This is a genomic window from Erwinia sp. Eh17-17 (assembly GCF_039675725.1).
GTDB lineage: Bacteria > Pseudomonadota > Gammaproteobacteria > Enterobacterales > Enterobacteriaceae > Erwinia.
The window spans coordinates 1-113238 of sequence record NZ_JBDFQT010000002.1 but is presented as its reverse complement, the minus strand read 5'-3'; the positions used below and the strand labels follow the sequence as shown (position 1 = coordinate 113238).

The window sequence follows — 113238 nt, the reverse complement described above, 5'->3', positions numbered from 1 at the left end:
CGTGGACAGCTGGCTGAATCTGCGTCTGGCGTCGCGGGTGCTGTGGGTCAACCTGACGCTGCTGCTGCTGGCCGCGCTGCTGGCGCTGTTTGCCCTGTGTTACGGCACGCTGAGCATCAGCCCCGGCCAGGTATGGCAGGCGCTGCAGGGAGAAGGACCCCGCGGTTTTATCACGGTGATAGGGCAGTGGCGTGCGCCGCGCGCGGTGATGGCGGTGGTGCTCGGCGCAGGGCTTGGTGTCAGCGGGGCGATTTTCCAGTCGGCGATCCGCAACCCGCTCGGCAGCCCGGACGTGGTTGGCTTTAACACCGGGGCCTTTACCGGGGCGCTGGTGGTGATTATCGGCTTCAGCGGCAGCTATTATCAGATTGCCGCCGGGGCGCTGATCGGCGGCATCGGCGCAGCTGCGCTGGTCTATCTGCTGGCGTGGCGTCAGGGGATTGTCGGATTCCGGCTGATTATTGTCGGGATCGGCGTGGGGGCGGTGCTGTCGGCGCTCAATACCTGGCTGATTGTCAGCGCTTCGCTGGAGAGTGCGATGAGTGCCGCGCTGTGGGGCGCGGGTTCGCTCAACGGCATCACCTGGGCGAAAGGCCAGCCTGCGCTGCTGCTGGTGCCGCTGACGATACTTATTGCGCTGCTGCTCGGCCGCCGTCTGCAGCTGATGGAAATGGGCGATGACAGCGCGCGGGCGCTGGGGGTCAATGCCGAATCCAGCCGTCTGTGGCTGATGCTGTGCGGCATTATCCTCACGGCCATTGCCACCGCCAGCGCAGGGCCGATCGCCTTTATCTCTCTGGCGGCGCCGCAGATTGCGCGTCGCCTCACCGGGGCGAACGCGGTGCCGCTGTTTTCCGCCGCAACCACCGGGGCGTTGCTGCTGCTGGCAGCCGATGTTATCGCCCAGCATGCATTTAACGGGATACAGCTGCCGGTCGGGGCCGTTACGGTCAGCATCGGCGGGCTGTATCTCATCTGGTTACTTATCAGGGAGTCACGACGTTAATCATGGAACTTTCTTTATCCCCGCGTCTTCAGGCCAGCGGAGTGACGCTGGGCTACGATCAGAAAGTGATCGCCAGCGAACTCAGCGTGCAGATCCCCGACCGTCAGTTCACGGTGATCATCGGCCCGAATGCCTGCGGAAAATCGACGCTGCTGCGTGCCCTGTGCCGCCTGCTGAAACCGCGCAGCGGCCAGGTACTGCTGGATGGCCAGGATATTCACCAGATGGGTACCAAAGCGCTGGCGCGTCAGCTTGGCCTGCTGCCCCAGCATGCGATTGTGCCTGAGGGTATCAGCGTGGCGGATCTGGTCGCGCGCGGGCGCTATCCGCACCAAAGCCTGCTGAAACAGTGGAGCGAAGCGGATCGCGATGCCGTGGCCCTGGCGATGCGCGCCACCAGCGTCAGTGAGCTGGCGCAGCGCAGCGTTGATGAACTGTCCGGCGGGCAGCGTCAGCGCGTGTGGGTGGCGATGGTGCTGGCCCAGCAAACGCCGCTGCTGCTGCTGGATGAGCCGACCACCTGGCTGGATATTGCCCACCAGATTGAGCTGCTGGACCTTTTCCGCCAGTTAAATCAGGAGCACGGCCACACGCTGGTGGCGGTACTGCACGATTTAAATCAGGCCTGCCGCTACGCCGACCACCTGATTGTGATGCAGGAAGGGAAGATTGTGGCTCAGGGCAGACCGGCGGAGATTGTTGATGCACCGCTGGTGCAGCAGGTGTTTGGTATGGACTGCGTGGTAATTGACGATCCGGTGTCGCATACGCCGATGATCGTACCGTGCGGGCGCTATCACCGGCCATAAAAAAGGCGGCTTATCAGCCGCCCAGGTTTTTAGTGAATCTGGTTTTACGCTGCCGCGTGCTCCAGCATCAGCGTCAGAAACTCCTGTACCCACTTCATGCGAACCTTTCGCTCACCCAGATCGCGGATAAACTTCAGGCGCGTCGGGCCGTCCAGACGCCAGTGCTGCGGCTCTTTCTGCAGCAGGCTAATCAGCCACACCGGATCGACCTTGTTCTTCTCGGCGAATTCAACAAACCCGCCTTTCTCGCTGGCTTCCACTTTGCGCACGCCCAGCTTTTTCGCCACCAGGCGCAGCCCGGCGATATCAAGCAGGTTGCGCGCGGCATCCGGCAACAGGCCGAAACGGTCAATCAGCTCAACTTTGAGATCGTCGAGCTCACCGGCCTGGTCGGCGCTGGCGATGCGCTTATAGAACGAGAGGCGGGTGTTGACGTCCGGGATAAAATCATCCGGCAGCAGCGCAGGCATGCGCAGTTCAATCTCCGTCTGGCTGTTGGTGAGATCTTCCAGCGACGGCTCGCGGCCTTCCTTCAGCGCATCAACGGCATTTTCCAGCAGCTCCATATACAGAGAGAAGCCGATGGTCTCCATCTGCCCGCTCTGGCCTTCTCCCAGCAGCTCACCGGCACCGCGAATTTCAAGGTCGTGGGTGGCCAGGGCGAAACCGGCACCCAAATCCTCCAGCGAGGCGATCGCCTCAAGGCGTTTGTGGGCATCGGTAGTCATGGACTTCGGATGGGGCGTTAACAGCCAGGCATAGGCCTGATGGTGCGAGCGCCCGACGCGCCCGCGCAGCTGATGCAGCTGGGCCAGACCAAAGTGATCGGCGCGTTCGATGATAATGGTGTTCGCGGTGGCAATATCGATACCGGTTTCAATGATCGTGGTGCAGACCAGCACGTTGAAGCGCTGGTGGTGGAAATCGTTCATCACGCGTTCCAGCTCACGCTCGCGCATCTGACCGTGGCCGATTGCCACCCGCGCTTCCGGCACCAGATCAGACAGCCGTTTGGCGGCCTTCTCAATATTTTCCACGTCGTTGTACAGGTAATAGACCTGACCGCCGCGCAGTACCTCACGCAGGATCGCCTCGCGCACCACCAGGTCGTCATACTGGCGCACGAAGGTTTTCACCGCCAGACGGCGCGCGGGCGGCGTGGCGATGATCGACAGATCGCGCATGCCGCTCATTGCCATATTCAGCGTGCGCGGAATCGGTGTTGCGGTCAGCGTCAGGATATCCACGTCGGCGCGCATCGCTTTGATGCGTTCTTTATGGCGTACGCCAAAGCGGTGCTCTTCATCGACGATCAGCAGGCCGAGGTCGCGCCATTTGATCTCGCTCTGCAGCAGTTTGTGGGTGCCGATCAGTATATCGACCTTACCTTCCTGCGCTTCCGCCAGCACCTGTGTCTGTTCTTTGGCGGTGCGGAAGCGGGACAGCATCTCAATGCGCACCGGCCAGTTGGCAAAACGGTCGCGGAAGTTATCGTAGTGCTGCTGCGCCAGCAGCGTCGTCGGCACCAGCACTGCTACCTGCTTATGGTTTTCTACCGCCAGGAAGGCTGCGCGCATCGCCACTTCGGTTTTACCGAAGCCGACGTCGCCGCACACCAGGCGATCCATCGCCAGCGGCTGACACATATCGCTCAGCACGGCATTGATAGCCTGCGCCTGGTCCGGCGTGGTTTCGAACGGGAAGCTTTCGCAGAACAGCTGGTACTGTTGTTTATCGTGCTTAAAGGCGAAGCCGGTTTTGGCTGCACGCTGGGCGTAGATGTCCAGCAGCTCGGCGGCGACGTCGCGCACTTTTTCGGCCGCTTTCTGGCGCGCACGTGACCAGGCGTCGCTGCCCAGCTTGTGCAGCGGGGCATTCTCTTCCGCACCACCGGCATAGCGGCTGATCAGATGCAGGGATGACACCGGCACGTAAAGTTTGGCGTCTCCGGCATAGGCCAGCATCAGATATTCCGCCTGTATCCCGCCGGTTTCCAGCGTCGTCAGGCCGATATAGCGCCCGACGCCGTGCTCCAGGTGTACCACCGGCTGGCCGGGGTGCAGCTCGGCGAGGTTGCGGATCAGCACATCGGGATTGATAGTGCGGCGGCTGTCCTGACGGCGGCGGCTGACGCGTTCCCCCAGCAGATCGCTCTCGCAGATCAGCGCACGGTTGCGCAGCCCGTCGATAAAGCCGTGCTCGCTGGCACCAATCAGCAGATAGTGGCCCGGCTCCTGCGCATCCGGCAGGGCGTGGATAGCGGTCGGCTTCAGTTTGATGCGCGCCAGCAGTTCCTGGAGAGTTTCGCGGCGGCCTTCGCTTTCGACCGAGAACACGACCGGGCCGCTGAAACTTTCCAGAAAACGACGCAGCGCATCCAGCGGCGCTTTGGCCTGAGCCTGCACCGCCAGATCCGGCAGGGTTTCATAATGCAGGTTCGTGTTGGCGGCTTTATCCGCCAGCAGCTCCGTTTTCAGCTGAACGCGTGGCCACTGCTTAAGCTCGCTGAACAGTTCATCACAGCGCAACCACAGGGTCGGCGGCGGCGGCAGGGGACGCATCGGGTCGACGCGACGATTCTCATAGCGGGCGTTAACATCCTGCCAGAAACGTTCGGCACTGGCCTCCAGGTCGCCGGAGATAATCAGCAGAGTGCTGGCAGGCAGATAGCTGAACAGCGCCGGTAGCGGCTGCTCAAAGAACAGCGGCTGCCAGTATTCAATGCCGGCGGGCAGGGTGCCTTTGCTCACCTGCTGATAGATATGCTCGGCTTCACGCCGGACGTCAAAGTGTTCGCGCCACTGGGTGCGGAACAGTTCAATGGCGGCTTTATCGGTCGGGAATTCATGGGCGGGCAGCAGATTGATGGCCGCCACTTCTTCCTGGGTGCGCTGGCTGTCAACATCAAACAGGCGCAGGCTGTCGATTTCATCGTCGAAAAAGTCGATGCGGTAAGGACGCTCGCTGCCCATCGGGTAGAGGTCGAGCAGGGCACCACGGGTAGCAAACTCACCGTGTTCCATCACCTGATCGACACTGCGGTAGCCTGCCTGCTCCAGCTGGGCGCGCAGGGTATCCCGCGACAGCTTTTGCCCTTTCTGCATCACCAGCGCGTGCCCGTGCAGGAAACTGTGCGGACAGACGCGCTGCATCAGGGTATTGACCGGCAGGATCAGAATTCCGCGTTCAAGGGTCGGCAGTTGATACAGCGTGGACAGTCGGGATGAGATAATTTCCTGATGCGGCGAGAAACTGTCAAAAGGCAGCGTTTCCCAGTCCGCCAGTGCCATCACCGGCTGGTCGGTAAACTGTCTGATTTCATCCTGCAGGCGCAGCGCGTTCTGCATATCCGGGGCAATCAATACCACCGGGCCCGGATGACGTTCAACCATTTCGGCACATTCAACGGCACAGGCAGCACCGGTTAATTGCCCCAGCTGGCGCTGGTCACCTGCTCTGGTCGGCAGGTCGTAGCGGTAGAGTTCTGGCATAATCAGTTAGACGGTCTCTTTGCAAAGGGGAGATCGGAACCCTGGCGTACCAGGTGGTCCCGATTCAGCTAGGCGAAGTATACTTGAATTTACAGGGCGTGGGCATCCGTCGTATTCAGGCCGCCGTTGTGCGCTATCCGTGTCAGGACGTGTCCTGTTCGCCCGGAAGAGGGCAAGGCGTAAGGGCCGTTCAGGGGCATCTTTATTGCATAAACGGCCATTCGTAGCGGCTATGCCTCAGACATCGCCGCTGTTGTCATCTTCGACGGCCTGATAAATACGCTGAAGGATATCCGGGAAGGCTGACTGTACGCGGCTCCAGCTCGGAATAAACGGTTTTTCATTCGGGCGCTCAATAAATGACTGTCCGGCATCGAGAATCGCCTGCGTAAACATTTCGACGGCGGCTTCTTCAGCGTGCTGGTCAAATTTAAGGCCGTTCATGGTGGCTTCATGATGGTAAATCTCCATCATATCCAGCGCGTTACGATAGTAGGTGGCTTTCAGCACGCGGAACGAGTCGCTGGTGATATTGACCCCCATCGTCGCCATTTTACGCAGCAGCGACTGAACAATATCATTGCTCATGCGCTTCAGCCCGCCGGTGCCGTCATCCTCTGCCAGCGGCTGATGCTTATGGTCGTAGTTATCGGCAATTTCCACCTGGCAGCTCTGGCGGGTGGTGTAGTTACGGTAAATCTCTGACAGCACGCCAATCTCCAGCCCCCAGTCGCCGGGAAGTTTAATCCCGTTCAGCACGTGGGTGCGCATCGCAAACTCACCGGACAGGGGATAGCGGAAGCTGGTGAGATAATCGAGATACTCCGAGTGGCCGTACACTTTTTGTAGTGAACGCAGCAGCGGGCTGACCAGCAGGCGCCCGACGCGTCCGTTCAGCTTGTTGTCGGCCACGCGCGCATAGAACCCCTTGCAGAACTCGTACTGAAAGCCGGGGTTAGCCAGCGGGTAGAGCAGGCGCGCCAGCATACCCCGCTCGTAGGTAACGATATCGCAGTCGTGCAGTGCGACGCAGCTCGATTTATCTGACGCCAGGGTATACCCGGAACAGAACCAGACGTTGCGGCCTTTCCCCGGCTGCGAAGGCGACAGTCCCTCTTTATCCAGCTCGGCATCCAGCGCTTTCAGACGCGGGCCGTCGTTCCACAAAATACGGTGCCGCTGCGGCAGGCGGGAAAAGAACTCGCGGGCGTGCAGAAACTGATCGCGGTCGGCGCGGTCCAGTCCAATAACAATCTCGGCCAGGTAGGGCACTTTGGCCAGTTCATCAACAATGTGGCTGAGTGCCGGGCCTTCCAGTTCGGAAAACAGAGACGGCAGGATCAGGCCCATCTTGCGCTTGCGTGAGAAACGCACCAGATCTTTTTCCAGCTCGGCCACGGAACGGCCAGTAAGATTATGAAAATTGGTAATAACGCCATTCTGGTAAAAATCGCTCATCGCTTATCCCTTAAATGGTGACCCTGGCTTACAGAGTGATAAAGTGCGTCAGCCCTTCGTCCCAGCCCTGCGGACCAAAGTGCGCGGTATGATAGATATTGTTTTTATCCTGCCGCTGCAGCACGACCGGACTTTTGCTGTAGCCTTTGATCACCACGGCATAGTCAACACTGTCGAGCATCGGCGCATCGTTGGGGCCGTCTCCCAGGCCAATGGTGATACGCGGGCTGCCGCTCTGCGCGCTGTGCTGCAGCAGCCAGCTCAGTGCGGCCCCTTTTCCCCGGCCCTTATGCATCACATGCCAGAAGCGCCCGCCCTGCACGACGGCGAGACCCTGCTGGTCGAGCTGCTGCTCAAACAGGGCAAACTGCGCGGCGTCGTCGCGCCAGATAAGGCTTTCAGAAGCCTGGCGCTGACGGGCCAGGGTGGCCTGATACGGCGTCAGCCCGGTCCAGTCAGCGACCTCTTTTTCACCCACCTCGCTGAAACCGGTGAATTTGAAGTGGTGCTGCTGTTTTAACTGCCCAAGCAGCTGGCACAGCCCGGCGTAATCGTATCTGTCCTGTTGCCAGGGCGGCAGCGTTTCGCTGTTTCCGCATCCGACTACCGCCCCGTTTTCAGCGATGAACGGCGCTCCGCCGATCCCCAGTTCATCCTGCAGAGGGATGATTTCAGCCGCAGTCTTGCTTGAGCAGATGACCAGCGGGATGTTGTGTGCCTGTAAGCGTGCCAGCCACGGCTCCGCGGCTTGCCAGCGATAGGTGTGATGGTCAAGCAGTGAGCCGTCGAGATCGGTGACGATCATCAGTGGGTCCTGCAGTGTGGGCATAAGCGTTACCTCAGGTGAATGCAATACGACAGAGACAAACGTCAGTAACCTTTAAGAACTGTCAGTATAGTCCAGCCTTTACGGGCAGGCGGTGGGACAGACCCGTTGAAGATGGCTCTTAATACCAGGAATTGTCTTAAAATAATGATGAATAAAGTGACGGGCGTGACTATTGTTAGCGTGACGAGAAGGCAGTGCTGAAGCAGAAGTGGCGGTATTTATCTGTACGAAATATCAATCACTGTACAAATTTGAGTGTCTATTAGGATTTATCTTAGCTGACTGTCGGGGTATTCTGCGCACGTTAAGAATTCCCGGATGTAACGAACTTCATTTCCTGTGAGAAATACTTTATCCCAGCCCGAATGGTTGGGATTTTTTTTGCCGGAAAAGAACGGATTACTGCCCGGTGCTGTAAAAATACGGGCGAAAAAAAGCCCGCGCTGCGCGGGCAAAATCCTTGTTACTCTTCTGCCCCTTTGGGTTGGCGCAGTGAGACCATTTTAAGGTGATACCTGCCTGAAGTCTCATTGCGAAACGTAAAGAAAGTGAAAAAGCCAGTGTAGTGAGGGCTTTACCTGGTTTTACCCATCACAGACGGTGGCATGTATTTCACTGGCTATACTCTGTGTTCGGGTTATCCCGTGAGATAAAACACAAAATGGAGATGTTATGGACTTTTTGCGAATTGTAATTGCGATCCTGTTACCCCCGCTGGGTGTCTTTATGCAGGTCGGTTTTGGTGGTGCCTTCTGGCTGAACATCCTGCTGACGCTCTGCGGCTACATTCCCGGTATTGTGCATGCGGTATGGGTCATCGCTCGTCGTTAATCCTCTGTTGGCACCTGTGTATCCTGAGGTTTTCGGTTAAACTTAGCGAAAAATCATCCAGGAGTGGCTATGAAGGTTAATGAACGGGTTACGGTGAAAACGGATGGCGGACCGCGTCGCGAAGGCACGGTGCTGGCCGTAGAGGACTTTAGCGAAGGCACGATGTATCTGGTCGCACTGCCGGACTATCCGCTGGGGATCTGGTTCTTTAATGAGGTCGGCCACGACGACGGCATTTTCGTCGAACCACACCCGTAACCGGGAATCAGCGGGGCGACCCTTTTTCTGGTCGCCCCGCGCGTTTACCTTTCTTCTGCTCCCCTATGGCTTATCAGAATGTTTCCCAGTGCTCATTACCGGTGGTTGCCAGCGCCGGGCGCGGTGCTGCCAGAGCCGTTTTTTGGGTCACGGGAGCGCTGTTTTTGACCGCCGGTGCTGCTGATGAACCACTCAGTTTAAAGGCGGAAACCGCCTGAGTCAGACGCGCAGCCTGCTCTTCCAGCGAAGCCGCCGCCGAAGAGGCTTCCTCAACCAGCGAGGCGTTCTGCTGCGTTACGTTATCCATCTCTGTTACCGCCATGCTGACCTGCTGAATGCCTTTACTTTGTTCATCAGATGCGGCGGCGATCTCCGCCATAATATCGGTGACGCGGCGAACGGCGTCGACAATATCATTCATGGTATTCCCGGCATGGCCCACCTGCGCTGACCCTTTACTGATTAAATCGACCGATTCAGAAATCAGACCTTCAATCTCTTTCGCCGCCCCGGCGCTGCGCTGCGCCAGATTGCGCACTTCGCTGGCGACCACGGCAAAGCCGCGACCCTGTTCACCAGCACGGGCGGCTTCAACGGCGGCGTTCAGCGCCAGAATGTTGGTCTGGAAGGCGATGCTGTTAATGACCGTGGTGATCTCAGCAATTTTCTTCGAGCTGGTGGAGATATTGTTCATGGTGTTCACCACGCCGGTGACAATGTCGCCACCCTGGCGCGCTTTGCCGGAAGCATCAGAGGCAAGCTGGCTGGCATGGTGCGCGTTTTCGGCGTTCTGTTTCACCGTGGCGGTCAGTTCTTCCATACTGGCGGCAGTCTGTTCCAGCGCCGATGCCTGCTGCTCGGTACGGGAAGAGAGATCGGTATTGCCTGCCGAAATTTCACTGGACCCCTGATAGATGGCGACGGCGCCTTCGCGCACGGTTCCTACTGTTTTCACTAATGCCTGCTGCATCATCTGCAGATTATTTCCCAGGCTGCCGATCTCACTGCGTCCCCAGTTTTGCAGCGGAGCCGTCAGGTCGCCGCGGGAAATATGTTCAATACGCTCAACGGCCTGACGTAATGGGGTAATCACCACGCGGCGCAGGAAAATAAAGGTGGCCAGCGTCAGTAATAATGCCAGACCAAATGCGCCTGCCATCATAATAAAGCCAAGGTGGGTCTGAGATTTCGCTTCCGCATTCAGGCGTTCTGCCCGTTCAGTGCGCAGCTTAATCGCTTTGAATAATACTTCGTTGTAGGCGTCATCCAGTTTACGGGTGTAATCGGTTTCCTGCGCAATAACCCCTTCAAAGCTGCCATCGCTGGCGCTTTTCACCATCGGCATCAGCCCCTGGGTAATATAGGCGTCGAAACGTTTTGTCAGCTCAACATCCAGTATTTTCCCCTCCGGGGTTTTGAACGGACGGTTAAGATAGATATTAAAGCTGTCGCGCGCCATCTTAATGCGCTTTTCCGTGGTCTGCAGGTTAGCTTTGAATTCGTCCATCTCACCAATACGTGCCGAGGCCCCGGCGTGGATCACCGTCAGGCGGGCAGTACGCAGATGGTTGGAACTGTTGGAGATCGCTGTACGTATCTGGATCTCCTGAGTGACGTCATTAAGAGACTGATTACTCTGGATCAAAAAGTAGCTGGCGAGGCCAATGCACAGGGCGAATAATAGCAAAATTCCACCAAGAATGGCGGCGAACAACGGAACCAGACGCAGGTTCTGCCAGAAGCTGATAGCCTGATGTTCGTTAGATTGTAGTTGTGATTTCATATCCATTGCTCTCTGTCAGGTAGGGACGAAGGAACACTCCGGTCGTCTACAGAACATCGGCATCAGGATTAAAAGGATTAGGACTGGAAGTGGGAGCAGGCTCACATAATGAGCATTAACTCTGTCGGGATGGGGGAGGCCGGCTCAAGCCCGCCTCCCCGGAAGGCTATCTTACGTTGACGTAAATACCGCTGGTGACGTTATCCGTTAAACGAACCACATGATAAATAACCTGCTTGTTGTGTGTTTTTATTTTACGTTTAATATTACCTTTGTGTGACGACACCGTTTTTGCTTTTATTTGCATTTTATCCGAAATCTGGATGGTGTCATGACCTGACATCCACATCTTGAGCATATTCGACTCCGTCTGACTCAGCGTCAGTGGATGTACGTCGAATCCCGAAGAGTAGCGGGGAGACAGGTTAAGTTTCTTTTGAAAGTAAGAGCTAAGTAATGAATCCAGTGTGGACGGCTTTATCGATTTTGATGTAATAATCAAGTTCTTACGAACATAGAGGTATTCCTCAAAATGGATATTGGAGATGGCCATAAATATGAAAAATAGCGTATCAGGCTGCTGCATAATAATGTTTCTGATTCGCTGACTTGCATCCAGTTCATGGATGAAACAGTCTTCATTAATAAACACTACACCCGGTTGTAGTTGTTCACATTTAATTTGTAACTGTTCGATATCATTTACTGAGGTTATATTTTTCTTCTTAACCCCTTTAACTGCCATATAATCAGTTAAACCAAGCCGTGTATAGTTACATGAATCCATAATAATCGTTGGCATTATAGCGACCCTCACCAATTTGTTATCCGTTTAAATCAACGATGAATTACGCGTGTTCGGTACGAGAGCAAGAGTTCTGTTTCACGATCTTGTTATATTTACCCAGCATTAGCAAAGCTTTGCCATCTACGGCGAGGGTACTGATTCGTCCTTGCTGACTGGAAATTTGAGTTTTGACGAGGCGATAATCTGCCTGAACGCCACAGTCAGGTTAAGAGCGGTGAATCTACTTACCTATCTGACTTAACACAGCATTTGACGCAGCTTTCCGGCTGCATCGACACTATCGCGCAGAAAACGGAAAACTCTGATAGGACGATTCTTAAAAACATTCATTAACCGAAAGTGTAACGCTGTAATGAGCATTGACAATGCCGGAAAATAAATTTTAAAACAAGAAAAACCGCGAAAAATAAAATTTCTATAAAAAACAGATGGTTGTCCGTTTTTTGACCGTTAACTCTTTCGCAACAAATCACCGGTTTGAGGAATTAAAATACGCTAACTGGCATTTAATAAGAATAATTTTCATCGCACCGGCGCATTTATCAGAATTTCCTTAGTGAAATTCTGTAAATAATGGTGCGAAAAATGCACAGATGTATTTTGGTTGCTTAACAATGATTTTGCGCTAAAGCAGAAATACTAAAGTTTACCTACCGGGTAATTCACTGAGCAGTGTAGCCAGTAAATCGAACACTTCACTGAACAAATGTTCGCAGAAGGGAGCAAGCAGAGGCATCATCAGGCTCATGAACACCATTCCGATTGATAAGGTTACCGGGAAACCAATCGCAAAAACGGAGAGTTGAGGTGAAACGCGGTTTAACAAACCCAGGGCCAGGTTTAGGGTGAGTAGCAGAGTGATAAGCGGTAAGGCCAGTCTCATGCCGTTAAGAAAAATTAATCCGGCAGCTTTGGTTAACGCCATAAATGCATTGCCGTTAAGCGGGTCTCCCCCGATGGGCAGCGTGTGAAAACTGTCTGCCAACATCGAAATCAGCCACAAATGGCCATTGAAAGAAAGAAACAGCAGCATGGCCAGCATATCAAGGAAGCGTGCCAGCACCGGCATATTCAGACGGCTGCCCGGATCGAAGAAGGTGGCAAAGGATAACCCCATCTGCAAACCAATCACTTCACCCGCCGTGCGCACGGCCGCAAAAGCAAACTGCATAGTGAAACCGATGGCGACGCCAATCAAAATTTGCTGGAGCAGTAACCAAAAACCGCCAACGGAAAACAGTGTGACGGTGGTTGGCGGCAGTGACGGTATCAGTGTCCAGGTGATCATCACGCCCAGTCCCAGCTTCACTTTACGGCTGATGGCCTTTTCACTCAGCAGCGGAGCCGTCATGATCAGGGCAAGAACGCGCGCAAGCGGCCAGAATAGCTGACTTATCCATAGCAAAAGTTGACTGCTGTCGAAAAGAATCATTATCCGATCATATAAGGCAGGTTGTTGAACAGGGTGCGCATATAGTCGAGCACCAGATTCAGCATCCACGGCCCGGCAATAACGATGGTTGCCACAACCGACAGGATTTTAGGAATAAAGGACAGCGTCTGTTCGTTAATCTGAGTCGCAGCCTGCAGCAGGCTGATCAGCAAACCGCTGACCAGTGCGGCCAGCAGCAGCGGGGCGGCCAGCGCCAGCGCAACCTGCAACGCATCGTGCCCGAGTACCATTACCGATTCAGGTGTCATTGCCGTGGCTCCGGGTTAGGAATAAAAGCTCTGCGCCAGTGAACCCACCAGCAACTGCCAGCCGTCGACCAGAACAAAAAGCATCAGTTTAAAAGGCAGTGATATTGTGGCAGGCGGCACCATCATCATACCCAGCGCCATCAGTACGCTCGCCACCACCAGGTCAATAATCAGAAACGGAATAAATACGGTAAAGCCAATCTGGAAGGCAGTTTTCAGTTCGCTGGTGACATACGCCGGCAGCAAAATACGCATCGGGACGGCTTCCGGCCCGGCAAGCGGTGGGGTATTGGCTAAACGGGCAAACAGGGCCAGGTCCGCTTCGCGGGTCTGACGCAGCATAAACTCGCGCAGCGGCTGAGCGCCTTTATCAATGGCTTCCTGCATACTGATTTTGTCTTCGCTGAAAGGCAGGTAGGCATCGGTATAAATTTTGTCGAATACCGGCCCCATAATAAAGAAGGTCAGAAACAGCGACAGGCCAACTAATACCTGGTTTGGCGGTGCTGACGGGGTGCCGAGGGCATTACGCAGCAGGCCAAAGACGATAATGATGCGTGTGAAGCTGGTCATCATCAAAAGAATAGCCGGCAGGAAGGTCAGCGAGGTGATAAACACCAGGGTCTGAACCGGCAGAGACCAGCTCTGGCCGCCGTTGGCCATCGGTTTACTGATCAGACCCGGAAGCTGGGCGTAAACATCGGGGGCCAGCATCAGCAGGCCGAGCAGCAGCAGCGGAAATATGCGTTTCATTTTTTCTTGCCGGCGCCTTTGAGTAATGACTGAAGAACCTGACGGAAGTCGGCCGCGGCAGGCGCAGCATCTGTCACCTCCTGCTGAGGCTTAGCGGGCAGGGTATGCAGATGGGTAATTTGCTGTGCGGTCACGCCCAGCACCAGACGCGCATCGTCAACGTCGACAATCACCACGCGTTCACGCTGGCCCAGCTGGCAGCTGGCGCTGATATTCAGCGTCTGGCTGCCGTTACGGCGGGCTGCGAAGCCCAGGCGTTTCGCCAGCCAGGCACAGGCGAGAATAAGAATAATAATCGCTGCCAGCACACCGCTCACCTGAGTGAGCACTGAGCCGGTTGAAATGGCCGGTTGGGGAGTGACCGGCTGCTGCTGCGTGGTATTCATTTAGCGGCTCAGACGACGCATACGTTCTGACGGGGTAATAATGTCGGTAATGCGCACGCCATATTTGTCGGCGACCACCACCACTTCACCCTGAGCAATCAGATAGCCGTTAATCAGGATATCCAGCGGCTCACCCGCTAAGCCTTCCAGCGCGACCACGGAACCCTGCGACAGGCGCAGCAGTTCTTTAATGGTCATTTTGGTGCGGCCCAGCTCTACGGTCAGTTTGACCGGGATGTCCATAATCATATCGATATCTTGCAGTGAACCGGCAACATCGCCCACGTCCAGCGATTTAAACACGCTGTCGGTGGAGGAGGATTTTACCTGTTCATTCATTGCGTCAGCCCACAGGTCGTCCGCAGAGATATCGTCCTCGGACGGCTTATTCGTATCACTCATCGGGCTGTTCCTCATTCAGCGAATTCAAAATCGGGTTGATCAGATGTTCCACGCGCAGTGCGTATTGCTTATTCAGCGTTCCATACTGGCTGGTCAACACCGGCACGCCGTCCACATGGGCGATAATGCGGTCCGGTTTTTCAATCGGTAATACGTCGCCAGGCTTTAAGGCCAGAAGACGGGAAATTCTCATCGAGACTTCGGCAAAGTTCGCCACCAGCTCCAGCTCAGAGTGCTGAACCTGTTTCACCAGCGTGTCACGCCAGTTCTCATCTTCACTGCGCGAGTTCTCAAGCGGTGGATTCACCAGGGTTTCACGCAGCGGTTCGATCATGCTGAATGGAATACAGATGTTAAACTCACCGGTCAGGTTACCAATCTCAACCTGGAAAGGTGTGGTGACCACAATGTCGTTCGGCGAGGTAGTGATGTTGGTGAACTTCACCTGCATCTCAGAACGCACGTATTCAACATCCAGCGGATAGATAGGTTTCCAGGCTTCGCTGTAACAGTCTAAAGCCAGTTTCAGCATACGGCGGATGACGCGCTGCTCGGTGTGGGTGAATTCACGCCCCTCGACCTTGGTCGGGAAGCGGCCGTCACCGCCGAACAGGTTATCTACAGCGATAAACACCAGACTTGGCGAAAATACCACCAGCGCCGTGCCGCGCAACGGTTTGAGGTGGATAAGGTTAAGGTTAGTTGGCACCGGAAGATTGCGGGCGAACTCATGGTAGGGCTGAATCTTGATCGCGCCGACCGAAATATCCGGACTGCGGCGCAGCAGGTTAAACAGCGCCATACGATAAGAACGCGCAAAACGTTCGTTAATGATCTCCAGTGCCTGCAGACGCTCGCGAACCACGCGGCGCTGGGTATTGGGATCATAGGGGCGAATATCGCTATCGCCGCCGCTACTGACCTTATCTTCTGCCGCACTATCGCTGTCGCCATTGAGTAGTGCGTCAATTTCTGCCTGAGAAAGAATGCTATCGCCCATAAATTTACATCACCGCAGTATGAAGGCCGTGAAGAGAACATCTGTCACGACCTGCTGTGGTTGTCCGTGCACCAGCGGAGGTGCCAGTACCTGTTTTATCTGTGTCATTAATTCCTGCTTGCCTTGCTCATTCGCTAACGCCGAGGCACTTTGACGTGAAAGCAACAGCAGCAGACGACTGCGGACTTCCGGCAGATAATCATTCATACGACGACGCGTTTCTTCGTCTGGCAAACGCAGAGTGAAACCTACGTACAGCACACGATCCGGATCGTTGTCTGGGTTGATCAAGTTAACCGTAAAAGTATCCAGAGCAAAAAACACCGGCACCGGTGGTGGCTCCGGCTTGGCTGCCGCAGCGGCATCGGCCGGAGTCTTCATCATGCGCCAGACTGTATAGCCCGCCACGCTGCAAGCGACCAGCGTCAGAATAACTAACACCGGTATCAGGAGCTTACGTTTGCCGCTTTTGGCTTTAGCGTTATCAGTCATATTAGCTGTAACTTCCTGTGATTATTTTCGGGGGGCGGTGCCACGTAATCCACTGTCCCACGGCGTTATGAGCAAATTATCCCGCGTCTTGCGCCAAACAATAGGCAGAAAAGACGCGAGTTTTGCTATCAGCTTACGCGTTTGTTGCCGTCAGGCGAAAATATCAACAGCATTGGAGCCGGCTGCACGCGCCTGCAGGGCGGCAGGAACGGCAATTGGCGTCACATCACTGTCATTTTCTGTAGCAAGACTAAACGGGCTTCCGTTGTTATTACGCTGCTGTTCCTGCTGACCATTGAAAGACTGGCCCTGCTGGAACGCATCGCTACTGACATTACTTTCACCCAGGTTGATGCCGCTTTCTGCCAGAGAGGCGCGCAGTTGAGGCATTGCTGCCTCCAGCGCGGCTCTGACCTGACTGTGGTTCGACACCATACTGAGCTGTGCCTGGTCATTATCCAGTTTAAGGCTGATCTGGATGCTGCCCAGATCCTGAGGATGCAGATGCAATTGGGCGGTCTGCTGCCCGTTGCGGCTGAACATCAGGATTTGTTGTCCCAGTGCCTGCTGCCATTCCGGACTGCCGAGCTGAGAATTCAGCAGCGGGGTTGCCGGTGCACTTACCATCGAGTTAGACGTCGGGGTAAGTAATGAAGACGCGGTACTGATCACATTATTGGTTATCGTCGCATTAGGGGCAGAACTTGAATTTTCTTTATCGATATCTTTGCTAACCTGGCTCATAACCTGCTGAAAAGCCGGGTCGATACTGGCAGCAGCCGGGTTTACCGCTGCTTTTGCAGTGCCAGCGCTGTTAGCGGATTTGCTATTAAACGGAACCATAAGGCCGCTGTCACTGTTTTTAGACGATGCGCCAGTATCATCACCTTCTTCGCCGGTGACGTGACCGAGCGCAGCGCTCAAGGCGTTCAGCGTCGACTGTTTGTCGCTTTTATTGCCGCCGGTGCTCAGCAGATCGCTGTTTTTCATGCCCGCTGGGGTGACCGGAACGGATGTGTTGTTGGGCAGCATCGCGTAGAGCGCCTGCAGCGCCTGAAGGTCGCTGTTGCTGAGGGTTACCGCTGGCGTCTCTTTCTCGTCGGTGGCAATCTCATCTTTCGCGTCTACTTTTCCCTGTTTTGGCTGAAGCAGAGCGGTCAGGGCTTCCGGTTTATCCAGAGCGGCCAGCAGGTCACTGAGGGCGGGTTTTTTGGCGACTTTGCCATCGGCATCTGCCACCGTCTCGCCGACGCTGGCATCTGGCGCGCGGCTAGCGCCCTGCTGGGCAAGTGACAGCAGGCGGTTGCCTAATAAAGTCAGAAAACCCTGCTGTGAGGCATCCCCACCTGTCAGAGTTTCACCGCCGGTGCTGTCCAGCGTGCTCTCGCTGCTGACACCGGTGCTGGTGGTTTTGGCGCTGGCCGTAGCAGCTGTCGTTGCCGCGGTTGGTAAGGTAATCATTCGCCTTTCCTCAATGATGCCCGTTGGGCAAATTCATCATTCCGTTTCTGATCGAGACGGTTTTCTTGTAAGAGTGCGGTGGCCAGCGCACGAGACTGAAGCGTCTCATAGGCGTGCAGCCGCTGTTGTTTGTCGCGCCACAGGCGCAGGGCATTTTCCACCCGCGTATTCCACTGCAGCAGCTGCTGGCGATGCTGTTCAATCGCCTTTTCCAGCGTCTGAATAAACTGGTGATAGTTGTACCAGCGGGTACTGGCTATCCCTTCGCTCATCGTGGTGTTGAGATTCTTGCGGTATTCATCCTGATAGTTGAGCAGCATATTGAGCTGCTCATCGGCCTGTTTCTGCGCCCGACGCACTTCGCCCAACTGAATGGCCGCTTTTTCCACATCTTTGTGCGCCAGGTCGCGCAGCGTGTCGATGGCGGAGACTGTCTTTGTCATAAAGCCCTCCCGTCAGGCCGCGTCACGCAGGATGGCGTGACGCGGCAGCAGATAATACTTAACCAAATATCGCCTGCAGATGCAGGCTGGCGTCGTCAAAGGTACTGCGCTCAAACATGCCCTGTTGCAGGAAGGCCTCCAGCTCCGGATAGAGTTTGATGGCTTTATCCAGCGTCGGGTCAGTCCCCGCGGCATAAGCGCCAACGCTGACCAGATCGCGGTTGCGCTGGAAGCTGGACAGCAGCTGCTTAAACTGGCGCACGCGCGCATAGTGTGTTTCATCGATCAGATGTGCCATGACGCGGCTGATCGAAGCTTCGATATCAATGGCCGGATAGTGGCCGGACTCTGCCAGGCGGCGCGACAGGACGATATGGCCGTCGAGGATGGCGCGCGCGGAGTCAGCGATAGGATCCTGCTGGTCATCCCCTTCGGTCAGTACGGTATAGAAGGCGGTGATAGACCCGCCACCGTCGATGCCGTTACCCGCACGTTCCACCAGCGCCGGCAGCTTGGCAAACACGGAAGGCGGATAGCCTTTGGTCGCCGGTGGTTCACCGATCGCCAGCGCGATTTCACGCTGGGCCATGGCATAACGGGTCAGGGAATCCATGATCAGCAGGACGTGCTGACCGCGGTCACGAAAATCTTCGGCAATACGCGTGGCGTAAGAAGCACCCTGCATACGTAATAAAGGAGAGACATCGGCCGGGGCGGCAATGACTACCGAACGGGCACGGCCTTCTGTTCCCAGTATATTCTCAATAAAGTCTTTCACTTCGCGACCGCGCTCACCAATCAGACCGACGACGATCACGTCGGCTTTGGTGTAGCGGGCCATCATGCCCAGCAGCACACTTTTACCCACGCCGGAACCGGCAAACAGGCCCATGCGCTGGCCGCGTCCAACGGTGAGCAGAGCGTTAATCGCCCGCACGCCGGTATCGAGCACGTCAGTAATTGGCGTACGCTGTAACGGGTTAAACGGCGGTGTATTCAGCGGGGCGCGATAGCCGGTTTCGGGAGCCGGCAGCCCGTCCAGCGGGCGACCGCTGCCGTCCAGCACGCGGCCCAGTAACTCCGGGCCCAGCATCATCTGCTTGCCGCTGTTTTGCTTGTCGCCCGCGATGCGTGCATAGACGCGGGCGCCGGGCAGGATACCTTCGACCTCTTCCAGCGGCATCAGCAGCAACTTCTGGCCGTTAAAGCCCACCACTTCGCTTTCCACTTCGCTGACGCCCTGGCTGTCGTGACGTTCAATCACGCAGGTTGCGCCCAGCGGCAGCTGTAAACCGGTGGCTTCCAGTACCAGACCGGTAGCGCGGATCAGACGACCATAACGACGGACGTCCGGCACCTGGGCCAGACGCTGTTCGAAATTGTCGAGTGCGCCAAGCCAGCGCGACAGGCGAGTGGTCATTACAATTCTCCCGGTGCAGCCAAACGGCACAGTTCGTGCCAGCGGGTGGCGATGCTGGCATCCAGATCGCCATCTTCCGCGCTGACCTTGCAGCCGCCGGGATGGATGGTGCTGTCCCCCAGCAGACGCCAGCCGTGCAGGCTGAGGGTTGCGCCCAGGGTGGTCTCGACGCGCGGCAGATCGTCCGGGTGGACGCGCAGCGTGGGTTTGCCGCTGAACATCGGTTCCTGCTGCAACATGCCCTGAATCTGGCGCAGCAGGGCGGTGCCGTCAACGTGAGGTGCCTGGCCGATAACCTGACGGGCCGCTTCCAGCGCCAGCTGCATCAGACGTGAAGCAATCACGCTGTCCAAAGCTTCCAGCGTATGATGGAATTCCGACACCAGCTGCTGCATGCGCGCCTGTAATGGCGCCTGCTGCTGCTGGGCTTCTGCCAGTCCCTGCTGAAAACCGGCGTCGTAGCCGGATTTTTGTCCTTCAGCAAAACCACGCTGCTGGCCCTCGGCATAGCCCAGACCCTGGGCTTCGTTACGCACCTGAGCCTGAAGCTGTTCTAACTGAAACTGCTGCTGGTCAACCGGATCTTCGGTGATTTCCGGCACCACCAGCTCTTCGATCAGCGGACGGTCGAGACGCGCCAGATCGTTAGGCTGCCAGCGTTGCCAGGCCAGGGACGCGTTATCAGACATAGGTTTCCTCGCCACCACCAATCACCATCTCGCCGCTTTCGGCCAGACGACGGACAATCAACAGAATCGCTTTCTGTTCGGTTTCCACCGCAGACATACGCATCGGGCCACGGTTGGACAGGTCGTCGCGCAGGATGTCGGCAGCACGCTGCGACATGTTGCGCAGGAACTTCTCGCGCAGTGGCTGTTCGGAACCTTTCAGTGCCACCAGCAGCGATTCGGATTCGACTTCCTGCAGCAGGCGCTGGATGCTGCGGTCGTCCACTTCGACGAGGTTTTCGAACAGGAACATTTCGTCGATGATTTTCTGTGCCAGCTCGCCGTCGAACTCGCGTACCGCTTCGATAACCGCTTCTTCCTGCTGAGTTTTCATCAGGTTGATAATCTCTGCCGCGGTACGAACACCACCCATCTTCGCACGCTTGAGGTTCTGACCATCCAGCAGGCCGTTGAGCACCTCGGTCAGTTCTGCCAGCGCGGCTGGCTGTACGCCGCCGAAAGTGGCAATACGCAGCATCACATCGTGACGCAGGCGTTCGTCGAACTGGGCCAGAATATCGGCCGCCTGGCCACGCTTGAGGTGAACCAGGATGGTGGCGATGATCTGCGGATGTTCGTCGCGGATCAGGTCGGCAGCCGACTGAGGTTCCATAAAGTTGAGCGTGTCCATCCCGGAGGTGGTTTCGCGCGTTTCGAGAATGTCTTCCAGCAGGGTGGAGGCTTTCTCTTCGCCCAGCGCCTTGATCAGCACGGAACGCAGGTAGTCATTGGAGTTGAGGCTCAGCGCCGCATACTGTTCGGCATCGATCTCGAACTCGCGCAGCACGTCGGTCAACTGCTTGTGGGAAACCTGACGCATATTGGAGATAGCAGAACTCAGGTGCTGCACCTCGCGGGAGTCGAGGTGTTTGAACACCTCGGCCGCACGATCTTCGCCAATCGTCATCATCAGAATGGCGCTTTTTTCAGTACCGGTGAGACTCATAGTTCGTCCTTCATCCACTGGCGAATAACCAGAGCCACCACGCGTGGGTCATTTTCTGACATCTCACGAATACGCTGGCTCATGACCTCAGCACTCATGCGGTGCTGAGATTTACGTTCCTGGTCAAGTTCATCTTTCGACAGCTTGACGGAGATACCGGACTCTTCATCTTCAGCACGACGTGCCGCAGCAACAGAGGCTGCTTCGATAGCCGCTTTCTCCTGCTCTGCCTTACGGCGCAGCTGTGGACGCACCAGTTTGCGGTAGAGGATGTAAGCCACAATCAGTACCAGCAACCAGCGGCCCGCTTCAAACATCTGCTCGATAAATGCCGGCTGTTTCCAGAATGGTACGTCTTCGCCCAGGTCATCATTCGCCGTAAACGGTGAGTTGACGACGTTCAGGCTGTCTCCGCGCTGTTCTGAGAAGCCCATTGCTTCGCGGGTCAGGTTCTCAATCTGCTTGATCTGTGCATCATTCAGGGCAATGGGTTTACCCGCTGCATCGGTACGGTAGTTCACCACTACCGCCACAGACAGGCGTTGAACTTCACCGACGTTCATCTTGGTATGCAGGATGGTGCGGTTCACTTCGTAGTTAGTGGTGTTGTCGCTGCGGGTATTTGACGGAACCGCTTTCTGTGCCGTGGTCGTCGCAGCGTTGGCCGCCGCATTGTTGGTATTCGCTGCCGCTCCGCCGTTATTGGCATTATTCGCGTTAGCGTTAGCAGCGTTGTTATTCGGGGTCGTGACCGGGCCTGCGTTAGCCGGAGCCGGCTGATTCGACAGGGCACCCGGTACGCCGCCAGGATACTGACCACCCAGCTGTTCGCTGTCGCTGGTCTGGCGCGAGCGAATGGCCTGCTGGTCAGGATTGCTGTTCGGCTTGTACTGTTCGTCAGTCTGCTCGCGCTTGTTAAAGTCGATTTGCGCGGTCACCTGAGCGTGAACGTTACCATTCCCGACAATCGGGCCGAGGATGGTTTCAATACGTTGCTGATAGCGTGTTTCTACGTCGTTAGCATATTTCAACTGGGTGTCATTGAGGTCGCGCCCGGTTGGATCATTCTGAGTCAGCAGACGGCCCGCCTGGTCAACGACGGTCACGTTACCCGGTGGCATACCGGCAACGCTGCTGGATACCATGTGGACCACAGCGTTGATCTGTCCTTCATCCAGCGCACGGCCAGGCTGCAGTGCCAGGGTCACGGACGCGGAGGGAGATTTCTGCTCGCGCACGAACAGCGTTGGTTTTGGCATCGCCAGATGCACCCGCGCACCCTTAACCGGGCCGAGTGTTTCAATGGTGCGTGCCAGTTCGCCTTCGAGCGCACGCTGGTAGTTAATCTGTTCGCTGAACTGGCTGATACCAAACTTCTCTTTATCCAGCAGCTCAAAGCCCACGGCGCCACCTTTCGGTAAGCCCTGTGAAGCAAGGCGCAGGCGCAGCTCGTGCACCTGTGCGGCAGGAACCAGTAACGCACCACCCTGATCGTCAAACTTATAAGGAATGTTCATCTGGGTCAGCTGCGTGACGATGGCCCCGCCATCCTCATTGCTGAGGTTGTTATAAAGGACGCGATAATCTGGCTGCTTTGCCCACAGTACCATCGCAATAACGACGGCAACGACCGCTGCCGCCGCGATGATAATCGGGATGCGGGGGTTTGCGCGTAGGCGAGCGAACAGGTCATTCAGACCTTTCTTCTCTGGATTATCCTGCGTGACAGTTGCATTCATGACTCGTTCCTGCCTGACAGTTGACCGGACTGTTGCGTGTAGTGTCGTAACAAAACTGACTCCCTGATGCGCTGGCTTAAAAAATTTCCACCTCAATGGACTGCCATTATTTTCTGAAATGGGAAATTCGATGGCTGGATAAGGTGTGATTTATGCGGCTATTTAGAGGCTTTGTCTCATTGACATTGTGTTAAGTTTGTCTGCAATCGTAATCACCACATCGTTCGTTCGGGAGTAAACATGGCTATTCAGGGTATTGAGAGTGTGATGCAGGCGCTGCAAACCACCGCAATGCAGGCAGCTGGCGGTAAAGGCGCAGACAGTACTTCACATGCAGATTTTGGCGCAGAGCTGAAGGCCGCGCTGAACAAAATCAGTGAGACGCAGACCGAGTCCCGCACGCAGGCGCAGAATTTCCAGATGGGGAAAGAGGGCGTTTCGCTGAACGACGTGATGGTCGATATGCAGAAGTCCAGTGTCTCAATGCAGATGGGGATTCAGGTACGTAACAAGCTGGTCAGCGCGTACAGCGAAATCATGAATATGCAGGTGTAGTGGCTAATCACTTGCCTGACGTTTTTCTGCGTTAAGCAGCGTTAAACATACCTTTGAATACTAAGTTCCTGCTCGCTGTGAATGAAGAAAAACCATAAGATATCAGCTGAATTATTTAAAAGCATCGCGGGGTATACCCCGCGATGCTTTTATCGTTTGAAGATATTTTGTATGTTTCTCTCCAGATACTTATAGGATAGTAAAGATACCAGGACTGAAATCAATACAGTGAGAAACATAAAGTAGTAGTTTTGATATCCAACAGATGGGAATGCATACTCTTTGAACTTGAATGCAAGAATGAATATAATAGGATGTAGTAAATAAAGGGAGTAAGATGAGTCACCTATTGCTAAAATAAGTCTCGGTATTTTAATGTTGTCCCTTATGAAAGACTGACAGGACGTTAGCAATAGAAACATTATGCAGTAGTATAATCCAAAATATTGAATTCCGTGGTCAACATTTCTTTTTGTTATGTAACCATAAGCTGGGATTGCCAATGCGATTGCTATTATAGCAATAGATTTCTTTTTTCCTGATATGTTTAATTTCCCATTTCTGAACAGGATGGCAATGCATGCGCCAGAAAAAAACTCCCAAATAAGGCTTTGCATTGTTAGATTCAAATACCCAGCGCCCTCAATTATTGGCCTGGGTTGTCTGGTTATTCCCATGAAGGATGGGATGATGAAGAGCGTGAATAAAAACCAGGATAAGTAAAACCATAATTTATTTTTAGAAAAAATCAGACCAACTGCGCAAACCATGTAAAAATAAAACTCATAATTCAATGTCCATCCAACAAAAAGTGTCGCCGTTCCAAAATAAACAGGGCTGTTAAAGTTCAACGGTATAAAGAGAAGGCTTTTTATAACACTAAGTAAACTCGTAGCCTCAACCTTGTCAGTGTATGAGAAACCATGCATTGTTGAGAGGTCGGTTGATTTAAAGACCACCAGATAGATCATGGTCGCAATAAAATACATCGGCCATATTCTGATGAGTCTCTTTTTCAAAAAAACAAGTATGTCCTTCCTGTCATAGTTGTAGGATGTATAAGCTATGATGAATCCGCTTATTATAAAAAAAAGGTCAACTCCGAATGCACCGGGCCAGAACAGGTCAAAAGAAAGGCCCTCATACTTCGTTCCAACTAAAAAAGCTTTTGCATGGTGAAGCACGACCATAATGGCTGCTAATGCTCTTAGCGCTTGAATGTACTCAAGATTGCCTTTATCGATATTGCTATTTTCCATAATGAATCCGCTGTTGAGCCAAAAAATTGCAGGCATTGTAATGCTGATGTGAGGTAAACGTAAGGGTTTCGTTTACATGACGATATAAATTCTTCGATAAGTCATCGGCATAAACACTTTTTTTCATGCTCGCCTGTTGAGTAAATCAAGTGTGCAATGATTAACATTATGTTTCTAATGCTGTTTATTGAATGTGTACGGTCAATATGACTAATCAAAAGCACTCTGGGCACCCATCCAGCTGTTGGCGAAACGTTAATCAGTGTGATTTTGTCATTTTTTGAAGGCGTTACTGATGACGAGCCTTTGGCCTTGGAAGTCATCAGCCAGCACAGTCGGTTATCGTTTTTTCATGGGGTTGATTTTGTGACGTTAGTAGTTGATTTTGTACATAATCAGATGATAAGAGATGAGTTCATCTTTGTTGGTAAATTATAAAAATTCATGATTTTCAATGAGTTGAATTGTTAATAATTTCTTGTAATATTAATCATCTGAATGTAAAGTTGTTTCACTTTTTTACGCCTGTTAAGAGAAGATGATGCGTAGAAACAACTTTGATATTTTACGACTGATCCTTGCTATCACAGTTATGCTCTTTCATATCGGAGGGCTAACTAATAATTCAATACTGAAACTTGCACCAGGCGATCTGGCTGTTAAGTGCTTTTTTGTAATAAGTGGTTATCTTATTAGCAAAAGCTATTTAAAAAACAGCAATATTTATGACTATGCTAAGTCAAGATTTCTGCGGGTGTACCCACTTTATTTTACTTGCGTAACTGCCTGCTTCATTATAGGCATGCTCATGTACACCTCTGAAGTAAGTACCTATCTGCGTGATGGTGGGGCAAGGTATTTTGTATCAAATCTTGCTTTTTTGAATTTTTTACAACCCGAATTACCTGGGTTGTTTGTTGATAATTTTAAAAATAGTGCAGTGAACGGTTCACTGTGGACGATAAAAATAGAAGTGATGTTCTATATTTCAGTTCCAGTTATATATGGTTTGTTTGGCAGGTATTTTGGTAACAGGCGAACTGTGTTTGCTATTGCAGTGTTGTCTTTGATTTCTTCACTGCTGATAGAGTTTATAGTTAATAAGTATGGATTAAGTGACTCACTGAAAAATCAACTTCCATCATTAATGATCTTCTTTATGGTTGGCGCAGTGCTTAACTTTGTCACCCCTTCGTTTTTGACATTTAAGTATCTTCCGATTATCGTTTTGATAATTTATTTTTGTGATAGTCACTTGATTGGAAAGGTCATTTATCCATTGGCCGTGGCTGCATTTGTTTATATTTTAGTTTTCAAAACCAGTGTGATTAATATTCACGATGGTGTTGGTGATCTTTCCTATGGTATTTATATATTTCACTATCCAGTGATACAGTTTCTTTATCAATGGGGTCTTTATAACAACTTCTTTGTTGGGTTTGTGCTTACGGTTGCCGTTGTCGGTGTTCTGTCATACTGTAGTTGGCATTTTATGGAGAAAAGACTTACCTCTCATGGACAAGTTAAGAGCAGCCCATTGACCTCGGTGAGTAAAGTTTAATTTCTGATGTCTGATGGAATTAACTTGTTTAATATTGGCTAAAAATCGCGGGGATAGATTCCCCGCTGATAGTCCGCGTGAGTAACATTGATTATTCAGAATCTCAAATATCATTTGACTTTTGCAGATCCTCAGTGGTTCCGGGCGTTATCCTTAGCGTTATCCTTAGCGTTATCCTTAGCGTTATCCTTAGCGTTATCCTTAGCGTTATCCTTAGCGTTATCCTTAGCGTTATCCTTAGCGTTATCCTTAGCGTTATCCTTAGCGTTATCCTTAACGTTATCAGCGCTGACATCCACGGTGTGACAGAGATCGGCCCCTGTGGGAACTGGGTACGCTCTTTTTTACCTCCCGCGTTCACAAATCCTGCAAATCTCCCCTGTATTTTTCTTCGTCACTGCCGATAACTTTCAACAGCGATCCTGAGCGTGTGCTGATTTCCACGCCGGCTGACAACAACGAATTATCACCTTGAGGTAGACATGGATAACTTTCAAAAAGAGATCGATGAGAGAGCGAATCTCGCATTATCGAACAAGTTCGAACTTTTGTTATTCCGCCTGGGGTCTGCTCATCAGGAAGACAAGCCTGAGCTGTTTGGCATCAACGTGTTCAAACTGCGTGAAATTGTGCCGATGACCAACATCACCCGTGCCGCAGGCATGAAATCACCGCTGCTGGGTATGGCGAACATCCGCGGACAGCTGATTCCGGTTATCGACCTGCCTGCTGTGGCTGGCTGCACCCCGGCGACGGGGCTTAACCTGCTGCTGGTCACCGAATATGCCCGTAGCACTCAGGCCTTTGCGGTGGAGTCTGTAGAGGATATCGTGCGCCTTGACTGGAGCCAGGTCCATGCGGCGGAGTCAGGCGTCAGTACGCGCAATATCACCAGCATCGCCTGCCTGGATAACAATAACAACATGGCAATGGTGCTGGACGTTGAGCAGATCCTGCATGACGTCATTCCTTCAGTACGTGAAGTGAAGGAAGAAGATATCAAGGTGAAAACCTTCAAGCTGAAGCCGGGCGCGATTGCGATTGTAGCGGAAGATTCGAAGGTGGCCCGTCAGATGCTGGAGCAGGGGCTGAAAGCCATGGGTATCCCGGCGGAAATGCATACCACCGGTCTGGAAGCCTGGGAAAAAATTAAAAAGCTGTACCGTGAAGCGCAGGAAGAGGGCACCTCTATCCATGACAAAATCGCCCTGGTGCTAACCGATCTGGAAATGCCGGAGATGGATGGTTTTACCCTGACGCGCAATATTAAAAGCGATCATAACCTGAAGGGGCTGCCGGTGGTGATCCACTCTTCGCTGTCCGGCAGTGCTAACGAAGACCACGTACGTAAAGTTGGCGCTAATGGTTATGTGGCGAAATTCGAAATTACCCAGCTTTCAGCGGTGATCCATCAGGTACTGGAAGATGCGGCCCACTAACGCCCTGACAACATCCACTTGTCGTTAAGCACGCTCTCAGGCAGGCGAAGCATATCTGGCTTCGCCTAAACGATCCCGTTTCAGCGTTACCCACCTGAAGCGCTGTCTGCATCATTGCGCGCACCTTACATCAGAAAAATTAACTTATCACCAGTATGAAAAATCCTAAAATGAATCCGGGCATCGTTGAAAGGAGACAAGAAGGCGTTACGAGAAGAGCGTACAGACGCTGATGTGCCGGTTGAGACATGTTGTGACTGGCGTGGTTTCTTGCTGATGTTCCTACATTAAGATTTATGGATAAAAATAATCATAACCAACCCGCTGGCAGCCAGACGGACAGCCTTGCTGACCGCTCCCCGGAAGCCGCAGAGGCTGTCCTGCCGCCTGGAGTGGACCTGGACAGTTGGGTGCTGACACCCGCACAGCGTACCTTTATTCAATCTTTACTGAGTGACGACGACGAAAGCGACAGCGATCGTTAAGATACCAGGGCCGCGTAAGCGGCCCTTTTTATTTTTATTGTCTGTCCGGATCCTGCTGCGGGGGGACAGCGCAAAACCAGCAGTCTGCCTGCGGGCTGGGACGCGGCAAACCACAGCGCGTGCACTCCTGCCCGGCGGGAAATGCCTGTTGCATGATCCACGACGGAGTCAGCGCCACAGTCGTTTGCTGACCCAGCAGCGCCCCGATCTTTCGCTGTAGCCTTTTGTCGCGATGGCGTGCCGCAACGGCAGCAGCGCGGCGCGCTTTGTATCGGCTACGGCAGGTTCCCTGCGGTGCCGCTGCTTTCCAGATGATTGTTGCCATACAGACCTCCGGTACAGAAGACAAATTGCGCTGTGGAAAATATCCCCAAGCGTTACTGATGTTTTGCGTTCTTAAAAAACGATAGCCATAGTTATTATTAATATCAATAGTTATGAGTTAAATAACCCTCGCTATTGATGTATTGTATTGAATATATTGATTTTTAATATTTTATTGTCATTAATTGTCAGTTTAATGGCTAAGATGGCAAAAGCTTTACTAATCTATTCAGTTATATCAATAGATCAACACTGTCAGGCTCATGAAGTGAGGGCATTGATGGGTTACCGCGAGGAGAAACTGATGGTATCTGTATTGTTCAGGGTGTCTGGCGGTCACTATGAGGAGACTATCCTGCCGGAGCAGGATGTCAGCGACTACCGCCGCAAGTCGCGGATCAGGAAAATAGCCACACCGATGAGCCGGACGTCATCCGACAGTTCGACAGCGGGCAAACGCGGGTCATCGACGGTTAAAAAACCATTCGAGGGACCTTCGAGGTAACGGTATACGGAGAGTCGTGTATTCATCTCTGCAATGACTAAATCTCCAGATTCAACTGGTACATCGCTGTCGATAATGACAATGGTTCCTGCGGTGGCTTCAGCACAGCCGCTGTTGCGGTCAAGGACATAGGCGCGCCAGCTCTTTTTCGCTTTAACCCCGGTGGGCACGCTAACCTGTTCACTGGTTTTTCCCGTTGCATCCCACAGTGAGACTGTTGTACCGTTTTTAACTTTATCAGAGGACCCTGTTGCCGACGTTCCGCGCATCTCGCCATCGCCATTGGCCAGCCACTCGACGTTGATATCCAGCGCCCTGGCGATATCCACCAGCTTACGTGAGCCTTCCGCCTCACCTTTTGTCAGCCGCCATATTGTGGGCTGAGAAACGCCCGATGCTTTTGCCAGAGCACCCTGTGTAATTCCCATCATGGTCATCGCCATGTTTAGCCGCCAGGCAAGTGTATTCGGTTTCATATACCAGAATTTATAGCGACGCGTATTTTTCGTCAAACACGCTTTGCTATTATTTGCAGTAATACTATTTGCTATTTTTCATGTGTTATCTATAACTAATGTTATGAATGACGTGGCAGGAGGCCACCACTCAGCGAGTTTAATGCGTTGGAGAAAGCAACGGATGCTGAGTGAGATGCCGACAGGCAGAAAAGATGCCCGGGATCAGGACCAGTCTAAACGCGACCTTTCCTCATAGTGTTGCACTGATTTCTCCTGGTTTCCCGTCATTACAGATTTATTTTTACCGCTCTTTATCAATCAGGCCGTCCAGCCTAATCGCTGGCTCAATCTTTTCGGTGGCAGAAAATCCACCGCTTTAACTGTCTGGCCCCGGGCCGCTGCGCCACCCTGAGCGCAACCCGGACAGATCTCAGTGTAAAGAGAGGAGAACGGCGATGAGAGATATTAAAATGTTACTCGAGCGATGGGGGGGATGGGCGGCCGCAGGCGAACATCGGCTGGGTTATGCGTCCGTAGCGGCAGGGTTCAGAGGATTAATCAGCGACCGCGGTAAAAAAAGAGTGAGCTGCAGTGATAACGACGGTCTGATCCTCGACGCCTGCATCAGCCGGCTGATCAACGTCAACAAACAACAGCACGACATTCTGGTTGCCCACTACCTCTACCAGATTTCACTTCGATCCATTGCCCGCCGCCGTCGCTGTGCTGACGGCACCATTCGCAAACAAATTCAGACCGCCGAAGGTTTTATTAACGGTGTATTGAGTGTGCTTGACTGCAAACTGGAATGCGAACTTTCTGACTGATAGTGTTAATAAAACATGCGAGGTGAAAATTAATTTCACGCGCAGGCGTTGCGTACGCAATTTATAGTCAAGACTGTTACTGTGCCTTTTTAATTCACGGAGCTGGCGGGGCGCATTATTTTAATGCGCGAACGCGTGCTGTGAATGAGGGCGCGGCATTCTGTTTGTCAGAAAAATCGTGCTGATATTTTCTTTATCTGTCAGCCATCCGCGATTAATAACATCATCAATACCCTGTATCCGTCATCAGGAGGCTTTATGCTATTTACCCTTTTTATTCTGCTGGTCGCGGTAACGTCACTGGCCGTCTGGCTGCTGGCACATTATGGCCGCGTAATAGTGGTAGCCCACGCCCGTCTGCTTTTCAAAACCTGGTCAGTCTGGCTTGCCTCTTTCGGCTCCGCGCTGACCGCCTGGGTGCAGTCGTTTCCTGATGCTGCGCTCAACGGCTGGAATGTGCTGCCGGAGGATATTAAGTCTTATCTGCCCCATAACTTTCTCGGCATGATTGGCGCTTTTATGGTGGCGATGGCGGTAATGGCGCAGTTTGTCCGGCAAAAAAATCTTAATAAACAGCGTGATGATTTAAACGGAGGCAAAGTATGAGTGGACTATTTTCCTTACTGAGCGGCAGCTGGCACGGCCTGTTGACCGTAGCGGCGGTGGTGGCGGCGTTTATCGCCGCGTGGTTCGGCGGTAAGCAGGTTGGCAAAAGCCAGCAGCGTGCCAGTGCGCAGGTAGCGGAGGCGCAAAAAAGTGCCAGCCAGGTGGCGGTGGTCGCCAGGAAACAGGCGAATAACATCCAGGAGGCAAAAGATGTGCAAACGACCAATGCTGTGCTTAATGATGCTGACGCTCGTCACAAGCTGCAGCAGTCCCCCTTCAACACCCGCGATAGCCAGTGAGTTAATGACGGATTCCTCCTGTACCTTATTTTCTCCTGTTTATACGCATGGCCAGGATGCACAGGTAATGGATATCAGAACCGTCAGGCAGATTAACGCCCATAACGATCTCTGGGTATCACTGTGTTCGATAAATAATAACGCAGGCAGGTCGGAGGTAAATTATTAAGGAGGTATAAGCAGTTTGTCTTTCTTATTTCACTCAACCCATTAATTCATCCTGATTAAGGCGGCTTACGTGTGTGCGCTGCCCGGAGGTTATTATGATTGAAGTCAACTCTTATGCTGAATTACGTACCACCGCGCCGGCTAAAGCAGGTGATATTGCCCTGTTGAAGCGTTATTACGATAAGGATTCCACTTTTCGTGGCGGCGGGACCTTTGTTGGTTTTATCACGACCGCACTGCCGGTGGATGATAGCGGGACGGTTGCCACAGGCAATGGCTTTTTCTGGAGGCGGGTGATTAACAGCCAGGATGAGCTGAACATCTACCATTTCGGCGGTAAAGGTGACGGCGTGACCGACGACAGCGGAGCTTTCAGGCTGATGCTGAACTGGGCGCAGACGGTAAACGCCAACAGCAAGAATCTGGGGGTCCGTCTGCCCGGCGGTAAGTTTCTGATCAATCCGATCGACCTCTCCGGCAGCGAGATGCCGTTCTTCTATCTCTATGGTGACGATAACCCGCAGGGCGGCATGCCGCGTACCACCATTATTTCCGATAAATCGACCCGTCCGGTATTTAAGGTCAATGCCCGGCGCACGGTGATCAAAGGAATTAGCTGGAACGGTCAGGCTTCCGCCGATATCACCACCAATAAGGGAGCGATTGCCGCTGAGATGTGTACCAATCAGCAGCCCTTCTTTGAAAATATCATGGTGGCGGGACAAACGGTGCTGATTACCTGCCTGCGCGTGCAGAACAACGGGGGAACGGCGATCAAGCTGCTCGATACGCTGGATACCAAATTCGATCAGATCTATTCGATTAACACCTATGCACGCGTGTTTGATGTCGGCTGGTCGGATACGGTTCAGGGCGTTTGGGATCACTCTACGGCGATTGAATTGTCTAACGCCAACTTCCAGAACGGATACGGTGACGCCACGCTGATGATGCCGCGCGTCACGCAGGGGCTGATGCGTAACGTATGGATTGAGCATACCCGCTGCCCTGGCGACCTCAGCAACGGGCAGTGGCTGGTGGAGGCGCTGAGCCTCGAAGACTGTGCCACACCGTTAAATATGGATAATGCACGTATGCAGATCCGCCAGTTAAATCTGCAATCGGGCGGCACGGTCAGCCTGAACGCCGCTGCCGGACGCTGGTTATCCGGCTATGAGACCGGCTGGCGTCGTGATGAAAGCTTTGGCACCCATATGTCCGGTACGATACGCGCCGGGTGGTATAGCGGCTATAAAATTACCAACACCTCTACCCTGGACAAATGGTACAAGCTGGGCAAGGTCTTTATGCCGAAAGACAACCAGCAGTGGGTGATTGAGATGACTGGCAAGTCGTCTAATGAGGCGGTTACCGGGATAGCAGGGAGCCCGATCGCTACGCTCTCATCGGGCACCAGCTATCTGGCCATCTCACGTTGTGCTACGGCAATCTATGGCGATATTCGCCATCACGGGTCCCCGGCGGTGCTGGATATTAAGTTCAATCGTATTGGCACCACTACGGCGGAAATTTGGGTCCGGCTGAAAGCCGCCAGCGGTGACACGATGTTCAATCTGAAATCTACCGGGCCGACGCGCTTTGAATCCGGCGAATGTTCCCTGTTTACGCCCGATCTTAGCGAAGTGACAGACATCACCACCATCGGGACGGTTTCTCCGGCGGCGCGGATGAGCATGCATAATGGGCTGGCGGGGGTCGGGGCGAATGAGAAGGGGGTGCTGACCGTGGCGACGATGGCCGCGGTGGCTCCCACCACCACCACGCCGCTGGGTTATATCACTGTGAACGTCAACGGTACTGACAGAAAAATTGCTTATTATTAATCAATGACTTGAGGCCGGGGAAACCCGGCCTTTTTTTGTCGTATCCGATGCTGTTAAAAAATGGTTATGAACTTTCACAGACTCACCCGGTCACAAATGGGTAGGCTTCTTTTAACGATGAAAGGAAATATCCATGAGTGATAACGAAAGCAAAACGCAGACCGAACACTTACGTGACGTGACTTCGCAGCTAAAAGAAATGCGCCATTACGCCCAGACGAATACTGAAACGCTGTCATCTCAGTGGCTGGCGTTCGATCAGGGGGAGTACAAAGACGCTGCCTTCGCCGAGAAAATTAATCAGTTACTGACTCAGCAGGGGGGCCTGCTGGATGAGCTTGATACCATCATCCAGGACTTTGAAATCGAAGCTAACCGCATCGAAAACGAAGCGTAATCCCGTGGGCATCGGCACTCACGTTGGGTCAGGCATCAGCCTGGCCCTCACAGGACAAACTCCGGCCTGACCTGATTGCGTCCACTGCTTTTAGCAATATAAAGTTGTTTATCAGCCTGTTTGATCGACTCATCCAGGCTGTTCACGTTATTGATGTTCAGTGAACTGATGCCAATGCTCACCGTGACGCTGAGATTATGGCCGTTAAGAATGATGCTGTTTCCTTCAATGCTGTGGCGCAGGCGGTTTGCCAGCAGGAAAGCGCGCGGCTGCGAAATGCCTTCTATTAATACCAGAAACTCCTCCCCCCCCATCCGGCACACCAGTGCGGACGCCTGTAATCCCTGACGGATGCATTCGACCGTCTTTGCCAGCACATAATCCCCGCTGGCATGGCCGTAGGTGTCATTGATATTTTTAAACCGATCGATATCAATCACAAAGACTGCGCCAAAAAATCCCTGCGGACGTTTGCGTGGGGTGATCAGCATTTCAAGCCGCGAGGAGAGACCACTGCGGGTCAGCGCTCCGGTGAGAAGATCATAGTCTGCGCGTTGCGTGATGCGCGCGACCAGCTTCTTATTGGAGGTTGTACTGAGCGCGACAATCAGCGGGCTGATCAACATGGCGGCCACGCCAAGCCGCGCCGAGGAGAGACTGTCTATCCGAAAGAGATCGTCTTTTCCCTGAATGTTCAGCACGTTGCCTGCCACCAGAATAATTTCGCTGATGCCGGTGATCATGGTTAACAGGCAGGTGATAAACAGGGGATAGCTTATGGCACACCACAGCAGGGCGGGTAACGGAAATAACAGGCTGCCGGCTCCGCCGACCCAGGTCCCGGTGACGGTGGTCACCAGCAGTGCAACCAGCGGCAATACCGTACTGTCGCGCAGCGCGCCGGCCAGCTGCACCAGCTCATCGCGACGCGGCAGGCTGATCACCAGCGGCAGCAGTAGAATCGAGGTCGACATCTGCTCCGAAAACCAGGAAAACCACGCTTTCAGTAACTCATCGGCAAAGTAGCGTTCGCTGACGAGAGCACCGGCCAGAGCGCAGACTGCGGCCCCCAGCAGCGATGCCGGAAACACATGCAGCAGCGCCTGTAACCGCCGGGGATTGCCGCGGGTGAAATGGTTACTCAACAGCACCCAGCGCGCCGTGGCAATAAACAGAATGTTAGCGGCATCCAGCCCGGCGGCAATGACTGGCGCGGTGCCATAAAGAATATCAGCACTCAGCATGCCCAGATAAAGCACCACCAGCGAGCTGCGCTTATCCAGCGACGGAAAACGGATCAGCAATCCGAGCAGAATGGCGTTGCCTGGCCAGAACAGTGACAGCGAGGCTAAATTGCGCGACGCCAGGCCAATGGTTGACAGCAGCATGGCAAGGGCGAATAAGATGATGACCCGGTTAATATAATATTTATAGTTTGGCATCTTCAGGCTCAGGACGATTAAAACGGGTCACTTACGACACGGTCGGGTTTACGGCTGGCTTCAGGGTGGCAACAGATTGACATCAGGGGATTGGCGTAAAATGATGCCGCTACAAGATACGTGACAACCCAGGTCAAATCAATTTATTCGGAATATTCCTAGTATAATTATTAGCAATATTGTACGTCAGGGTATTTCCATCACTGAAGCTACTCAATCTATTAAATTTGTTAATCTTGTTTTGGTCGCAGACGCTGGATGCTGCCACATATAGCGTAAAACGACTTTCTTTTCGAATAAAAAAGCATCGCCTGCGGAGGTTTGAGAACATTCCTGGTGTTGCTAACTCACTGAGCTTTATCAGAAAATAATGGCACAATGCCGGGTGTGCGCTGCGGGGTGATGCGGTATCTCTGCCGTAAGCCAGGCGGATACCCGAGGCGGATCGTGCGGGTCATCGGCGCAGTACCGGCTGACGGTTGGCGATCTGATGGCGAAAGGTTTTCAGTTGCTGACAAAACAATGTGCAGACTCAGAGGCTTAGTGGTTCCATAACGCCCGTCTAACCTTTATCATCCTTGCCAATTGTTTATTGCCTTGCTAAAGACGGATGTTATGTATCAGCCTGTCGCCTTATATATTGGCCTGCGCTATATGCGCGGGCGTGGTTCAGACCGCTTCGGGCGGTTTGTCTCCTGGCTTTCCGCCATTGGTATTACGCTGGGCGTGATGGCCCTGGTGACTGTGCTCTCGGTGATGAATGGCCTGGAGCATGAGCTGGAAAAAAATACGCTCGGCCTGATGCCGCAGGCGTTAATCACCAGTGAGTCAGGATCCCTTAATCCGCAGCAAATCCCCGCCAGCAGCCTGCATCTTTCCGGCGTCAGCCGGGTGACGCCGCTGAGTAGCGGCGAGGTGGTGATGCAGAGCGCGCGCAGCGTCGGCGTCGGTGTCATGCTCGGCATTAACCCTGATGAGCCGGACCCGCTGACGCCGTTTCTGGTTGGCGTCAGGCAGCAACAGCTCCAGTCGGGGCAGTATAATGTCATCGTCGGTGAGCAGCTGGCCGGCCAGCTCGGCGTGAAGCGTGGTGACCAGGTGCGCCTGATGGTGCCGTCTGCTAGTCAGTTTACTCCAATGGGGCGCATCCCCAGCCAGCGACTTTTTACCATTGTCGGTACTTTTGCCTCCAACAGCGACGTTGATGGTTATCAGATTCTGGTTAACCAGCAGGATGCCTCGCGCCTGATGCGTTATCCGTCCGGCAATATTACCGGCTGGCGTCTGTGGCTGGATAAACCCCTGCAGGTGGACAGCATCAGCCAGCAGACGTTGCCAAAAGGGCTAATCTGGAAAGACTGGCGCGAACGCAAGGGCGAACTGTTCCAGGCCGTTAAAATGGAAAAAAACATGATGGGGCTGCTGCTCAGCCTGATCGTTGCCGTGGCGGCGTTTAACATTGTGACCTCGCTGGGGCTGCTGATCATGGAGAAGCAGGGCGAAGTGGCGATCCTGCAAACTCAGGGGCTGACCCGCCGTCAGATAGTGACCGTCTTCATGGTGCAGGGCGCTACGGCCGGGATTGTTGGTGCTCTGCTGGGAGCGCTGCTCGGCGTGCTGCTGGCCAGCCAGCTCAATAACCTGATGCCGGTGATTGGCGCTTTCCTGGATGGTGCGGCATTACCGGTCAATATTTCTCTGCCGCAGGTGGCGACGATTACCGTGACGGCGATCGTCGTGGCTCTGCTGTCAACGCTTTACCCTTCCTGGCGCGCGGCCGCCGTTCAACCCGCTGAGGCTTTACGTTATGAGTAACAACATCCTGTTGCAGTGCGACAACCTGTGTAAACGCTATCAGGAAGGCAGCGTGCAGACCGATGTCCTGCGCAACGTGACCTTCAGCGTTCAGCCGGGTGAAATGATGGCGATTGTCGGCAGCTCCGGTTCCGGTAAAAGTACCCTGATGCATCTGCTGGGCGGGCTGGATACCCCAACGTCCGGTGAGGTGGTCTTTGATGGCCGCTCGCTGAACGGCATGTCTTCAGCGGCCAAGGCCGGGCTGCGTAACCATGACCTGGGCTTTATTTACCAGTTTCACCATTTGCTGCCTGACTTCAGTGCGCTTGAGAATGTGGCGATGCCGCTGCTGATTGGCAAAACCGCGAAAGCCGAAGCCCGGCAGAAAGCGATTACGATGCTGAAAGCCGTCGGGCTGGATCACCGGGCTGAACATCGCCCTTCGGAGTTATCCGGCGGTGAGCGTCAGCGCGTTGCCATTGCCCGTGCGCTGGTCAATAACCCGCGTCTGGTGCTGGCGGATGAACCGACCGGTAACCTGGACGCGCGCAACACGGATGCGATTTTCGATCTGCTTAACGAACTGAATCAGCGTCAGGGCACGGCCTTCTTGGTGGTGACTCACGACCTGCATCTGGCAAAGCGTATGCAGCGCCAGATGGAAATGCGTGACGGACAGCTCACAGACCAGGTGAAGCTGGCAGGTAGCCTCTGATGGCGGGGTCTCTCTCACTTCTGCTTGGCCTGCGCTTCAGCCGTGGCCGCCGGCGCGGGGGGATGGTCTCACTGATTTCGGTGATCTCTACCGTCGGGATTGCGCTGGGTGTGGCGGTACTGATCGTTGGCCTGAGCGCGATGAATGGTTTTGAGCGTGAGCTGAACAACCGCATCCTCGCCGTGGTGCCGCACGGTGAAATCGAACCGGTCAATCAGCCGTTTAACGGCTGGCAGGGGCTGCTCCCGAAAATTGAACAGGTTCCCGGCATTGCTGCCGCGGCACCCTATATCAACTTTACCGGGCTGATTGAAAGCGGCAGCAAGCTGCAGGCGGTTCAGGTGAAGGGGGTTGACCCGCAGCAGGAGAGCCGCCTCAGCGCGCTGCCTTCCTATGTGCAGGGGGGGGCCTGGCAGACCTTTGCTGCCGGTAAGCAACAGATCCTGCTGGGGCAGGGCGTGGCGACCAGCCTGAAGGTGAAACAGGGTGACTGGCTGACGATTATGATCCCGAACAGCGACGCCGGGAATAAACTGTTACAGCCGAAGCGGGTGCGCTTGCAGGTCAGCGGGATCCTGAAACTGAGCGGGATGCTCGACCACAGCCTGGCGCTGGTGCCGCTGGCTGATGCTCAGCAGCTGCTGGGGATGGGAGAAAGCGTCACCGGGATCGCTATCAAAGCGACTGACCCGTTCAATGCGGTCAGCCTGGTGCGTCAGGCCGGTGAAGTCACTCACGCTTACGTTTATATCCGCAGCTGGGTTGGCACCTATGGCTATATGTATCGGGATATTCAGATGATCCGCGCGATTATGTATCTGGCGATGGTGCTGGTGATCGGCGTGGCCTGCTTCAATATCGTTTCCACTCTGGTGATGGCGGTGAAAGATAAAAGCAGCGATATTGCCGTGCTGCGCACCCTCGGAGCGAAAGACGGTCTTATCCGCGCCATCTTTGTCTGGTACGGGCTGCTCGCCGGGCTGGTGGGCAGCGTCAGTGGCGTGGTGGTGGGCGTGCTGGCTGCCCTTAATCTGACACCCATCATTCATGCGATTGAAGCGCTGACCGGTTATCATTTCCTTTCCGGCGATATCTATTTTATTGATTTTCTGCCGTCGGAACTGCACTGGCGTGATGTCGGGATTGTTCTGGTGACGTCGCTGTTGCTGAGCCTGCTGGCCAGCTGGTATCCGGCACGACGTGCCAGCCGTATCGATCCGGCTCGCGTTCTGAGCGGTCAGTAAGGTCGGGGGTATTGAGGGCTGCCTCTCAGTAACGGGAATTTGCTGGTGTTTACCGCACGTTTATCAGCAGACTCTCAGTGCGCCCCGGATAAGCACCCGTTATTATCAGGGGATACTCCCTGGTGGAATGCCGGCTGCGGCATTCCTGCATTTTAAGGATTAGAGGATTTGATGATGCGCACACCCCGTCGCCGCTTAAGGCTGGCACGCTATAAAAAGACCCGACGCCAGGTTCATCAGCGTTTCCGTCAGCGCATTTTCGAACGCGATCGTAACATTGAGATTGCCCGTCACCCGCTGCCGCGCGTTGTTGTCCTGACCGGGGCGGGTATTTCGGCAGAGTCCGGTATTCGTACTTTCCGCGCGGCAGATGGCCTGTGGGAAGAGCACAAAGTGGAAGACGTTGCTACACCGGAAGGCTTTGCCCGTGACCCGCAGCGGGTGCAGGAATTTTACAATGCCCGCCGCCGCCAGCTGTTGCAGGATGACATTCAGCCAAATGCAGCCCACCGGGCGCTGGCCGAGCTGGAATCTGCGCTGGGCGACAACTTCCTGCTGGTCACGCAGAACATTGACAATCTGCATGAGCGCGCCGGAAATCGTAACGTTATCCATATGCACGGCGAGCTGCTGAAGGTGCGCTGCGCCAGTAGCGGGCAGGTCCTGCACTGGGCCGAAGAGGTTAAACCTGACGATCGCTGCCACTGCTGCCAGTTCCCGTCAGTGTTGCGCCCGCATGTGGTGTGGTTCGGTGAAATGCCGCTGCAGATGGACGAGATCTATCAGGCGCTGGCGCAGGCCGACTATTTTGTGGCGATTGGCACCTCTGGTCACGTCTATCCGGCAGCCGGTTTTGTCCACGAAGCGAAACTGCAGGGCGCGCATACCGTTGAGCTGAACCTCGAACCGAGCCAGGTCGGCAGCGAGTTCGAAGAGAAGCAGTACGGGCTGGCCAGCCAGGTGGTGCCGGAATGGGTTCGCGATCTGCTGGAAAATATCGCCATACCGGATGGCCGCCAAGGTCCTGATGCGCCGTCAGCGTTTGGCCAGCGTAAAGATCAGGTGGGCGAGAACTCCACCGATTAATCCCCAGAACGCCGCCCCGATGCCCAGCAGGGTGACGCCCGAGGCAGTGATCAGAAAAGCGATCGCTGCCGCATCCCGCTGTTTCTCATCGCTTAATGCCCGTTGCAGACTCCCGGCAAGGGTACTCAGTAATGCCAGCCCGGCAATGGTATGGATCAGTGCCTGCGGCAGTGCGGTAAACAGCCCGCTAATCGCCCCGCCAAACACCCCCGCCAGCAGATAAAACACCCCGGCCGCCGCTGCCGCCCAGTAACGCCGCTGAGGATCGTTGTGCACTTCCGGCCCCATGCAGATCGCTGCGGTGATCGCCGCAATACAGACGGTAAACCCGCCGAACGGTGCCAGCAACAGAGCGGTCAGTCCGGTCCAGGCAATCAGCGGTGACACGGGGAGCGTGTAACCGTGCGCTTTCAGCGCGGCAATGCCGGGAGCATTCTGTGAGGCCATCGTGACAACAAAGAACGGGATGCCAATACCCAGCAGGGTGGAGAGCGTAAAGTGCGGGGGAATCAATTCCGGCATCACCAGGCTTTGCGTATGGGTAACGTGAATGTTGCCCTGCAGAGCGGCTACCAGCAGGCCGTCGAGCAGAGTCAGCACAATCGCGTAACGCGGCAGCAGGCGGCGGGCCAGCAGATAGACCAGGCACATGCTGCCGCTCAGAGCGAAGTTCACCTGTAACGCCGCAAAGGCATCAATGCCAAAGCGCAGCAGAATACCCGCCAGCATCGCGGCGGAAATCGCCTGCGGGATATAGTTCATCATGCTGGCAAACAGCCCGGTAATTCCGCAAATCAGGATCAGCGCAGAGGCAAACATAAACACGCCGATGGCCTCATTCAGCGAGGTGCCGGGAAGACTGGTGACCAGCAGGGCTGCTCCCGGCGTGGACCAGGCCGTCAGCACCGGCGTGCGATACCACAGTGACAATCCCAGCGAGGTGACGCCCATCCCCAGCCCCAGCATCGTCAGCCAGCCGCCCGTCTGAGCTACCGTGGCCCCGGCCGCTTCCGCTGCCTGAAAAATAATTGCTGCCGAGCTGGTATAGCCGACCAGCACGGCGACAAAGCCGGCAATAACGGCGGGAAAAGTCAGATGACGAAAAGTCAGGGGCGGGCGCATAGGCAGTTCCACAAGGGTGAGTTGACCGTTATAACGCACAAGGTAGCACCGTGCGTTATAACGTACAAGTGGCTATACTGGCCTGATGCCTAAAGGAGATCACGACATGGATCATTTACAGCAGCATCTGGCCGACACCCTGAAAGCCCGGCGCAGTGAACGCGGCTGGAGCCTGACGCAGGCCGCGCAGGTCACGGGCGTGAGTAAAGCGATGCTCGGACAAATTGAGCGCGGCGAGTCCAGCCCGACGATTGCGACACTGTGGAAAATTGCCACCGGCTTCAACCTGCCTTTCTCTGTGTTCATCGAAGCGGATGACGTTGACCGTGCGATACCCCGGCGTCGCCAGCTGTTACAGGAATATTCTCCGGCGGATAATCTTATGCAGGTGCTGCCGCTGTTTCCCTTTGATGCGCAGCTGAACTTCGAGATGCTGGTGATTGAACTGGCTGCCGGAGCAGGCAGCGAGTCGGCCCCTCACGAGCCGGGCGTGGTGGAACATGTGGTGGTGATTGAGGGGGAACTTGAGCTGCAGGTCGACGGGAACTGGCATCGCCTGGTGCAGGGAGAAGGGCTGCGTTTTCACGCCGATTGTCCCCACGCTTATCGTAATCCCCGCGATCGACCGGTGCGTTTTCACGATCTCATTCATTATCCGCAACGTTAATTGAACGCCAGTGTACTAAAGTGACCTGAAACAATATTTAACATTGTCGTGCTATCCATAATAAGCGCTGGCATTCAGAGGGACGTTAGATGAATAACTTACTTGATCGCTTCTTAAACTATGTGTCTTTTGATACGCAATCTAAAGGTAACGTTCGTCAGGTCCCCAGCACTGAGGGGCAATTACGCCTGGCGCAAAGGCTGTGCGATGAGCTGCGTGCGATGGGGCTGAGCGACGTTAACTGCAGCGAGCGCGGTATTGTGATGGCGACACTGCCATCAAACATCAGCTGGCCGACGCCGGTGATTGGTTTTATTTCCCACATGGATACCTCGCCGGATTTTACCGCGAAAAATGTGAATCCGCAGGTGATTGAAAATTATCGCGGCGGTGATATCGCCCTGGGTATTGGCGATGAAATCCTCTCGCCGGTGATGTTCCCGGTGCTGCATGAACTGATCGGTCATACCCTGATCACGACCGATGGTAAAACCCTGCTGGGTGCCGATGATAAGGCCGGAATTGCCGAGATCATGACCGCGCTGGCGCATCTGACCTGCGGAGAGGTCGCACACGGTGAGGTGCGGGTGGCCTTTACGCCGGATGAAGAGATTGGCCGTGGTATTCAGCATTTTGACGTGCAGGCCTTTGCGGCCGACTGGGCCTATACCGTAGACGGCGGCGGCATGGGCGAATTTGAGTATGAAAACTTCAACGCCGCCTCTGTTACGGTCAAAATCACCGGTAACAATGTGCATCCGGGGACGGCAAAGGGCGTAATGATTAATGCGCTGGACGTGGCGATGCGTTTTCACCGTGAAGTGCCGGAAGACGAAGTGCCCGAAAAAACCGCAGGCTATGAAGGTTTCTATCATCTGCACGGCATTAAAGGCAGCGTAGACCGGGCTGAACTGAGCTATATCGTGCGGGATTTTGCCCGCAGCGGTTTCGAGGAGCGCAAAAAACGGCTGGCAGACATTGCCGCCCGGCTGGAGCAGCGCCTTGCTTATCCGGGGGCGATAGAGCTGGTGGTGGAAGACAGTTATTACAATATGCGTGAACAGGTGGAAGCGTGCCCACAGAGTATCGACCTGGCGCTGAAAGCCATGCGCGACTGCGATATCACTCCACAGGTTAAGCCGATTCGCGGCGGGACGGATGGGGCACAGCTGTCGTTTATGGGGGTACCCTGTCCGAACCTGTTTACCGGGGGGTATAACTATCACGGACGGCATGAGTTTGCCTCACTGGACAATATGGAACAGGCGGTCAGAGTGATTACGCGGATTGTGGTATTAGCGGCGGAGCAGGCGAAAATAATGAAAAATGCGGGCTGACCGCAACAGAAGATCAGCCCCTACCACTGTCTGCTATTAACCTGTAGCAGGGACGACCTGTAACGGTCAGGTGTCCCTGTTCGCCCCGCGTTGTGGATTACTCTTCTTCGGGAAAATACCAGTAGCCGCTGTTGACCAGCGCGGCCAGCTGAGCGAGGAAGGACGGATCGTCCAGCGCATCAGCAAACTGCTCCTGACCCAGCGTGAGATCGTTCGCCAGCGCCGTCAGGGCGCTACGGTGCGGGGAGGCGATCTGTTCACCATTGATGAACACCGCTTCGCCAATGGATACCACGCGCAGGCCGCCGAGGCGCGACAGGCGGTCGCCCTGCTGCAGTGCATCGTAGATTTCATCGGGTTGATACGGCGGCTCCGGTGGGGCTACGTCCAGCTCGTGGCGCGACTGCGATACAAATTCACCAAACCACTGATTGAAATGTTCAGGCTGATCGATCAGCTCCTGCATCATGGCGCGAATGCCGTCCAGCTCCGCAGGCAGAATTTCCGCGTTGTGCTCACGCGGCTGCACGTCGGGATCGCTGAAGCGGCGGCTGCCCAGCTCGCGAGCCAGCACGTAGTCGGCAAAACCGCTGATCAGTTCACGCCCGCTTGGCGCACGGAAGCCTACCGAGTAGTTGATGGCGTTTTCCAGTGAGTAGCCTTCATGCGGGAAGCCCGGTGGAATATAAAGAATATCTCCCGGTTCCAGCTCTTCATCGATAATCGCGTCAAACGGCTCAACCTGCAGCAGGTCCGGGTGCGGGCAGTGCTGCTTCATTTCTGTTTTCTCACCCACGCGCCAGCGGCGGCGGCCGGTGCCCTGGATGATAAACACGTCATACTGATCAAAGTGCGGACCCACCCCGCCGCCCGGAACCGAGAAGGAGATCATCAGATCGTCCATGCGCCAGTCGGGGATCGCGCGGAACGGATGCATCAGCGCGGCAGAAGGTTCATGCCAGTGATCGACGGCCTGCACCAGCAGTGACCAGTTATTTTCGCCAAGATGGTCAAAGCTCTCAAACGGGCCGTGGGCGACCTGCCATTTGCCGTCCTGATGGCTGACCAGGCGGCTGTCTACCTCATTTTCCATCGCCAGCCCGGCGAGTTCATCGGGGGAAATCGGGTCAACGAAGTTTTTGAAACCGCGTTTGAGGACTACCGGGCGTTTCTGCCAGTAGCGCTGAATGAAATCTGGCCAGTTGAGATCGAGCTGATAATCCATGATGGTTTCCTGAAACGCGAAAGTGGATAGATTATAACAGCGCACGGCAGTTGCTGGGTACCACCGTGGTGAAATGTCCTGGCGGGAGGATTACTCGTGTTTGTGCAGTATCTCCTGGCGCTCAAACTCTACTTCCATACGCGCACCACCCAGTTCACTGGTGCCTGCACGAATATCCCCGGCGTACTGCTCCAGGATGTCGCGCGCCAGCGACAGGCCCAGCCCCTGGCCAGGGCGCAGCGTATCGGCGCGCTGACCGCGTATAAACACCAGATCGCGTTTGTTTTCCGGGATGCCCGGACCGTCATCTTCAACGATCAGCAGTAAGGTTTTCTCCGTCTGCTGCACGCTGACCTCAACAAATTCCAGGCAGTATTTACAGGCGTTATCCAGCACGTTGCCCATCACTTCCATAAAGTCGTTCTGTTCGCCGACGAAGATCACCTCTGGCGAGATATCCAGCGTCAGCACCACCCCTTTGCGCTGGTAGACCTTATTCAGCGCCGAGCACAGCCCGTCGAGCAGGGCAGGGACGGAGTGGACATCGCGTTTCAGGGCGTGGTGGTCGGCCTGCATACTGGCCCGATGCAGGTAGTAGCCGATCTGCTGCGAAATGCGGCTAATCTGCTCCAGCATGATCGGCTCAGCCTGTTCAATAGAGAGGTTTCGCTCCCCGCGCAGTGAACGCAGAGTGGTCTGCAACACCGCCAGCGGGGTTTTCAGGCTGTGAGTCAGGTCGCTGAGCGTGGTGCGGTAGCGGGTGTAACGCTGGCGCTCGTTATCCAGCAACATATTCAGGTTGCGTACCAGCCCTTTCAGCTCCTGCGGCGGGGCCGGGTCGAGCGTTTCGCGACCGCCTGCTTCCAGTTCGCGCACCTGAGCCGCCAGGGCGCCAATCGGGCGCAGGCTCCAGTGCGCGGCCAGCCACAGCAGCGGAATAATCAGCAGCAAATTGGCCAGCAGTACATAGCTGAACCACGACCATACCACGTCCGAGTGTTGAAGCTCCTGCGGGATGGAATCCACCACGACGATGGTCAGCGCCGGCAGGCTGGAGGTGGCTTCATAGCGATTGACCGCCACCGAGTGGGTGAAGGTGTCATTGCCGTCGTCGTCGTAGGCCGTGAGTTTGTTCTGTGCCGCACGGTCATTCCCCAGCACTTCACGGCTGGTGTGGTTGTTGGTGTCAATTTCATAGAAATCAGACTTGCTTAACCATTCACGGTGGATCTTACTGCGGATATCCGGCACGTCGCGCTGCTGCCACAGCAGCTTGCCGTTATCATCATAGATAAATACCAGTGCTGGAAAGTTCAGCGTCATGCGTTCCGGCTGGACGATAGTCAGCCTGCCGTTATTCCACTGAGAAAGGGTGAAGAACAGATTACTTTCGCTGCGCAGCACGCGGTAGGTATTTTTATCGAAGCTGACGACATAGCCCACGACCGCCACCATGCCGTAGGAGAGTGACATCGTCAACACCACGGCGGCGGTGGCCAGTAAGAAACGAATACGCAGTGATAGCGGTTTTTTTCGACGTAAGTTGAACATGTTCAGAGATCGAAGCGGTAGCCCTGACCGCGCACCGTGGTGATCACTTCACGGGCGTGTTCGGCCAGAATCTTTTTGCGCAGGCGCCCCATCAGCACATCAATGGTGTGGCTTTCCCGCAGCTCGGCATCGGGGTAGAGTTGCAGCATCAGTGAATCTTTACTCACTACTTTTCCGGCATTGCGGATCAGGGTTTCAATAATCGTGTACTCAAACGCCGTCAGCTTGATCTGCTGTTCGTTGATGGTCAGTTCGCGGCGTGAAAGGTCAACCTGGAAAGGATGCAGGGTAATAATCTGCGAGGCCAGCCCGCTGTTACGACGCATCAGCGCCTGCATCCGCGCCACCACTTCTTCAATATGGAACGGTTTGGTCACGTAGTCATCGGCACCCGCTTCCAGCGCCTCGACTTTTGCCTGCCAGCCGTCACGCGCGGTCAGGACCAGAATCGGCTGGCGCACTTCCAGGCTACGCCAGCGGCGGATCAGCGCCATGCCGTCTTCATCCGGCAGGCCGAGGTCAACCAGGGTGATGTCCGGTGTGTGTTCATTAAGGAAATAGTCAGCTTCTTTGGCGTCTTCGGCCGCATCAACCTGGTGCCCCATCTCACGTAACTGCACCGCCAGATGATGACGCAGCAGTGGATTGTCTTCCACAACTAACACACGCATAACTGAATCCTTAAATAAGATCTAACTGCAAGAAACAACAACATAGCCCCGATTTACACCAGGGTGCAACAGCGTGAACGATAACGCCCGTTTTGCGGGGGCATAGGGTTGCTTAAGTATAGGGGGAAACAGATAAACAGGAGGTTAACACGGGCCGACCTGAATCGGCCCGGAGAGGGTTATTTCAGTTCATCAACCATCTGAACGGCACGGCCAATATAGTTTGCCGGAGTCATCTGCTTCAGACGGGTTTTCTCTTCTTCCGGCAGCGCCAGGCTGTCGATGAAGGTTTTCATGCCTTCGGCGTCCACGCGTTTACCGCGGGTCAGCTCTTTCAGCTTTTCGTACGGCTTCTCAATGCCGTAGCGGCGCATGACGGTCTGGATCGGCTCAGCCAGCACTTCCCAGTTGTGATCCAGCTCATCCAGCAGACGGTCACGGTTCACTTCCAGCTTGGAGATGCCTTTCAGCGTCGACTGATAGGCAATCAGCGCATAGCCCACACCCACACCGAGGTTACGCAGTACGGTGGAGTCGGTCAGGTCACGCTGCCAGCGCGAGACAGGCAGTTTGCTGGCCAGGTGCTGCATCATGGCGTTAGCCAGGCCGAGGTTGCCTTCGGAGTTCTCGAAGTCAATCGGGTTCACCTTATGCGGCATGGTGGAAGAACCGATTTCGCCTGCAATCGTTTTCTGCCTGAAGTGGTTCAGCGCAATGTAGCCCCAGACATCACGGTCGAAATCGATCAGGATGGTGTTAAAGCGCGCCATGCAGTCAAACAGTTCGGCAATGTAGTCGTGCGGCTCAATCTGCGTGGTGTACGGGTTCCAGGTGATACCCAGCGAGGTGACAAACGTCTCGCTGAACTCATGCCAGTCCACTTCCGGATAAGCGGCAATGTGGGCATTGTAGTTGCCGACGGCACCGTTGATTTTACCCAGGATTTCAATGCGCTCTAACTGGCGCAGCTGGCGCTCAAAGCGATAGGCTACGTTCGCCATCTCTTTACCCAGCGTGGACGGCGTCGCGGGCTGACCGTGTGTGCGCGACAGCAGCGGGATATCACGATACTGCACCGCCAGGTCTTTGACAGCGGCGATGATGTTGTTCCAGTACGGCACAATGACCTCACGGCGAGCCGTTTCCAGCATCAGCGCGTGCGACAGGTTATTGATATCTTCTGAAGTACAGGCGAAGTGAATAAATTCAGACACCGCGTGCAGGGCAGGGACCGATGCCACTTTCTCTTTCAGAAAGTACTCAACGGCTTTGACATCATGGTTAGTGGTGCGCTCGATGGTTTTAATCCGCGCCGCATCTTCTTCGCTGAAACCGCTGACAATAGCATCAAGGAAAGCGTTTGCGTCGGCATCAAATGCAGGAACTTCCTTGATCTCTGCGCACGTTGCCAGTTTTTGTAACCAGCGAACTTCAACTTCAACGCGGAATTTCAGCAGACCATATTCGCTGAAAATAGCACGGAGTGGGCTGACTTTGTCGCCATAACGGCCGTCTACAGGTGAGACGGCGGTCAGAGAGGATAATTCCATTGTTGCTGCTCCAGGATCGGTTAAAAAAATCAGGTTGGGGTCCCGTTAAGGCGGGCCAGAATCGCTTTTGCCTCATTGACTAAGCGGCTACGGGAAAACATTAGCTGCAGACGGCCACCGCCAACCTGCTGCCACAGCACGGCTGCGCGGATACCCGCCAGCAGCGTTGCACGAACTTTGCTCTGTACCTGGCTGTTCTGCAGAACCGCCGGTGAACCGGTGACCTGAATACGCGGGCCAAGCGGGCTGATCACATCAACATAAATTCCTGCCATTGCGCTGAGCAGGGTATCGGATTCCAGGTCGTAGTGCGCCAGCTGGCGATCAAGCTGGGCGATACGATTCGACAGCTCGTTCATCGCCGTTTTGCTGGCACTGAGCTTACGTTCCAGCACCATCATGCTCAGCGTATAGCGCGTCAGCTCGGCACCGAGTCCCTGGCGACTGCTGCTGTTAAGCACAGCCAGCAAGGTTTCCAGGCCAAACTGCAAATTGGCTTCGTCATTGCCGAACACCGCAAGCGTAGAGGACGGGTTCAGGTCCAGCAGGCTGTTCAGCGATGTTTTAAGAGCGTCGGGCGGGCACTGGCCCTGGTGCGCCAGCTGCTGCACCAGGTGGGCAGACTGGCAGATACCCGCCAGCGCCAGGGTGATATCATAATAATTCTTCGCCACGTTTACTCCTGTATACGGACCGTATTACGCGTTAACCAGCGGCAGGCGCTGTTCGATGATGCCGCCACCGAGGCAGACATCATCCAGATAAAATACCGCCGACTGCCCCGGCGTGACGGCCGCGACGGGCTGATCGAAACGCACTTCGATACGTTCTGCATCCAGCGGGGTGACGATGCAGGGAATATCTTCCTGACGGTAGCGGGTTTTCACCGTGCAGCGCAGCGGGGCGGTCAGCGTCTCGCGATCCACCCAGTGCAGCTGCTGAGCAATCAGCCCCACCGACATCAGATGCGGGTGGTCGTGGCCCTGAGCCACCACCAGCACATTGTTCAGCACGTCTTTATCCACCACGTACCAGGGCTCTTCATTACCGTCTTTGGTACCGCCGATCCCCAGCCCTTTCCGCTGACCGAGCGTGTGGTACATCAGACCCTGATGCTGACCAACGGTGTCGCCGTCAACCGAGACAATCGGGCCTGGCTGTGCAGGCAGGTAGCGGCCGAGGAACTCGGTAAATTTACGCTCTCCGATAAAGCAGATGCCGGTAGAGTCTTTTTTCTTCGCAGTAATCAGCTCCAGTTGCTCCGCAATGCGGCGCACTTCCGGTTTCTCTAATTCACCGACCGGGAACAGACTTTGTGCAATCTGCTCGTGACCGAGGGTGTAAAGGAAGTAGCTCTGATCTTTATTACCGTCCAGCCCGCGCAGCAGGCGGCTTTTCCCGTCAACATCCTGGCGGCGCACGTAGTGCCCGGTGGCAATATAGTCTGCCCCCAGGTCTTCGGCAGCAAACTCCAGGAAGGCTTTAAATTTGATCTCTTTATTACAGAGAATATCGGGGTTTGGGGTACGTCCGGCTTTGTATTCTGCCAGGAAGTGTTCGAAAACGTTGTCCCAGTATTCGGCAGCAAAATTGACCGTATGCAGAAAGATGCCGAGTTTGTCACAGACGGCCTGGGCATCGGCTAAGTCTTCGGCGGCGGTGCAATACTCTTCGCCATCGTCCTCCTCCCAGTTTTTCATAAACAGGCCTTCAACCTGATAACCCTGTTGCTGTAGCAACCAGGCGGAAACGGAGGAGTCAACGCCGCCGGACATTCCGACGATCACTTTTTTCTGGCTGTTAGAACTGTTCAACATTGCGTGTCCGACTTTAAGGAGCCGTTAAAGGCGACTCTGATAAAATTGCGCAGCATTCTATCATGCGTCGGCGACCTGCGCACTCTCGCTAAAAGGCCACTGGAAAGCGCTGAGGATCGCCAGCGGGTAGCGCTGCCCGGTCTGATAGATTTGCAGGCTTTCCGCTACCAGCGGCGAGCGCAGTTTTTTAGAGGTGATAATCTCCTGCGGCGGCAGCCACCAGCAGCGGTCGATATCGCGATCCTGTGGATAGGTTTCCAGCATTTCTGGCAGATCCAGTGCGAACAGGAAGCGCAGGAACGGGGTATTATCCGGGGCAATCCACTGGTGCAGGCGTAAAAAGGCCTGTGGGACGGCATCAATGCCGGTCTCTTCCGACAGTTCACGCACCGCCGCCTGAAGCAGGGTTTCATCGGCTTCCAGATGGCCTGCCGGCTGGTTCCAGGTGGTGCGGCCACGCACGCGTTCTTCTACCACCAGAAATTGTCCTTCAGCCTGGACTACCGTGGCCACGGTGACGTGCGGTTTGAACATAGTGTGCTCCATTCGGTTATTTCACGCAGACAACTGCGCCATAAAAGTCAGATTTCGTTACTGATATCACGCCACTCACCGGGCGCCAGCCCCTGTAACTGTAACGTACCCATGGAGAAACGGATCAGCCGCAGGGTGGGAAAACCAATATGTGCCGTCATTCGCCGGACCTGACGGTTACGCCCTTCGTACAGGGTGATTTTCAGCCAGCAGGTCGGGATCGCTTTACGTTCCCGAATGGGGGGCTGCCGCTCCCACAGCCAGTCGGGGGCGGCCACTTTTTCTACCCCGGCGGGCAGGGTGGGGCCATCTTTCAGATTTACCCCAGTACGCAGCGGTTGCAGATCGCTGTCCTGCGCATCGCCCTCTACCTGCACGTAGTAGATTTTTCCGGTACGTTTGCCAGGCTGGGTCAGCCTGGCCTGGAGGGCGCCGTCATTGGTCAGCACCATCAGACCTTCGCTGTCACGGTCCAGACGCCCGGCAGCATAGATATCAGGCTGCGGCACATAATCTTTCAGCGTGCGACGTCCGGCCTCATCGCTGAACTGAGGCAGCACATCGAAGGGTTTGTTAAACAGCACCACGCAGCGCGGGCCTTTCGCGGCAGGTCTGGTGGTTCGGCGGGCAGCAGAACGCCCAGGATGATGATTCGTCAGGGAAGATTTTCGCATGGTCTTTGCACTTAGTAACAATGAGCGCATTATACCGCAATCCTGAGATGATTGGCGCGGAGTCAATATTCAAGTAGTATTGACGCGCATCTTACAAGTCATTAACAAAAAAAAGCGCTCGAAGGAGAGGTTAATGGAAAGCAAAGTAGTTGTTCCGGCGGAAGGTCAGAAAATCACCCTGGTGCAGGGAAAACTCAACGTACCTAACAATCCAGTCATCCCGTTTATCGAAGGTGATGGCATTGGCGTTGACGTGTCTCCAGTGATGATCAAAGTTGTTGATGCCGCTGTGCAGAAAGCTTACAACGGTGAGCGTAAGATTTCCTGGATGGAAATTTACACCGGTGAGAAATCGGTAGAGCTTTACGGCCAGGATGTCTGGCTGCCAGAAGAAACGCTGGATCTGATTAAAGAATATCGCGTTGCCATCAAAGGCCCACTGACCACCCCGGTCGGCGGCGGTATTCGTTCCCTGAACGTTGCCCTGCGTCAGCAGCTTGATCTGTATATCTGCCTGCGTCCTGTTCGTTACTACACCGGCACACCAAGCCCGGTGAAACGCCCGGAAGACACCGATATGGTGATTTTCCGCGAAAACTCCGAAGATATCTATGCCGGTATCGAGTGGAAAGCGGGTACACCAGAAGCTGATAAAGTCATCAAGTTCCTGCGTGATGAGATGGGCGTGAAGAAAATTCGCTTCCCTGAGCAGTGCGGTATCGGCGTTAAGCCATGTTCAGAAGCGGGCACCCAGCGTCTGGTACGTGCAGCCATTGAGTACGCTATCACGAACGACCGTGATTCCGTCACGCTGGTTCACAAAGGCAACATCATGAAGTTCACCGAAGGTGCTTTCAAAGACTGGGGTTACCAGCTGGCGAAAGAAGAGTTCGGCGGCGAGCTGATCGATGGCGGCCCGTGGATGAAGGTGAAGAACCCGAACACGGGTAAAGAGATCGTCATTAAAGACGTGATCGCCGATGCGTTCCTGCAGCAGATCCTGCTGCGTCCGGCCGAGTATGACGTGATTGCCTGTATGAACCTGAACGGTGACTACATTTCTGACGCCCTGGCGGCGCAGGTTGGCGGTATCGGTATTGCTCCGGGTGCGAACATCGGTGACGAATGTGCCCTGTTTGAAGCCACCCACGGTACAGCACCTAAGTACGCTGGCCAGGATAAAGTGAACCCAGGTTCTATCATCCTGTCCGCAGAAATGATGCTGCGTCATATGGAGTGGTTCGAAGCCGCTGACCTGATTGTTAAAGGCATGGAAGGCGCAATCGCTGCTAAAACCGTGACCTATGACTTCGAACGTCAGATGGAAGGCGCTAAGTTGCTGAAAGCTTCAGAGTTTGGCGACGCGATGATTAAACACATGTAAGTGTGTTTGTCGGCGGGGGCCCTGTGCTCCCGCCATCATTTCAACGCTACAAAAAGTCTTCCCCGAAAATTCCCCAAAACCGTACAAAAATCCAACCGAGTTTAGACCACGACCCCGATCCAATCTTTGCCTCGATCATCATTATATTTGTCGGTCTGTTCCTTATTTTTTTGTCCTAATCAACTCTGCTAACTATCTCGTGATATCTGAAGCGCTCTATGCTGGCTGTTTACTATTAAATGGCAAATTCTCTCACGTCGCGTCAACCTGCAAAGTAAGTGGCAGTATTGCCATTACCACTAACTGCCTTTCCCTCTGTCAGCATGATATTGATTGGTTTGCGGCTGATTTTGACGGGCCAGCAAATTCTGACTATTCAGCCTTACTTATCGTACAATCGCTTCAATCTTTTTCGGCTGTTGAAAAGGAGGGGGTAAGTTCTGGCGTGGGCATTTCTAAATTTTGGAGAGTGGCATGACGACTATCGAAACCGTAAAACAGCTGGTGGGGAAAAGGGGCTACAAGGATAACCCTGTTTACCGTGAGGCTATGGTACAAATGCGGTTCGATGAGTTCACGGATGAGGACGTGGAGTTTTTCAAAACGCTCTATATCACATCAAAAGATATTTTCAGCCGTAATCAGATATTACAGGCCCTGGTCTTACAGTGTCAGAGGCATGATCTGAAGAGCTTTTTCCTCGCTGCGTTCAGGAAGGAACGCTATGTAGACATGCGATTAGTGGCCATTCGCGGTTATACGCACTATGCCACTGAAAAAGAGGTCACCCCGCTGATGTGTAAGCTTTCGGATATCATCGGAAAACTACCTGCACAGACGCGCTATCCCTATCAGGAATATGAGATGTTACGATCTGAGTTTGGTCTTCCTTACTTAGTCGAACACTATGGGTATAGCTGCTTTATCCTGGCGTCAGAACAGTTAAACACGCAGTACAATGATATGCCTGATTTGTGCAAAGGTTTTTTCACGCTGGATGCTCACGGTCTGCATATTTCTTTACTTCCTCCTGAGGAAGTAAAGGTGCGGCTGGGAGAACTGTTAAGTAAAAATCAGTAAGGACGAACTCAGACTGCCTTGATTGACACCGTCACTTCACGGCCCAGCAGGTACAACGCCTGCTCTAAAGCGTCGATCTTTGATGCATGCTCCACATCCAGAAGCCGGTCAATCTGTTGGCTGTTCATGTTGAGCTTGCGCGCCAGGTCAGCTTTACGGGTGTCGGTCTGCATCATGGCATTATGTAGCGCGGCTTTCAGGCAGGTGAGCACCGGGATATGTACCAGAATTTCCCCCGGCAGCGCTGGCGATGCCTCAGGTATGAGCAGGCGAGAGCTGATGCTGTCGCCAATGGCTGCCGTTAAGCCTTCGCTCGCCTCCAGCTCAATATCTTCCTCGTCGTAGGCGACGGAGTGCGCTGTTTTGAAGTCGCGAAAGCTGATTTCATATGTATCACTTTCTTCATCATAGGATGCTGAAGCCGGGTATTTGAACATAATGCGCCTGTTGGTTTGGGCGTGAGTGGCCCGTTAACGGAGTGTCTGAGCCAGAGGCTGTGTGCCTGTATGGGAATTTTTTATTCATCCGGCATACAGGGCGTAAACGCTAAGTGGGGCTCTCCCGGTTGCGGAGGAGCCCCATCAGGGCCATCGTCACAGCGCCCCTTCTTGTATCATAAAAACGCCTTCCTGCGGAGAGTTATACGCACTGGAACGTCAGGCGGGCAACACCGTTAACGAGCAGGTGAGTATCTATATCCATTCTCACTTCCTTCATCGCTTTATTTTTCACGCTGCAAAAGTCGGATGCATTTTTAGTCGCGGTGCCAATGGCACTTTTAATTCTGCCAGCAAAAGGCGCGGCTTCAACTTCGGTAAAGTAGTTGCCGTTATCCAGCGTTTTAACATTTGACTGATAGGTTAAGCCCAGTCCGTGAAATTGTGTTTTGTCATTCTGCACGGCACATCCGCTCAGGATAGCGCTGACGATAACCGAGGTGACAATGATTGACGTTTTCAAATGAATATATTCCTTTATATGTTTGAGGGGCCTTTATCTTACAAGAGATAATCAAACATTGATTAAACCAGTGAATGTTTACATTCATATGCCTTTTTATCGCGCTGAAAATGTGTATGTTTTAAAGGTCTGATGTCGAACAATCAGACATTGTGGCCTCAGCGTACACTTATCCCAATCGCGGCATTGACCCGAACTGCGGAATGAGTCGATCAACTAAATTCCCCGTGACTTCAGATGCTTTCCGCAATCTTACCGCAAGCCTCTTGATCGCCGCGCAGATTCAACGATACTGTACATAAATACAGTGTTATTGAGATTTCTACTATGCAGTTTATCCGACCAGTTGACAGCGCTGATGCTGTACCCCTGCCGTTGTTTATCGAACGTGTCCCCTGTGGCTTTCCCAGCCCGGCTCAGGATTATGTTGAAGATCGGCTCGACCTCAACAAGTTTGCCATTAAGCACCCCAGCGCTACCTACTTTATTAAGGTCAGCGGCGACTCGATGTGCGGGGCAGGGATTGCTGACGGCGATCTGCTGATCGTTGACCGGTCACTGACCGCCGTTCATGGTGACATTGTGGTGGCCGCCGTGGCAGGGGAGTTTACGGTTAAGGAACTGCGTACCCGACCCTCTTTACAGCTTATCCCCCATAATCGCCATTACGCCGCGATCTCCTTTTTCAGCGAGGAAGAGTTGGAAATTTTCGGAGTAGTAACCTTTACCCTCAAGGCGCATAAATAACCATGTTTGCGCTGGTGGATGTGAACAGCTTTTATACCTCCTGCGAAACGGTTTTTCGTCCTGACTTGCGGGGAAAACCCGTGGTGGTGGTATCGAATAACGATGGCTGTGTGATTTCGCGCTCTGCTGAAGCCAAAGCGCTGGGAATCAAAATGGGTGCCCCCTATTTTAAACTGAAACAGGAGCTGCAGCGCCAGCATATCCATGTCTTCAGCTCTAACTATGCGCTCTACGCCGACCTCAGCCACCGGGTGATGACGATACTGGCGGAGATATCACCGGGCATTGAAATTTACTCTATCGATGAAGCTTTTATTGACGTCAGCGGAGTCGAAAGCTGCATGGCACTGGATGTGTTTGGTCACCAGATGCGCAATCAGATCCTCAAACAAACCGGCCTGGTGGTGGGGGTGGGCATCGGGCCGACAAAAACGCTGGCAAAACTCGCCAACTATGCGGCTAAAACGTGGCGCAAAACGGAGGGCGTGGTCGATCTTTCTTCTGTCGATCGCCAGCGTAAACTTCTGGCGCTGGTGCCGGTGGAAGAGGTATGGGGCGTCGGGCGCAGGATCAGTAAGAAACTGAATCTGATGGGGGTTGAGACGGCTCTGCAGCTGGCGGAGAGTTCTCTCTGGGTTATCCGCAAACATTTTAACGTGGTGCTGGAAAGAACCGCCCGCGAGCTGCGCGGGGAGCCATGCCTTGATATGGAAGAGTTTGTGCCCACCAGGCAGCAGATAATGTGCAGCCGCTCATTCGGCCACCGGATTACCGCCTATGAAGAGATGCATCAGGCCATCTGCGCTTATGCGGAACGTGCCGCAGAAAAGCTGCGTAAGGATAAGCAGTTCTGCCGTTTTATCAGCGTTTTTCTGCGAACCAGCCCCCATGCTGAAGGGGAGGTGTTCTATGGTAATCAGGCTTCAGGCACGCTGCTTGCCCCCTCTAACGACACCAGGGACATCATTCGCGTGGCTACGGAGGCGCTTGACCGTATCTGGGTGGAGGGGCACCGCTATATGAAAGCCGGGGTGATGCTGGGTGATTTCTTTAGCAAAGGCGTGGCGCAGCTCAGCCTGTTTGACGAATGTCAGCCAAAAGCCAACAGCGAAGCGCTGATGAGCGTGCTGGATGAGCTGAATCAGTCGGGTAAGGGCAAGGTGTGGTTTGCCGGGCAGGGGATAGAAAAAAGCTGGGCGATGAAGCGGGAGATGCTTTCTCCGGCTTATACCACGCGTTACACCGACTTTCCCGTGGCGAAATAGCCTCAGCCAGCCTCGGGAGGTATCGGTCAGTGCCCGCCGCGCAGATGCATCCGCTCTTCAAACTGGTGCCATAGTGTCAGCAGAACGCCCGGCAAACAGGCGCTGATAATCACTAAAAAACCCATCAGTGGCGCGCCAGCCAGCAACAGGAAGAAAAGTAATACGCTATTCATACTGTTCCTTCGTTATCAGACCTGTCAGGGACTTTATGCTGTGCCGCCAGCAGGTTGCTTGTTTTGATCGCGATCACACTTTGTGATTCTGGCTCGTTTTGCAACAAAAATAGAGCAATAAAAAGAGATGAAAGCAGGGCGTCAGCGTTCCCACCGTGCTGAAAAATGAGCGGCACTAAAAAATAGACAAAATTTACTGCTGTGCCTCACGCGTACGCAAAAAACACTATAACTTAATAAAAACGCGGTTCCCGACAAGACAGTGGAATCGTTCTCAACCCGGCCTGGCCGGGTTTTTTTATCCCTGAATCTAGAGGACACAGCAGAGGGGGCATTATGGCAGCATCAACATTAGCAGTGAGTCTGGGAACCGCCGTCGTTACGGGGACCAGTCTGTTCGGATTTATCGGTGCCACCGATTATGGTGTCCTGTTTGGCGCTTTTGCCGGGGCTGTCTTTTATGTCGCCACGGCGGCAGACATCCAGGTCATCCGTCGCGCGGCTTACTTTATGGTGTCGTGGATTGTCGGTATCTATGGGGCGGGCCTGGTCGGAGCAAAACTGGCTCAGGTGCTGGGTTATAGCGATAAACCGCTGGACGGACTGGGGGCCGTACTGCTTTCTGCACTGGCGATTAAAACGTTAACGTTTTTCAGCCAGCAGGACCCGTCACGCTGGCTGGCACGCTGGAAAGGAGAACATCATGGTAACAAGTGATCCGATGGTTATCACCAATGTGGTGGTGTGTTCGGCGATAGTGCTACGGCTGATGTTTTATTATAAAGAGGGAGCCCGGCATCAGCGCTGGGCGTCATGGCTGGCCTATCTGATTATTCTGGCTTACGCGTCAGTACCATTCCGGTTTTTGTTTGATGTCTATGCCCACACGCACTGGGCTGCGGTGATCATCAATCTGATTTTCTGTGCGGCCGTCTGGCGGGCAAAAGGCAATATCGCGCTGGTCTTTGACGTGCTGCGCCCGCGGGGTTGATGGCTCATCAACGCAACGCGCTCGTTTTATCTCCCCCTCTGTGTATCACCGTGCAATCTGAGCGGCTGGCCGTTCATTCCTCTGGCTGCAAACTAAAAACCTGTGCAAGATCTGGAGGTTTACCATGTGCAAACTGGTTGAAATCCTTAATTTTGAAGAAGGTTACCGCGAAGTGCCTTACCTGGACTCCCGGGGTTATCCGACCGTAGCGGGCGGCATCAAAATCGGGCCAAAAGGGGCCGCACTCTCCAACTATATTTTCCGCGTACCGGAACCGGTTGGCATCGCCTGGATGACGATGCTGCTGGAAAGTAAACGGGCTGAGATGCGTGCCCATCCGGCCATTGCCGCCGCGTTATTACAGTGTAATGCCGCGCGGGCAGATATCCTGGGCAGTATGGCGTATCAACTGGGCGTGGAGGGGCTGGCCCGCTTCAACCAGACCCTGGCGCTGATTGCCAACGGCGATTTTTCCTCCGCCGCAGAGGCGATGCTCAACAGCCTGTGGGCGAAACAAACCCCGGCGCGGGCCAGGCGTCACGCCCAGGTGATGCGCAGCGGCACCTGGGATAGCTACCGCGGCATGTTGTAGCGCCACCTTCTTTTATCCGATCAGTCTTCTTTCCGTGCTGCTTCCCGGCACCTTGTGCACCACACCTTTTTCATACGCCCGCAAGGGGATTCCCGGCAGGTCTTCCTGTCTTTATCCGGAGGTTTTTATGATTGAAGTGAATTGCTTCGCCGATCTGCGCACCACCGCACCAACGAAAGCCGGTGATATCGCCATGCTTAAACGTTACTACGATAAAGACTCCAGCTTTCACGGAGGCGGCGATTTTGTCGGCTTCCCTGGCACCACGCCGCTAATTGATGACGGGGGCAGTGTGGCTAAAGGCTCTGGTTTTTTCTGGAAACGTATCATCAATGATACAGAGCAGGTGAACCTGTATCACTTTGGCGCGCGTGGCGACGGAGTGACCGACGACAGCGATGCGTTCCTGCGCATGTTTCGCTGGTCACAGACCTACGACAGCAGTGCAAAAAATATTGGCGTCCGCTTCCCGGCGGGTAAATTCCTGATCAATCCTGTTGATCTTACTGCCAGCGAAATCCCCTGTTTTGCTCTTTACGGGGATGACAGCCCTTACGGCGTCATGCCGCGTACGGTTATCGTTTCTGATAAGTCACTGATCCCGGTGTTAAAAGTGAATGCGCGCCGCACAGTTATTCGCGGTATTAGCTGGAACGGTCAGGCGAGCGCAGATACCACGATAAATATCGGCGCGATGACGCCAGAGATGCTGTCTAACGTGCAGCCATTCTTTGAGAACATCACCATTGAGGGACAGTTCGTCAATATTCGCTGTTTTCGCGTACAGAATAACGGAGGTACGGCGGTGAAATTACTGGATACGCTCGATAGCCGCTTTGACCAGATCTATTCACAGAACACCTACGCCCGCGTTTTTGACATTGGCTGGTCTGACTCTCCCCGTGGCGTCTGGGACCACTCGACGGCGGTGGAGCTGAGCAACGCTAATTTCCAGAGTGGCTACGGCGATGCCACGCTGATGATGCCGAGAATGAGCCAGGGTATTATCCGCAACGTCTGGATTGAACATACCCGTTTCCCCGGCGACCTGACCAACGGGCAGTGGATCGTGGATGCTCTGAGCGTAGAGGACTGCGGCAATCCGCTGTACATGAATAACAGCCGCGTGCTGATGCGCCAGCTCAACCTGCAGGCAGGTGCGAAGGTTAGTCTCGACAATGCCGCCGGGCGCTGGCTGTCCGGTTATGAAAGCGGCTGGCGTCGGGATGAAAACTACGGCACGGTGATGACCGGTTCGATGAAAGCCGGCTGGTACAGCGGCTACAGGCTGACGAATACCAGCGACATTGATAAATGGTTCAAAGTGGGGAAGTTCGTTTTCCCCAGGGTCAACCAGCAGTGGACCATCGAGCTGCTTGGCAAGATGTCCACCGCGAATCCTTCGGGTGTGGCGGGTAACCCAACGCAGGCCGTTTCCAGCGGGATGACCTGGCTGAACTTCCAGCGTTGCGCCACGGCAGTGTGGGGAGACATGTTCCACCGCGGGCAGCCTGCGGTACTGGATGTGAAGTACAAACGAAGTTATGAAAATATCGTCGAGGTGTGGGTCAAACTGAAGGCCGGCAGCGGCGACACGATGTTCAATTTACGCTCAACCGGCCCGACCCGTTTTGAGTCCGGGGAATGTTCCTTATTTACGCCGGACCTGAGTGAAACCACAGATGCAACGGAAATTGGCACGGTGACGCCGAATGCCCGTCTCAGTTTACATAACGGGCTGGCAGGCTTCGGAGCAAATGAAAACGGCGTGGCGAGCGTGGCAACCAGCGTGGCGTCAGCCCCCGTCAGCTCAGTACCGGTAGGCTATGTCACGCTCAATATTAATGGTATCGATCGCAAACTGCCGTACTACAGCTAGCGAACTTAAAAGAGAGTAACCGCCCTTAACCGGGCGGTTTTTGAGTTATTGCTATCACTTGTCTGAATAGGAGTGTTTTCACGGGAGAATAGCTGAATATGCATGATAAACCCTCAGCACCTGGAAAGGCTTGCGTGACTTTTAAGCTGACGTTAATCTCAATTAACCGGGGTAAAACCTGTTTTAGCGTTTAAATGCCTGAAAAACCGTCGTACAAACATTTAAATCCCCTCGTGGGGTTGTGATGTTGCCACCACGCTACGTAAAATAGGTCCAAAAGTTAAATCAGGAGAAGATCGTGTCTGAGACTGTGACGGGTGAACACTCATTTGAACGTCTGGAAGAAGCAAAAAACATTGCCCTTGGCTGGCGGATTGTGGGGCAGATGCCGCCGCAAACGCTTGAGGAAGCCACCCAGATGCTGCGTGACAGTTCAGCCTTTGCGGCAAAAGTCTGTGATTTGTTGACGGAAGAACTGGCGGCACAAAAACGACGTTGATGTGGTTCGCTCTCTCAGCGCTTACGGCCTGGCCACATCGCTGTGATGGCGAAAGCGCGACCACTCTTCCCAGCAGTTGTCCGGGTCGATATCGCTGAAGTTCTGTGACGGGTCGAGCGCGCAGGCAATGCGGTCGGGTATCGTGACGCAGATAACCGAATCGCGCAGCGCTTCTACCTCCTCGCGCGTCAGGTTTTCCCCTTTCTGCCGCTCGGCATCGCTGAGTAATCCCATCAGTGACGGAATATAAATTGTGGCCATGGTTGTCCCGGAAATTGCTCTCTTATTGTGATGGTTAATTTTTCGGCAGTCGGCGGGAAAACTTTAGTGCGGGCGTCACAGGGCAGGAAAACAGATGATAATGATTGATGTCTCAGGTAAAAAAAGCCCGCGAAGAGCTTTAATGCGGGCCAACACCAAGGAAATCGATTACCAGAAATGATAGGGTGATTTTTAATAAATGCAAATGAAATACCCCTTCATTGTGCACCAGGTTCAATTTTTTTGGCTGACCGCACGACTTATACATCAAAATTCTTCAGATACCATCCACTGGTCTGCTTCATCGAACATCTCTTCAATGATGCGCAGCAGCGTAGATTTATCACTTTTGCTGGCGTCGCTTTTCACCCCGTTTGCCTGCATGGGCTTCACTTTGACCTGGGCGTCAGGAAAAACCCGCTGAACGCGTTTTTCCAGTTCGCTGAGGATCAGCTGCTCGGCGTTAGGCAGACCGGCGACGTTGCGCTTGTCATAAATGAGTTCAACAAACATTTTGGCTCCTTGTGCAATTTTTGCTGGATAAAAATACAGGTATCTTCTGCCGGGTTCAAATACTATTTCCCTTCGAATGCAAAGAAAGGCAGCAAACAGCAAAACCGGGTCGGGTGTGGGACTAAAATAGAAAACGGCTTAACAAGGAGAATCCTATGAACAAAGGAATTGCAGGCTGTTTGTTGCTGTTGATGGTCGGGTTGCTGGCCAGCTGTAGCAGTGACCATATTATGCATATGCGCGATGGCAGCACGGTCGTTGTGGAGGGAAAACCCCATCTGGATAAAGCTAGCCGGATGCTGGTCTACACCGATGCGACCGGACGAACTCAGGCAGTCAATCTGGATGAGGTTAAGGGCATGTCCCGGCTAAAAAACTAATCGTTCCGCTTATCGCCCCGCAGTGAAACTGTTTCTCTTTATCGCCCTTGTGGCTAAAATAACGCCGTCTGTGTCGATGACACAGACGTAACGGATAAAGGGAACCATCTATGGCACAAAATATTTATGACAATCCGGCCTTTTTCGCCGGGTATGCCACATTAAACCGTTCGACGCAGGGACTTGAAGGCGCGCCGGAGTGGCCCGCCGTGCAGGCGTTGCTGCCTGTACTGAAGAACCGCAATATTGTTGACCTCGGGTGCGGCTATGGCTGGTTCAGCCGCTATGCCTGTCAGCAGGGCGCTGCGTCAGTGCTGGCGCTGGATGTTTCTGAAAAGATGCTGGCGAAAGCCGTCTCGCTGGGGGATGACCCGGCGATTGACTGGCAGCGTGCCGATCTGGAAACGCTACAACTTCCCCTTCAGCAGTACGATCTCGCCTGGAGCGCGCTGGCGCTGCACTATGTTGAGGCTCTTCCGGCGCTGTTGCGTAATGTGTTCGCGGCGCTGAAGCCGGGTGGGCAGTTTATCTTTACGGCTGAACATCCGATCTATACCGCGCCGCGCCATCCGGGCTGGAAAATTGATGCGCAACAGCAAAAAAACTGGCCGCTCAGTGATTACCAGCGTGAAGGCGAGCGCGTAACGAACTGGTTTGCCGATGGGGTAATCAAACACCACCGCACGCTGGGGAGCTGGGTGACTCAGCTTATTGACGCCGGGTTCATCATAACGGCGCTGAACGAGTGGGGGCCAACGCCGCAGCAGATTGCACAGCAGCCAGCGCTGGCGGAAGAGCGGGAACGGCCGATGTTGTTCATCATGGCCGTCACCAGACCGCAGGTGTAACTAATGGATGCCGGTCTGCCCGACAGACTGGCGCAGGTCCAGCACATTATTTTCCGCCTCATCCAGCAGCGCCAGCCACTGGCGCACGTCCACTTCCTGCCAGGCCAGATGCCCGATGGTGGTTCCCATCAGCACCACGTCAGGACGCAGCGCGCGATAAAATTCCAGCGTCTGACGTAGCGCATTTTCATTGCTCTCTTCAACCAGCACGGTCACCCAGCGGCCGTGAGACAACGTGACAGTGTCACCGACAAACAAGTAGGTTTTGCCATATGGAGAGGCGTACAGGTAGCTGGTACTGCCGGGAGTATGACCGGGCGTCGGGACGACATGAAAACTGCCACAGTGGACTTCAGCGCTATTGAAGGTGTCGTCGGCTTCTGCAAAATGGCTGACCTGGCCTAACGCCCGTGCATGGCAATAGAGCGCGGAATTAAACCGCTGCTGCAACAGGCGTGTGGCCGGACCGGCTTCATGCCAGTGGGTAAGATAATGGCGGATCATCCCGCCACATTCGGCGATCGTCTGGTGGTCCTCCGGGTTTTCAACCCTGGAAATCAGCATGTTTCCACGCAGATGCTGCAATAAAAAGCCGTGCATCATCAGGACGGGTTCGTCTTCACTGGCGGGAAACTCTGGAGTGGAAACCCAGAGGTCTTCATACAACTGTTTCATACCTGCGCTCCCAACGATCAGCGCAGCACTGGATATCCTGAAATCTGGAGCGAAGCGGCGGTATCTTCTACCGTCAGTAAACCCCGGGCGCCCAGGGGCAGGGTGACGGTATCGGCACTGTGGCCAAACTGCAGGTCAGTCACAACCGGGAGACCGGTCATATCGCGTATCAGGTTCCAGACGCTGCTGAAGTCGTAGCCGTTGTCATAGTCAGTCGAAGTCGTTCCGCTAAAGCTGCCGGTGACAATGGCACTCTGGCGGGCGAGAATACCGCACTGATGCAGCTGTAACAGCATCCGTTCAATGCGGAAAGGGTGTTCATTAACATCCTCGATCACCAAAATACCGCCGCGAATGTCGGGCATCCAGGGGGTACCAATCAGTGAGGTAATCATTGCCAGGTTACCGCCCCATACGGTGCCGGATGCCTGAACCTGTTGTGAGACTGTCGTCCAGTTAAGAGTTAATTTAGGCGAAGTTAGCGCGCGCCAGAAGTGTTCAACGGTAAATTCAGACAAAACCTCAGCGCCAAAATTGCCTGCCAGCATCGGCGCGCTGAAGCTTTTCACGCCGCTTTGCGTCAGCAGTGCCAGCTGAATCGCCGTGAAATCACTGTGGCCGCACAGCGCTGTTGGGGCATCGGCCAGGCGTGAACGCAATGCCGGGTAGTCGATAAACGGCAGCAGACGCGTGGCACCATAGCCACCGCGTACGGCCAGAATGATGTCCGGTAACGGATTAAGCTGTGTCAGGTCGTTGATATCGGCCAGCCGCTGGCTGTCGCTACCGGCAAAACGCTGCTCGCGCCGCGCAATAATGCCGCTGTTCTCTACCCGGTGGCCGTCAGCCTGCAAACGGGCGACGCCGCGCGCCGCTGCCGCAGGATTGTGGCAGTAGCCAGAAGGTGCCACCAGGTGAATATGTCGGGGAGTTGTCGCCATAATGCCCACTTTGATGTTTTTTTGTGCGCCGGGAGTGAATTATTTTCAATCCAACGCTGTCCAATAAATTCGATGATGACGAATAGCGGGCGTAAAGTCATCAAAGCACAGCACAATTTAAGAGTTACGGTAATTTTCTAATGACTGGCAACCCGTATGATAGGTGTGAAGCTAAGGCTCAGAGGATAATAAAAGCGTGAGAAAAAGCGTGAAAACCGCGGCGATGATCGCCGCATTATTGCTGGCTGGCTGTGCCAGTGAACCCCAGAGAAAAATTGTTCGTCAGCCTGACACCCCGTTGATCCAGGCTCCGCCTTCACAGGTGGCCAGCGCGTGGTCGATGATGACCGAGCAGGCCGCTCAGCGCAACGGTGTGGATCAACGACTGGTTGAAGCGATTATTGCCGTGGAGTCGGGTGGCAACCCTGGCGCAGTCAGCCGGTCAAACGCCATCGGCCTGATGCAGATTAAGGCCTCAACGGCCGGGCGGGAAGTTTATCGTTCAAAGGGGCTGCGCGGGCAGCCCAGCAAGTCTGAACTGCGCGATCCGGTGAAGAATATTGATATTGGTACGGCCTATCTGCGTATCCTTCAGGAGCAGCAGCTGGCGGGGATCCGCGATCCGAAAACCCTGCGCTATGCGACCATCGTTTCTTACGCTAACGGCGCCGGAGCGCTGCTGCGCACCTTCTCACGCGACCGTGACCGGGCGATTGCGATGATCAACGCCATGACGCCAGAAGCCTTTTATCAGCATGTGCAGAATAAACATCCGGCAGCCCAGGCGCCGCGTTACCTGTGGAAGGTCACAACCGCCTATCGCACTATCTGATGATCACTGGAAACGGTTGGCTTTATCACGGGCCAGCCGCTCCAGCGAGAAAATCACCTGTTGTAGCGCGCGTTCCTGACTGGCATTCAGGGACAGAAAACGGAAACTGAGACGCGGATTAACAATGGTCTCGTTTTTGTTGCCCACCACGCTGCGTTTACCAATGGCGATCAGCTGCACATCGACTTCAAAACGGCCATATTCCTCCATTTCGACGCGCAGCTGTTTAATGCTGTCACCGTCTTTCAGCGTCTCCGGCAGTACGCTGTCAGACAGCACGCCAATCCCACCCAGCGACAGATCCTGCAGGCGCATGCGGCTTTCACCCGAACCATCAGGCCAGGTGATATAGCAATAAAATACGGGATTCAGTGGAGCCATGACGCGGAAAAACTCCCGGCGCTGGATCATCCACAGCAGCTCAGGGAGATCGGCGGAGAAAGCCGGCAGTCCTTCATATTCCGAAAGACGAAGAGAGGACAGGGCTAACTCAACTTTGGCTCCGCGCGTTTCAGCGCTGATGTGCAGGTCGTGAGCGTCCTTCGCCAGCTGGTTATCGTAATCATTGCTGCCGAAATCGAACACCATACTCTCTTTGTCAGCGTGCAGCAGTCGTGTGATGAACTGACCGCGCCCGTGTGTCACCATGATGGGGGTTTGATTTTCCTGCAAATCGCGCAGTACTCCAAGAACCGCCAGCGGCCCACGTTTCAGATATTGTTCTTTGTCGTCCTCTTTCACATCCGGCTCCAGGCGAATAGCAAATCATGCGCGTTAGCGACCCTGTAACGTTTATCGGCATTCCTGACGCGGGCTTGATAGCGATTGACTAAAAAAAAACAGAAGAAAGTTTGGATTTAAATCACAGACTTAGAAACCTCGCCTATACTTAGTGCGATTTATCAGGCACTGCACAACATCAGAAGAGATTAAGGAGTTATCAATGGGTATTCTTTCATGGATCATTTTTGGTCTGATCGCCGGTATTATCGCCAAGTGGATTATGCCAGGTAAAGACGGCGGTGGTTTCATTATCACGGTTGTTTTGGGTGTGGTCGGTGCCGTTGTAGGTGGCTGGATCAGCACCTTCTTTGGCTTTGGCAGGGTCGACGGATTTAACTTCGGCAGCTTTGTTGTTGCGGTAATTGGTGCCATTGTGGTGCTGTGGATCTACCGTAAAGTCCGCAGTTAGCGCCAGATGTATAAAAAAGGGAGGCTCAGCCTCCCTTTTTTTGCGCTAAATCCGGGTCAGACTACTTTGCCGGTTTTGCTGCGCTGATATCTCCGACGTTATTACAGGTCACGCCTTTCGGGCAGTAAAGGTCCATCAGTTTCAGGGTGACGCCGTTGGTCCAGCCAAAGCCATCCTGTAAGGGATACTCACCGCCGCCCCCTCCGCCCAGCCCTTTGCCTTCCACCACGTACTTCTCAACCAGCTTGTGCTCTTTATCGTAGGTGGCCTGCACGTTTTGCAGGAAGCGCATGCCGATCTCTTTCGCCAGATCCTGCTTGCCATAGTGATTCAGCCCCTCAACGGCGGCCCACTGCAGAGGTGCCCAGCCGTTAGGCGCGTCCCACTGCTGGCCGTTGTTGACCGTGGTGGTGACCAGCCCGCCTTCTTTCAGCAGCTGTGCTTTGACAGCATCAGCAGTGCGGCTGGCATGCTCATCGGTCGCGGCCTGCAGATAGAGCGGGAACAGCGATGCCGCCGTCAGCTGCGGGCGTACCTGCGCTTTCTGCCAGTCATAATCCGCGTACCAGCCCTGCTTTTCATCCCACAGGTAGCGATTTATGGCATCACGTCGCTGGGCGGCGCGTTCGCTCAGCCGTTTGCTGGCATCCTCATTTTTTGCCACCTGATAGGCGTGAGCGAGGGTATTTTCCAGGTGGAACATCAGGGCGTTCAGATCGACCGGCACGATGCGCGTGGTGTGGATGGTGGCGAGGTCACCGGGTTTATCGAACCAGCGCGAGCTGAAGTCCCAGCCCGATGCTGCCCCGGCGCGCAAATCGCGATACAGCCCGGCTTTATCACGCTGCGGGGCTTTTTCGGCCGTGGCGATATCATCCATGTAGGATTCGGTACGTGGAACATCGCGTGCGTCCCAGTAGCGGTTCAGGACGGTGCCGTCTTTCAGCTTCACCACACGCTTGCTGGCCGACCCGGCCGCCAGCGAAGCGCTGTCGGCATCCGCCATCCAGTAGTTATACTCTTTCTCCAACTGCGGCAGATACTTGCGGTAAACATCTTCACCGTCATGTTTTGCCAGCAGGTCCACCATCATGCTGAAGAACGGCGGCTGCGAGCGGCTGAGATAGTAGCTGCGGTTCCCGTTGGGAATATGGCCGTATTTATCCAGCTCGGCGGCAAAGTTATCCACCATATCCTGTACCCGGTCCCAGTGTCCGCTCTCTGCCAGGCCGAGCATGGTGAAATAGCTGTCCCAGTAATAGACTTCGCGGAAACGGCCTCCCGGCACTACATACGGTTTTGGCAGCGGCAGCAGAGAGTCCCACTTATTGGCCTGGCTGGCGGAACGCGTCAGTACCGGCCACAGGCCGTTAATATGCTCACGCAGGCTCTGACCGGCGGGTGGAACATACTTATCGCCTTCGGCAGGCAGGGTGAAGTTGGTGGCAACAAAACGCTTCAGATCGAAGTTGCTCTGCTGTTTCTGCATCTGCCAGTCGCTGAGGATCGCGGTGGGATCCTGCTTAGGCACGGCGTCGGCAAACGTTTTCTGGTCGGGATAGAGTTTTGCTGCCTGTACAGCGTGGAATAGCGGCCCAAGGCGAATATCGGGCGGCTGCGGATAGTTACTCAGCATGCGCTGGTTTTCTTCCGCCTGCAGCGAGAAGCTGGCGCTCAAAGCGGCGGTCAGTAACAGGGGGGTAAACAGGCTGAAATTCCGTTGACGTTGTTCGACTCTTCTCATTAGCCATTCTCCATGTCCAGACCAGAGGCGATCTGTAAGTAGTTGAGCAGATTAAAACTTTAGACGATTTTGGTTAAATGATCAGGGAATGGAGAGAGAAAATGTGAGTCAGGTAAGGGTTTTGCACCGTAAAAGGGACGGGATACGGCGGGGAGCGGGGGCCTGTCTCGCCCCCGAGAGGGTGACTAAAGATTCACGCAGGTCTCTTCCGGCAGGCCGAGCATCAGGTTCAGGTTCTGTACCGCCGCACCTGACGCGCCTTTGCCCAGGTTATCCAGTCTGGCGACCAGAATACTTTGCTGCTGCTGGGCGTGGCTGAAGACGAACAGTTCCATATTATTGGTATTGTTCAGCGCCTCCGGCAGCAGGTACGGTGCCGTGTCGGCATCCAGGGTGTTCAGTTCATGCACCTTAATAAAGCGCTGACCGGCATAGAAACTGGCCAGCGCCTGCTGCAGGGCAGCACCATCGCTGTTGTTCAGAGGAATAAACACCAGCATCCCCTGCGCATAGTCACCCACTGAAGGCTGGAAGATGGGGCGGCTGCTCAGACCTCCCCAGGCCTGAATCTCCTTCAGGTGTTTATGATCGAAGCCCAGCCCGTAAGCGGCAAAACCGGTACCCGCCTGCTGATATTTTTCGATCATCGCCTTACCACCGCCGCTGTACCCGGAGACGGCATTGATGGCCAGCGACTGGTCAGCCGGCAGCAGGCCGCTCTGCGTCAGCGGGGCCAGCAGGGCAATGGCTCCCGTGGCATAACAGCCCGGATTAGAGACGTGGCTGGCGGTGCGGATCTTCTCGCGCTGACCGGCGGCCAGTTCCGGCAGGCCATAGACCCAGCCCGATTCAACGCGGTGCGCCGAGCTGGCGTCCAGCACGCGCGCGCCTGCGGCATCGGCCAGCGCCACGGCTTCACGCGCAGCGGCATCGGGCAGGCAAAGGATCGTGACATCAGCCTGTTTCATCAGCGCCTGACGGGCAGCGGCATCTTTACGCTGTGCCTCATCAATGTTGAGCATTTCAATCTGAGGATGGCGGGCTAAACGCTGCTGGATCTGCAAACCGGTGGTGCCCGCCTGACCGTCGATAAACACGCGATATTTCTGAATCATTACAGCCCTTTGCCTTGCGAAGTAAAAAATAAGAGTGTCAGAGTATGCGAGATTTATGGTCAGAGGACAATGAATAATGATTTATTATCTGTTTTATTTGCATAATAAATCATTATTCAGGATTGAGGATAAACACCACGCTGCCGCGATACCAGGGGGAAGCCAGCAGACGCTGTTCGTCCTGTTTGTCCCAGCGGCCGTGCTGCACCAGTCCGAGGCGGAAGGGAATACGCAGGCCCGCCAGCGCCGGAAAATAGTCGGCGTAGCGGCTCACCGTCCGGCGGCCCTGATAGCTCTGGATCACCAGCTCATCCACCGGTAACGCATTCAGCGTGGCGACATTGCCGGTTTTCGCCCAGTCCAGCAGGCCGGTGACGCCGAGGGAGAATTGAGCAGGCAGCACCTTTCTCAGGCGCTGCAGAAACTGGCTGTACTGATCGAGTCGGTGGGTGGCAGCATCAAAATCAATCTGCAATCCCACCACCTGATTCCCCGCCTGTACCCAGCGCTGCGTCAGCCGCACCATACGCTCCAGCATCTCGTCCGGGACCTCCAGCGTTTCCATACGTACGGTGATCCAGACCTGCGGGAACGTCAGGCGGCTGACCGGCAATCCCAGCCGGTCAAACACCGCCTGACCCCGGCGGCTCACCACCTCTCCCTGATGCAGATAGACGGTGTGTGCCGCGCGCAGTTCCGGGCCGGGACGCACGCCTGACCAGAGCCAGAATGCCTGATAGTCAGCGGCGTTAACCTGCTGTGCAGCACGAGCAGGAAACGCACACAGTGCTGCCAGCAGCAGGCTTACCAGTAGTATTTGAGCTTGTCTGCCCACGGGCTTCCCGGATACTGTTTTTTCAGCTGTGTGAACCAGCGCTGGCGCTGCTTCTTATCAACCTCGCTGCCCCCGCAGTCGTTGTATCCGGAAGGGGCATAGCACATCACGGCGCGATACAGCGCATAGCTTTTATCTTCCGGTTCCGTTTTGCTGTTGCCGATCACCTGCTGGTAATAGTGCTGGCGGTCGGGCTGACCGGGGCGTTTATCAACGGCCACGCTGTTATCCAGCGAGCCGTTACCGCCGCTGTCGGCCCAGGGACTGACGGAGGTGTGAGTGGTACGGAAGAACTCGCTCAGACAGTTCAGCGCGTGGCTGTTGTTGGCCTGCTGGTTCAACTGGGTGACCACGGTATCCAGCGTCGGGCAGGCGTAGCCTTTCTCCGTCTGTTCACCCGTCCAGTCAAACACGCTGAGCTGAACGTCACTGAAGGCTTCTGCCACTACCGGCCGGGTAATGTGACTTTTCAGGGCACGGTCCTGCAGCCACTCACCGTAGCGTGCTTCGGTCAGATCCCTGACCAGCAGGGTATGCAGCGCAATCGTGCGTTCCTCATCGTTTGGCCCACTGCTGGCCTGCTGGCGCAGCAGGTCTGGCGTGGCGCGGGTTTTCAGCACCAGCGAACGGTAGCGCAGACTGGTCACTTGACTGTCCGGGGCAAAGATTTTTGCCGTTTCATTGCCGGAGACCAGCGCCGCAGCCAGACGGGCCTGCAGGAACTGCTGCTGCTCGGCATCCTGACTCAGCTTCAGCAGGTGGCTCCAGTGGTCGCGGGCAGCAGGCCACTGCTGCTGAGCCATCAGGGCATCGCCGTACAGCACCTGTTCACTGAACAGCACAATGTCACGGGCGGGCAGGGCGTCCACCGGTTTGATGGCGGCGACCACCGCAGGATAATCCGCGCTGCGGAATGACTGCATCAGCGTCAGGTAGCGCCAAAGTGGTAGCCGATCGGGCTGCGCGAAAACAGGTTTGATGCTGTCAAGATAGGCCGCATCAACGCAGGGCTGGCGCGGGGTGCAGTCGCTGCTGCGCATCAGGCGCAGCGTCTGGGTAAAGGTCAGCAGCGGGGCTCCGGCGGCACTGATAAACATCGTATCGCCGCTTTGATCTTTGCTCTGCAGCTTGAGATCGTTTTCCGCGATCAGGGCCACGATGTGATCCATGTCGGTGGCCTGGGTCAGTGACTGTTCATACTGCTGTGCCAGCGTATCCCAGTCTTCCAGATACCAGTTAATACGGCGCATCATCCCCTGAGCCGAGGCCACGTAATGCCCCTGGGGCCAGGCCGTCAGATAGGCGTGTGCTGCCGTCAGCGCCTGGGCGGCCATCGTCTTGTCGATCTTTTTAACGTCGAAATCACCATATTCCCCGCTGGCATTCTGGCTGCTCTGATTGAGCGCCGTGCGCATCAGCATATAGCTGGCGGTTTCTGCCACCCACGGCTGCTTCGCCGTCTGCAGGCTGGTGAAGGCCTGTGCGGCGGCCGGATAGTTACCCTGATAAAAGTCGCTGGCAGCCAGCAGATAGTCACGAAAAGCGCGTGCAGCAGATCCTTCAGGATAACTCAGGGACTCCGTCTGCTGGCGGTATTCAGACGTGTCAGCGAGTGAAATACGGGCAGTGGCCAGCGCCTGGCGCTGTTCTGCGCTGAGCGTGGTATCGGCCAGCAGTGCGCCATAGAACAGCGAAACGGTGCTCAGCGTATTCGAGACAAAACGGTTTTCCTCTTCACCTGGCGCCATCGGTGTGATCTTGAGAATATTGCTGTTAAGACCCAGCGCGGCAATCTGACCCTGCAGCGTCGCAGACAGGGCGTCCTCTGTGACAGCAGGGCTGGTTGCGGCGGTGGGCTCAGCGTCATGGTAGCCGAAGAAGAAGGAACGGCTGCGAGTTACATCCTCCGGCAGGGGCTGTGCAGGCAGGGTGGCGTGCTTCTTTTCACTGACCAGGCGTAACAGGTTATCGCGGGTATCGTTGGTCACGTCCAGCACCGGCAGGCTGACAATAACGCAGTCGCTGCTGCCCCACTGACAGTCCTGAATATCTGATGAGGCAAACGTCTGGAAACTGGCGGTCAGCGACGCCAGCACGGTAAGAGCAATCCTTGATTTACGCATGATCCTTTTCCGGCAGGTGATGGAGCGTTGATGGACTGGCGAATTCTAATCTGAAAAGATGTTGCCCATCAATGTCATTGCTATCACTACTCTACATCCATTAGCCTTAACAACGACCTTAACGAATGCCGCAGGGTGTTTAAACCGAATATCATCGACAGGGAGTGACCATCAACAATGAGAAAGCGGACATGACGATATGGCAGTGTTACCTGCGCGGCTGGAAAGGCTACGTGAATTTTCAGGGACGGGCGAGCAGGAAGGAGTTCTGGCTGTTTTACGGCCTCAATATTGTGTTGTCACTGCTGCTGGGCGTACTGGTGATGACTCTGTTTATGCTGGCGGGTAACGCTTCGGCGCAGTGGTATGGTTCGATGACGCAGTCACTGTTTGCGCTGTTGTTCCTGATGCCGTCTGTTGCCGTTGGCATTCGTCGTATGCACGATATTAACCGTTCCGGCTGGTGGTTTGGTTCGGTTTTTCTCTGCTCCATCCTGTTCAAACTGTTGGTGAAGATCCTGCGGGGGTTTGCCACACCAGACACCTTTGTCTATGCGCAGCTGGGACTTTCTGTCCTGCTGGGCTGGGTGCCGCTGATTATGGTGGTTTATCTCTGCTGTAAAAAAAGCGTGGCGCCAGAAGCTCAGGCCGAATAGGCCGGTGTGACCCGGCGCACTGTCAGTCAGTGCACCGGGCAGGTGGGGTTACTCCTCGCGCAGTTTAAACACCCGCACCATCTCCAGCAGCAGCTGCGCCTGCTGCTGCATCGCCACTGCGGCGGCGGCTGAGGCCTGCGACAGCGTTGCGTTTTGCTGAGTGGCGGCATCCATATGCACCACCGCCACGTTCACCTGGTCGATACCGCTGCTCTGCTCGCCGCTGGCCATGGAGATAGTTTCTACCAGCTGGCTGACGCGCTGCACGCTGCTGACAATCTCCTGCATGGCGCTGCCCGCCACTTTCACCAGCGAATTCCCCTGATTAATCCGGGTTACCGAGCTGTCGATCAGCGTGCCGATCTCTCTGGCAGCAGTAGCAGAGCGCTGTGCCAGCGCGCGAACTTCGGCGGCCACGACCGCGAAACCGCGTCCTTCGCTGCCGGCGCGGGCTGCTTCAACGGCGGCATTCAGCGCCAGAATATTAGTCTGGAAGGCGATGCTGTCGATCACGCCGATAATATTGCTGATTTCGGTCGAAAACTGGTGGATCTCACTCATGGTCTGCACCACCTGTTCCACCACTTCACCGCCCTGGCTGGCGACGGCGCAGGCCTCAACAGAAATATCGCTGGCGATGCGTGAGTTCTCCGCGTTGTTTTTCACCACCGAGGTCAGTTCCTCCATCGATGCCGCCGTTTGCACAATGGCGCTGGCCTGGGCTTCATTACGCGTTGACAGCTCGCGGCTGCCGGTGGCGATCTCGCTGGAGGCCGCAGCGATGGTTTCCGTACCGCTGCGCACACCGGAAACGATGCGCGTCAGGTTGCCGTTCATATCGTGCAGGGCGTGCATCAGTTCGGCCGTTTCATCGCGGCCGCTGACCACAATCGGCGTCTGCAAATCCCCGGACGCCACTGCGCGTGCGATGGTTACGGCCTGCGCCAGCGGGCGGGTAATACTGCGGATCAGCCACAGGGTGATGATAAGACCGGCCAGCAGCGTCAGCCCCATCGCCAGCAGCAGCATCAGGCGCGTCTGCTGATACCGCTGCTGATTGCCTGCCTCACTTTGCTGGCGGATCTGCACCGCCTGCTTCAGCGTGGCGCTGACCATCTCATCAATCATGCGGGTCGGTTCGCGGTCAATGCCTGTCACCAGGCTGTCGACCCGGTGGGCGCTGTCGCTGTCCTGCGGGTTGTACTGTTGCAGGGCGGAGAGATAGTGCTGCTCCAGTTCGGCATGCAGTGTACGGGTTTTCAGGACTTCGGCGTTGCTGATGCCGATTTGAGGCAGCAGGGTACTCAGGCGATCGAGCAGAGTCTGGGTTTTCTGACTCTGCAGGACAAACGCGTCGCGGTATTTATTAAATTTATCCTGCCCCTGCGTGCCGCGAAGCAGGGTGTTTTTCCACTCCTGAACCTGGATTTTAAACTGCACCTGCGCGTTACGCGCGGTATCGATGCTTTCTGCAATGGTCTCTTCCGTGGCCAGAATATGTTGATTCTGTTTCAGCCCGTCAGCATTGACCATCAGGCCGCGAATGCCAATAAATAGGGTGGACAGCAGCAGTACGGTCGCCAGCAGTCCCAGGCGTTGCCCGATGGAGAGATGATTAAGTTTCAAAGCGTCAGAAATTCCCGGTGAAATATAAATTAAGTCGGTACGCCAGTGGTATCGACCTGACCGGCAGCGACTTTAATCGGGGAAGAGGGGCAAAGCAGAGGATATTAAGGCTAACTGACTCATCTTAAGGGGAAAATTCGATTTATGACGTTTTTGTGACATTAACTCCCCCTCCGTCAGGGCAGGGGGATGCCGTGTTATGCTGCTATTTCACGCACTTATCACACTGGTTCTGGCGGATCTGCTGGAAGAAATCGCGGCCTTTATCATCGACCAGAATAAAGGCCGGGAAGTTTTCGACTTCGATTTTCCAGATAGCTTCCATTCCCAGCTCAGGGTACTCAATGCACTCCAGGCTCTTGATACTCTGCTGTGCCAGCACGGCTGCCGGGCCGCCGATGCTGCCGAGGTAGAAGCCGCCGTGCTTGTGGCAGGCATCGGTCACCTGTTGGCTGCGGTTGCCTTTCGCCAGCATGATCATGCTGCCGCCGTGGGCCTGCAGCTGGTCAACGTAAGAGTCCATACGTCCTGCAGTGGTCGGGCCGAGCGAGCCGGAGGCATAGCCTTCAGGTGTTTTTGCCGGTCCTGCATAGTATATCGGATGGTCCTTGATGTACTGCGGCAGGCCTTCACCGCTATCAATCCGCTCTTTCAGTTTGGCGTGGGCAATATCACGACCAACGATAATGGTGCCGCTCAGCGACAGTCGGGTTGATACCGGGTACTCAGACAGCTGGGCCAGAATCTCTTTCATCGGGCGGTTGAGGTCAACGTGCACCACATCGCCTTCGCCCTGCTGACGGAGCTCAACCGGGATGTACTGGCCCGGATTATCCTCCAGCTTCTCAATCCAGATGCCTTCGCGGTTGATTTTCGCCTTGATGTTACGGTCAGCGGAGCAGGAGACTGCCATCGCCAGCGGGCAGGAGGCACCGTGACGCGGCAGGCGGATTACGCGGATATCGTGGGCAAAGTATTTACCGCCAAACTGTGCCCCCAGGCCCAGCTGCTGTGCAGCCAGCAGCAGTTCCTGCTCCAGCTGAACATCGCGGAACGCCTGACCGTGCTCGTTACCTTCGGTTGGCAGCTCGTCGTAGTAGTGTGTTGAGGCCAGCTTCACCGTTTTCAGCGTGCTGTCGGCGGAGGTGCCACCGATAACAAAGGCGATATGGTATGGCGGGCAGGCGGCCGTGCCGAGGCTGCGCATCTTCTCCGTCAGATAATCTTTGAGTTTGCCGGGGGTGAGCAGCGCCTTGGTTTCCTGATACAGATAGGTTTTGTTGGCGGAACCTCCGCCTTTCGCCATGCAGAGGAATTTGTACTCATCGCCGTCCACGCTGTAGAGGTCGATCTGTGCAGGCAGGTTCGTGCCGGTGTTGACCTCTTTGTACATGTCCAGCGGGGCATTCTGCGAGTAGCGCAGGTTGTCTTCGGTGTAGGTGTTATAGACACCCTGCGCCAGAGCGGCTTCATCGCCACCGCCGGTCCAGACGCGCTGGCCTTTTTTACCCATGATAATCGCGGTGCCGGTGTCCTGACAGGTCGGCAGGATACCTTTGGCAGCGATTTCCGAGTTTCTCAGAAACTGTAAGGCGACGTACTTGTCGTTTTCACTGGCTTCCGGGTCTGCCAGAATCGCCGCCACCTGACGCTGGTGGGCCGGGCGCAGCATAAAGGATGCATCGTGAAACGCCTGCTGGGCCAGCAGCGTCAGGGCCTGCGGCTCAACTTTTAAGATTTCCTGCCCTTCGAACTCCGTCACGGAGACGTGATCGCGGGTCAGCAGGTAGTATTCGGTATCCTCTTTGGCAAGAGGGAACGGGGTCTGATAGTGGAAAGGTTTTTTCGACATTGTGCTCTCACTTAATGATGTGCTGCCCTCCTTCTCTGAAGCGGAGGCTCGGCAACATTAATGGCGATATCTGTTTTATTGTGGTCCTGCCGGTCCGGTTCGGGCCGGCAGGTGAGGAATGGTATAACATTGGTGCAACATCTGCATGTCTGAGTGCGAAATTAACCGTTAATCCCGCATCAGAACATCATCACCATCCACGGGTAGCCAATCAGCATCATGGCGCAGAGGAAGATAGCGCCGAAGATGGTGCCGAGACGCCAGTAGTCTTTGGTTGGCAGATAGCCGCTACCGTAGTAAATCGGGCTTGGGCCGGTGCCGTACGGCGTGATAATGCCCATCACGCCCAGTGAAGTACACATCATCAGGCAGAACACAGGCATATTGATGCCGGGAATAGAGGCCGCAATGGTCAGCATGGCCGGTAACAGTGCGGTGGTATGCGCCGTGGTACTGGCAAACAGATAGTGCAGCAGGAAGAAGGCAATCATCAACACCACCGCCGAGACCTGAGGATCATAGCCCTGCAGCAGCATACCGCCCTCTTTACCCAGCCAGGCGATGAAGCCAACGCGTGCCAGACCATCTGCCAGCGCGACCAGGGTGGCAAACCAGGCGAAGGTATTCCAGGCCGGTTTATTGCTGGTAATGTCGTTCCAGTTAAGAACACCGGTCCACAGCATCAGCACCACCACCAGCAGCGCGGCCATCGCCGGTTCAATCCAGGCCGTGGCGAAAATCCACATCAGCAGGGCAGAGACCACAAACACCAGCAGCAGGATTTCGTTACGGGACAGTTTGCCCAGTTTTTCCAGCTCGCTGATCGCCCAGCGCGGCACTTCGTCGTTGAATTTCACTTCCGGCGGGTAGAGCCAGTAGGCCAGCAGCGGCATGGTCAGCAGTAGCAGCAGGCCGAGCGGCAGGAAGGCCAGGAACCACATCCCCCACGAGATATCAAAACCGATAATGCTTTTCACCAGCGCAAGGGCCAGCAGGTTAGGGGCCAGCGCCGACAGGAACATCGAGCTGGTGATACAGGCGGCGGTGATAGCAACCCACATCAGGTAAGAACCAATTTTACGCGCGCTCGGGTCATTCGGTTTTGAACCGTACAGCGGCGGCAGGTTGGCAATAATCGGGTAGATAGTGCCCCCGCTGCGCGCGGTATTAGATGGGGTGAACGGGGCCAGCAGCAGGTCAGCAAAGGTAATGGCGTAACCCAGCGTCAGACTGCGGCGACCAAGATACTTCACCAGAATCAGCGCCAGTCGGCGGCCGAACTGCGTTTTGTCATAGCCAGCGGCAAACATAAAGGCACCGAAGATGAGCCATACGGTGGAGTTACCGAATCCGCTCACCGCCCATTTAAACGCCTGAGTAGCCGTTTTAAATTTCGGGTCGGCCAGTTCTGCCGGGCTGAACAGCAGCCACTGACTGAACAGTGCGATAACCACTACGCCAGTGAGGCCGATAACCGCACCGGGTAACGGTTCGAAGATCAAACCAACAATCACCCCAACAAAGATAGCGAAGAAGTGCCATGCGTGAGGTTCCAGCCCTTGCGGGACCGGCACCAGTAGCAGCAACACCGCAACCAGCACTGGCAGGAACAACATGAGCAGGCGTTTTTTTTGCGCCGCAGCAGCAGGAGGTGCTTTTGCGGGTTCACTTACTATAGATGTCTGTTTCATAGTTTTTGTCTGCAAGTTAATAAGAATGCGTTAAGTGTCCCGGTACGTTATAACCGATTTTTTTACTTTCTTTTCTATTTATTTGGTTTTTATACCGTGGCATCTGAAAGGATTTTCACTGTTTCCCAATGGCGATGACCGTTATTTATTGGGTTGATATAAATATAATGCGACATCCTTAAATATAGACTTTGATCTGGATCAATAAAAAATGGAGCACCCTTATATTTTTAACAAATGTGGCTGATTTATTAATACTGATTTTCATTTGACCACCTGATCGCTCCAGATACAGTAGGGTAATTTTCAAAAAAAGCAAAGTGATTTTATGTAATTTATTGATTTTAAAGTGATTTACTTTACTGTAAACGATAGGTTGATTTTTTGTTTCTGTTGATTAACAATTAATAGAACTATTTGCATCATTTCGGGTTAATAAAAAGGACTCTTTTATTTAAAAGTTAAATAATTAAAGTTATCGCTTATATAGCTAAAGAAATTGGTATATTAACGTCATGACATCGGACCATTCAAATAATTAATAAATAGCCGTCCGCGACAGAATTCAAAACTTTTAATTTGGAGTCCACCTAATGAATACGTTAACCCCTATTCTTAACCCGCTTACGCTGCCTAACGGCGCGGTACTAAAAAATCGCTTACTGATGGCCCCGATGACTACCTGCACGGGCTTTTACGATGGCACCGTCACCAGCGAACTGGTTGAATACTACCGCGATCGGGCGGGCAGTATTGGTACGGTGATCGTCGAATGCTGCTTTATCGACCCGAAAGGTCCGGCCTTCCCCGGCGCAATTGCTATCGACAGCGATAACAAGATCCCCGGTCTGGCAAAAATCGCTAAAGCAATAAAAACCGAAGGTTCGAAAGCGATTCTGCAGATTTACCACGGCGGCCGTATGGTCGAGCCAGAGCTGATTGGCGGGCGCACCCCGGTCGCACCCAGCGCGATTGCTGCACCGCGTGAAGGGGCGACCACGCCACAGGCGCTGACTGCAGAAGAAGTCGACGTGATGATCACCAAATTTGGTGATGCGGTAAACCGTGCGATTAAAGCCGGATTTGACGGTGTGGAAATCCACGGAGCAAATACCTACCTTATCCAGCAGTTCTATTCGCCGAACTCTAACCAGCGTGATGATAAGTGGGGCGGCAGCCGTGATAATCGTGCCCGTTTCCCGCTGGAAGTGCTGGAAATCACTCACAAAATGGTGGAGCGCTTTGCCGATTCATCATTTATTATCGGTTATCGCTTCTCTCCGGAAGAGATTGAAGTACCGGGCATTCGCTTTGACGACACCCTCTATCTGCTGGAAAAACTGGCCGCCCGCGGGCTGGATTACGTTCACTTCTCGGTTGGACAACTGCTGCGTTCGTCGATTGTTGACCGTGAGGATCCGACCCCGCTCATCACCAAATACCGCGCTGCACGTTCAGAGACGCTGGCAAAAGTGCCGGTGATTGGCGTGGGCGGCGTGGTGAACAAAGCCGATGCGGAATTGGCGCTGGAGTCTGGTTTTGATCTGGTGGCGGTAGGTAAAGCCTGTATCGCCTATCCTGACTGGGCTGACCGCATCATCAAAAACGATCATCTGGAACTGTTCATTGACAGCACCCAGCGTGAAGCGCTGAATATCCCTGAACCGCTGTGGCGCTTCTCGCTGGTTGACGCCATGATCCGCGACGTCAGCACCAGCGGACGTAAATACAAAGCCGGGGTGTACCAGGAGAAAGTGGAAGCCGAAGCGCTGAAGCTGAAAATCAACGTCACCCTCGACACGGACCGTATTACCGACATCTCCCTGATCCCGGATGATACGCTTGACGTTGACTTTACCACCACCTTTGAAAGCCTGCGTACCCGTATGCTGGTCGCTAACAGCCCGCACGTGGATGCGGTGACCGGAGCGACCACGCAGAGTGAGGCGCTGAAAAAAGCCGTCTCACGTGCGATGACCACCTCCAGCAAAGAACACGTTATTGAAGAGGGCGGTAACCCGCAGGCACCGCAGAACTACGATGTAGTCGTGGTCGGCAGCGGCGGCGGCGGTCTGGCTGCGGCTATCCAGGCCAGCGATGCCGGAGCTCACGTGGTGATCATCGAGAAGATGCCTACCATCGGGGGGAACACCATTAAAGCGTCGGTCGGAATGAACGCCGCTGAGACCCGCTTCCAGAAGCTGAAAGGGATTGAGGACAGCAAAGAGCTGTTCTACAACGAGACGCTGAAAGGTGGCAAGTTTAAAAACAATCCGGCACTGCTGCGCGAGTTCGTCAATCTGGCACCGGAAGCCATTGAATGGCTGGCAGGGAATGGCATCGAACTGAACGATATCACTATCACCGGTGGCATGAGCATTGACCGTACGCACCGTCCGGCCGATCGTTCAGCGGTTGGCGGCTTCCTGATTAGCGGCCTGGTGAAAAATATTAACCAGCGCAATATTGAAGTGCTGCTGGAAACCTCGGTTGCCGAAATCCTGATGGAAAATGGCGTGGTCAGCGGGGTGAAAGTTGTCGATGAATACAATGACACCCGCATCCTGAATGCCAAAAGTGTGATCGTGGCAACCGGTGGGTTCAGCGCCAACCGTGAGATGGTGGTGAAATACCGCCCTGAGCTGGATGGTTTTGTCACCACCAACCACAAGGGGGCGACCGGTAGCGGGATTGCCATGTTGCAGAACATCGGTGCCGATACGGTGGATCTGGGCGAAATTCAGATCCACCCGACCGTGGAGCAGACAACCTCTTACCTGATTTCCGAGTCGATCCGCGGCGGCGGGGCCATTCTGGTCAGCCAGGCCGGTCACCGTTTCTATAACGAGATGGAAACCCGCGACAAAGTCTCTGCTGAAATCATTGCGCTGCCGGAGAAAAGTGCCTGGATCATCTTTGACGATCAGGTACGCAGCAACAACAAAGCAGCCGATGAGTATATTGCTAAAGGGTTTGTCATCAGCGCTCCGACGCCGCATGAGCTGGCAGTGAAGCTGAATATGGACCAGGAAACCCTGCAAACCACGCTCGGTCGCTACAATCAGTGCGTTGAGCTGCAGAAGGATGAAGACTTTGGCCGTACCACGGCGATGCGTCACCCGCTTAATCAGGGGCCGTACTATGCCATCCGCATCGCCCCTGGCGTGCATCACACCATGGGCGGCGTGACCATTAACACCGATACCGCCGTGCTGGATGCACAGAAACAGGTGATTAACGGTGCCTGGGCCGCAGGGGAAGTGGTGGGCGGCATCCACGGTGCTAACCGCATCGGTGGGAATGCCGTAGCCGATATTATCATCTTTGGCATTCTCGCCGGACGTAACGCGGCGGCGTACGCCAAACGTTAACCGGCTGTAGATGTAGCCTGAGTAAAGGCTGACCGAAAAGGTCGGCCTCTGCAGAAAAAGGCCGTCCAAATCTGTAGGGGACGGCCTTTCTTTCCCTTGAGGAACCATAAATGACACTCTCCTCAGAACCTGGCGTTTACGCCTTCTCCGCCGTCCTGATGGGTTCCCCCATTCTGCTGAAGCTGTTCGAGCATAACGAACCGCTGGCCCGCAACGTATTCCGTCTGATCAAACACCAGGAAAACCTGTTCACCGTTAACCGCGCTCAGTCTGAAGTGATGGCGATAAACCATGCGGCGGGTCTGCATCCGGTGGTGGTCAGTTCCCCCGTCTATCAGTTGATTAAGCGCGCCAGTGAGGTCAGCAGGATGAGCGGAAGCTGTTTTAACTTCACCATTGGCCCACTGGTTAAACGCTGGAAGATTGGCTTTCAGGGGAATACGGTGCCGTCACACAGTGAACTACAGGCTTTACTGGCGCTAACGGACCCGCGTCAGGTCATCCTTGATGATACGCAGTGTTCGGTGTTTCTGCAGCGCAGGGGGATGGAGATTGACCTCGGGGCGATCGCCAAAGGCTATATTGCCGATGTGGTGCGGGATTATCTGCATCAGCAACAGATCAGTGATGCGCTGATTAATCTGGGCGGCAATGTTCAGACGCTGGGGCACCCGGCGGAACAACGCTGGGGCATTGGCCTGAAACAGCCGTTTGCTGAGCCTGAAGCCCTGATTGGTGCGATTAACGTAACCCACAAGTCGGTAGTGACCTCCGGCGTGTATGAGCGCTATTTTGAGCGGGATGGCCGACGTTATCATCATATTCTTGACCCACGCACCGGCTTCCCGCTGGACAACGAACTGCTGAGCGTGACGGTTATTTCCGATGACTCGATTGACGGGGATATCTGGACCACGCTGCTGTACGGCCTCGGGGTAGAAAAAAGCCTCGATACTTTGCGGGCTAACCCGCACATCGAGGCTATTTTTGTCACCAGAGATCGGCAGGTGATCTGTTCTTCACAACGTCAGTACGGCTTCACGCTGTTTGATAACCAATACCAGCTTACTGACAGTATTGTTTAAGCAGCGCGCTGTGCTCCGGCTGCAGACGGTAGCGGTAGACCGGGCGTCCGGTAGCACCGTAGTGAATGCTGGTAAACAAAATATTGCTGTGTGCCAGCCAGATCAGGTATTTACGGCAGGACACGCGTGAAATATTGACGGCGGCGGCGAGGTCGTCGGTGGAAAACTCCTCATTAGGATGTGCATCAATCCACAGGCACAGCGTACGCAGCGTTTGCGGGGTCAACCCTTTCGGCAGGCGTTTAGTATCTTCCACCGCCGCAGGATTGCCATGCAGCAGCTGGTCGACGTCGGCCTGTTCATAGAACGGATGGTTGTCCATCAATGTTTTCTTCTGCTTCCAGCCGGTCAGCGCCTCTTCAAAGCGCGAGAACTGGAAAGGTTTGATCAGATAATCGACCACACCATAATGCAGCGACTGTTTGATGGTGGCGGCATCCGCGGCGGATGAGATAACAATCACATCGACGGACCGTCCGGACTCGCGCAGGGCGGGCAACAGGTCAAGGCCGTTGTCCTGCTGCATGTAGACGTCCAGCAAAATCAGATCGATGGCGATTTCACTGTTCAAGACCCGTTCTTTTGCCTGTTGCAGAGTGGATGCAACGCCACAGCAGGTGAACCCTGGCAGTTGGGCGACATAGCAGCGATTCAGTTCTGCGACCATCGCATCATCATCGACGACTAAAACATTGATCATGCGTTTTTATTCTCTCCATCCCAGGGCAGTTGTACAAAAAATTGCGTATAAACGCCAGGTTCGGACTCTACAATAATTTTCCCGCCAAGGCTCTCGGTTTGTTGTTTTACCAGAAACAGCCCGACGCCGCGCTCATCGCCTTTGGACGAGAAACCCTTATCGAAAATTGCCTCCAGCCGGTCGGCGGGAATGCCGGGCCCATCGTCGCTCACCTCACAGGCCAGGAAGCCGTTCTGATAGTGCAGCAGTACGCTGACTTCGCCTTCAGCGCTCTGACCGAGCGCATCCAGCGCATTTTCAATCAGGTTACCCAGCACGGTAATCAGCGCGGCCACCTGCTGTTCATTTCCGCTGTCCGGAAGCAGGCAGTCATCGCTGATCAGCAGATGATTGCCGGTGTCGGAGGCGCGGTTAATCTTACTTAACAGGAAACCGGCAATCACCGGCGACTTGATTTTTCCCAGCAGTGAACCAATTTCCGTCTGATAATTATTAGCTGTTTTTAGAATATAATCCTCTACTTTGCCGTAACTTTTCATATGCAGCAGGCCGAGGATGACGTGCAGTTTGTTCATAAACTCGTGCGAGCGTTCGCGCAGCGCATCAACATAGCTCACCATGCCGTCCAGGCGCTGCATCAGCTGACTGACTTCCGTTTTATCCCTGAAGGTGCAGATGGCACCAATGATTACGCCGTTGCTGCGTACCGGCATGGTATTGCAAAGCAGGATCCTGCCTTTGAAATTAATCTCCTCGTCGCGCCGCGGTACGCCATGTTTAAGAACATCGCGCAGGTTGGAGATCAGTGGTCCCGATGCCGCCACCATCTCGCCGATATCACGGTTGGCCGCCAGCGGGATGCCGGTTTCGCGTAACAGCTGGCGGGCAGCCCGGTTGATCAGCGTGACCTGCACCCGATCATCAACAGCGATGACGCCCTCTTTCATCGATTGCAGCATCGCCTGGCGCTGTTCAAACAGCGTCGAGATCTCGTAAGGTTCCAGACCAAAGAGGATGCGCTTGGCGGCATTCACCAGCAGAAACGTTCCGAGAGCCCCCACCAGTATGCCGAACAGGGCGGACCAGAAGATGTTCCAGCGGCTCTGATTGATCTGTTTAGAGACTTCACTTAACGAGATACCTATCGCCACCACGCCAATCTGCCGCTGCTGTGTGTCATACACCGGGGTAAAAAGCCGCAGCGCTTCGGCTAACTTTCCGTGATTGATCGCCATATTTTCGCGACCAAGCAGTGCCGGTTGCAGATCCTCACCAATAAAGTGTTTATTGATCAGATCTTTATTAGGGTGCGAGTAGCGAATGCCGTCCATATTGGTCACCACGACAAACAGCAAGTCATTACTGTCCTGCACGGCGCTGGCAATCGGCTGGATGATCCCGCTGGTTGGCGGCAGCTTCAGAGCCTGCTGGATCTCAGGTGAGTCTGCCAGCGTACGTGCCACCGCCAGCGCTTTATCTTTCACGCTCTCCTGAGTGACGTGACTGATCTGAAAAAAATAGAACAGATGAACAATCAGCAGCACCGACGCGATCACCGCGCTTACCATCAGGCTGACTGAGGTGCTGAGCTTCATTGGACGCTTACGCACCGGTTGTGGCTGCGGGTCGCTCATAGTGACTCCTGAAAGAGGGGAAACCGGCTTAATCTCGGGCTGATGTTGCGCGTGAGCGCTTCAGGGGGATGATTCTACCTAAGAAAAGGCAGCAGACCACGCTATTCTGTCAGGGGAAGTGGGATGGGGAGTAGGGGGAACGAAAAGATCGATGCAGCAGGCAAAAAAAAGCCCCGTCAGGGGCTTAGTCAGTTAATTCGGCAGTTCACTTAATTCTTTAACGTCACTTTTGTTAATCTGCTGCTCCGTGCCGTTGGCATCGGTATAGCCGATCATTCCTGTCTTGCTGTCTTCTTTAGGTTTGCCATCACTGACAATGGTCCTGCCATCATTAGTGTGAATCGCGTAGCTGCTGCGAGTACAGCCAGACAGTGCGGTAACGCAGAACAATGCCGCCAGAGATAATGCCATGATCTTTTTCATTTGAATTCCTGTTATTTAGTTGTCCAGTTCACTCATGTTTTTAATCTGTTCACGGTTAATCTGTTCGGTCTTACCCGTCTGTGCATCTTTATAAGAGACCAGCCCGGTTTCGTCATCCACCTGCGGTTTTCCATCGGTGACGATAGTTCTACCGTCGGTCGTCTGAAGTGACTGATTAGACGAACACCCGGCAAGCGCAGACAGAGACAGTATTGCGATTAAGGTTGCCTTAAACATTGTGGCTTTCATTGGGAATTTCCTTATGTGTTTTTAACCCTACGTCTCAATTATAGATGAGTTTGAAATTTTTGCCGCAGAAACGGTAAATTATTACTCGAAAAGAATCGCTACCATAATGTGTCCACATCACTATGCGGATTACTCCTAAAATGCAGTCCCGATCTTGAGGTTCTTTAAAGGCACTCGCATTGTTTTGATCGCGATAGCTATAATTACGGTTTTTTCAGGTTGATATCAGAATAGAAAATCCTTTATGTATCATGAGGTTTTATCAAACAACCTGAAAGGCTTTTAATATTGGCAGGAACAGAAAGGGCACTGATGTGCATTATTTAATGTAAAATGATAAGCTATAAGTACATACAGCCAGATAAGGGGCGAATGTGCACGACAATAATAAAGGTTATCCAAAAGAAATTTATGCAGTTATTGGGCGGGCAGTCTCAGAACTGATTATGTCCCGGCAGCCTCTTGATAAGAAGAGCGTGCTAATTATGCTGCAGTCGCAGAGTGCCAGAACGTCTGACGCTGACGTTCAGAACATATATCGTCAGGCATTTCGTTATCTGCTGGAAAGTTTTCACTAACAGGTGGGAACGGACTCATTGATTGAAAAGTTGGGTGGTACACCCCACCGCTGAGTATTTCAGTCAGATGGGGTGACCGCCAACCGTGGCATTAATCCATTAATTATCAGGCATCGTCAGGAGTCATTCCCACCACGACCTCGAGCACCTGGCGGTAAACATCTAACTGGACAACATCACTGGTCGTCTCCAGTTTTTCAATAAGCTTCAGGATGATAGCTTTATTGTTAACGTGCCTGCCGCCTGAGGCCAGTTCTTTAATGACCGCGCCAAGAACCTGTGTTTCCTGAGAAAATTTCTCACCGCCACCCTGGAAGTAGTTAAGGATTTCAGTTTCAGATGACATTTGCAGCATGTTAGTGGCCTTATAAAAAGTGGAGAAAAACTTTCTGGATCAGTTCAAAAGGTTATGCTCAGTGGTTTGAGGCACAACACGCTGATACTAAAAGCGAAAAAGTGACATCGTTAAACGAAACAATCTGCCGGTGTATAACGCCACCCCCCTTCAGAACGACAGGAAGAGGGGCGACGAACAGAAAATGCCACTTAACACCACGACTGAGCGTAGTACACCCAGCCGGAACCATCAGTGTTTTTTTGTTCCGTCTGCCGGGCCTTCGCTGGTGAAGAGATGTGTCACGTTATCGCGATCGCGAATTTCTTTAGTGTCACTGGCCCGGTCAGCGGCCTGACTGTCTCTGACCTCGGCGATAGCGCGTCTGCAGGCGCGCTGCTTCAACGTCTCTTGCTCAACGGCGGCCATAGACTGTAACTGACGTATAAGAGCTGCACTGCTGATAGCCGCATCGGATTTCAGCAGAACCATAACAGCTTCGCCTAACATAATTTCGGAAAGTAATTCTTCTTCGTCTTCGTTTCTGTACATACCAACTTCTCTGAATCAGTGATACAGGCATAACGGTCATACCTGCAGAGACCTGCATCCCGGTTGTGAATTCCAGCAACTTGCCGGAGAGCGGGACGGTCAGATGGTCGGACTGAGTCGTAACGTAACGGGCACTGAAACGTCTTCAATCAGCAAACATAATGCTATAAAACTCAGTCACCGCGGCCAAAAAGCATGCCAATCAGTTCTTGATAGTGCCGTTCCTGCTCCGGTCCTGATGCCAGTTCAAGGCGCGTCAGCAACTTTGAACAGATAGCTTTTCGGTTAAGGTTACGGCCTGAACGCAGGATCTCAACCACAATATGGCCAAGTGTTTCCTGCTGAGAGGGCATGATAACCTCACTAAAATAACGGCTGATGTCATTTTCAATCTTTGGATTGGAACCGTCCTGACGCATTAGAATGTCCCTCAGTCGTAGAGTTCAATATTGTCAAAATTTACGCACTAAAGTTATACATCTATGGGTAACTTGTACAGTAATAGTGAATTTTGATTCATTATTATCTTGTGCAAAAAGTGCTATTTGATAGATATCATGATGTTACAGATTATAGTGCGCACAGATGATACATTTCTGTTACGCAGAGAAAATGGGAAATATTCTGAATTTTATGACTTCTGGTGGGATGCCGTCATCCGTGACGGCATTTTTCCGCTGATGATATTAGCGGCAGAGTTGAGGAGGGTAGGGCCTATCTTGAGCGTTTCGGGTTGTCTGAGTCTGCATAGAGGCCCATATGTATATCAGACTCCTTACTGGCCGGATCGCTCTGGTTGTCCGGGGATGCGAGCCAGTGGTTGCCAGAGGGGGCAGTCAGGGCACCCTTCTTAAATTCAAGCAGCCACTTCCTGGCTTCCCAGATTTTCAGGAGCCGATCGTCATCTTGCTCAGCGCTGGCCATACTCTGCAACTGATTGATCAGCGCCCCGAGGCTGATTTCTTCCCTGTTGAAGATTAGATTCATGGCAGCCTCGCCGATCACGACGTGTTGTTTTTCATCTTCATCAGAAATAGTCAAAATACCTCCATAGAGCTTTTATAAAGATTAACTTCTTACCTGCAAAATAATTATAAACCATGATGTTAAATAACGCTGAAACTAATTTGGTGTTCGCCCGATATTATTAATAGGCTAAAACGATTGAACAAGATTAACATATAATAACTTTATGATTTTATGAGTGATTAACGATGTTGCTCGCTCTGGCTGGTGTCAGGGTTGTCGGGTATTTATCAATTTTAAACGGTGAAATCAGCTGATATTAGGATGTTTCCTGGTATAACGTGGCGCATTATTTTAACTAATATTTTTATGAATAATGAGTCATTTCAACCTGTTCAATACGATTAATCTATAAAGTGACACGCCCTCTGCGCAAACAGAGTTGCCATCCATGAGAGGCGTTTTATTCTGTAGCAGCGTGCCGACAGCATGTGCGGCCTCAGGCCTGGCCGAGCACTATCGCCCGGCTGACGATCGCAGCCCGGACGGCGAATCATTTTTTGCAACATCATAACCCGCAGCGATATATGGCTAAATTATTCCAGTTGTGACAATTAACTGTGAAGTCAGTCACTTTACCCCCTGCACACTTTGTTATTATTCTGCCGCATGCTGACAGGACGAGCAGCCATGAATAAAAAATGAAAAGGATTTTCAATCATGTTATTGACGATATCTCACAGATCAAAAATTCTGCTGTCTGGTGCCATACTTACGTTTTCTCCTCTGCCGCTCTATGCTCTGGCTGGAACGCCAACGCTGTTACCAGACTCAGTAAATAGCTTTTTTACCAACAGCCATATGGATATCTCCCTCAGGAATCAATTTAAGAACCTCAATACTTCTGACGCTGGCCGGCGGTCTGTACAGACTGCCTGGGGGCAGGGCGTTTCCCTCGATTACAGCTCCGGTTATCTGGCGGATATTTTGGGCGTCGATGCATCGTATTATCAGGCATTTAAACTGGCGGCCAGCGATGATTTCTGGGGACGCAGCATTCTTTACAACGATAAGGGTAAGGCGAAAGGATTCCACAAGTTTGGCCAGCTGTTCGCTAAAGCGAAACTGGAGGGGGACGACAGCTATTTAAAACTGTATGCAGGCTGGCAGATTGTCCACCAGTGGGGGGCGATCACCAACTCAAGCCGCACCATTCCCAGTACTTATCAGGGCTGGCGTATGGATAGTGGCATGGGGCCGTTTATCGTCCGCGGTGCATGGCTTACGCGCTACAGCGACAGAGGATCGCCGGAGCAGATTCGCTTTACCACGGCGGATCGCAAAAAACAGATTGGGCATTTGTCTACAGGCGAGTTGCTGTATCAACAGCAGGGCTTCAGCGCCCTTTATTTCTTTGGTGAAAGTCAGCGTTATTTGCAACGGCATGGCGTTCAGTTTGGCTGGCAGCCTGCCGAATCTGAGCACCAGGTTAACGTACTGGGGATGCTCTACTACAACCACGGGCTGAAAAACTGGCAAGCGATGAGCCCTGACGCCCGCCCGTTTAATCACGATGCCTGGCACCCGTCAGTGTATGTTGAATGGCGGCAGAATAGCTGGAAACACAAGGTCGGTGCCTCCTGGACCAAAGCGAAATCTACCGATCGGCTGGGATATTTTGAGCGCCATATGGCGAAAAATAGCCGTGGCAGATTCGACTCGATGGCGAATGCCTGGGGTAATGATTACGTTGGCAATAACGAAAAAATGCTGGCCTGGACCACCGAATATCTCATCACGCCGCAGGTCAGGGTGGGGTTGCAAAGTGCCTTTGGCTGGGGAGTCCGCTATCAGGACCACGCTATCCGGCGCGGCGAAACCCTCTTCTTTTCAAAATGGCAGCCATCGGGGGTGAAAAAACTCAGTTTTCAGCTCTCCGGTGGGCCGTCATGGAACTATCAAAGCCAGAATAACCGACCGATCCTCAACAGCGACGGTACGCCAAAGCGTGCCGTTAACCATTCAGTCGAATTCCAGGTCGACTACGCTTTCAACCTGTTCTAACTTCACGATTAAGGATGTTAAATGTCTTTGCTAAAACGGCCCTCTTTTTACCTCACGCTGCTGGCCTCTCTGTGGTGTACCGCTCCGGCGTTCAGCGCCAGTGAGCCAGAAACGGTGCAAGGCGCGGGTGCAACCCTGCAGCAGCTCAACAGTCAGTACGCTATTCACTGGATATCGGTTGAACAGATCGCCGCGGAACTGAAAGATAAGCCTCCGACAGATGTGGGCTTTGATCTTGACGATACCCTGTTCTATTCGACCCCGGCTTTCTTTCATGGGCAGCAGATGTTTTCACCCGGTAATAATGACTTTCTGAAGAATAAAGCGTTCTGGGAGCAGGTCAGTAACGGCTGGGATGCTTTTTCCGTTCCAAAAAAATCAGCGCAGGCGTTAATTAAACTGCACCGGGATCGCGGGGATCGCATCTGGTTTATTACCGGGCGCCCAATGCCGGGCAGCGGTCACGAGGCGCTGACGCCTCAGATTGCTAAAGATTTCGCCATTCCGACAGATGAAATGAACCCGGTCATTTTTTCCGGGGAAGGTAAAGGGGCGAAAGTGAATGACATCCGCAGCCACCATATCCGGTTCTATTATGGTGATGCGGATAACGATATTACTGATGCGCGCGCTGCCGGCGCGGAAGGGATCCGGGTACTCAGACCGCTTAACTCATCTAACCTGCCTCTGCCGCGCAATGGCGTGTATGGAGAGCGGGTCGTAATCAATTCTGATTACTGAATGGTGCCGTGCTGTCAGTCACCCGACAGAGAAGCAGTGGGGAGGGAGCCGTAACGCCCCCTCCTGGCAGGTTGAGTTTACCGCCTCTGGCTGATGTCGGATGCCGCTTCGCTCACCGGATCATATCCCTGTGTTTCCATGAAGTCCGATACCGCTTTTTTTGCAATATTCAACACGTCATCCAGCGGCTGATTGGCGTCAATATTTACCAGCTGTGCGCCCCCAAAAGTCAGCAGGGGAGTTACGGCAATTTTTCTGGCCAGCGACTCCGGTTTGTGATCGGGTTTGCGGGCGCAGGCGACCTCAAGATCGACGTTCAGTTTTATCACTAAGTCCGGCTTTTGTTGTGCCATCCACTCGAAGGCTTTGCGTTCCAGATGTGCCAGCCATGACACGAATCGTCCCCCTGGTGCATTAACAGGAAAAACGGTGCCGTCGTAGGTGTTGGGAATTTGCACCTGCGGAAACCGATCGGTTAAAACAATCAAATGACGACGACGATAAGTCAGCATTTTCCTGAAGCGCAATAACCGGCGAGCGACGAAACTCATAATCACCAGGCCAGGCAGTGGGCCAGGCAGTTTTTTGGTATTTCTGACTTTATTGCGTTTAATCGCCTTATTAAGAGAATGACCCAATAACGGCAGTTTAATCACCGCGCGCTCTACGTTACCCGCCTGTTTCCCCAGGTGGACTCTGACAGCAGGGCCATATTTTCTCACATGTTCAATAAGATGTTCACAGACCGTTGATTTTCCCGATCCGTCACTGCCAATAACCGCGATAAGCGGCGGCATTTTCGATTCCATACTCATTCCTCCCTGAAATTATCCCACGGAAAATACGCTCTTATTCTGATGTCATCAAGAGTCTGGCTGTTGAAAATAGCCTGAGTTCATGAATAATCACGCTTTCGCACTTAACCGCAAATATCAGAAAGATAAGATCAATTAACATCGGGCAAATTTCTGATATTGGGTTTTAAGTGAACAGACAGACTTCCTCTTTTTTTAATCATGCGCCTGTTCGGGTCATCGCAATTGCTGGTTGTGATGGTTCGGGAAAATCAACGCTGGCTGCAAGCCTGGTGAATCACCTCTCTTCTCTGGAGCCGACCGAATTACTGTACCTTGGACAGTCTTCAGGTCGTATCGGTGAGTGGATGAGTTGCCTTCCCCTTATTGGCGCACCTTTTGGCCGTTGTTTAGTGGCGAAGGCGCAGCGTGTTCATCAGCGTCCATCGTTACCGCCGGGGGGGGGCACCGCACTGGTTATCTACCTGCTTTCCTGCTGGCGGGCAATTAAGTTTCGGCGAATGTTGAGCCGCTGTAAAAAAGGCTGTTTGCTGATTACCGATCGCTATCCGCAGGCTGAAGTGGCTGGGTTTCGCTTTGATGGCCCGCAGCTGGCAAAGACTGCAGGCGGGAGCGGTTGGATACGCGCGCTGCGCAGGCGTGAAATAAAACTGTATCAGTGGATGGCGTCTTACCCCCCATTACTGCTGATCCGGCTGGATATTGACGCTGAAACGGCGCATTTACGTAAACCCGACCACCCGCTTGCCGTGCTACGCGAGAAAACTGCAGTGATCCCCCATCTGACGTTCAATGGTGCGAAGATCTTTGACGTCAATGGCCGTGAGCCAGCGGAGAGTATTCTCAATAAGTCATTAAGCGCGATTCGCGCCTGTCTCGCCTCATCGCATCCTCAGTCTGTTGATTATGTTGAGGAATGAAGCTGATGTCAGACAATAAACCGGAGGCTAATCACGCTCCCGCTTACATTGCGGGACTGGTGGCGGTGGTCGGCTGCGATGGCACGGGTAAATCGACGCTTACCGCAGACCTCGTTAAAAACATGAAAATGCGCTGGGTAACAGAGCGGCGGTATCTGGGCCTGGTATCGGGTGAAGATGGCGATAAAATTAAACGCCTGCCTGTTATCGGCGTCTGGCTTGAGCGTCGGCTGGCGGCCAGGTCTTCAAAGACTCAGAGCATGAGCACGCAGGCTCTCCCATGGTGGGCGGCGTTGATCATGTATGGGTTCTCGCTGCGCCGCATGGCCCATTTACGCCAGGTGATGCGTCTGGCCCGGGACGGCGTCATGGTGATCAGCGATCGCTTCCCGCAGGCTGAAATTTCAGGTTTTCACTACGATGGCCCCGGCATTGGTGTGGAGCGTGTGAAGGGGAGGCTGATGAGGCGTCTGGCAAAACGTGAACGTCGTTTATATCAGAGAATGTCACGGTATCGGCCTGAGTTAGTGATCCGTCTTAATATCGATATCGATACTGCTTTTTCCCGCAAACCCGACCACGACTATCAAGAGTTGCGGGATAAAATCGCGGTCATGGGAAAGATTAATTACAACCATGCCAACGTTCTCGAGATTAATTCACGCGAGCCCTACTGTGATGTGCTGGAAAAAGCACTAAATGCCGTCTCTGCGGTTGCAGAGTCCTCACACAGAAAAATAATCTCAGGGTGATCGACAAATAAGAGCTGTCTGATGCATGTGCCGGGTTAACTTATCCTTATTGGTTATTGATGCCCAGTAAGGCAGGATTATTTAATATGGCTGGTTTTTTTCATGAAACATTGGTTTTCTGATGGCGCTCTGCGCACCATTATCCGCAACGCTGCGTATTTAGGTTCCAGTAATGTGGTGGGTGCGCTGCTGAATTTACTGGCGCTGTCCTGTGCGGGCAAAGGCATGTCTCCCGCAATGTTTGGGATGCTTGTGGTTATTCAGTCTTATGCCAAAGCAATCAGTGACTTTATTAAGTTCCAGACGTGGCAGCTGGTGGTGCAATACGGTACGCCGGCCCTGGCCAGCAAGAATGTGCAAAAATTTCGCGATGTGATCGCCTTTTCATTTGGTCTGGATATTGCCAGCGGTACCGTTGCGGTGATCGGAGGCATGCTGCTGCTCCCGCTACTTTCTCACTCCTTAGGGCTCGATTCCCATCACTTCTGGCTGGCCATGCTCTACTGCACGCTGATCCCCTCCCTGGCTGCATCAACGCCGACAGGAATTTTACGCGCGGTTGATCGCTTCGACCTGATTGCGGTTCAACAGGCGACAAAGCCTTTTCTGCGTGCGGCAGGCAGTGTGATTTCTTACCTCTGTGACTTTGGTTTTACCGGTTTTATTATCACCTGGTATGGCTCTAACCTGGTGGGGGGAACCCTTTACTGGTGGTTTGCTGCGCGCGAACTGCGCCGCAGAGATATCCATAACGCATTACGCCCGCGACTTTTTGACGCGGGCCGTAAAATCAGGGGGGCGTGGAATTTTGTCTGGACGACGAACTTTGCCCACTCTATCTGGGCTGCGCGCAACTCGTGCAGTACGGTGTTAGTCGGTGTTGTCCTGGGGCCGTCGGCGGCAGGGCTATTTAAAATTGCCATGACGTTTTTTGGTGCCACCGGAACGCCGGCAAAATTGATAGAAAAAAGTTTCTACCCGGAGGTCATGCGGCTGGACCCGCGCACAAAAAGACCCTGGCTGCTGGGGCTGCGGTCGGCTTTATTAGCAGGGGGAGTGGGCATTATTGTTGCTCTTATTGTAATGATTACCGGAAAACCGTTGATTTCCCTGGTCTTCGGCCATCAGTACCTGATGGCATACGACTTAATTGTGATCATGCTGTGCGCCATTGTCGTCTCGATGCTGGGGTTCCCCCAGGAATCATTATTGTTTATGGCAGGGAAACAACGTGCGTTCTTAGTGGCACAGACCCTGGCATCAGTATGCTATATCGTGCTGCTCGTGGTGTTGTCCCGATGGATGGGGGTGTCGGGGGCCGCATTTGCTTTTTTGGCAGGGCAATGTCTGGACGTGCTGTTCTCCTTTATTCCTGTCTTACGTGCCTACCGTCAGCGTCATTTAATAACCTTCAGTGTGCCGAGTGAGAGTAAGCCATAATGAGAAAAAAAGAGCGAAAAAGATTTTTACCTGAAACCGTTCAGTTGTTATTTAATGTTGTCGATGAAGATGATGTTGTTGATGAAAATGTCAGCCTGCCTCCGGTTATCCCACTGCAATGCACGATGGATAATATCAGAGATAATTATTCACTGTGTCTGCAATACTGGGAGGAGGGGGTTGAACGCACAGCCTTACTGAATCTGGTGCTGAAGGTTTTAAACGGGGGGGAACTGTCAGCCGCGGAGAGAATGCAATATAAATATATGCGCTCGCGCTACAAGCATTTGCGATTTTCCCAGCGGCTTTACAGTAAAAGTCACACCTCCAGGTTTTTGTTCAGTAAGACGACTGTTTTTCTCGGCCGCTTTCAGGATGCGTTTCGTAACGAAAATAAGCAGTCGGTGAAACATTATGGCCGGCTTTTGCGATTTTATCTGAGTGCCCCAGTCTGGGCATGGGTGAGCAACTCTTTGCGTCGGATACAGCTGGAAACGGTAGATGACTTTATGGCTTATCGTCAGGCTCAGATGCGCCTGCTTCAGGGATTACTTATTAAACCGCAGCTGACAGGCGAAGAGTTCCACTCGGCACGTAAAATAATAAGCCAGCAGGTATCTTACTATGACACCATAAGGGCGATTCGGCCGGATAATCAGGATGCCCGCCAGATTTCCCGCTTTCTGGCCGCTATTAATGGATTGATGGGCGACCGCCATGATGAAATGGTCAGAGATAACCTCGCAGGGCTTAATTCCTATCAACGGCCTTCTCAACTGGATAATAATATTCGGCAACGTCTGGAACTGTTTCTTTCTCGCTTTCCTTTACAGGACTTAACCAGGCCAGACGCCGGTGCCACTATATGGCAATGACGGTGGCTGGCATATCTTTATCCTGAATGAAAATCAGCGCCGATGTCGGCGTTGAAGATTGAAGGCAACTCGTCTGTTTTGAATCATTTCAAGAAAGGATGCACTATGATATTAAGTCGTTTACTGGTTGTTTCAATATTATTATTTTCGCTGGTGGCCAGTGCACATAATTTCCTTACCGGTCACCGGGTTCCACCGATAGCTGTGACAAACCGGGGGGAACTTTTACTCAATAATCAACATATTCACTATCAGCCCTGGCAGAGTTCACAGTTCGCCGGGAAGGTTCGTGTTGTGCAATATATCGCCGGACGTACCTCGGCGAAAAATAAAAATTCAATGCTAATCGGGGCAATAAAGAACGCAAATTTTCCGACCGACCAGTTTCAACCTACGACCATCGTCAACACTGACGATGAGATCCCCGGCTCTGGTTATTTTGTGCGTAAAAAGATTGAGAAAAATAAACGGCGCTATCCCTGGGCACAATTCATTATCGACAGTGAGGGGCTGGGCCGAAAAGCCTGGCAACTTGATGAGGAGAGTTCAACCATTTTACTTCTGGACAAACATGGCCGCGTTCAGTGGGCAAAAGATGGCTCACTGACGCCGCAGGAAGTCACTCAGGTGCTGACCAGGGTCCGTAAGCTGCTTAATAAATAGTCATTGGGATGTCCGGACGTCATGTATCTGATAGAGCGCTACATTGTGACTCAGACCCATCGGTTAATTCTGACCATCGTGGGTTTCTTAATCTTTATTTTTGCCAGTTATTCCGCCCAGCGCTATCTGACCGAAGCGGCCAACGGCACTCTGGCCCTGAAGGTGGTGGCTGACATCGTGTTCTACAAAGTACTGATTGCACTGGAGATGCTGCTTCCCGTGGGCCTCTATGTTTCAGTCGGTGTGACTTTGGGCCAGCTTTACAGCGACTCAGAAATTACGGCTATTTTTGCGTCTGGCAGCAGTCCGCTAAGGCTCTATAAGGCCGTGATGTTTCTGGCTGTTCCGCTGGGAATACTGGTTATGCTGCTTTCTCTGTATGCCAGGCCCTGGGCCTACGGACAGATTTATCAGCTGGAGCAGCAGTCGCAGTCTGAACTGGACGTCCATCATCTGAGTGCTGACAAGTTTAACGTTAATGATGAGGGCAGGATGGTTCTGGCGGCAAAGATTGACCCGGCGACCAGCATATTGACCGATGCCCTGATTTATACCTCCTCAGGAATCAAAAGCAGCATCTACCGCGCCAGAATGGTCAAGGTGACCGACCCGTCGCCAACCCGTCCTACGGTGATGCTGCATTCCGGTACGTCTTACGTGCTGGACCATCAGGGAAAAGATGATAACGAAACGATCTACCAGCACCTCAATCTGCATCTCAAACCGGTCGTTCAGAACCTGAAAGTTAAGCGTAAGTCGGCATCGTTATCTGCACTGGCGCGGTCGACCAGCCTGGCGGACAGGGCAGAATTGCAGTGGAGAGAGACCCGTGGCGTCAGCACGATTTTGATGGCACTTTTAGCCGTCTCGCTGAGCCGTCTGAAACCCCGGCAGGGGCGTTTTGCCACGCTGCTTCCGTTAACCGTATTATTTACCGCTATTTTTTACGGCGGTAATCTCAGCCGCACCCTGGTAGCAAATGGTGCCATTCCCCTTATTCCGGGGGTATGGCTGGTGCCTGTTATGATGCTGATCGGGGTTCTTTTCCTGATCGCGCGCGACCTTTCACTCCTGCAGAAACCTTTTCGATGAACATTTTCAGACGCTATTTAATCCGCAACGTCTTTCTTGGCTTTGCAGCGGCGGCGGGGCTTTTACTCCCCCTGTTCACCACGTTTAATCTGATTAACGAACTTGATGATGTCAGTCCCGGCGGCTATCGCTGGACACAGGCGGTGATGGTGGTGCTTATGACGATGCCCAGAAGCCTGATCGACCTGGGGCCATTTATTGCGCTGCTAGGAGGGATCGTCGGTCTGGGGCAATTATCGAAAAGTCTGGAGTTAACGGCCATACGCACGGCGGGTGTTTCTGTTGTTGGCATTGCCGGGGCGATTTTGTGTGCCGGATTGATATTTACGCTCACGCTGGCTGCGCTCGATGAGTGGGTGGCTTCTCCGTTACAGCAGCGCGCATTGCAGCTGAAAAACGTCGCTATGGCTCAGGATAAGGAGAGTAATGACAGCGTTGCAAACAGGCTATGGGCGAAGCGTGGCAACGAATTTGCTACGGTAAAAACCCTGGATGAACATCATCAGCCGGTGGGCATTGAGGTCTTTTATTACCGGCCCGACCTCTCTCTGGCGTCTTATCTCTTTGCGGAAAAGGCCAGCGTTCTTGCTAACGGAATATGGGTGCTGCACGGCGTTAATCAGAAGCAGTGGACGGGGCGTACAGAGACGGTAACACACTTGACGACGTTGCAATGGCACTCCATTTTTACCCGCATCAGTCTGGCGGAACTCATGCTGCCCAGCGACAGCTTTTCCATTCACCAGCTCTGGCAGTACATCCATTACCTGCGGGATACTCACCAGCCGGATAGCGAGTTTCAGATTGCGCTATGGCAAAAGCTGGGGCGGCCGCTACTGACCCTGGCGATGATTTTGCTGGCGATCCCGTTTACGTTCAGCACGCCCCGATCGCCAGGCCTGGGAAGCCGCCTGGCTGTGGGCGTGATAGTAGGCCTGCTTACCTATATCAGCTATCAAATCATTGTGAATTTAGGGCTGCTATTTGCTCTGAATGTGCTGCTAACCACGCTGGCACCCGCAGCACTGCTGCTGCTGCTCGCTATGGGGCTGGTATATTGGTTTGATCGGCGTCATTAACGGAGCGGGGAAGGAAGACATGCCGCCACAGGTCTGTGTACGGCATGATAGTACGGTACGGGGCGTCTAGTTTTTCAGCTCAGCAAAGGCCTGAATAATACGATCGATTTGCTCTTCGCTGTGTGCGGCATTCACACTGCAGCGCAGTAACGTAATATCTGACGGGGCTGCCGGCGGTAGCACCAGGTTCACATAGACGTTTTTCTCAATCAGGGCGCGCCAGAAGCTTAAACCATCCTCTTTTGATCCGATCATCACCGGTACCACCGGACTGATGTGGGGGCCAAGCTGATAACCTGAGGCCGCCAGGCCCCGGTAGAGTCTGCGGGCATGACTCCACAGTTTCTCACGCAGTTCAGGATGCTGCGTAATGGTTTTTAGTGAGGAGCGGACGGAGGCGATACTCGACGGTGAGGGCGAAGCCGTGAAGATATAAGGACGACTGCTGTAGCGCAGAACCTCCATCGCGCGGGGGCCGACGGCAAAACCGCCAATAGAAGCCAGGCTTTTGCTGAAGGTGCCAACAATAATATCCACATCCTGCTCTACGCCAAGGGCTTCTGCCAGGCCCCGTCCATTCGCGCCCATGACGCCGAAGGAATGGGCTTCATCAACCACTAAATAACCGCCGAGACGTCGCTTGATGTCGACAATTTCCTTCAGCGGAGCCACATCACCCAGCATGCTGTAAATGCCCTCAACGATGATGATGGCTTCGCGAGCTTTCTCCCCCAGACGCATCATACGGCGCTCAAGATCCCCGGCGTCGTTGTGGCGAAAGCGGATAATGGTTGCCCCCCCCAGTGCGCAGGCGTCATAGATGCTGGCGTGGCTGTCCGCATCCAGTAATACAATGGTTCCGGGACCGGCAAGCGTACTGATTATCCCCAGGTTAGCGGTGTAACCGGTTGAGAACACGATAGCAGCAGGGCGGTTAAAAAATGCTGCAATTTCCTGCTCTAAGGCGAGATGTGAACCGTAGCTGCCGTTCGCCATGCGCGACCCGGTGGTTCCGGTACCCTGACTGCTTAATGCCGCCTGAGCATCCGCAATCGCCTGCGGATTAAAGGTCAGACCGAGGTAGTTATTAGTGCCAGCCAGAATGACCTTTTTATTCCCTATTCGCCCTTCCGTGGCGGAGTAAATCTCATCAATACAGGTGCCGAATGGATTAAGCCCGGATGTCTGAAACTGTTTCCGGTAATCAGCAAGGCGTGCAAAACGATCATAGAGACCCATAGGTTTTCTCCAGATGTGGGAGCAATGCGTCTCGTAATTGTCCGGGGGTTCTGACGTCCAGCAATATATTGATAGGGATAGGAATATCAAATCTGTCTTCCAGCATCATCAACAGATCCATCACCTTGATAGATTCCAGACCTAACTCATCAACGAGGTCGCTTTCTGGTTTGATTTCCAGTTCGCTGGCGACCATTCCTCTTAAACACTTAAGGATGTAATCCATCACCGCTTCATGATTTAGCATAGAAACCTTAACTTCCCTTTAGTCAGATGATCAAAATAGTCTTTCACGCAGCGCGTGCTCCAGACTTATCTCCGGACGCCACGTAATCTGTTCAGTGCAAACTTTATTGCTTGCTGACCAGTCGTGGTGTGTTAATTCATGGATTTTGCTGCGCGTCAGCATGGGTTCCCTGCGGGTTAAATGGGCGAAAAAGACGCTGATGTCGGCAAGCAGTTTGAGTACGGGTAAAGGAACACCGACTAACCGTACAGGGCCCTGACGCACCCTGGCACCTATCTCCTGCAAGCGCTGCCAGTTATACCCTCCGTCAACCCCGTCACAGAGTTCGCAGGGGCGGGTGGGTTGGGGAGCAGAGGCTAACCACTGGCCCACGGCCTGGGCTAAATCACTGACGTGAATAAACGACAGCCGTGACTCCGGTGAGCCGAGGCAGGGGAGAACGCCACGCAGCAGCCAGGTCAACACCGGCTTGAGTTCTTTGTCACCCGGCCCATAAACGGCCGTTGGCCGGAAAATGCCCAGTGATGTTTGCGTGGCCATGGTGGTTAACTGCTGTTCGGCAACAGACTTCGACTTCGCATACCAGGAGAGTTCTGGATGACGTGCCGCCAGAGAAGAGATAAATAAGAAGCGTCTGCAGCCACGACTCTCTTCAGCCGCCTGCATCAGGCGCAGGCTACCAGTGACATTACCTTCAGTAAAAATGCTTTCTTTGTGCCCACGAACCACGCCCGCACAGTGAACCACACTGTCAGCGCCATCTACCAGTTCTGCCAGTGCGTCAGGGTGTTCCAGTGAACCCTTTATCCAGGTCACGTTGGTCACTGTGCCTGTATCGGGTTTACGAGTCAGTGCCCTGACGGCAAAACCGCGTGAGAGCAAATTCTCAGCAATATGCCTGCCGATAAACCCTGTCATACCGGTCAACGCTACTGTTCGGGTCATGTTGTTTACCCTGCCAGTTCAATATGAGGGCTGATAGCGTCAGTCAGCGCAGTGAGGTAGCGTTTTCGGGCCTCTGCGCGCGCAGGTTTCCCCGACGAGGTCCGGGGGATACTGTGTGGCGGCAGAAGTTCAATATCGACAGCCACGCCGAACTCGCTTTGAATATGTGCGGTCAGGGAGTGAACGATTTGTTCCCGACGCTCTTCAGAGCTGAATTTGCACTGAATCTGCAAAATAATTCGTGCGCCCTCGTCGTGATCCTGGTGGGTGACAAAAGCAATCGCATCACCCGAATGGATTTCCGGCTCCTGCTCCGCAACATATTCAATATCCTGCGGCCAGATATTACGGCCGCGAATAATAATCAGGTCTTTCTTTCGCCCCGTGACGTACAGATAGCCATTGAGCAGGTAACCTAAATCGCCGGTATCCATCCACCCTGTTGCCTGAATTTTTTGCTGCGAGGCGGCATCCTGGAAATAGCCGCTCATTAAGCTGGGGCCGGAAATAAAGATATGGCCCACTTCGCGCTCTGCCAGAGTGACACCCTTTTCGCTGCGGATTTCAATCCGGTGGTGAGGCAGCGCTTTGCCACAGTTAACAAAGGTAGAGGTCGCTTTTGTTTTTCTACCCGGCGGCACGGCTTTACTTTCGTATTCCAGAATACTGCGGTCAACGTGATCAACCAGCACGCCTGAGGCCTCTGGCGAAAAGCTTACGGCTAGGCTATTTTCCGCCAACCCGTAACAGGGCATAAACGCCTGACTGTTGAAGTTGGCGCTGCTGAAGTGTTCGGCAAACAGCTCCAACTGCCCGGCAGATATCGGTTCAGCCCCGATCCCCGCCACACGCCAGCTTGAGAGATCCACTTCGGCTAATTCTTTTGCGTTACTTCGTCGCAAGCACAGGTCGTAACCAAAGGGAGGGGCCACGGTCACCGTACAGCGGTTTTTACCGATCAATTTCAGCCACTGCATGGGGCGCATGGCGAAATCCTGTGTACGTAAATAGTCAACGGATAACTGAGTGGCCACCGGGGTTAACAGGAAACCCACTAACCCCATATCGTGATAGAAAGGGAGCCAGGAGACGCAGCGATCGCCGGCACGTAATTTTATGCCGTCATGGCTGATAGCCTGCAGGTTCGACATCACCGCACGATGAGTAATAATGACGCCGCGAGGAAAACGCGTACTGCCAGACGTATATTGCAGATAAGCAATATCTTCAGGCGAGGGGGGCGGCAGCTCGGTTTCTTTCTCAGGCAGAGATTCGAGGCCTGCGTTGCTGAGAATATGCAGATCCGGGGCATCGGCAGTGGCTGAATGAATCAGAGGAAGCCACTCTTCACTGCTAATAACGGCGGCGGGCTGACAGTTGGCCAGTAAACCGTGGAGTTTAGAAATATAGGAGTCACGCTGACCTACGCCCATTGGAATTGCCAGCGGCACGGCGACTAAACCCGCGTACTGGCAGGCAAAAAAGGCCTCCACGAATCCCACATTGGTTTCAGCAATAAGAGCAACCCGGTCGCCTTTGTGAAGGTTCAGCGATAACAGACGCCGTGCTCCCGCCATGGCACGATGTTTCAGTAAGCGATATTCCAGAACCGCAGTCAGCTGATTACGACGGTCGTAAAAATTCATCCCTGTATTTCCTTCAGCGGCATAATCCAGCGCTTCCACCAGAGTGGGGAAGTCAGCATAGCGCATGGGAAGGGAGTGGGTTGAGCTTGTTTCAGACATATACAATGAAGCCATAGATTCAGAATTACCAAGATGATACAGAGAGCCACGCAAGTTAAAGGTCATTATTTTGTAAAAAATTTACTCAGTAACTTTAGTGTGATGAGTTTTCTTTAGCATTTGTGATTAATCATGATTTATTGATGGTTAACACAAAAACCTCATGTATGGATTGCCATTGTTATTCAGGTTCATTAGATTGCGCCGTTTTTTAAGGACGTTAGAGATACCCATTTTTTCGGCCGCCGTGGGCCGCTGTGACATATAGCTAACATATTGGATGAATATACTGAGGTATTATGACGGCATGTTTTTCAAAAAGGTATGGTTACTTTTATAATGCTACTGATAAAGGCATTAAGTGGTAAAAATACCCCTGTTTATTAAGATAATTTCTGCAACATATTAAGTTTGGGTGTTATTGGCTAAAGATTCTGGTAGGGATTGTGTCAGTAATGATTTCTGGGTGGTGAAATCATTTTCTGCACTCTTTCTTAATAAATGGTGCGTTAGATTATTTTAAATGACGACAGCTTTTTTGAGCGACTGTTGCAATATTTTTTCGTTGGAAAAGGTCGACCAGGGTTAACCGCAGCAAACCGCAAGCTTACGCTGTTCGGATAGGTTTACTGTGTTCTGGTGAATAACAAAAAATTAAGGTTTCTATGATTCTTGTTGAAAAAGTCAATCATAAGCATGAGCTTAAGGAGTTCATTGCTTTCCCCGCGACATTATATCCTGATGACCCTGCCTGGATTGATCCATTGTATATTGAGCGCGCAGAACATCTTTCTGAGAAAAATCCAGGCACTGAGCATATCAAATGGCAGGCCTGGATTGCGCGAAAAGAGGGGCGGATTGTCGGGAGGATTACGGCACAGATTGATACCTTACATCGCAAACTTTATGGTGACGATACCGGACATTTCGGGTTGATAGATGCTGTTAATGATGCGGAGGTGTTTCGCGCATTATTTAATGCCGCAGAGATATGGTTAACGTCTCAGGGGGCGCGCAGAATCACCGGCCCCTTTGGTTTGAATATTAACCAGGAAAGTGGTTTGCTGATTAATGGTTTTGACCGTCCACCCTCGGCACTGATGGCTCACGGTAAACCTTATTATGGTGCCAGAGTCGAAGAGCAGGGGTATGTTAAAGGAACGGACTTACTGGCCTACTGGATGCGTCTCGCTGAACTGCATTTCTCCCCGTCAATCACCAGGCTGATGGACAAAGTTCGCCAGAAGGTGACGATTCGCCGCCTCAACCGTAAAAAGTTCGCTGAAGAAATGCAGGTTATGCGGGACATTTTCAATTCCGGCTGGCAGAAAAATTGGGGGTTTGTTCCTTTTACCGAGCATGAGTTTGCCACCATGGGCGATCAGCTGAAGATTTTAGTCCCAGACGATATGATCTATATTGCCGAGATAGATGCAACGCCGTGTGCTTTTATTGTTGGTTTACCTAATATTAATGAGGCTATCGCGAATCTAAAGGGGCGATTATTACCCTTTGGTTGGGCAAAACTGTTATGGCGATTAAAAGTCAGTGGCGTCCGCACGGCGCGGGTGCCTTTGATGGGGGTGCGGCTGGAATATCAATTTAGTCGCACAGGTCCCATTATGGCGTTACTACTGATTGAGGCATTGCGCGACTCATTCGCAAAACACAATATCGACGCTTTAGAGATGTCCTGGATTCTTGAGGCCAACAGCGGGATGCGAAACATGCTTGAGCGTATCGGAGCGGTGCCCTATAAACGCTATCGCCTGTATGAAAAGCAGCTCGGCTGAGCGCATCGCTGAGGCGATATTGCCGCATTAAAAAAGCTCACGCCGCAGCGTGGGCTTTCCTTTGGCTGTGAGTTTAACGGGTTCGGAAAACATCGGAATTCCGACACCCTGGACTTACCTTTTTCTGTTTGTCTGGTCGAAAATAAATCTATTAGCATATTTCTTTAACCGTCCTTGTACCTCGAGCCTGATTTAGGTCATACGCCTCAATGCCAGTAAACCAGATAAGTCAGTGCGGCAGCCGAAAAGAAAGCATAGGGGCTTAAAAGCAAAACATCCGAATAAGGAATGTCAAATATCCTGGTAACAGGCCATGCCAGTACAACCAGCCATATCAAGAGCGTGGCACACACTATGAAAAAGCTACCCTTTACGGAAGCATCAGGATAAAACCGCTCTGAAATCATCGCTAATGGTACGCCGATCATGAAAGAACCTATCATGGTCCCAATAATGCTTGTCATGACGATAAAGAGATAAGTAAAAATGAGGCCCGGTGCGGATGTGCTGCTATTTCCCCAGGAAAGATATATTAAAACGAGCAATGAACCCACAATACTACTAAAAATTGCTGCTCTCGTAGATGCCACAATCAAACTGTCGTCAATCATTTTCTTCATAATTTTCTCTACGTTTGAGCAGCTCTACTTCATGCGGCGTAACCGCTTGAATTTTCGGCGTGAGGTTTGAGCGCAAAACAGGGCTACAGCACGACACCGTCGCGCGATCCGATGAACAGTATAGCAAAATCAATTAGAGGTAAAATGATGCCTGAATCAATGCGTCATAATGATGCAATGGACTTCGTTGAATAAATCAAACTTTTGCTGAGTTGAAGGATAAGATCACACATCATCCGACATGTAGCTGTCTGTGTGATGATGAGCCAGCCCAGGAATGTCCGTTACCGCTTCACCGTATGGCTTGTCTGAAAATGTCCGCTTCTGGCACGAAGGGGATGAGTTACCTGAGCTAAAGGTCCGCTCTGAGCGAGAAGCGGAGCTTTTATTCATGACGATTACCTGTTTTCGTTGCTCTGAACAGTACATCCTTACGAAGCGTTTTGACTGGCAAACTAACAGAGTGTCAATTACTATCCTAAATCTATGGATGTGAACATTTTTGGCTTTATGCCAGCACTACTCCCTGTTGCACTGTCCCCTGGAGCAAGTTTCACTCTCGTTATGAACAGCGCTCTGGCAGGGGGTCACAAAGGCCTATTCAGAACTCTTGCCGGAACAGCTTTGGGTATATATACCCATGCGGTTTTTATCGGGCTTGGTCTCACTGCTGTGCTCATCTCGTCTCCAGCAACTTTTGCTGTGCTTAAAGTTGTTGGAACTGCTTATCTGCTTTGGTTAGGAGCGATGCTTATCCGCAGCGGGATAACAGTAAATACAGGCGGGTTTACTGATACAAAGTATTTGGTAACTTTAAAAGAGGCCTGGCTGGCTAATGTTTTGAACCCTAAAGCCATCCTTTTTTATCTGACAGTCGTTTCTCAGTTTGCAGGGATAAAGGGAGGCGTTTGCAACTACCTGACGCTGGCTTCAGTACATGTAGTGGTTATGAGCATTTGGCTTTACGCAGTCAGTCAAATACTGATCTTTTCATTTAAAAAAACCAACCCATTAATGCTTAAAAAATACGTCAACATTGCCGGCGGGATGTTGCTCATTGCTTTTTCTCTGTGGGGGATCACCAAATTCTAATTCAGAGAAACCAATAGTTTTTTCTTCTTTTCTAATCTCGAATGTCACTTCGTTCTCCCTGAATCATTGATGTTTTGGCGACAAACTCGTTAATAAATTAAGAAATTGCGCTATTTTTTTTCAGGCCAGCCATTTGGGTCAGCTGGCCGTCATTTGAAACGGTGTTATCTGGTGCGTGGTCAGGTCAGCGCAACCCGCACCTTTAGTCCGATAACCAGGGTGGCCAGGAACATGATGCAACCCGCGGTGATGAAAACGCCAGTTACGCCACTGATACCAAAGAGTAAACCTCCCAGCGCAGCACCAGCAGCAATTGAGGACTGAACCGCTGCGACGACCATGCCGCCGGCGGTTTCAGCCTGATCTGGCACGGAACGAGCTACCCAGTTTGACCACGCAACGGGTACGCCACCAAATGCCATCCCCCATAACGCGACCAACAACATCAACCCTGTTTCCTCCAGCGGCAGTAAAATCATGCCCAATGCCGCTAAACCCACCACCGCCGGCATGACTATCAGGGTAAGACGAAGGCTTCTCTCCATCAGCCACCCGGCCAACAGCGTACCGATAAAATTAGCGACACCGAATCCCAGCAGTATTAAAGACAAACGATCCACATCAAGTTGGGCAATATTTTCAAGAGCCGGGCGAATGTAGGTGAACAGCGCATACTGGCCAGTATGAGCAATGACACATCCCGTCATTCCCATCGCAATGCCGGGGCGACGGAGCAAATCCATGACAGATGCCGTCATCATCATTTTACGCGGAGCCATGCCAGGAAGGGTAAATAGCTGAAAGAGAAGTGTTAGCACGCCTACTGCGCTTGCCGCGAGAAAAGCGCTGCGCCAGCCATAAAGCCCGCCTAAATAGCTCCCCAATGGGATCGATACTACGGTACCGACGGCAATCCCGCTAAAAATAATGGAGAGCGCGCGTGGGACACGTTTCGCAGGGACCAGCCGCATTGCTACGGCTGCAGCCATACTCCAGAAGCCTCCCAGCGCAATGCCCAGCAGAATGCGCATGACTAACAGAACAGCCAGACTGGATGAAAGTGCGACAAGCAGGTTGGAGGCAATCATCAGCACGGTAAAACCCAGCAAAACCTTTCGGCGATCGTGATTACGCGTCAGGCGGGGAACCATCAGACCAGCAAACAGAGCCACCACAGCCGTTACTGTCACCGCCTGACCAGCCAGTGCTTCGGTCACACCGAGATCGGCGGCCATGGGTGTTAACAGGCTGGCAGGAAGATATTCTGCAGTCAGCAAGCCAAACACGCCCATCGCCAGTGAAATGACGGCCATCCATGCCGGTTCTTTGGGTTCCATACTATTGAAACTGGCGGATACAGTTTCAGTTGTTTCAGTTGCTTCAATTCTCATAACACACTCTTCTTAGGAAAAAATTACAGCTCCAAGTCTAGAGTTGAACAACTGGACGATCTATGATGGCGCATCTTGATTTTTTACCCGAAACTCCGATTATGCATGAAAGTAAACATTTTGCCCTGTCATCCGAGCTCATCAGCGAACTGCTGCTGGAAATGCGCCTGCGCGGCGTTCAGTATCGCCGCTTCCAGACTGGCTCTGAGTTTGGCGTCGGTTTTAGCAACAGGCCGGGATACGCCTATTTCCATTACATCGCTGTGGGTACTGCTCTGCTTCGCACACACGACGGTACGCTGCACGAGCTAAAAGCCGGGAGCATGGTATTCATACCTCAGGGTGAGGATCATCAGCTTCTATCGGATGCCAGCTGTTCATTTCAACATATCGACACGTTAGGCTCTGCTCCTCTGGGCGATGCCGTGAGCGGAATCAATACTTGCCCCAGTTCGCTTTCGACACCCAGCACGGTTCTGTTTTATGGCTGTATGGAGTTCGATCTCGGTGGAATGCAGGGTCTTGGTAAACTGATGCCGCAAGCCATAGTGGTTGAGGCCAATGAACAGAGCTATCCGGGGCTGGTCCCCATTGTGGGCGCGATGAAATTTGAAATCTGTTCCGGACGCGCTGGCTTCGCGGGAATTCTGGCACGCCTCGCTGAGGTGGCGGCTGCCATGATCGTGCGTGGGTGGATCGAAAACGGCAGCGAGAATGCCGCGGGCCTTATCGCAGCCTTACGGGATCCGCGACTTGCCCGGGCCATTCTGGCCATTCATCGCGATACGGGCCGGGAGTGGACCGTTGCTGAGCTTGCTGCCCAGTCGCATGTGTCACGTTCTGTTTTTGCTGAACGCTTTAAGTCAATCATTGGCATCCCCCCCCTGCGCTATGCAAGGGAGGTACGAATGCGTCTCGCAGGTCATTGGATTAATCACGATAAGATTTCAATTGATACGGTAGCCTTACGCCTCGGCTATGCCTCACAGGCAGCGTTTAGCAGAGCTTTTAAGCGCATCACTGGATATCCGCCGGGCGCTATGCGGCAGCGATCAGCGATCAGCGAAAAGCGGACGTCGGGATTTTAGAAATATTGAAACTGCGTAAAAGAAGAATGGCATCGGAACAAGACGGTTACAGCAGTCGGCCTGAATATTGACTTATTCAACGCTGATGACGTTCATGTTCGATATCCTCCTAATAAGATCGAAACCGAATCTAAGCATTCAGTTAAAACGGCACAACCGAAATTCAGACGATCATTTTTTTGCAAGTTTGTCAGGTCAGTCTGGTCTGTGGGGCAGATCAAGGAGTAACGTTTTGGGGTCTGCTCCTGGCACAGGGCTGCTGTAGCAACCCTGATAATCCTCGACGTCAATCGGTTCAGAAACGCCAACGCATCACCGACTTTAATACACAGATAACGAACCGTGTTTTCCAGTGTCGTATCCCTTCACGTGCAAAAAAAGAAAAACGTAACCAGTTGCTAACCAGAGCCGGCCCATCAGTTTTTCTTTGCTACTTTTAATTTACAAAATCAACCTCAGAAGAGGGGATATTCAGACCCAGGCTTCACTTTTGACATTGTTTTTCTCAGGTCACCACACCCGCAGGCGCGGCAGCGCTGTTGATTTCCTTTATGTGAGCCCGGAGTCGTAATGAGCAAAAAAACACACCGTACCGTGCCAGGCGTCCATCCCTATGATGGCCCCGCAGGCGGCTGGGGCGCCCTGAAAGCGACGGCCATTGCCGTAAAAAATCAGATGGATACCCTGAAAGCGCCGCCCACGCTGATGCGCACCAATCAGCCTGACGGCTTTGACTGCCCTGGCTGCGCCTGGCCAGATAAAGATCACAAATCCACCTTCCAGTTCTGTGAAAATGGCGCTAAAGCCGTGACGTGGGAAGCCACCACTAAACGCGTTACGCCAGCGTTTTTAGCCGACAATACCGTGTCATCGCTGCTGGATCGGACAGACTTTGAGCTGGAAGGGTACGGCAGATTGACCACGCCGCTGCGCTATAACCGCGCCTCCGATACCTTTAACGAGCTCAGCTGGGATGACGCCTTCACGATTATCGCCGAAAAACTGGCGGCGCTGCAGCCGGACGAGGTGGAGTTTTACACCTCCGGACGGGCGTCAAACGAGGCGGCCTATCTGTTTCAACTGTTTGCCCGCGAGTACGGCACCAATAATTTCCCGGACTGCTCAAACATGTGCCATGAAGCCACCAGCGTCGGCCTGCCTCAGTCGATTGGTATCGGCAAGGGCACGGTTTCCCTGGATGACTTCGACAGCGCAGAGCTGATCCTCTCCTTTGGACACAACCCCGGAACTAATCATCCGCGCATGATGGGGACGCTGCACGAGCTGGCGCGCCGTGGCGTCCCCATCATCGTCTTCAACCCGATGCGTGAACGCGCGCTGGAGCGCTTTGCCGATCCGCAGAATGTCATGGAGATGGCCACCAACAGCTCAACCGATATCGCCTCCACCTACTATCTGGTTCGCGCCGGCGGTGACTCGGCCGCGCTGAAGGGCATCGCTAAAGCGGTGCTGGCGATTGAGGCCGCGACCGGCGCGGGGCTGGATCACGCCTTTATCCGCGAGCACACCGACGGTTTTGCGCAGTTTGCGGCCGACATCGAGGCCACGTCCTGGGCTTCGGTGGAGCTTGAGTCGGGCCTGACGCAGGCGGAACTCAGTCAGGTGGCCCAGGCTTACGTGAAGTCGAATGCCACCATCCTGACCTACGGTATGGGCATCACTCAGCACAACCGTGGCACTGACAACGTACGTCTGCTGGTTAATCTGCTGCTGTTACGCGGCAACATGGGCAAGCCCGGCGCCGGGGTCTGTCCACTGCGCGGTCACTCCAACGTGCAGGGTAACCGCACGGTGGGGATCACGGAGAAACCTTCTACTGATTTTCTCAGTAAGCTTGAGAAGGTGTTCGGGTTTACGCCCCCGTCGCACCACGGTCACGATGCAGTGCAGGCGATGAAAGCCATCGTGGATCGGCGGTCAAAAGCGCTAATTTGCCTCGGCGGCAATTTTGCCGTGGCGCTGCCTGATTCAGGGGTGAGCTTTCCGGCGATGCGTGAGCTTGAACTCAGCGTCCACATCGGCACCAAGCTGAACCGCACGCACCTTCTGACCGGGAAAGAAACCCTGCTGCTGCCCTGTCTCGGGCGCACCGAACTTGATGAGCAGGACGGCACCCGCCAGTCCGTCACCGTTGAAGACTCGATGTCTATGGTGCATGCGTCTTCTGGCAAGCTGAAGCCAGCTTCGCCGCTGCTGCGATCGGAACCGGCCATTGTCGCCGGGATGGCCAAAGCGGCGCTGCCTGGCACGAGAGTGGCATGGGATGCGCTGATTGCCGATTACAGTCTTATCCGCGATCTGATTGAAAAAACCATTCCCGGCTTTGAGGATTACAACGCGCGTATACGGGAACCCGGTGGCTTCCAGATGCCGCTGCCGCCCCGGGATCGCATCTGGCCGACCCCGAGCGGTAAAGCGATATTTTCGGTTTATCAGGGGACGCATGAGGACCTGTCCGTGCCGGGCGACAACGTCCTGCGTCTCATCACGCTGCGCAGCCACGACCAGTACAATACGACCATCTATGCCCTCGACGATCGCTATCGCGGGGTGTTTGGCCGCCGTGATGTGCTGTTTATGTGCGACGATGACCTTAACCGTCTGGGGCTTGAACACGGGGATGTGGTCGATCTGGAGTCAGCAGTGAAGGGCTACAGTATGCGCCTGGAAGGCATGACGGTGATCCGCTATGCCATCGCCAGGGGATCGATCGGGGCCTACTACCCCGAAGCAAACGTTCTGATCCCTCTTGATTACATCGACAGGGAAAGCGGTACGCCGTCTTACAAATCGGCTCCGGTTCGCATCACGCTGCGGTCACGTGAAATCGCCACCCCCCTGACCCCCGGAGCTGCCTGAACCGATCCTGACGCGGACAGGTGGCCCTCTTCAACTGCACGGCTATCCTTTTCGTCCTGGCGCCGGAGCGTTCCGGCGCGCAATGAAAGGGGGGGGCTTAACGTGATACGGCCGTTCTCTGCGGGGGCTCAATACCTAAAAGCGCAAAATCAAAGGCTTTGTTTTTAATGATTTTCTTATTGGTTCTCAACTTTTCTTTTATACCATCGTGATATAAGGACGGGTTGCAGGTGAGGGCACAGTGAATAAATGCAGCCGGATAGGAATAGTCTCTCGGAGAATACAGAACGTCATCAATCGTCCGTTCTGAAGGCAGGATGCATCCGACAACGACGGGGACATAGTACTCCTCAAGGACGCGCCGGATGTGCCTGGACACCTCACTGGCTTGCTCAGGGCGGGGCACAGCGATATGCCCGTAAATACCGGGACTGAACTTTTTATCCTGCCGTCCTGAAGTGGTAAATGAAAAGCAGGCATCACTGCCCAGGTTGCTTTTATAAGGCATTTCTATTTTAGACAGGCTGTCAAACAGGGGGCCACCAAAGACATGCCCGAGCAGGACAAAGGCGTGCGCCTTGACCAGATACTGCAAAGACAGCTCCGCGACCAGCTTTTTTTCATAGCGAAATTTCAGGCCCCGCTTAACTGCCGTGACGGCCAGTGCGTGACACCCGATATGTTTGAGCTCGTTTTGCAGCTCCCCTTCAAAATAAATCCGATGTTCCTTGCTCATGGCTCACCCTTGTATCAAACCTGTACCTGCACCGTTTTACCCCCGCTGCTGCAACCAACCCCGACCCGACAGGTTGCCAGGCCGAAGAGGTGCCCGCCGGCCCGTCTCAGGCCCCGTCGAATAACGCGCAGGCTTTATCCTGAAGCGCGATGCCGATATCCTCATATCGCGCAAGCTCATCCTGATGATAAAAGGCATCGGCAACACTGAATCCCATAAAGACATCGACAAAGGCCAGTGCCAGCTTCTTCGGGACCGTATCCTGTTCTCTGTAATGATCGATCAGGACATCGATAGCCAAAAACAGCTCGTTGACCTCCTCCGCGGATACGCCTTTTCTGGTGCGAATTTTTAGCGGGATGGCGTTTTCCCCAATCAGTCTTGCACAAACCACCTCAACCGCGCGCTCTGAATCCATCATCCCCTCCCCGAAACCGTTAATCTTACTTCATATCCTCGAGCATCACGCGATGATTTCTTGCCTGCTTCGCTTTCCAAAGTTTAAGGCACAGCGACATCTTTCAGGCCCCTGACCTGAAGGCATTGTGATGATACTGTAAGTATCCCGTATAACAGTGCCATGTGATTTTAGATATCTTGACTGAAAATATCGTAATGTTCGCAAGGTCCGCTTCTGGTACGAAGCGACCGAATTAACTGAGCATAAGGTCCGCTGTGAGCGAGGAGCGGAAGTTATTTCTCTGCTTACCTAAACTGCATAATGCAGTGTAACTATCAGATCATGCTAAAGTATTAGCAAAATACAGACGTTCTAAAATAAATCCTCTTATCCAGAAGCCATTTTCATAATGAAAACATTTACTAAAAAAGTTAGCGTTTTTCACTTCAGTCCTTTTCGTTATCTGTTTGCTGCTCGCCTTCTTACCGTTCTGGGCAATGGTATTGCACCGATTGCATTAGCGTTCGCAGTGCTTGATATTGGCGGATCGGTATCTGATTTAGGTCTCGTTGTTGCGTCCCGCTCCATCTTTAACGTTTTATTCTTGTTGATCGGGGGCGTATTAGCGGACCGCTACTCTCGTAACCAGGTATTGGTATCCTCTTCTGTTATTGCGGCAGTTTCGCAAGCTATTGTCGCATGGTCTGTGTTGGACGGTTCAGCAACTGTGATGAGTCTGGCATTACTTGGAACTTTGAATGGAGCAGCAGCTGGCATCGCATTACCTGCATCCTCAGCACTGGTCCCCCAAACTGTTCCAGTGCAGAATTTGCGAGCAGCGAATGCTGACCCGCTCCCCGTATGTGATCCATTCATAATCAGGAATAACCGGCTTCATTCTGGCTGCATATTCTGGCAACCGGCAGATTTTTCGGCAAATTCAGAGGGCGTCATCCAGCCCAGTGCAGAATG

112 protein-coding genes (1 of these 112 only partly in view) are annotated in these 113238 nt (G+C 53.6%); 49 read left to right on the top strand and 63 right to left on the bottom strand.

What is annotated here, in order from left to right; all coding sequences use genetic code 11:
• Both fepG and ABEH87_RS05880 read left to right on the top strand, forming a co-directional pair.
• Window positions 1-1006 carry the 3' portion of an iron-enterobactin ABC transporter permease gene (gene fepG / locus ABEH87_RS05885; RefSeq protein ID WP_346574803.1) on the top strand. The gene continues 29 nt to the left of window position 1, outside the view, so 1006 of the gene's 1035 nt are visible here — the last part of the coding sequence; its start codon lies off the left edge, out of view; its stop codon occupies window positions 1004-1006.
• 2 nt (window positions 1007-1008) lie between these two features.
• Complete coding sequence (locus ABEH87_RS05880) at window positions 1009-1815, top strand: ABC transporter ATP-binding protein (protein WP_346574801.1); 807 nt, start codon at window positions 1009-1011, stop codon at window positions 1813-1815.
• A 44-nt stretch (window positions 1816-1859) separates the two neighbouring features.
• On the opposite strand, the gene mfd is transcribed toward ABEH87_RS05880, so the two are convergent.
• The 3 genes from mfd to ABEH87_RS05865 all read right to left on the bottom strand — a co-directional run bounded on the left by mfd (window position 1860) and on the right by ABEH87_RS05865 (window position 7593).
• On the bottom strand, window positions 1860-5306 hold the full coding sequence (gene mfd / locus ABEH87_RS05875; RefSeq protein ID WP_346574799.1) for a transcription-repair coupling factor: 3447 nt from the start codon (window positions 5304-5306) through the stop codon (window positions 1860-1862).
• 237 nt (window positions 5307-5543) lie between these two features.
• On the bottom strand, window positions 5544-6764 hold the full coding sequence (locus ABEH87_RS05870; protein ID WP_346574797.1) for a glycosyl transferase: 1221 nt from the start codon (window positions 6762-6764) through the stop codon (window positions 5544-5546).
• Between the two features lie 28 nt (window positions 6765-6792).
• On the bottom strand, window positions 6793-7593 hold the full coding sequence (locus tag ABEH87_RS05865) for a mannosyl-3-phosphoglycerate phosphatase-related protein (protein ID WP_346574796.1): 801 nt from the start codon (window positions 7591-7593) through the stop codon (window positions 6793-6795).
• Window positions 7594-8265: 672 nt separating this feature from the next.
• Between ABEH87_RS05865 and ABEH87_RS05860 the strand changes: the two genes are divergently transcribed.
• Both ABEH87_RS05860 and dsrB read left to right on the top strand, forming a co-directional pair.
• Window positions 8266-8424: a YqaE/Pmp3 family membrane protein gene (locus tag ABEH87_RS05860; RefSeq protein WP_017800079.1), complete on the top strand. Its 159-nt coding sequence runs from the start codon at window positions 8266-8268 to the stop codon at window positions 8422-8424.
• 69 nt (window positions 8425-8493) lie between these two features.
• On the top strand, window positions 8494-8682 hold the full coding sequence (gene dsrB, locus ABEH87_RS05855) for a protein DsrB (RefSeq protein WP_346574793.1): 189 nt from the start codon (window positions 8494-8496) through the stop codon (window positions 8680-8682).
• A gap of 73 nt (window positions 8683-8755) precedes the next feature.
• Here dsrB and ABEH87_RS05850 read toward each other — a convergent pair whose 3' ends face one another.
• From ABEH87_RS05850 to fliF, 15 genes are all read right to left on the bottom strand, one after another.
• Window positions 8756-10465 carry a methyl-accepting chemotaxis protein gene (locus ABEH87_RS05850; RefSeq protein ID WP_346574791.1) on the bottom strand — a complete coding sequence of 570 codons (1710 nt, stop codon included), beginning with the start codon at window positions 10463-10465 and terminating at the stop codon, window positions 8756-8758.
• Between the two features lie 166 nt (window positions 10466-10631).
• Window positions 10632-11267 carry a transcriptional regulator RcsA gene (gene rcsA, locus ABEH87_RS05845; RefSeq protein WP_346574789.1) on the bottom strand — a complete coding sequence of 212 codons (636 nt, stop codon included), beginning with the start codon at window positions 11265-11267 and terminating at the stop codon, window positions 10632-10634.
• Window positions 11268-11919: 652 nt separating this feature from the next.
• Entirely contained in the window at window positions 11920-12705 is a 786-nt protein-coding gene (gene fliR / locus ABEH87_RS05840) for a flagellar biosynthetic protein FliR (RefSeq protein ID WP_346576149.1), read from the bottom strand.
• Window positions 12705-12974, bottom strand: coding sequence for a flagellar biosynthesis protein FliQ (gene fliQ / locus ABEH87_RS05835; protein ID WP_346574787.1), 270 nt, complete (start codon window positions 12972-12974; stop codon window positions 12705-12707). Before fliQ ends, fliR begins: the two co-directional genes overlap by 1 nt.
• Before the next feature lie 15 nt (window positions 12975-12989).
• Entirely contained in the window at window positions 12990-13727 is a 738-nt protein-coding gene (gene fliP, locus ABEH87_RS05830) for a flagellar type III secretion system pore protein FliP (RefSeq protein WP_346574785.1), read from the bottom strand.
• Window positions 13724-14113 (bottom strand): flagellar biosynthetic protein FliO, encoded by a 390-nt coding sequence (gene fliO / locus ABEH87_RS05825; protein ID WP_346574784.1) that lies wholly within the window; start codon window positions 14111-14113, stop codon window positions 13724-13726. The genes fliP and fliO overlap by 4 nt, the downstream gene beginning before the upstream one ends.
• Window positions 14114-14515: a flagellar motor switch protein FliN gene (gene fliN, locus ABEH87_RS05820; RefSeq protein WP_346574782.1), complete on the bottom strand. Its 402-nt coding sequence runs from the start codon at window positions 14513-14515 to the stop codon at window positions 14114-14116.
• Complete coding sequence (gene fliM, locus ABEH87_RS05815) at window positions 14508-15515, bottom strand: flagellar motor switch protein FliM (protein WP_346574780.1); 1008 nt, start codon at window positions 15513-15515, stop codon at window positions 14508-14510. The genes fliN and fliM overlap by 8 nt, the downstream gene beginning before the upstream one ends.
• 9 nt (window positions 15516-15524) lie before the next feature.
• A complete protein-coding gene (gene fliL, locus ABEH87_RS05810; RefSeq protein WP_346574778.1) occupies window positions 15525-16007 on the bottom strand; it encodes a flagellar basal body-associated protein FliL in 483 nt (160 codons plus the stop codon).
• A gap of 150 nt (window positions 16008-16157) precedes the next feature.
• Entirely contained in the window at window positions 16158-17468 is a 1311-nt protein-coding gene (locus tag ABEH87_RS05805) for a flagellar hook-length control protein FliK (protein ID WP_346574777.1), read from the bottom strand.
• Window positions 17465-17911: a flagellar export protein FliJ gene (fliJ, locus tag ABEH87_RS05800; RefSeq protein ID WP_346574775.1), complete on the bottom strand. Its 447-nt coding sequence runs from the start codon at window positions 17909-17911 to the stop codon at window positions 17465-17467. Before fliJ ends, ABEH87_RS05805 begins: the two co-directional genes overlap by 4 nt.
• A gap of 58 nt (window positions 17912-17969) precedes the next feature.
• A complete protein-coding gene (gene fliI / locus ABEH87_RS05795; RefSeq protein ID WP_346574773.1) occupies window positions 17970-19331 on the bottom strand; it encodes a flagellar protein export ATPase FliI in 1362 nt (453 codons plus the stop codon).
• The gene (fliH, locus tag ABEH87_RS05790) at window positions 19331-20020 is read right to left on the bottom strand and encodes a flagellar assembly protein FliH (RefSeq protein ID WP_346574771.1); all 690 of its coding nucleotides are present in this window, start codon (window positions 20018-20020) and stop codon (window positions 19331-19333) included. The genes fliI and fliH overlap by 1 nt, the downstream gene beginning before the upstream one ends.
• Window positions 20013-21005, bottom strand: coding sequence for a flagellar motor switch protein FliG (gene fliG, locus ABEH87_RS05785; RefSeq protein WP_346574769.1), 993 nt, complete (start codon window positions 21003-21005; stop codon window positions 20013-20015). Before fliG ends, fliH begins: the two co-directional genes overlap by 8 nt.
• A complete protein-coding gene (fliF, locus tag ABEH87_RS05780; RefSeq protein ID WP_346574767.1) occupies window positions 21002-22744 on the bottom strand; it encodes a flagellar basal-body MS-ring/collar protein FliF in 1743 nt (580 codons plus the stop codon). Before fliF ends, fliG begins: the two co-directional genes overlap by 4 nt.
• Before the next feature lie 240 nt (window positions 22745-22984).
• Between fliF and fliE the strand changes: the two genes are divergently transcribed.
• Window positions 22985-23299 (top strand): flagellar hook-basal body complex protein FliE, encoded by a 315-nt coding sequence (fliE, locus tag ABEH87_RS05775; RefSeq protein WP_346574765.1) that lies wholly within the window; start codon window positions 22985-22987, stop codon window positions 23297-23299.
• A gap of 149 nt (window positions 23300-23448) precedes the next feature.
• Here the strand turns inward: fliE and ABEH87_RS05770 are convergent, their stop codons facing one another.
• On the bottom strand, window positions 23449-24558 hold the full coding sequence (locus ABEH87_RS05770) for an acyltransferase (protein ID WP_346574763.1): 1110 nt from the start codon (window positions 24556-24558) through the stop codon (window positions 23449-23451).
• A 538-nt stretch (window positions 24559-25096) separates the two neighbouring features.
• On the opposite strand from ABEH87_RS05770, the gene ABEH87_RS05765 reads away from it, so the two are divergent.
• From ABEH87_RS05765 to ABEH87_RS05755, 3 genes are all read left to right on the top strand, one after another.
• Window positions 25097-26119 carry an acyltransferase gene (locus ABEH87_RS05765; protein ID WP_346574761.1) on the top strand — a complete coding sequence of 341 codons (1023 nt, stop codon included), beginning with the start codon at window positions 25097-25099 and terminating at the stop codon, window positions 26117-26119.
• 482 nt (window positions 26120-26601) lie between these two features.
• Window positions 26602-27558, top strand: coding sequence for a chemotaxis protein (locus ABEH87_RS05760; RefSeq protein ID WP_346574759.1), 957 nt, complete (start codon window positions 26602-26604; stop codon window positions 27556-27558).
• Window positions 27559-27854: 296 nt separating this feature from the next.
• Window positions 27855-28043 (top strand): hypothetical protein, encoded by a 189-nt coding sequence (locus ABEH87_RS05755; RefSeq protein ID WP_346574757.1) that lies wholly within the window; start codon window positions 27855-27857, stop codon window positions 28041-28043.
• A gap of 34 nt (window positions 28044-28077) precedes the next feature.
• On the opposite strand, the gene ABEH87_RS05750 is transcribed toward ABEH87_RS05755, so the two are convergent.
• On the bottom strand, window positions 28078-28368 hold the full coding sequence (locus tag ABEH87_RS05750; protein ID WP_346574755.1) for a hypothetical protein: 291 nt from the start codon (window positions 28366-28368) through the stop codon (window positions 28078-28080).
• Window positions 28369-28745: 377 nt separating this feature from the next.
• The gene (locus ABEH87_RS05745; protein ID WP_346574753.1) at window positions 28746-29303 is read right to left on the bottom strand and encodes a helix-turn-helix domain-containing protein; all 558 of its coding nucleotides are present in this window, start codon (window positions 29301-29303) and stop codon (window positions 28746-28748) included.
• A 482-nt stretch (window positions 29304-29785) separates the two neighbouring features.
• Between ABEH87_RS05745 and ABEH87_RS05740 the strand changes: the two genes are divergently transcribed.
• The 5 genes from ABEH87_RS05740 (at window position 29786) to ABEH87_RS05720 (ending at window position 33471) form a co-directional block, all read left to right on the top strand.
• Window positions 29786-30157 carry an antiterminator Q family protein gene (locus ABEH87_RS05740; RefSeq protein ID WP_346574751.1) on the top strand — a complete coding sequence of 124 codons (372 nt, stop codon included), beginning with the start codon at window positions 29786-29788 and terminating at the stop codon, window positions 30155-30157.
• A 258-nt stretch (window positions 30158-30415) separates the two neighbouring features.
• The gene (locus tag ABEH87_RS05735; protein WP_346574749.1) at window positions 30416-30763 is read left to right on the top strand and encodes a hypothetical protein; all 348 of its coding nucleotides are present in this window, start codon (window positions 30416-30418) and stop codon (window positions 30761-30763) included.
• Window positions 30760-31062: a hypothetical protein gene (locus tag ABEH87_RS05730; RefSeq protein ID WP_346574747.1), complete on the top strand. Its 303-nt coding sequence runs from the start codon at window positions 30760-30762 to the stop codon at window positions 31060-31062. Before ABEH87_RS05735 ends, ABEH87_RS05730 begins: the two co-directional genes overlap by 4 nt.
• Window positions 31063-31325: 263 nt before the next feature.
• Complete coding sequence (locus tag ABEH87_RS05725) at window positions 31326-33074, top strand: amylovoran biosynthesis protein AmsF (RefSeq protein WP_346574745.1); 1749 nt, start codon at window positions 31326-31328, stop codon at window positions 33072-33074.
• A 133-nt stretch (window positions 33075-33207) separates the two neighbouring features.
• Window positions 33208-33471, top strand: coding sequence for a hypothetical protein (locus ABEH87_RS05720; protein ID WP_346574743.1), 264 nt, complete (start codon window positions 33208-33210; stop codon window positions 33469-33471).
• 47 nt (window positions 33472-33518) lie between these two features.
• On the opposite strand, the gene ABEH87_RS05715 is transcribed toward ABEH87_RS05720, so the two are convergent.
• Entirely contained in the window at window positions 33519-34913 is a 1395-nt protein-coding gene (locus ABEH87_RS05715; RefSeq protein WP_346574741.1) for a diguanylate cyclase, read from the bottom strand.
• 615 nt (window positions 34914-35528) lie between these two features.
• On the opposite strand from ABEH87_RS05715, the gene lolC reads away from it, so the two are divergent.
• The 4 genes from lolC (at window position 35529) to cobB (ending at window position 39755) form a co-directional block, all read left to right on the top strand.
• Window positions 35529-36728: a lipoprotein-releasing ABC transporter permease subunit LolC gene (gene lolC, locus ABEH87_RS05710; protein WP_346574739.1), complete on the top strand. Its 1200-nt coding sequence runs from the start codon at window positions 35529-35531 to the stop codon at window positions 36726-36728.
• Window positions 36721-37425: a lipoprotein-releasing ABC transporter ATP-binding protein LolD gene (lolD, locus tag ABEH87_RS05705; protein ID WP_346574737.1), complete on the top strand. Its 705-nt coding sequence runs from the start codon at window positions 36721-36723 to the stop codon at window positions 37423-37425. The genes lolC and lolD overlap by 8 nt, the downstream gene beginning before the upstream one ends.
• A complete protein-coding gene (gene lolE / locus ABEH87_RS05700; RefSeq protein ID WP_346574735.1) occupies window positions 37425-38669 on the top strand; it encodes a lipoprotein-releasing ABC transporter permease subunit LolE in 1245 nt (414 codons plus the stop codon). Before lolD ends, lolE begins: the two co-directional genes overlap by 1 nt.
• Window positions 38670-38843: 174 nt before the next feature.
• The gene (gene cobB, locus ABEH87_RS05695) at window positions 38844-39755 is read left to right on the top strand and encodes a Sir2 family NAD+-dependent deacetylase (protein ID WP_346576148.1); all 912 of its coding nucleotides are present in this window, start codon (window positions 38844-38846) and stop codon (window positions 39753-39755) included.
• Here cobB and ABEH87_RS05690 read toward each other — a convergent pair.
• Entirely contained in the window at window positions 39705-40877 is a 1173-nt protein-coding gene (locus ABEH87_RS05690) for a benzoate/H(+) symporter BenE family transporter (protein WP_346574733.1), read from the bottom strand. The two genes, cobB and ABEH87_RS05690, sit on opposite strands and share 51 nt — an antisense overlap.
• A gap of 106 nt (window positions 40878-40983) precedes the next feature.
• Between ABEH87_RS05690 and ABEH87_RS05685 the strand changes: the two genes are divergently transcribed.
• Entirely contained in the window at window positions 40984-41544 is a 561-nt protein-coding gene (locus ABEH87_RS05685; RefSeq protein WP_346574731.1) for an XRE family transcriptional regulator, read from the top strand.
• A gap of 89 nt (window positions 41545-41633) precedes the next feature.
• Window positions 41634-42881 carry a peptidase T gene (pepT, locus tag ABEH87_RS05680; protein WP_346574729.1) on the top strand — a complete coding sequence of 416 codons (1248 nt, stop codon included), beginning with the start codon at window positions 41634-41636 and terminating at the stop codon, window positions 42879-42881.
• 97 nt (window positions 42882-42978) lie between these two features.
• Here pepT and ABEH87_RS05675 read toward each other — a convergent pair whose 3' ends face one another.
• The 8 genes from ABEH87_RS05675 to rluE all read right to left on the bottom strand — a co-directional run bounded on the left by ABEH87_RS05675 (window position 42979) and on the right by rluE (window position 50933).
• Window positions 42979-44106 carry a cupin domain-containing protein gene (locus ABEH87_RS05675; protein ID WP_346574727.1) on the bottom strand — a complete coding sequence of 376 codons (1128 nt, stop codon included), beginning with the start codon at window positions 44104-44106 and terminating at the stop codon, window positions 42979-42981.
• A gap of 90 nt (window positions 44107-44196) precedes the next feature.
• On the bottom strand, window positions 44197-45657 hold the full coding sequence (gene phoQ, locus ABEH87_RS05670) for a two-component system sensor histidine kinase PhoQ (RefSeq protein ID WP_346574725.1): 1461 nt from the start codon (window positions 45655-45657) through the stop codon (window positions 44197-44199).
• A 2-nt stretch (window positions 45658-45659) separates the two neighbouring features.
• Window positions 45660-46328, bottom strand: coding sequence for a two-component system response regulator PhoP (phoP, locus tag ABEH87_RS05665; protein WP_346574723.1), 669 nt, complete (start codon window positions 46326-46328; stop codon window positions 45660-45662).
• 179 nt (window positions 46329-46507) lie between these two features.
• The gene (gene purB, locus ABEH87_RS05660) at window positions 46508-47878 is read right to left on the bottom strand and encodes an adenylosuccinate lyase (protein ID WP_346574721.1); all 1371 of its coding nucleotides are present in this window, start codon (window positions 47876-47878) and stop codon (window positions 46508-46510) included.
• A 29-nt stretch (window positions 47879-47907) separates the two neighbouring features.
• Window positions 47908-48552, bottom strand: a complete 645-nt coding sequence (hflD, locus tag ABEH87_RS05655) for a high frequency lysogenization protein HflD (RefSeq protein ID WP_346574719.1) — start codon at window positions 48550-48552, stop codon at window positions 47908-47910.
• 24 nt (window positions 48553-48576) lie between these two features.
• Window positions 48577-49695: a tRNA 2-thiouridine(34) synthase MnmA gene (gene mnmA / locus ABEH87_RS05650; RefSeq protein WP_346574717.1), complete on the bottom strand. Its 1119-nt coding sequence runs from the start codon at window positions 49693-49695 to the stop codon at window positions 48577-48579.
• Window positions 49696-49755: 60 nt separating this feature from the next.
• Entirely contained in the window at window positions 49756-50229 is a 474-nt protein-coding gene (locus ABEH87_RS05645) for an NUDIX hydrolase (protein ID WP_346574716.1), read from the bottom strand.
• A 47-nt stretch (window positions 50230-50276) separates the two neighbouring features.
• Window positions 50277-50933 carry a 23S rRNA pseudouridine(2457) synthase RluE gene (gene rluE / locus ABEH87_RS05640; RefSeq protein ID WP_346574714.1) on the bottom strand — a complete coding sequence of 219 codons (657 nt, stop codon included), beginning with the start codon at window positions 50931-50933 and terminating at the stop codon, window positions 50277-50279.
• A 103-nt stretch (window positions 50934-51036) separates the two neighbouring features.
• Between rluE and icd the strand changes: the two genes are divergently transcribed.
• A complete protein-coding gene (gene icd, locus ABEH87_RS05635) occupies window positions 51037-52287 on the top strand; it encodes an NADP-dependent isocitrate dehydrogenase (protein WP_346574712.1) in 1251 nt (416 codons plus the stop codon).
• Window positions 52288-52761: 474 nt separating this feature from the next.
• Window positions 52762-53367, top strand: coding sequence for a hypothetical protein (locus tag ABEH87_RS05630; RefSeq protein ID WP_346574710.1), 606 nt, complete (start codon window positions 52762-52764; stop codon window positions 53365-53367).
• Between the two features lie 8 nt (window positions 53368-53375).
• Here ABEH87_RS05630 and ABEH87_RS05625 read toward each other — a convergent pair whose 3' ends face one another.
• Both ABEH87_RS05625 and ABEH87_RS05620 read right to left on the bottom strand, forming a co-directional pair.
• Window positions 53376-53804, bottom strand: coding sequence for a hypothetical protein (locus ABEH87_RS05625; RefSeq protein WP_346574708.1), 429 nt, complete (start codon window positions 53802-53804; stop codon window positions 53376-53378).
• A gap of 202 nt (window positions 53805-54006) precedes the next feature.
• Window positions 54007-54327 carry a hypothetical protein gene (locus tag ABEH87_RS05620; protein WP_346574706.1) on the bottom strand — a complete coding sequence of 107 codons (321 nt, stop codon included), beginning with the start codon at window positions 54325-54327 and terminating at the stop codon, window positions 54007-54009.
• 327 nt (window positions 54328-54654) lie between these two features.
• Here ABEH87_RS05620 and umuD point away from each other — a divergent pair, with 327 nt between their 5' ends.
• Together umuD and umuC are read left to right on the top strand one after the other, a co-directional pair.
• Entirely contained in the window at window positions 54655-55074 is a 420-nt protein-coding gene (gene umuD / locus ABEH87_RS05615) for a translesion error-prone DNA polymerase V autoproteolytic subunit (protein ID WP_346574705.1), read from the top strand.
• Between the two features lie 2 nt (window positions 55075-55076).
• Window positions 55077-56339 (top strand): translesion error-prone DNA polymerase V subunit UmuC, encoded by a 1263-nt coding sequence (gene umuC, locus ABEH87_RS05610; RefSeq protein WP_346574703.1) that lies wholly within the window; start codon window positions 55077-55079, stop codon window positions 56337-56339.
• 26 nt (window positions 56340-56365) lie between these two features.
• On the opposite strand, the gene ABEH87_RS05605 is transcribed toward umuC, so the two are convergent.
• A complete protein-coding gene (locus ABEH87_RS05605) occupies window positions 56366-56512 on the bottom strand; it encodes a hypothetical protein (protein WP_346574701.1) in 147 nt (48 codons plus the stop codon).
• Window positions 56513-56848: 336 nt separating this feature from the next.
• On the opposite strand from ABEH87_RS05605, the gene ABEH87_RS05600 reads away from it, so the two are divergent.
• From ABEH87_RS05600 to ABEH87_RS05580, 5 genes are all read left to right on the top strand, one after another.
• Window positions 56849-57229 (top strand): putative holin, encoded by a 381-nt coding sequence (locus ABEH87_RS05600; RefSeq protein WP_346574699.1) that lies wholly within the window; start codon window positions 56849-56851, stop codon window positions 57227-57229.
• Complete coding sequence (locus ABEH87_RS05595) at window positions 57216-57503, top strand: phage holin family protein (RefSeq protein WP_346574698.1); 288 nt, start codon at window positions 57216-57218, stop codon at window positions 57501-57503. The genes ABEH87_RS05600 and ABEH87_RS05595 overlap by 14 nt, the downstream gene beginning before the upstream one ends.
• A gap of 124 nt (window positions 57504-57627) precedes the next feature.
• A complete protein-coding gene (locus ABEH87_RS05590; protein WP_346574696.1) occupies window positions 57628-58095 on the top strand; it encodes a lysozyme in 468 nt (155 codons plus the stop codon).
• 127 nt (window positions 58096-58222) lie between these two features.
• The gene (locus tag ABEH87_RS05585) at window positions 58223-59974 is read left to right on the top strand and encodes a glycosyl hydrolase family 28-related protein (protein WP_346574694.1); all 1752 of its coding nucleotides are present in this window, start codon (window positions 58223-58225) and stop codon (window positions 59972-59974) included.
• Between the two features lie 298 nt (window positions 59975-60272).
• Complete coding sequence (locus tag ABEH87_RS05580; protein WP_346574692.1) at window positions 60273-60473, top strand: hypothetical protein; 201 nt, start codon at window positions 60273-60275, stop codon at window positions 60471-60473.
• Window positions 60474-60494: 21 nt separating this feature from the next.
• Here the strand turns inward: ABEH87_RS05580 and ABEH87_RS05575 are convergent, their stop codons facing one another.
• Both ABEH87_RS05575 and ABEH87_RS05570 read right to left on the bottom strand, forming a co-directional pair.
• The gene (locus ABEH87_RS05575; RefSeq protein ID WP_346574690.1) at window positions 60495-60734 is read right to left on the bottom strand and encodes a hypothetical protein; all 240 of its coding nucleotides are present in this window, start codon (window positions 60732-60734) and stop codon (window positions 60495-60497) included.
• 267 nt (window positions 60735-61001) lie between these two features.
• Complete coding sequence (locus ABEH87_RS05570) at window positions 61002-61247, bottom strand: DinI-like family protein (protein ID WP_346574688.1); 246 nt, start codon at window positions 61245-61247, stop codon at window positions 61002-61004.
• A gap of 155 nt (window positions 61248-61402) precedes the next feature.
• Here ABEH87_RS05570 and ABEH87_RS05565 point away from each other — a divergent pair, with 155 nt between their 5' ends.
• Both ABEH87_RS05565 and ABEH87_RS05560 read left to right on the top strand, forming a co-directional pair.
• Window positions 61403-61627 carry a YgdI/YgdR family lipoprotein gene (locus ABEH87_RS05565; protein WP_346574686.1) on the top strand — a complete coding sequence of 75 codons (225 nt, stop codon included), beginning with the start codon at window positions 61403-61405 and terminating at the stop codon, window positions 61625-61627.
• Window positions 61628-61737: 110 nt separating this feature from the next.
• Window positions 61738-62475 (top strand): class I SAM-dependent methyltransferase, encoded by a 738-nt coding sequence (locus ABEH87_RS05560; protein WP_346574684.1) that lies wholly within the window; start codon window positions 61738-61740, stop codon window positions 62473-62475.
• Here the strand turns inward: ABEH87_RS05560 and ABEH87_RS05555 are convergent, their stop codons facing one another.
• Window positions 62476-63150, bottom strand: a complete 675-nt coding sequence (locus ABEH87_RS05555; protein WP_346574682.1) for an MBL fold metallo-hydrolase — start codon at window positions 63148-63150, stop codon at window positions 62476-62478.
• Window positions 63151-63167: 17 nt separating this feature from the next.
• A complete protein-coding gene (gene ldcA / locus ABEH87_RS05550) occupies window positions 63168-64091 on the bottom strand; it encodes a muramoyltetrapeptide carboxypeptidase (protein ID WP_346574680.1) in 924 nt (307 codons plus the stop codon).
• Window positions 64092-64287: 196 nt separating this feature from the next.
• Between ldcA and emtA the strand changes: the two genes are divergently transcribed.
• Window positions 64288-64923 carry a membrane-bound lytic murein transglycosylase EmtA gene (gene emtA / locus ABEH87_RS05545; RefSeq protein WP_346574678.1) on the top strand — a complete coding sequence of 212 codons (636 nt, stop codon included), beginning with the start codon at window positions 64288-64290 and terminating at the stop codon, window positions 64921-64923.
• Between the two features lie 3 nt (window positions 64924-64926).
• On the opposite strand, the gene ABEH87_RS05540 is transcribed toward emtA, so the two are convergent.
• Window positions 64927-65664, bottom strand: coding sequence for a flagellar regulator YcgR PilZN domain-containing protein (locus tag ABEH87_RS05540; protein WP_346574676.1), 738 nt, complete (start codon window positions 65662-65664; stop codon window positions 64927-64929).
• 202 nt (window positions 65665-65866) lie between these two features.
• Here ABEH87_RS05540 and ABEH87_RS05535 point away from each other — a divergent pair, with 202 nt between their 5' ends.
• Window positions 65867-66115 carry a GlsB/YeaQ/YmgE family stress response membrane protein gene (locus ABEH87_RS05535; RefSeq protein ID WP_154751490.1) on the top strand — a complete coding sequence of 83 codons (249 nt, stop codon included), beginning with the start codon at window positions 65867-65869 and terminating at the stop codon, window positions 66113-66115.
• 61 nt (window positions 66116-66176) lie between these two features.
• Here ABEH87_RS05535 and treA read toward each other — a convergent pair whose 3' ends face one another.
• The 4 genes from treA to ABEH87_RS05515 form a co-directional block, all read right to left on the bottom strand.
• A complete protein-coding gene (gene treA, locus ABEH87_RS05530; protein ID WP_346574674.1) occupies window positions 66177-67859 on the bottom strand; it encodes an alpha,alpha-trehalase TreA in 1683 nt (560 codons plus the stop codon).
• A gap of 185 nt (window positions 67860-68044) precedes the next feature.
• Window positions 68045-68974 (bottom strand): N-acetyl-gamma-glutamyl-phosphate reductase, encoded by a 930-nt coding sequence (argC, locus tag ABEH87_RS05525; protein WP_346574672.1) that lies wholly within the window; start codon window positions 68972-68974, stop codon window positions 68045-68047.
• Between the two features lie 112 nt (window positions 68975-69086).
• Window positions 69087-69809 (bottom strand): DUF3142 domain-containing protein, encoded by a 723-nt coding sequence (locus tag ABEH87_RS05520; protein WP_346574670.1) that lies wholly within the window; start codon window positions 69807-69809, stop codon window positions 69087-69089.
• Window positions 69779-71935: a hypothetical protein gene (locus tag ABEH87_RS05515; protein WP_346576146.1), complete on the bottom strand. Its 2157-nt coding sequence runs from the start codon at window positions 71933-71935 to the stop codon at window positions 69779-69781. Before ABEH87_RS05515 ends, ABEH87_RS05520 begins: the two co-directional genes overlap by 31 nt.
• Window positions 71936-72123: 188 nt before the next feature.
• Here ABEH87_RS05515 and ABEH87_RS05510 point away from each other — a divergent pair, with 188 nt between their 5' ends.
• Complete coding sequence (locus ABEH87_RS05510; protein ID WP_346574668.1) at window positions 72124-72588, top strand: DUF805 domain-containing protein; 465 nt, start codon at window positions 72124-72126, stop codon at window positions 72586-72588.
• 48 nt (window positions 72589-72636) lie between these two features.
• Here ABEH87_RS05510 and ABEH87_RS05505 read toward each other — a convergent pair whose 3' ends face one another.
• The 3 genes from ABEH87_RS05505 to ABEH87_RS05495 all read right to left on the bottom strand — a co-directional run bounded on the left by ABEH87_RS05505 (window position 72637) and on the right by ABEH87_RS05495 (window position 77757).
• Window positions 72637-74214: a methyl-accepting chemotaxis protein gene (locus ABEH87_RS05505; RefSeq protein WP_346574666.1), complete on the bottom strand. Its 1578-nt coding sequence runs from the start codon at window positions 74212-74214 to the stop codon at window positions 72637-72639.
• A 205-nt stretch (window positions 74215-74419) separates the two neighbouring features.
• On the bottom strand, window positions 74420-76066 hold the full coding sequence (gene fumA / locus ABEH87_RS05500; protein WP_346574664.1) for a class I fumarate hydratase FumA: 1647 nt from the start codon (window positions 76064-76066) through the stop codon (window positions 74420-74422).
• Between the two features lie 179 nt (window positions 76067-76245).
• Window positions 76246-77757, bottom strand: a complete 1512-nt coding sequence (locus ABEH87_RS05495; RefSeq protein WP_346574662.1) for a DASS family sodium-coupled anion symporter — start codon at window positions 77755-77757, stop codon at window positions 76246-76248.
• A gap of 593 nt (window positions 77758-78350) precedes the next feature.
• Here ABEH87_RS05495 and ABEH87_RS05490 point away from each other — a divergent pair.
• Both ABEH87_RS05490 and ABEH87_RS05485 read left to right on the top strand, forming a co-directional pair.
• Window positions 78351-81128: a flavocytochrome c gene (locus ABEH87_RS05490; RefSeq protein WP_346574660.1), complete on the top strand. Its 2778-nt coding sequence runs from the start codon at window positions 78351-78353 to the stop codon at window positions 81126-81128.
• Between the two features lie 110 nt (window positions 81129-81238).
• Window positions 81239-82213, top strand: a complete 975-nt coding sequence (locus ABEH87_RS05485) for an FAD:protein FMN transferase (RefSeq protein ID WP_346574659.1) — start codon at window positions 81239-81241, stop codon at window positions 82211-82213.
• Here the strand turns inward: ABEH87_RS05485 and dcuR are convergent.
• From dcuR to ABEH87_RS05445, 8 genes are all read right to left on the bottom strand, one after another.
• The gene (dcuR, locus tag ABEH87_RS05480; RefSeq protein ID WP_346574657.1) at window positions 82194-82913 is read right to left on the bottom strand and encodes a two-component system response regulator DcuR; all 720 of its coding nucleotides are present in this window, start codon (window positions 82911-82913) and stop codon (window positions 82194-82196) included. The genes ABEH87_RS05485 and dcuR overlap by 20 nt on opposite strands.
• A complete protein-coding gene (locus tag ABEH87_RS05475; protein ID WP_346574656.1) occupies window positions 82910-84547 on the bottom strand; it encodes a sensor histidine kinase in 1638 nt (545 codons plus the stop codon). The genes dcuR and ABEH87_RS05475 overlap by 4 nt, the downstream gene beginning before the upstream one ends.
• A 192-nt stretch (window positions 84548-84739) precedes the next feature.
• Window positions 84740-84970: a YgdI/YgdR family lipoprotein gene (locus ABEH87_RS05470; protein WP_346574655.1), complete on the bottom strand. Its 231-nt coding sequence runs from the start codon at window positions 84968-84970 to the stop codon at window positions 84740-84742.
• A 15-nt stretch (window positions 84971-84985) separates the two neighbouring features.
• Complete coding sequence (locus ABEH87_RS05465; protein WP_346574654.1) at window positions 84986-85219, bottom strand: YgdI/YgdR family lipoprotein; 234 nt, start codon at window positions 85217-85219, stop codon at window positions 84986-84988.
• Window positions 85220-85903: 684 nt separating this feature from the next.
• A complete protein-coding gene (locus ABEH87_RS05460; protein ID WP_346574652.1) occupies window positions 85904-86152 on the bottom strand; it encodes a biofilm/acid-resistance regulator YmgB/AriR in 249 nt (82 codons plus the stop codon).
• Window positions 86153-86383: 231 nt separating this feature from the next.
• Window positions 86384-86683, bottom strand: a complete 300-nt coding sequence (locus tag ABEH87_RS05455) for a hypothetical protein (protein WP_346574650.1) — start codon at window positions 86681-86683, stop codon at window positions 86384-86386.
• A 173-nt stretch (window positions 86684-86856) separates the two neighbouring features.
• Window positions 86857-87102: a regulatory protein YcgZ gene (ycgZ, locus tag ABEH87_RS05450; protein ID WP_154751471.1), complete on the bottom strand. Its 246-nt coding sequence runs from the start codon at window positions 87100-87102 to the stop codon at window positions 86857-86859.
• 295 nt (window positions 87103-87397) lie between these two features.
• Window positions 87398-87724: a hypothetical protein gene (locus tag ABEH87_RS05445; protein ID WP_346574648.1), complete on the bottom strand. Its 327-nt coding sequence runs from the start codon at window positions 87722-87724 to the stop codon at window positions 87398-87400.
• Between the two features lie 645 nt (window positions 87725-88369).
• On the opposite strand from ABEH87_RS05445, the gene ABEH87_RS05440 reads away from it, so the two are divergent.
• A complete protein-coding gene (locus ABEH87_RS05440) occupies window positions 88370-89713 on the top strand; it encodes an OprD family outer membrane porin (RefSeq protein ID WP_346574646.1) in 1344 nt (447 codons plus the stop codon).
• A gap of 21 nt (window positions 89714-89734) precedes the next feature.
• Window positions 89735-90454 (top strand): acid phosphatase AphA, encoded by a 720-nt coding sequence (aphA, locus tag ABEH87_RS05435; RefSeq protein ID WP_346574644.1) that lies wholly within the window; start codon window positions 89735-89737, stop codon window positions 90452-90454.
• 77 nt (window positions 90455-90531) lie between these two features.
• Here the strand turns inward: aphA and ABEH87_RS05430 are convergent, their stop codons facing one another.
• Window positions 90532-91263, bottom strand: a complete 732-nt coding sequence (locus ABEH87_RS05430; protein ID WP_346574642.1) for a dTMP kinase — start codon at window positions 91261-91263, stop codon at window positions 90532-90534.
• A 176-nt stretch (window positions 91264-91439) separates the two neighbouring features.
• Between ABEH87_RS05430 and ABEH87_RS05425 the strand changes: the two genes are divergently transcribed.
• The 7 genes from ABEH87_RS05425 to lptG all read left to right on the top strand — a co-directional run bounded on the left by ABEH87_RS05425 (window position 91440) and on the right by lptG (window position 98090).
• Window positions 91440-92189, top strand: coding sequence for a hypothetical protein (locus ABEH87_RS05425; RefSeq protein ID WP_346574640.1), 750 nt, complete (start codon window positions 91440-91442; stop codon window positions 92187-92189).
• A 5-nt stretch (window positions 92190-92194) separates the two neighbouring features.
• Window positions 92195-92941: a hypothetical protein gene (locus tag ABEH87_RS05420; protein WP_346574638.1), complete on the top strand. Its 747-nt coding sequence runs from the start codon at window positions 92195-92197 to the stop codon at window positions 92939-92941.
• A 102-nt stretch (window positions 92942-93043) separates the two neighbouring features.
• Window positions 93044-94381 (top strand): lipopolysaccharide biosynthesis protein, encoded by a 1338-nt coding sequence (locus tag ABEH87_RS05415; RefSeq protein WP_346574636.1) that lies wholly within the window; start codon window positions 93044-93046, stop codon window positions 94379-94381.
• Entirely contained in the window at window positions 94381-95256 is an 876-nt protein-coding gene (locus ABEH87_RS05410) for a hypothetical protein (RefSeq protein ID WP_346574634.1), read from the top strand. The genes ABEH87_RS05415 and ABEH87_RS05410 overlap by 1 nt, the downstream gene beginning before the upstream one ends.
• 105 nt (window positions 95257-95361) lie before the next feature.
• Entirely contained in the window at window positions 95362-95919 is a 558-nt protein-coding gene (locus ABEH87_RS05405) for a YtfJ family protein (protein WP_346576144.1), read from the top strand.
• A 21-nt stretch (window positions 95920-95940) separates the two neighbouring features.
• A complete protein-coding gene (gene lptF, locus ABEH87_RS05400) occupies window positions 95941-97011 on the top strand; it encodes an LPS export ABC transporter permease LptF (protein ID WP_346574633.1) in 1071 nt (356 codons plus the stop codon).
• Entirely contained in the window at window positions 97008-98090 is a 1083-nt protein-coding gene (gene lptG / locus ABEH87_RS05395; protein WP_346574631.1) for an LPS export ABC transporter permease LptG, read from the top strand. The genes lptF and lptG overlap by 4 nt, the downstream gene beginning before the upstream one ends.
• Before the next feature lie 66 nt (window positions 98091-98156).
• Here the strand turns inward: lptG and ABEH87_RS05390 are convergent, their stop codons facing one another.
• Genes ABEH87_RS05390 through ABEH87_RS05375 form a run of 4 tightly spaced genes read right to left on the bottom strand, consistent with a single transcriptional unit; the run spans window position 98157 to window position 102266 of the window.
• Complete coding sequence (locus tag ABEH87_RS05390) at window positions 98157-99329, bottom strand: aminotransferase class I/II-fold pyridoxal phosphate-dependent enzyme (protein ID WP_346574629.1); 1173 nt, start codon at window positions 99327-99329, stop codon at window positions 98157-98159.
• Entirely contained in the window at window positions 99316-99576 is a 261-nt protein-coding gene (locus ABEH87_RS05385) for an acyl carrier protein (protein WP_346574627.1), read from the bottom strand. The genes ABEH87_RS05390 and ABEH87_RS05385 overlap by 14 nt, the downstream gene beginning before the upstream one ends.
• Window positions 99577-99606: 30 nt before the next feature.
• Window positions 99607-100521 carry an NAD-dependent epimerase/dehydratase family protein gene (locus ABEH87_RS05380; RefSeq protein WP_346574625.1) on the bottom strand — a complete coding sequence of 305 codons (915 nt, stop codon included), beginning with the start codon at window positions 100519-100521 and terminating at the stop codon, window positions 99607-99609.
• 5 nt (window positions 100522-100526) lie between these two features.
• Window positions 100527-102266, bottom strand: a complete 1740-nt coding sequence (locus ABEH87_RS05375; protein ID WP_346574623.1) for a fatty acyl-AMP ligase — start codon at window positions 102264-102266, stop codon at window positions 100527-100529.
• A 665-nt stretch (window positions 102267-102931) separates the two neighbouring features.
• On the opposite strand from ABEH87_RS05375, the gene ABEH87_RS05370 reads away from it, so the two are divergent.
• Entirely contained in the window at window positions 102932-104059 is a 1128-nt protein-coding gene (locus ABEH87_RS05370) for an N-acetyltransferase (RefSeq protein WP_346574621.1), read from the top strand.
• A gap of 206 nt (window positions 104060-104265) precedes the next feature.
• Here the strand turns inward: ABEH87_RS05370 and ABEH87_RS05365 are convergent, their stop codons facing one another.
• Window positions 104266-104679, bottom strand: coding sequence for a hypothetical protein (locus tag ABEH87_RS05365; RefSeq protein WP_346574619.1), 414 nt, complete (start codon window positions 104677-104679; stop codon window positions 104266-104268).
• Window positions 104680-105165: 486 nt separating this feature from the next.
• Between ABEH87_RS05365 and ABEH87_RS05360 the strand changes: the two genes are divergently transcribed.
• Window positions 105166-105771, top strand: a complete 606-nt coding sequence (locus ABEH87_RS05360) for a LysE family translocator (RefSeq protein WP_346574618.1) — start codon at window positions 105166-105168, stop codon at window positions 105769-105771.
• Between the two features lie 179 nt (window positions 105772-105950).
• Here the strand turns inward: ABEH87_RS05360 and ABEH87_RS05355 are convergent, their stop codons facing one another.
• Window positions 105951-107162, bottom strand: a complete 1212-nt coding sequence (locus ABEH87_RS05355) for an MFS transporter (RefSeq protein WP_346574616.1) — start codon at window positions 107160-107162, stop codon at window positions 105951-105953.
• A gap of 62 nt (window positions 107163-107224) precedes the next feature.
• Here ABEH87_RS05355 and ABEH87_RS05350 point away from each other — a divergent pair, with 62 nt between their 5' ends.
• Both ABEH87_RS05350 and ABEH87_RS05345 read left to right on the top strand, forming a co-directional pair.
• Window positions 107225-108250 (top strand): AraC family transcriptional regulator, encoded by a 1026-nt coding sequence (locus tag ABEH87_RS05350; RefSeq protein WP_346574614.1) that lies wholly within the window; start codon window positions 107225-107227, stop codon window positions 108248-108250.
• A gap of 570 nt (window positions 108251-108820) precedes the next feature.
• Window positions 108821-111130 carry an FdhF/YdeP family oxidoreductase gene (locus ABEH87_RS05345; RefSeq protein WP_346574612.1) on the top strand — a complete coding sequence of 770 codons (2310 nt, stop codon included), beginning with the start codon at window positions 108821-108823 and terminating at the stop codon, window positions 111128-111130.
• A gap of 97 nt (window positions 111131-111227) precedes the next feature.
• Here the strand turns inward: ABEH87_RS05345 and ABEH87_RS05340 are convergent, their stop codons facing one another.
• On the bottom strand, window positions 111228-111866 hold the full coding sequence (locus tag ABEH87_RS05340; RefSeq protein ID WP_346574610.1) for a hypothetical protein: 639 nt from the start codon (window positions 111864-111866) through the stop codon (window positions 111228-111230).
• A gap of 106 nt (window positions 111867-111972) precedes the next feature.
• Entirely contained in the window at window positions 111973-112287 is a 315-nt protein-coding gene (locus ABEH87_RS05335) for a hypothetical protein (RefSeq protein WP_346574608.1), read from the bottom strand.
• A 388-nt stretch (window positions 112288-112675) separates the two neighbouring features.
• On the opposite strand from ABEH87_RS05335, the gene ABEH87_RS05330 reads away from it, so the two are divergent.
• Window positions 112676-113238: MFS transporter (locus tag ABEH87_RS05330; protein ID WP_346574606.1), on the top strand; the 563-nt coding region annotated here is incomplete at its 3' end.

What these genes read in the sequence shown, in the direction of transcription:
- ABEH87_RS05880 (WP_346574801.1), top strand. Translation starts at nt 1,009, where the DNA reads ATGGAACTTTCTTTATCCCCGCGTCTTCAGGCCAGCGGAGTGACGCTG.
- mfd (WP_346574799.1), bottom strand. Translation starts at nt 5,306, where the DNA reads ATGCCAGAACTCTACCGCTACGACCTGCCGACCAGAGCAGGTGACCAG.
- ABEH87_RS05870 (WP_346574797.1), bottom strand. Translation starts at nt 6,764, where the DNA reads ATGAGCGATTTTTACCAGAATGGCGTTATTACCAATTTTCATAATCTT.
- ABEH87_RS05865 (WP_346574796.1), bottom strand. Translation starts at nt 7,593, where the DNA reads ATGCCCACACTGCAGGACCCACTGATGATCGTCACCGATCTCGACGGC.
- ABEH87_RS05860 (WP_017800079.1), top strand. Translation starts at nt 8,266, where the DNA reads ATGGACTTTTTGCGAATTGTAATTGCGATCCTGTTACCCCCGCTGGGT.
- dsrB (WP_346574793.1), top strand. Translation starts at nt 8,494, where the DNA reads ATGAAGGTTAATGAACGGGTTACGGTGAAAACGGATGGCGGACCGCGT.
- ABEH87_RS05850 (WP_346574791.1), bottom strand. Translation starts at nt 10,465, where the DNA reads ATGAAATCACAACTACAATCTAACGAACATCAGGCTATCAGCTTCTGG.
- rcsA (WP_346574789.1), bottom strand. Translation starts at nt 11,267, where the DNA reads ATGCCAACGATTATTATGGATTCATGTAACTATACACGGCTTGGTTTA.
- fliR (WP_346576149.1), bottom strand. Translation starts at nt 12,705, where the DNA reads ATGATTCTTTTCGACAGCAGTCAACTTTTGCTATGGATAAGTCAGCTA.
- fliQ (WP_346574787.1), bottom strand. Translation starts at nt 12,974, where the DNA reads ATGACACCTGAATCGGTAATGGTACTCGGGCACGATGCGTTGCAGGTT.
- fliP (WP_346574785.1), bottom strand. Translation starts at nt 13,727, where the DNA reads ATGAAACGCATATTTCCGCTGCTGCTGCTCGGCCTGCTGATGCTGGCC.
- fliO (WP_346574784.1), bottom strand. Translation starts at nt 14,113, where the DNA reads ATGAATACCACGCAGCAGCAGCCGGTCACTCCCCAACCGGCCATTTCA.
- fliN (WP_346574782.1), bottom strand. Translation starts at nt 14,515, where the DNA reads ATGAGTGATACGAATAAGCCGTCCGAGGACGATATCTCTGCGGACGAC.
- fliM (WP_346574780.1), bottom strand. Translation starts at nt 15,515, where the DNA reads ATGGGCGATAGCATTCTTTCTCAGGCAGAAATTGACGCACTACTCAAT.
- fliL (WP_346574778.1), bottom strand. Translation starts at nt 16,007, where the DNA reads ATGACTGATAACGCTAAAGCCAAAAGCGGCAAACGTAAGCTCCTGATA.
- ABEH87_RS05805 (WP_346574777.1), bottom strand. Translation starts at nt 17,468, where the DNA reads ATGATTACCTTACCAACCGCGGCAACGACAGCTGCTACGGCCAGCGCC.
- fliJ (WP_346574775.1), bottom strand. Translation starts at nt 17,911, where the DNA reads ATGACAAAGACAGTCTCCGCCATCGACACGCTGCGCGACCTGGCGCAC.
- fliI (WP_346574773.1), bottom strand. Translation starts at nt 19,331, where the DNA reads ATGACCACTCGCCTGTCGCGCTGGCTTGGCGCACTCGACAATTTCGAA.
- fliH (WP_346574771.1), bottom strand. Translation starts at nt 20,020, where the DNA reads ATGTCTGATAACGCGTCCCTGGCCTGGCAACGCTGGCAGCCTAACGAT.
- fliG (WP_346574769.1), bottom strand. Translation starts at nt 21,005, where the DNA reads ATGAGTCTCACCGGTACTGAAAAAAGCGCCATTCTGATGATGACGATT.
- fliF (WP_346574767.1), bottom strand. Translation starts at nt 22,744, where the DNA reads ATGAATGCAACTGTCACGCAGGATAATCCAGAGAAGAAAGGTCTGAAT.
- fliE (WP_346574765.1), top strand. Translation starts at nt 22,985, where the DNA reads ATGGCTATTCAGGGTATTGAGAGTGTGATGCAGGCGCTGCAAACCACC.
- ABEH87_RS05770 (WP_346574763.1), bottom strand. Translation starts at nt 24,558, where the DNA reads ATGGAAAATAGCAATATCGATAAAGGCAATCTTGAGTACATTCAAGCG.
- ABEH87_RS05765 (WP_346574761.1), top strand. Translation starts at nt 25,097, where the DNA reads ATGATGCGTAGAAACAACTTTGATATTTTACGACTGATCCTTGCTATC.
- ABEH87_RS05760 (WP_346574759.1), top strand. Translation starts at nt 26,602, where the DNA reads ATGGATAACTTTCAAAAAGAGATCGATGAGAGAGCGAATCTCGCATTA.
- ABEH87_RS05755 (WP_346574757.1), top strand. Translation starts at nt 27,855, where the DNA reads ATGGATAAAAATAATCATAACCAACCCGCTGGCAGCCAGACGGACAGC.
- ABEH87_RS05750 (WP_346574755.1), bottom strand. Translation starts at nt 28,368, where the DNA reads ATGGCAACAATCATCTGGAAAGCAGCGGCACCGCAGGGAACCTGCCGT.
- ABEH87_RS05745 (WP_346574753.1), bottom strand. Translation starts at nt 29,303, where the DNA reads ATGATGGGAATTACACAGGGTGCTCTGGCAAAAGCATCGGGCGTTTCT.
- ABEH87_RS05740 (WP_346574751.1), top strand. Translation starts at nt 29,786, where the DNA reads ATGAGAGATATTAAAATGTTACTCGAGCGATGGGGGGGATGGGCGGCC.
- ABEH87_RS05735 (WP_346574749.1), top strand. Translation starts at nt 30,416, where the DNA reads ATGCTATTTACCCTTTTTATTCTGCTGGTCGCGGTAACGTCACTGGCC.
- ABEH87_RS05730 (WP_346574747.1), top strand. Translation starts at nt 30,760, where the DNA reads ATGAGTGGACTATTTTCCTTACTGAGCGGCAGCTGGCACGGCCTGTTG.
- ABEH87_RS05725 (WP_346574745.1), top strand. Translation starts at nt 31,326, where the DNA reads ATGATTGAAGTCAACTCTTATGCTGAATTACGTACCACCGCGCCGGCT.
- ABEH87_RS05720 (WP_346574743.1), top strand. Translation starts at nt 33,208, where the DNA reads ATGAGTGATAACGAAAGCAAAACGCAGACCGAACACTTACGTGACGTG.
- ABEH87_RS05715 (WP_346574741.1), bottom strand. Translation starts at nt 34,913, where the DNA reads ATGCCAAACTATAAATATTATATTAACCGGGTCATCATCTTATTCGCC.
- lolC (WP_346574739.1), top strand. Translation starts at nt 35,529, where the DNA reads ATGTATCAGCCTGTCGCCTTATATATTGGCCTGCGCTATATGCGCGGG.
- lolD (WP_346574737.1), top strand. Translation starts at nt 36,721, where the DNA reads ATGAGTAACAACATCCTGTTGCAGTGCGACAACCTGTGTAAACGCTAT.
- lolE (WP_346574735.1), top strand. Translation starts at nt 37,425, where the DNA reads ATGGCGGGGTCTCTCTCACTTCTGCTTGGCCTGCGCTTCAGCCGTGGC.
- cobB (WP_346576148.1), top strand. Translation starts at nt 38,844, where the DNA reads ATGCGCACACCCCGTCGCCGCTTAAGGCTGGCACGCTATAAAAAGACC.
- ABEH87_RS05690 (WP_346574733.1), bottom strand. Translation starts at nt 40,877, where the DNA reads ATGCGCCCGCCCCTGACTTTTCGTCATCTGACTTTTCCCGCCGTTATT.
- ABEH87_RS05685 (WP_346574731.1), top strand. Translation starts at nt 40,984, where the DNA reads ATGGATCATTTACAGCAGCATCTGGCCGACACCCTGAAAGCCCGGCGC.
- pepT (WP_346574729.1), top strand. Translation starts at nt 41,634, where the DNA reads ATGAATAACTTACTTGATCGCTTCTTAAACTATGTGTCTTTTGATACG.
- ABEH87_RS05675 (WP_346574727.1), bottom strand. Translation starts at nt 44,106, where the DNA reads ATGGATTATCAGCTCGATCTCAACTGGCCAGATTTCATTCAGCGCTAC.
- phoQ (WP_346574725.1), bottom strand. Translation starts at nt 45,657, where the DNA reads ATGTTCAACTTACGTCGAAAAAAACCGCTATCACTGCGTATTCGTTTC.
- phoP (WP_346574723.1), bottom strand. Translation starts at nt 46,328, where the DNA reads ATGCGTGTGTTAGTTGTGGAAGACAATCCACTGCTGCGTCATCATCTG.
- purB (WP_346574721.1), bottom strand. Translation starts at nt 47,878, where the DNA reads ATGGAATTATCCTCTCTGACCGCCGTCTCACCTGTAGACGGCCGTTAT.
- mnmA (WP_346574717.1), bottom strand. Translation starts at nt 49,695, where the DNA reads ATGTTGAACAGTTCTAACAGCCAGAAAAAAGTGATCGTCGGAATGTCC.
- ABEH87_RS05645 (WP_346574716.1), bottom strand. Translation starts at nt 50,229, where the DNA reads ATGTTCAAACCGCACGTCACCGTGGCCACGGTAGTCCAGGCTGAAGGA.
- rluE (WP_346574714.1), bottom strand. Translation starts at nt 50,933, where the DNA reads ATGCGCTCATTGTTACTAAGTGCAAAGACCATGCGAAAATCTTCCCTG.
- icd (WP_346574712.1), top strand. Translation starts at nt 51,037, where the DNA reads ATGGAAAGCAAAGTAGTTGTTCCGGCGGAAGGTCAGAAAATCACCCTG.
- ABEH87_RS05630 (WP_346574710.1), top strand. Translation starts at nt 52,762, where the DNA reads ATGACGACTATCGAAACCGTAAAACAGCTGGTGGGGAAAAGGGGCTAC.
- ABEH87_RS05625 (WP_346574708.1), bottom strand. Translation starts at nt 53,804, where the DNA reads ATGTTCAAATACCCGGCTTCAGCATCCTATGATGAAGAAAGTGATACA.
- umuD (WP_346574705.1), top strand. Translation starts at nt 54,655, where the DNA reads ATGCAGTTTATCCGACCAGTTGACAGCGCTGATGCTGTACCCCTGCCG.
- umuC (WP_346574703.1), top strand. Translation starts at nt 55,077, where the DNA reads ATGTTTGCGCTGGTGGATGTGAACAGCTTTTATACCTCCTGCGAAACG.
- ABEH87_RS05605 (WP_346574701.1), bottom strand. Translation starts at nt 56,512, where the DNA reads ATGAATAGCGTATTACTTTTCTTCCTGTTGCTGGCTGGCGCGCCACTG.
- ABEH87_RS05600 (WP_346574699.1), top strand. Translation starts at nt 56,849, where the DNA reads ATGGCAGCATCAACATTAGCAGTGAGTCTGGGAACCGCCGTCGTTACG.
- ABEH87_RS05595 (WP_346574698.1), top strand. Translation starts at nt 57,216, where the DNA reads ATGGTAACAAGTGATCCGATGGTTATCACCAATGTGGTGGTGTGTTCG.
- ABEH87_RS05590 (WP_346574696.1), top strand. Translation starts at nt 57,628, where the DNA reads ATGTGCAAACTGGTTGAAATCCTTAATTTTGAAGAAGGTTACCGCGAA.
- ABEH87_RS05585 (WP_346574694.1), top strand. Translation starts at nt 58,223, where the DNA reads ATGATTGAAGTGAATTGCTTCGCCGATCTGCGCACCACCGCACCAACG.
- ABEH87_RS05575 (WP_346574690.1), bottom strand. Translation starts at nt 60,734, where the DNA reads ATGGCCACAATTTATATTCCGTCACTGATGGGATTACTCAGCGATGCC.
- ABEH87_RS05570 (WP_346574688.1), bottom strand. Translation starts at nt 61,247, where the DNA reads ATGTTTGTTGAACTCATTTATGACAAGCGCAACGTCGCCGGTCTGCCT.
- ABEH87_RS05565 (WP_346574686.1), top strand. Translation starts at nt 61,403, where the DNA reads ATGAACAAAGGAATTGCAGGCTGTTTGTTGCTGTTGATGGTCGGGTTG.
- ABEH87_RS05560 (WP_346574684.1), top strand. Translation starts at nt 61,738, where the DNA reads ATGGCACAAAATATTTATGACAATCCGGCCTTTTTCGCCGGGTATGCC.
- ABEH87_RS05555 (WP_346574682.1), bottom strand. Translation starts at nt 63,150, where the DNA reads ATGAAACAGTTGTATGAAGACCTCTGGGTTTCCACTCCAGAGTTTCCC.
- ldcA (WP_346574680.1), bottom strand. Translation starts at nt 64,091, where the DNA reads ATGGCGACAACTCCCCGACATATTCACCTGGTGGCACCTTCTGGCTAC.
- ABEH87_RS05535 (WP_154751490.1), top strand. Translation starts at nt 65,867, where the DNA reads ATGGGTATTCTTTCATGGATCATTTTTGGTCTGATCGCCGGTATTATC.
- treA (WP_346574674.1), bottom strand. Translation starts at nt 67,859, where the DNA reads ATGAGAAGAGTCGAACAACGTCAACGGAATTTCAGCCTGTTTACCCCC.
- argC (WP_346574672.1), bottom strand. Translation starts at nt 68,974, where the DNA reads ATGATTCAGAAATATCGCGTGTTTATCGACGGTCAGGCGGGCACCACC.
- ABEH87_RS05510 (WP_346574668.1), top strand. Translation starts at nt 72,124, where the DNA reads ATGACGATATGGCAGTGTTACCTGCGCGGCTGGAAAGGCTACGTGAAT.
- fumA (WP_346574664.1), bottom strand. Translation starts at nt 76,066, where the DNA reads ATGTCGAAAAAACCTTTCCACTATCAGACCCCGTTCCCTCTTGCCAAA.
- ABEH87_RS05495 (WP_346574662.1), bottom strand. Translation starts at nt 77,757, where the DNA reads ATGAAACAGACATCTATAGTAAGTGAACCCGCAAAAGCACCTCCTGCT.
- ABEH87_RS05490 (WP_346574660.1), top strand. Translation starts at nt 78,351, where the DNA reads ATGAATACGTTAACCCCTATTCTTAACCCGCTTACGCTGCCTAACGGC.
- ABEH87_RS05485 (WP_346574659.1), top strand. Translation starts at nt 81,239, where the DNA reads ATGACACTCTCCTCAGAACCTGGCGTTTACGCCTTCTCCGCCGTCCTG.
- dcuR (WP_346574657.1), bottom strand. Translation starts at nt 82,913, where the DNA reads ATGATCAATGTTTTAGTCGTCGATGATGATGCGATGGTCGCAGAACTG.
- ABEH87_RS05475 (WP_346574656.1), bottom strand. Translation starts at nt 84,547, where the DNA reads ATGAGCGACCCGCAGCCACAACCGGTGCGTAAGCGTCCAATGAAGCTC.
- ABEH87_RS05470 (WP_346574655.1), bottom strand. Translation starts at nt 84,970, where the DNA reads ATGAAAAAGATCATGGCATTATCTCTGGCGGCATTGTTCTGCGTTACC.
- ABEH87_RS05465 (WP_346574654.1), bottom strand. Translation starts at nt 85,219, where the DNA reads ATGAAAGCCACAATGTTTAAGGCAACCTTAATCGCAATACTGTCTCTG.
- ABEH87_RS05460 (WP_346574652.1), bottom strand. Translation starts at nt 86,152, where the DNA reads ATGCTGCAAATGTCATCTGAAACTGAAATCCTTAACTACTTCCAGGGT.
- ABEH87_RS05455 (WP_346574650.1), bottom strand. Translation starts at nt 86,683, where the DNA reads ATGTACAGAAACGAAGACGAAGAAGAATTACTTTCCGAAATTATGTTA.
- ycgZ (WP_154751471.1), bottom strand. Translation starts at nt 87,102, where the DNA reads ATGCGTCAGGACGGTTCCAATCCAAAGATTGAAAATGACATCAGCCGT.
- ABEH87_RS05440 (WP_346574646.1), top strand. Translation starts at nt 88,370, where the DNA reads ATGTTATTGACGATATCTCACAGATCAAAAATTCTGCTGTCTGGTGCC.
- aphA (WP_346574644.1), top strand. Translation starts at nt 89,735, where the DNA reads ATGTCTTTGCTAAAACGGCCCTCTTTTTACCTCACGCTGCTGGCCTCT.
- ABEH87_RS05430 (WP_346574642.1), bottom strand. Translation starts at nt 91,263, where the DNA reads ATGGAATCGAAAATGCCGCCGCTTATCGCGGTTATTGGCAGTGACGGA.
- ABEH87_RS05420 (WP_346574638.1), top strand. Translation starts at nt 92,195, where the DNA reads ATGTCAGACAATAAACCGGAGGCTAATCACGCTCCCGCTTACATTGCG.
- ABEH87_RS05415 (WP_346574636.1), top strand. Translation starts at nt 93,044, where the DNA reads ATGAAACATTGGTTTTCTGATGGCGCTCTGCGCACCATTATCCGCAAC.
- ABEH87_RS05410 (WP_346574634.1), top strand. Translation starts at nt 94,381, where the DNA reads ATGAGAAAAAAAGAGCGAAAAAGATTTTTACCTGAAACCGTTCAGTTG.
- ABEH87_RS05405 (WP_346576144.1), top strand. Translation starts at nt 95,362, where the DNA reads ATGATATTAAGTCGTTTACTGGTTGTTTCAATATTATTATTTTCGCTG.
- lptF (WP_346574633.1), top strand. Translation starts at nt 95,941, where the DNA reads ATGTATCTGATAGAGCGCTACATTGTGACTCAGACCCATCGGTTAATT.
- lptG (WP_346574631.1), top strand. Translation starts at nt 97,008, where the DNA reads ATGAACATTTTCAGACGCTATTTAATCCGCAACGTCTTTCTTGGCTTT.
- ABEH87_RS05390 (WP_346574629.1), bottom strand. Translation starts at nt 99,329, where the DNA reads ATGGGTCTCTATGATCGTTTTGCACGCCTTGCTGATTACCGGAAACAG.
- ABEH87_RS05385 (WP_346574627.1), bottom strand. Translation starts at nt 99,576, where the DNA reads ATGCTAAATCATGAAGCGGTGATGGATTACATCCTTAAGTGTTTAAGA.
- ABEH87_RS05380 (WP_346574625.1), bottom strand. Translation starts at nt 100,521, where the DNA reads ATGACCCGAACAGTAGCGTTGACCGGTATGACAGGGTTTATCGGCAGG.
- ABEH87_RS05375 (WP_346574623.1), bottom strand. Translation starts at nt 102,266, where the DNA reads ATGTCTGAAACAAGCTCAACCCACTCCCTTCCCATGCGCTATGCTGAC.
- ABEH87_RS05370 (WP_346574621.1), top strand. Translation starts at nt 102,932, where the DNA reads ATGATTCTTGTTGAAAAAGTCAATCATAAGCATGAGCTTAAGGAGTTC.
- ABEH87_RS05365 (WP_346574619.1), bottom strand. Translation starts at nt 104,679, where the DNA reads ATGAAGAAAATGATTGACGACAGTTTGATTGTGGCATCTACGAGAGCA.
- ABEH87_RS05360 (WP_346574618.1), top strand. Translation starts at nt 105,166, where the DNA reads ATGGATGTGAACATTTTTGGCTTTATGCCAGCACTACTCCCTGTTGCA.
- ABEH87_RS05355 (WP_346574616.1), bottom strand. Translation starts at nt 107,162, where the DNA reads ATGAGAATTGAAGCAACTGAAACAACTGAAACTGTATCCGCCAGTTTC.
- ABEH87_RS05350 (WP_346574614.1), top strand. Translation starts at nt 107,225, where the DNA reads ATGATGGCGCATCTTGATTTTTTACCCGAAACTCCGATTATGCATGAA.
- ABEH87_RS05345 (WP_346574612.1), top strand. Translation starts at nt 108,821, where the DNA reads ATGAGCAAAAAAACACACCGTACCGTGCCAGGCGTCCATCCCTATGAT.
- ABEH87_RS05340 (WP_346574610.1), bottom strand. Translation starts at nt 111,866, where the DNA reads ATGAGCAAGGAACATCGGATTTATTTTGAAGGGGAGCTGCAAAACGAG.
- ABEH87_RS05335 (WP_346574608.1), bottom strand. Translation starts at nt 112,287, where the DNA reads ATGATGGATTCAGAGCGCGCGGTTGAGGTGGTTTGTGCAAGACTGATT.